Below are 115,343 nucleotides of genomic sequence, written 5' to 3'. Positions count from 1 at the left end.
AAGATTCTCATTTACAAACTTTATAAAAAAAGGTATCATTAGTTAGAGTAAATTGTAGAGGAGTAGATACCTATGACTGAAACAAAACCGGAATGGTCACCTGAAGAAATAGAATCAATTAAAGAACAAATTTTGACTGCGTTAGAAACAGTTATTGATCCTGAATTAGGCATTGATATTGTTAACTTAGGTCTTATTTATGAAGTTGAATTTGACAAAACAGGCGACACAGTAATTAAGATGACTTTAACCACGATGGGCTGTCCTTTAGCTGATGTCTTAACAGAACAAATTCATGAAGCAGTGAAGGAAATTCCAGAAGTAAGTAATGTCGAAGTGAAATTAGTTTGGTATCCTGCTTGGACAACAGACAAAATGTCTCGCTATGCTCGAATTGCACTAGGGATTCGCTAAGAAATAAAGGACAAAAAATAATTTTTTATAGCCCCTATGCCTTAGTCCTAAGATTAATGCATAGGGGTTTACTATTTACATTTGAGTTTTAACTACTTACCATTTAATCCGTTTTTATGTTCTTTTTTTAATAGAAAAAACATAAAAGATAATAAAAGACTTCCTGCAACCAGGAACATCGATTGTTCTTTCTCACCTGTTGCTGGTAAAAGTGACTGCTCTTCTCTTTGAACAGAAACTGGTTCCAAAAATGTCTGAGATTTTTGTGGATTATATGTCATATTTTGTGTTATAGGTAAAGACTCTTTCGCTACTTTCTTTTGCTGAGTTTCAATCACTACAGGTGCTGCATAGCTATAATCAAATAATGCAGAATATCCTGAGATTTTTTCCCTTAGTTCATTAAATGTAATTGTAAAATGCGATGTTTTATCATAAGTGTACGTTAACCAATATTTTTTGTCCTTCTCTGAGTCTAATGCATTTTTCCCAAAATAGTCACCAATACTAATAAAGTTCTCATTAACTTTGTAGTACAATACGTTGTCTTTAGCCGCATAAAAATTTTTGATGTTAGCATTATCGTAAATATCAAGGTATTGGTTGTTATCGATATCTGTAAAATTAAAAAAACCAGAAATAGTTGCATTTAGTCCTGTTAAATTATCTAAAAAGTAATAATTTGCAGTTAAAGCTCTTAGACCTTTCATATAAATGGCTGTACTACTTGAACTTAAATTTAAATAAGCAGAGTAAGTACCATTCTTTTCAAAAGCTTTCATGAGTGTCCACGCATCAAAAGAAACTTTTAAATCAATAACTTTCCCATTGTACGTTCCAACATTTTTATAAATTATACTAATTTTGCCTTGCTGATTATCATTTAACATGAAATTGAAAGTGTCATTCTCTTTGGTATAATTTCCGGAGACAATCACTTCTGTATCACTATTAATTTGAGGCATAAACGCATATTCAGCTGTTACTTTACCTTTTTCGACATCCGTAATGGTGTTCTCTTTATCTACTAATTTTCCATCATAATCAGGAATTTCAATGCCTGATTCAGGCGAAATCGCTCGCGGATTCCTCTTTTCTGTTTGTACTTCTATCGTCTCTGTTTTTTGTCCTTCTGTTATCTCTTGATTATTCTCATCCAAATTATCTATGACAATCAGGTCCTCAGAACTTGATTCCGTTTTCATTTCTGGTAATTCTTCTGTTTGTTTTGGCTGATTTTCTTGTATACCTTCTACTTCATCATGTTGAATAATTTCTACTTCCATATTATTTTCATTTGCCACAACTGATGAATCTTCTGTTATTTCCTCTTCCCCAAATGCTGTTAACGGAAAAGCAGACATTAACAACAGAGCGCTACTGAACAAATAAATTCCTTTTTTCATTTTATTCCTCCTAAAATATTATTAAGTAAATTTTCCACCATTTTTATTCTAATTTTGCTAGCAATACCTTATCATTCATGAATATTAAACATTTTCTTACTATAAAAAAAATAAAGTTATTCTTTTAGAAGAGAAAATATAATCATGTGAATACTCAATTTCACAACAATCTCATTTTGATTATAAAAATCAGTTTTAAAAAGAAGATTAATAACATTTTCCGTTTTTTAAGGATTCACTTTATTATTATAAAAACAATGGTATGTAATAATAATATTTTATCATATAAATTTAAAAACCTCTATACGATATTTGAAATTAATTGATTTTTCAAATGTATAATAATTAAAAAATGCAACTCATCACTAGTTAGTGATGAGTTGCATTTTCATTTTATTAATGATAGTAACAATCCAAAGCAATCAAATCTTCATAGGTTTCTCTGCGCACTACTAATCTATCAACACCGTTTTCAACAAAAACCACAGCTGGTCGTGGATTACGATTGTAGTTATTCGCCATTGAGTAACCATAAGCACCTGTGCTTGTTACTGCGAATAAATCATTGCCTTTTAAAGGTGGTAACTCAATATCGTGGATTAAAATGTCGCCTGATTCACAATATTTTCCAACAATGGTCACTTTTTCAGGTAATTCCTTACTCACTCTATTTGCTAAAAAACCATCATATTTTGCATCGTATAAAGCCGGTCGAATGTTATCTCCCATTCCCCCGTCTACTGAAACGTAATGACGAACTTCTGGAATTCTTTTTTGAGCACCTACTGTGTACAGCGTAGTTCCAGCTTCAGCAATGATACTTCTGCCAGGTTCAATCCAAATTTCTGGAAACGGATAATCTAATAGTTCACATTGTCCTTTCACACCATTAACAATAGATTTAACAAACAATTCAGGTTTAAGTGGATCATCTTCTTGGGTATACTTTACGCCAAAACCTCCGCCCATATTTAAAACCTCTACTGTATAATTAAATTCTTTTTGCCAATTTTTTAGAATTGTCATCATTTTTTCTACAGCTGCCAGAAATCCTTCTGATGAAAAAATTTGTGAGCCGATATGGCAATGTGCCCCTCTTAATACAAAGTGTTCATCGGCTAAAAGGATTTCTAACGCTTTCGTTGCTTGTCCACTATTAACATCAAAACCAAATTTGGAATCTACTTGACCTGTCAGAATATAATCGTGCGTCTCGGCATTGACTCCTGGTGTAATCCGAAACATCACTGCTTGTTTTGTATTTTTTTCAGTTAGTATTTCTTTTAATAATTCAATCTCGTAAAAATTATCAATGACAATCGTTCCAACACCAGCGTCTACTGCATAGGCTAGTTCATCTTTTGTTTTGTTATTTCCATGAAATTCAATATATTTAGGTGACATCCCACCTTTTATTGCCGTGTAAAGTTCTCCGCCTGAAACAACATCACAACCTAAGCCTTCTTCTTCTAAAAGTTTATAGATTGCTAAACAACTGAATGCTTTGCTTGCGTAGACTACTTTATTTTTAACGTTTAGAGAATTGAAGGTTTCTTTAAATCCTCTAGCACGTGCGCGAATATGAGCAACATCATATACGAATAAAGGGGTGCCATATTTTTTTACTAATTCTGTCGTATCGCATCCGCCTATTGTCAAATGCTCGTTTTCATTAAATTTTGCTGTTCCAAATAATAAGGGCATTTCTTCACCTTCTTTACCATAGTTATTAGAAATAATAGCACAAAAATGAGGATATTCCTATTCTTTTTTCATAATAATCTTACTTTATTAAAAAAACATGTCAATAACTAGAAATCCGATTATAAAGTTGTTCCGCAAGATTTCCCATTCCATTTTCTGCTGGTTGATTCGCAAATAAAATAACTAAGTCTTGCTCGTTTTTTTTGCCATAAATGACTGTATCATATCCACCTAAATTTCCCTCAGAGTATTTTAGACCATCAAAATAGAAGAAGCCCGCTTGATACTCACCTAATTCACTATTTGCCAAATCGTTGTATTCAGTTGCAGAAAACAGACGCCCGTCCGTTAAACCTTTCTGCACTTGCCACATATCTTCTACAGACATAAACATATTGCCTGCACCTAAAAGACTAGAAAATAGTTTGTCTGAGTTAAGAAAATCATCTGTTTGGTAATCTTTTCGCTGGTATTGATAAGGCGTTGGAGATTCTTGATTTTTTGGTAGTGTATCCCAGAAAAAGGTGTTTTTTAAGTCGAGTTTCTCTATAATCCTTTTCTGGACTACTGTTTCGTAATCGCTTTTTAGTACTTTTGAAATAATCCCAGACAGTAATGTGTAATTAGCGTTAGAATAATAAAAGTCTTTTTTGTAAGAAACTTCTAGATGGTCAAGAGTATAATCCATTTGTTCTTCTTGAGTTATCAAAAGAACTGGTGGTTCCATTTCGTCCATGACGATTCCTGACGTATGATTAAGTAACTGTCTAATCGTAATTGCTTCACTGTCTTTTATTGCTGGGTAAAATTCTTTTAATGATGTATTCTCATTAAGCTTCTTTTCTTGAATCAACTGTAGTATGACAATTCCTGTAATAAACTTTTGTAACGACGCAATTGGATAGCTTGTTGATAGGTTATTTTCTATTTTCTCAGCGTTGTTGGAATATCCATAAGATTGCTTGTAGAAAATCTCTTGATTTTTTACTAAAAGAAGACTGCCTTTAAAATGTTCATCCGCTATTTTTTTATCAACCCAACTAATTACTGTTTTTTTTGACTCTGATGCTTGTTTTTCAGCACTTCCAAGCTGTTCTTTAGTAAAATAAAATATGAAAAAAATTATGATTACAAGTCCAGAAATAGATAGCAATAAGAGTCTTTTTTTATTCATATCGTTCCGCATCCTTTTTGAACTTTTCTTAATTGTAATACAAAAAAAGCAGAGAGTCCAAAAAGAATATACTTTCTCTTTGAACTCTCTGCTTTCCTGTTATTTTTTCTCTTGAGCGATTGTTAATATTGCTGAAGGAATTCTATATGGAGAACATGAAACGTAATCCACACCTATTTTATTCAAGAAATGAATGGATTGAGGATCTCCACCTACTTCCCCACAGACGCCAATTTTTAAGGTTCTATCTTTACCTCTAATCTTTTCTACTGCTATTTTCATTAATTCACCAACCCCTTCTTCGTCAATGTGTTGGAAAGGATCATCCGGCAAAATTTTACGATCAAGATATTCAGAAATGAACTTGCCAGAGTCATCACGTGAAAAACCATAAGTTAATTGGGTTAAATCATTTGTTCCGAAACTGAAGAAATCGGCATATTCAGTAATCTTTTCTGCCGTTAGACATGCTCTTGGAATTTCTAACATCGTGCCTAACTTATAAGTGATAATTGTTTCTTTGGAGACAAAAATTTCTTGAATCACTTTTTCTAAACGTGCTCGTAACCAAGACATTTCTTGATGTGAACCAATTAATGGAATCATAATTTCTGGGACTATTTTTTCCTGTGTGTTCTGTTGCATAAGCTCAATTGCAGTTTCTATAATTGCAGCCACTTGCATTTCATAAATTTCAGGAGTTGTTATCGCCAAACGACATCCTCTATGACCTAACATTGGATTTAATTCATGCAATTCTTCAATTCTATGTTTGATTTGAGTGACAGTTCTATTGGTTGCAGTAGCTAAAACACTGATATCCTCCTCAGATTGTGGTAAAAATTCATGTAAAGGAGGATCTAAAAGGCGAATCGTACAGGGTTTCCCTTCAAGAATCGTAAACATTTTTTTGAAATCATCCTTTTGGTATTCTTTCAAACGATTCAACGGTTCAATTAATGACTTTTTATTTTCTGATAAAATCATTTTTCTCATTTCAAAAATTCTTTTTTCACCGAAAAACATGTGCTCAGTTCTGGCTAATCCAATGCCATCCGCTCCTAGTTTTAGGGCCGTTTCGATGTCTTCAGGTGTTTCAGCATTTGCTCTAATTCCCAAAGGCATTTCTTTTTTTGCCCAACCAATTATTTTTTCTAAAAGTGCCCATTCATCCCCTTGTACATAAGGGATACGACCAAGATAAATTTTTCCGGCTGTGCCATCAACAGACACTTCATCTCCTTTTTTCAAGGTGACTCCATTGCAAACAGCCTGTTCTAAAAATTCATCTACCTGCACTTCTTCGCACCCTGCGACACAACAGACACCCATTCCTCTGGCCACAACTGCGGCGTGAGAAGTCATTCCACCTCGTGAGGTAATGATTGCTTCACTAACAACCATTCCTTCAATGTCCTCTGGAGACGTTTCTTGCCTAATTAGAATAACCTTCTCCCCAGCGTCACTTGCTTGTTTAGCTGTTTCAGCTGTAAAATAGATGTGCCCACTGGCAGCACCTGGACTTGCTGGTAATCCTTTTCCAAAGATAGTAGCTTTTTCTAACGCTTCTGGTTCAAAAACTGGATGTAGCAATTGAGTAATCATGGTGGGAGTAATCCGGTGAATGGCTTCTTTTTCAGTGATGACCCCCTCTTCTACTAATTGGATACAAATTTTAAAGGTTGATTTGGCTGTTCTCTTACCATTTCTTGTTTGCAAAATATAAAGCTTTTTATTTTCAATGGTAAACTCAATATCTTGCATATCTTTGTAGTGTTTTTCTAAAATATCACTATATTTTAAAAATTCCTCATATACTTCCGGCATCGATTTAGCCAGTTCTGAAATCGGTTCAGGGGTTCTAATTCCAGCAACGACATCTTCTCCTTGTGCATTAATTAGAAATTCTCCAAAGATTCCTTTTTCCCCTGTCGCGGGGTTTCGAGTGAAAGCGACACCTGTACCACTCTCTGTTCCAAAGTTTCCGAAAACCATTTCTTGAATGTTGACTGCGGTTCCTAAGGAATGAGGAATATCGTGCAATTTGCGATATGTTATCGCGCGTCGATTATTCCAAGAACGAAAGACAGCTTCTACAGATAAATATAACTGATCTAATGGATCTTGAGGAAATGGCTTTTGCATTACTTCAATAAATATATCTTTATAAATACTAACTAATTCTTGCCAATCTTCTTCTAACATTTCTGTATCTAATTGATAATTTTTCTTTGATTTGTAAAATTCTAATTGTTGTTCAAAGCGATTTTTATCAATCCCACAAACAACATCACCAAACATTTGGAGTAACCTGCGGTAACAATCGTAAGCGAAGCGACCATTTTTTGTCTTTTCTGCTAATCCAACGACAGTTGCATCATTTAAACCTAGGTTCAAAATAGTGTCCATCATTCCAGGCATGGAAAATTTAGAGCCACTTCGAACAGAAACCAATAATGGGTCTAGCTGATCTCCAAATTTCTTGCCTGCTCGTTGTTCCATTGCCTCTATATGTTGTTGAATCTCAATTTTAATCTCTGACGATAGTTGTTCCTGACCTTCCAGATAAGTTAAACATGCTTCCGTAGTAATCGTAAAGCCAGTAGGAACTGGTAAATTCAACTTAGTCATTTCAGCTAAATTAGCTCCTTTGCCTCCTAATAATGCAATTTGCTCTTTATTTCCTTCTGAAAAATCAAATACGTACTTCATTCTACCCGCCCCTTTTGATTAGTGTGTATCATTAACTTTAAAACGATTATATAGTGTATCACATTATAAGTCAACAGCCTTTATTTTAATTGTTGCTTTTACTATTAAGTAAATATATAATGATTAGTGTATCACATTAAGAAAGTAGGTTGATTTAGAATGAAACTTACACCACGACAACTAGAGATCATAAAAATTGTAAAAGAAAATGAACCAATTAGTGGTGATAGTATTGCAAAGCAATTGGGACTAAGCCGCGCTACTCTTCGCAGCGATTTAGCTATTTTGACCATGACTGGCTTATTAGATGCGCGTCCAAAAGTAGGCTACTTTTATACCGGACAAACGATTGAACCTTTACTTTACGAGAAATTGTATAAGGTTCAGGTAGAAGAGCTTTGCATCCCTCCTTTACTCATTCATCAAAGTGTAACCGTTTATGATGCAGTAACCAGCCTTTTTATGTATGATGTTGGTTCTCTCTATGTAAAAGATGACAATGATGAATTGGTTGGGCTTATTTCCCGAAAAGATTTATTGCGTTCTGCTATCAGTAACCCAAACACGGATAAAACACCTGTTGCAATGATTATGACAAGAATGCCAAATATTGTCACAATTACTGCTGATAAAACCATTTTGGAAGCTGGTGTTTTACTTATGCAGCACAGAATTGATACCTTACCGGTCATCGATAAAGAACAACCAAAAAAAGTGATTGGCAAAATTACAAAAACAAAAATTATGGAATACTTTATCAATTCAGGGAATGATATTGATAAAGAAAAATATTAAGGAGTGTTCATTCATGGAAGAAAATAGAATAAAAATATACTTAGTTTCTGATTCAGTTGGAGAAACCGCACAGAAAATCATTTCTGCTGTTTCTGCTCAGTACCCTAATATTGACATGACGGATATTCAGCGTTTTCCTTTTATTACGGATGAAGAATTGCTACAACCGATATTAAAAGATGCCTTACATGACAAAGCAATCGTTGTTACCACCCTTGTAAACAAAGAATTAGTAAAGCTTGTGAAAGACTTTTCAGCGAGAACAGGTTTACAGCATGTTGACTACATGAGCCCTTTGAGTGAAATCATTGAGTCAACCTTTGGAATCCAACCTTTAGAAGAACCTGGAGCTATCCATAAATTAAACGAACAATATTTTAGCCGTGTTTCAGCAATTGAATTTGCGGTTCGTTATGATGATGGAAAAGATCCAAAAGGATTTTTAGAAGCAGATTATGTTCTATTAGGTGTTTCTCGTACATCAAAAACACCATTAAGCATGTATATGGCCAATAAAAATTACAAAGTAGCTAATTTACCATTAATTCCAGAAGTACCATTACCAGACGAACTAAATCAGATTGCTCCTGAGAAAATCATTGGGCTTACAACAAGCATTGAGAGCCTTAAAGACATCCGGACTTCACGCTTACATTCATTAGGTCTAAAAGAAAATTCAGCTTATACGAATAGCGATCGTATTCAAGATGAGTTAGATTATGCGCATGAAATTTTTGAAAAATACAATTCCGTAGTTATCAATGTTGATAAAAAATCAATCGAGGAAACATCTTCTATAATTGAAGATCTCTATAAACAAGCGTAATAGAAATTTTTAAAATAATTTAGTCAAATTAAAAAGAAGGAGCGGTGCAAATTTTTCTGCGTATCTCCTTCTTTCCTGTACATAAAAAACAAACTAGGAGGCTTATCTTGATGAAAAAAAGTAAAACGAATGAAATGATTTCGGAAATTATCAATTTAGAAGCCATTTTGAATTTACCTAAAGGAACAGAGCATTTTGTCAGTGATTTACATGGTGAGTTTGAAGCGTTTGACCACATATTAAGAAATGGATCTGGCAGTATTCGTGATAAAGTGATGACTATTTTCGCTAAAAAGCTGTCGCAAACAGAAATTAATGAACTTTGTTTTCTTATTTACTACCCAGAAGAAAAAATAGCTTTATTACAGAAGAAACAGTCCCTTTCTGAGGAATGGTGGTTTAATAAAATTGAATATTTAATCACTCTAGTTCGTTTTTCATCAAGTAAATATACCCGTTCAAAAGTGCGAAAAGCTCTTCCTGAAACCTATGCTTATATTTTAGAAGAATTGATTTATCAATACGATGAAACAACAAATAAAAAAGCCTATTATGCGCAAATTATCGAAAAAATTATTGATTTAGGCCAAGCTGAACGCTTCGTTACAGACTTAGCTTATTTAATTCAACGTTTTGTCATTGACCATTTACATGTTATTGGAGACATTTATGATCGTGGTCCTCACCCAGAAAAAATTATGGATAAATTAAAAGAGTATCATTCTTTAGACATTCAATTAGGCAATCATGACATTATCTGGTTGGGGGCATTTAGTGGTTCAAAAGCCTGTTTGGCAAATGTTATTAGGATTTGTTCTCGTTATGGCAATCTTAATATTTTAGAAGAAGCTTATGGTATAGATCTAAGTAAATTAAGGGAATTTAGTCAGAAAAAATATCAACATAACCTTCACTTTAAACCTAAGAGAAATCCTTATAGGAACCTTTCAACCAAAGAGTTAGTGGATTCGATGAAAATTCAGCAAGCAATTGCTGTTATTCAAGAAAAGTTGGAAGCTCAGATTATTTTAAGACGACCTGAGTTTCAAATGGAACACCGTTTATGCTTAGATAAAATTAATAACTTGAATACAATTGTCCTTCAAGGCGTTTCATATCCCCTAATTAATGAGTGTTTTCAAACCGTTGATTGGGCTGCTCCCTTCCAATTAACCGAAGAAGAAACAGAAATAATGAACGACCTACTTTCAGCTTTTCAACAATCAAAAAAATTGAAAGACCACATGACCTTTCTGATGGAAAACGGTTCTTTATATTTAACTTATAACCAAAATCTTTTGATTCATGGCTGTGTTCCACTAAATAAAGATGGTTCTTTCAAGAAACTGACGTTTAATGGTCAGTCATACGATGGCAAAGCCTTAATTGATTTCTTCGAAAAAAATTTGCGTATCTCCTTTGCCTCTCCAGAAATAACAGATGATTTTTCAACAGATATGATTTGGTATCTGTGGTGTGGCGATGGGTCTTCTCTTTTTGGCAAACATGCTATGAAAACATTTGAGCGTTATTTTTTAGAGGATAAAGAAACTCATCTAGAAATCAAAAATCCATACTATGAATTAAGAAATGAGCCTGAAATTTGTAACGCGATTTTAAAAGAATTTGGTTTACCTGCAGAAGGAAGTCATATTATTAATGGACATACACCAATTAAATTAGTAAACGGAGAATCTCCCATTAAGTCGTCAGGAAAAATGTTAGTAATTGATGGTGGATTTTCAAAATCGTATCAAGAAGTTACAGGAATTGGTGGTTACACACTACTTTATAACTCTTTTGGGATGCAGTTAGCTGCCCATAAACCATTTTCTGGAAAGCAAGAAGCGATTTTGACCAACTCTGATATTTCTACAACACGTCAGGTTGTTGATCGACAGGTAAAGCGATTGAAAGTTAAAGATACAAATATTGGGCAAACTTTAGCAAGTGATGCCCAATATTTACATCAAGAATTACGAAAAAATAATATGAATGAGGTCGAGACAACAGTGTTTAGAGTTGAGAAATAATTTAAGAACTTTATACTTTAGCAATCAGAACTTGATCTACTTGAAACAAAGTGGCCGTTGCATTTTGTTCTAAGCCGTTTATTTGGATTTAGAGAGCGAAACAAAACTAAAACATAGTTTTGTTTCGCTCTCTTTTAGATTTTTATGACATTCTTCTTACTTTATTAATTGTCATCTTGCAAAAGAAACAAAAAAATGATTAAATGAGTTTGGTTCTCTTTTTAGCTAGAACTTTTTAAATAATTTGGTATTGTACTCTAAGATTTTCTGATTCATTTTTCATCTATCTTATTGAATGCATTTTTAGAAAGGAAATTATTGATTTTGAAAAAAAGAAGACTCTCTTTGTACAGCGCGATTTTTCTAATTTGTTTTTTTCTAATTATCTCCTTCTTTTTTTCGTCTCACACAGTGGATTACGCAAAAGAAGCAAACACAAAAAATAGTTCAACGATCTCCTCAGATTCTGCTACTACTGAATCACAAACTGAAAGTGAAGAAAATTTAGCTGCTTTTTATAAGAAAGTCGAAGTAGCATTAACTCAGGCTAAAACTTCTTTTAAGGGCGATGTCGGGCTGACCTATATTGATTTAACAACAGGAAAGGAAATTTCAATAAATGGAGATAAAGATTTTTATACTGCTAGTACAATAAAAGTTCCTTTAGCTATGTTTATTGCAGATAAAGTCAACTCAGGTTCTCTAAAATGGGATATGCAAATTCCTTATAATGAAGAAGAAGATTATGAAGAAGGCACTGGTCTTCTGATTTACGATATTCAACCAAGTTATTCTTTAAAAACCTTACAAGAATACAATATTGTTTACTCTGATAACATTGCTAAAAATATGCTCTATGATGCATTGGGTGGAGATAAAAAAGCGAGAACAGATTTATATGCTCGTTTCTTTAAGAAAACTCCTAATTTAGAAAGTACTCAGATCACTTCAAAAGAAGCGGCGACCGTTTTAGAAGAACTTTATAAGAAAAAAGCTACGGATAAAGAGTATCTTACAATCTATGATTATATGAAACGAACAGTTTTCCATGAAAGAATGGACACTCCTACTACAAGCGGAAAAGTCGCCCACAAAATAGGATCTTACAACGATTTTATCCATGATATTGGTATTTTTGAGACAGAGTATCCTTTCATTCTGACAGTCTATACGAAAGGGGAAAATGGCATTCCTTTCATTTCCCAACTAACAGACCAGATATGGACGATACAAAGTAAAGATTATCCTAAAGAAAATACAAAAAATCCATAAACAGATCAATGTTTATGGATTTTTTTCTTATCTACGTTCTACTAATCGATAATAAATTCGAGAGGTTTGCCAGTAAATCAAAAGATAAATCACTGCAAACGCCACAACCACAGTAATCGTAGCGAAAATCAGCAGATTCTTATTTGTTACACCGAATAAAAACAATAGTTTTTGAATCATCGGAAAAGCAAAGGTTAAATGAATACTAGCAACAATAATTGGCAAGAAAAATACTTGCAAAATTTGACTGTGGATCGTTCTTTTGACTTCTTTGTGGCTTAATCCAACTTTTTGCATGATTTCAAATCTTAAACGATCATCATTTCCTTCCGATAGTTGCTTATAGTAAATAATCAAGGCTGTTGCTACCACAAAACTAAGGCCAAAGACAATACCCATAAATAAAAAACCACCAATGCTTGCCGTTGTATCTTTTCGATCGTCATCAATAAAACTTATTCGATATCCTAATCTATTATTTTCAACTGAAAAATTTTCTAAATTACTAGTAAGCTGGGCAACAAATTGCTGTCGCGCCATTTCTGTTCCTTTAAATTTCAAAAATCCTTCTGATTTCTTTTCCAGACTGTTATTTGCAATGACTTCTGGAAGGTGCTCTTGAATAAAATTAATAATCACTTCATGATCTTTAAAAACGAGAATGCTTGATTTAATTCCAATATCTGGTTGATTTTTTGAATGAATAAGCAGATTTCCAATGACTTCTTTCACTTGAAATTCTCTGCCTGCAAGAAAAATATTTGGTTCCTCCAACCAATCGTCCGACGAACAGATTAAAAGCTGATTTTCTGTTAACGTCTTGGTTTCGTTCTGTAACTGGTTAAAATTTTCCAAAGACATAAACTGAAATAAAGTTGCCCCTTGAGTTCCCCTTGTATTTAATTCTGTATACCGAAATGATCGATTATCTTCTGAAGTCATTGCAACGCTGGAATAAATAGACGTAGATAGGTACTTTACTTTTTTTATCTTGTTTTCATCTATTGTTGTTTTTATTAAATTGTCTAGCTGTACTTTCTCTATTTTTGAATCAATGGACACATCAAATGGATTTCGATTCTGCACACTATTCTCCATTCCTATATACAAACAAATCGTACTAGACAAAGTAACTAGTGTCATAGTTGATAAAATACAAATAGTTGCTAATCCTGCCCCGTTTTGCTTCATTCTATATATCATCCCTGAAACTGAAATAAAATGCTGAGGTTGATAATAAAAGCTTTTTCTTCTCTTTAATATTTTCAAAAAGCTGATACTTGCTGTTATAAATAGCAGATATGTTCCCACGATAACTAAAAGAACTGCTACAAAAAACAATGCAATGGCTTGTAAGGGTGTTTTAATCGTTACAGAAATACTATAACCTGCGATTAAGGTAGCTAGTCCAACTAAAGTTAAAAACCAATGATTTTTAGGTTCTCGTTCCCCAGTATTTCCGCCGGCCATCAACTCAACAGGCTTTGTCTTTCTTACTTCAATCGTATCATAAACAAACAACGAAAAGAAAATAACTAAGAAGAGGATCATTACTGTCACTATAGAATCGGTAGTTAAGTTGAAAACAAAATCATTTCCTAAACCAGTCATTTTTTTCAAAATCAAAAACATTAGCTTAGAAGTAACCATTCCTAAAAACAATCCTAAAAGCATTACCACAAAGTAGACCAGAGCATTTTCAATAAACAGCATAATTGTCAGATGTTTTTTATCTAATCCAAGTATATTATATAATCCTAATCCTTTTTTGCGCTGCTTAATCAGAAAACTATGTGTATAAAATGTAAAAATCACAGAAAAGATAATAATCACTTTGCTCCCTAAATCAAACATCATTTTTGCTGAAGCTGCTTGAGGTAATGTATTCATCCCTTCATTATGAAGCATCACTTGCATGATGACATTTAAAATAACTGTAAAAATAGTCGCTATAACAAATGGGAAATACATAGAGTAATTCTTTTTTAGATTTGTTTTTGCAAGTTTAAAGTACAACATATTTTATTAGACCTCCTTGCTTAACAAGTTCGTCATAGTTTTAGAAATAGATTCTAAAAGCTCGCTATCTGATTGCGTTCCTCGATAGAGTTGATGAAAAACTTGTCCATCTTTAATAAAAAGAATTCTGTTAGCTCTACTAGCAGCGACAGCACTATGAGTGACCATCACAATCGTTTGCTGTTTCAAATTCACTTCTTGAAATAAAGACAACAAATTTTCCGAACTTTTTGAATCTAAGGCTCCAGTAGGTTCATCGGCCAATAATAAATCCGGTTCTGTAATCAATGCTCGGGCAGCGGCAACTCGCTGTTTTTGACCTCCTGAAATCTCGTAAGGATATTTTTCTAATAACTCTTGAATACCAAGCGATTTAACAATAGGTGCCAATTCTTGCTCCGTTTTTTTATATGGAACTTTAGATAAAACAAGTGGAAGCAGAATGTTGTCTTTGACGGAGAATGTGTCTAGTAAGTTGAAGTCTTGGAAAACAAACCCTAGATGTCTCCTTCGAAAGTCAGCAAGATTGCCTTCAGCAATTTTTGAAATGTCTTCCCCTTTTAATTTTACAGTTCCAGAAGTTGGTGTGTCTAAAGTTGCTAAGATATTTAAAAGAGTGCTTTTTCCTGAACCAGATTCTCCCATAATCGCAATGTATTCACCTTTTTCGACGTTGAAACTGACATCTTTTAATGCGGTTACTTTGTTACTAGAAAATCTTGTTTCATAAACCTTTTTTAAATGAGTAACTTCTAATATATCCATTTTTTCACCTTCTTTAGTTGATACACTTAGTTTAAAACTTCCATGAAAGGAATCCCACTTACATTTTAACAATAATCCTTACACTTCGGTAAGTTTTCTTTACAGTTACGAATCTACACAAAAAAGTGAGACGAACCACTTCGATTCATCTCACTTTCCTATTAGGTATTACTACCCATATTTTTGATTTTAATTAAGCGTGTAATTTCACCACGTTCGTTTTCTTCTAGCTTCATTTTAATATAGTAAATGGTTTCTTCTAATTGAGGAACCGTCATATATTCTAAAGCATTCACACGACGACGTGTTTTTTCAATTTCAGCAGCCATTAACTGACAAGTTTTTTCTACTTCAGCTAATTCCAAAAGCTTTGGCAAAATGCTAGATAGCTTATCAAACGAAACATCCAATTCAGCATTTGAATTCAAGTAACCATAATCTAAAGGTGCTTCTCCAATAGCTTCATCATAGTCAAAATTCATAATCGGAACTGTGACACTCATAATATTTTTTTCAATAACATCAAGAGTAACATTTTCTGCTGGAATAGCAACCAATTCTTCGATAAAGGATTCATTCAACGTAGCATTTGCCAAAACAAAACTAGATAATGCAGTCGTTAACTCTTCTTCCACTTCAATCCTAAGAAGATTATTTTTTTTCACTAAGAGGATAAAGCGACGCATTAACTCGTCCTGCTTATCTTTTAATAATTTGTGACCGCGACTTGCTGTATTTAATTGTTTTTTTAATCGAGTGAGTTCCATTCGAGTTGGGTTGACATTCAATCGAGCCATACTCTATCACTCTCCTTTAGTCAAATATTGATCCAGCATGTCATCTTTGATACGTTTTAACTCAGTTCTAGGAAGCATTGATAAGAGTTCCCAGCCTAAATCTAAAGTTTCGTCAATGGAACGATTGACAGTAAACCCTTGATTAACATATTCTTTTTCAAAGCGTTCAGCAAATTTTGCATAAATTTTATCTACATCAGAAAGAGCCGATTCACCTAAAACTACTGCTAACTCTTTTGCTTGTTTACCTTGTGCATAAGCAGCGAATAATTGATTCATCGTCGGGGCATGGTCGCCACGAGTTTTCCCTTCACCTGTTCCTTTATCTTTCAGTCGTGAAAGAGATGGTAACACATCAATAGGTGGTTGAATCCCACTCTTAAATAGTTCTCTTGATAAAATAATTTGTCCTTCAGTAATATAACCAGTTAAATCGGGAATTGGATGCGTTTTATCATCCTCAGGCATAGTTAAAATAGGAATTTGCGTTACAGAACCTTTTAACCCGCGAATTCGACCGGCGCGTTCGTAAAGAGTAGCTAAGTTTGTGTACAAATATCCAGGATAACCACGACGGCCAGGAACTTCCCGACGAGCAGCAGATATCTCACGCAAGGCTTCACAATAGTTTGTCATGTCAGTCATAATAACCAAAACGTGCATGCCTTTTTCATAAGCCAAATATTCAGCAGCTGTTAAAGCCATGCGAGGCGTTGCAATCCGTTCGATTGCAGGATCATTTGCCAGATTCATAAACATCACTGAACGATCTATAGCTCCTGTTTGGCGGAAGTCCTCCATGAAAAATTCTGCTTCTTCAAAGGTAATCCCGATTGCAGCAAATACTACGGCAAATTCTTCATCACTATTCAAAACATTTGCTTGACGAGCGATTTGTGCAGCCAACTCTTTGTGAGGTAAACCAGATCCCGAAAATACAGGTAATTTTTGTCCTCTTACCAGTGTGTTTAGATGGTCAATCGCTGAAATTCCCGTTTGAATAAATTCATCTGGGTAATCTCTTGAAACAGGATTAATTACTTCACCATTGATATCCACCATTTTTTCTGGAAGGATATCTACACCATTATCCTTTGGACGACCCAAACCATCAAAAATCCGTCCTACCATATCTTCAGAAACACCTAGTTCAAGTGGATGACCTAGAAAACGGACTTTTGAATCCCGAATATTGATGCCGCTTGTTCCTTCAAATATTTGCACCATTGCCTTGTCTCCGTTAATCTCTAGAACTTGGCCACGGCGAATCTCTCCATTTTGCAGACGTACTTCAATTAGTTCTTCATATTTAACGCCTTCCACTTTTTCAACAATCATCAAAGGTCCGACGACTTCATTTATTGTACGATATTCTTTAATCATTCGTCATTCCTCCTTCTGATACAATACGTTTCAGTGTAATTTTTATCTCATCAATTAATAGATCTAACTTTTCTAACTCATTTTCTGGCACATATTTGCTTCTAGCAATTTGATCACGAATAGTGATTGTTCCAGACATAATTTCAGTTAGATAAGCACCTAACGCTAATGCATTTTGCCCTTCTTCTGCAAAAGTTAAAATTAAATTCAACATTTTGAATTGTTTTTCTCTTGAAGTAAAGGTATCAACATCATCAAAGGCATTTTGTTGTAAATAATCCTCACGAATGGACTTGGCCACCTCAAGAGTTAAGCGATCTTTATCGGATAATGAGTCAATCCCAACCAAACGAACGATTTCATCTAACTGTGATTCCTCTTGTAAAATTCTCATCCCTTCGGTAACCATCGACGACCAATCTGTTTGTAGCTGTTGATCTAGATATTTACCTACTTCTGAAGCATATAAAGAATAACTTTGAAGCCAGTTGATGGAAGGAAAATGTCTTTTTTGAGCTAATGTTGCGTCCAAGCCCCAAAATACTTTTACAACACGCAATGTGTTTTGAGTAACTGGTTCAGAAATATCTCCACCAGATGGAGATACCGCACTGATTGCAGTAATACTTCCTTCCCGTTTGTCGCTACCTAAAGCAACCACTTGTCCTGCCCGTTCATAATATTCTGCTAAACGACTCCCTAAATAAGCAGGATATCCTTCATCACCAGGCATTTCTTCTAAACGTCCACTCATTTCACGTAGTGCTTCCGCCCAACGAGAAGTTGAGTCTGCCATAATGGCTACAGAATAACCCATATCACGGAAATACTCTGCAATAGTAATTCCTGTGTAGATGGAAGCTTCACGAGCAGCCACTGGCATGTTAGAAGTATTCGCAATTAGAACCGTACGCTCCATGATTGATTCGCCAGTGTTTGGATCAATCAATTCTGGAAATTCATTTAGTACATCCGTCATTTCGTTTCCACGTTCTCCGCAGCCTACGTAAACAACCAAATCTACATCCGCCCATTTCGCTATTTGATGTTGAACCACTGTTTTACCAGCCCCAAAGGGACCTGGTACGGCTGCTGCTCCACCTTTTGTCACAGGGAAAAAGGTATCAATCACACGTTGACCGGTAATCATCGGAACTTCTGGATTCAATTTTTCTGAGATAGGACGACCACGACGAACGGGCCATTTTTGCATCATCGTAAACTCTTTGTCACCCGTTGCGGTTTCTATCACATAGATTGTTTCTTCAATGGTAAATTCACCTGTTTTAACTTCTTTGATTTTTCCACTGATACCAAAAGGAACCATGATTTTATGATCGACAACTTTTGTTTCTTTAACGATTCCGATAATATCACCGGCAACAACTTGATCGCCTACTGCAACCTGCGATTCAAATAGCCATTTCTTTTCTCGGTTTAAAGCAGGAATCTGAACCCCTCTTCCAAGAAAATTACTTTTTGTGACTTCAGCAAAAGTGTCTAATGGACGTTGGATTCCATCGAACATTTCTGCAATCATACCTGGTGCTAACTCAACGGATAATGCCTCTCCAGTCGTTACTACTGGCTCACCTGGGCCAATTCCAGTTGTTTCTTCATATACTTGAATAGACGCGACATCTCCACGCATCTCAATAATTTCTCCGATTACACCTAGTTCTCCTACATGACAAATATCTTGAATACTTGCATCAGACATATTCTCTGCCATGATTAAAGGACCAGATACTTTAATAATTCTACCTTGTTGCACCGTCATTCCTCCTTTAGTGAAAGGGTCAAGCTGATTCTCAACTTTCTTGTATCATAAAATAGTTCATTCACTGTGATTAAAGCAATATTCATTAAACTATCGTTCTACAAATTGATTACAAAATGTTTTGCCCTATCGCTTTTTCAACATTGTCCTGTACCTCTTGCCTACCAATACCGCTCGTTCCATTATGACTTGGTATTAATATAATGGCTGGCGTAACTTCTACCTTGTATCGTTCAATCGTTTCAATAGCTAATTTTGCTGCATCTTCTGTAATAAAGATTACACCAAATTTTTCTTCAGCCATTCTTTCAATTGTTTCACGGATTTGTCGGCTTGATACTGCATAAGTGACTTCAAAACCAAATAGTTTAAAAGGCATCACAGAGTCTCTGTCGCCAATCACACCAATTTTATGCCCCATCAGTCAACCGCATCCTTTCTCTCACTTGTTCAACTGAAAAACCACTGCGTTTTCCAATTAGAATCAGACGCAAATTTTTCCATTCCACTTCTTTTGCATTCAGAAAAGCTAGTAGCGGTAATGGACCAAAAGCTACAACTCTGGCTTTATCATACATTCCAGTTAAATAATCATCTTTTATTTTTTCGAAAGCGACTAAATCTATTTCCTTAGTATCTTGAGAAATAATTGGTATCAACGTATAACTGTATTTAGTCGTTAAAAGAAATTCTGTGAATGTTACAAGTGATTTTTCTGTAAAATCTAAGAAAATATTTTTTGAAATACTTCCAGAACTAGACAAAACAGTTGATAAAAAATTTTCACTTTGCCCTTGAACAATTCCTCTTGCCATAATCGAAATATTAGTTAAATCAATAAATGACGTTACTTCTTCTAAAATGTCTTGATAGCCCAATTTGTCAGCTAGTTGTCGTTGGTAAGTTAAATAGGTGCGATCATAGATGATATCAATTGCTTGAAGCAAGTTAGATTCTTCTAGGTAATCCGTTACTTCGCAAACTGCCTGCATAATCGGTTCAGATAACTCAGTTGACATCCTAGTATGAATAGCGCTTTTTATTGTTTCTAAGGAATATCTTCCATCATTAATAAATAAATGATCCAAATTCTTGCCTGTTACTTCAGCTTTTGTTAAAACTTTCAGATTATGAAAAGTAAAACGAGAAGTATAAATAGAGACAACTTCTGTTTCAGGGGCCATTTCATAGAGCCATTCATACAGCTCACCTTGTTCTTTTGAATAAATGTACTCAAAATTTTCTTCAAAATCGTTACTTAAATGCGTACCATAAATCGTATTTTTTAAGATTTCTTTCACTCCATCAATAGATGTCGCTTGTAATAATTGTTCGTATTGCGGAATTGTTAGCAGCTCTGTTTCTTTTAATCGAATCAGAGGATTTATTTGATTGTATGCTGTTTCTTTCATCTTTAATCCTCCTATTTGAATAACATTTCTGCGATGGTGTAACTCTCCTGCTTTTGGATTTCTTGAACTAGACTAGCGAAAAGGAAGTTATACTCTACACCTGATTGTGCAACCACTACTCCACCTTGACCGCCGATTGTTTCGTCTTTCAAGATCAATTTTAACTGAGCAGTTTGATTGTCATCCAACCATTTTTGGTTGATTTTCCCTTGAGATAACTCTCCTAGTGAAATAAATGCTTCTCCAGTAATAGGTAATTGAGCTACACTTTGCTTAACAAATGTTTGAAATTCTGGTTCTGACCATGCGTTCATACTTGAAACAGCTTCAGCAAAAAGACTTTCTAAATATTCCTGTTTTCTATTTAGTGTTCCCTGTCTTATTTCTAACTGTTGACGATTCTGCTTTTGTTTAAAATTTTTCTTCGCTTTCACTTCATTCTTTTGAATCAACGTTGTTTCCTGAAGGACTAGCGCTTCTTGTTGCGCCTTGCTATTTTCATCAATGCGCTTTTTTTCTATTTTTTCAAAATCTTGGATTTCAGTTTGCCCTTTTTCAAGAATTTGTTCAACAATTTTTTCAATTGCATCCATTCGTTATTCCTCCTTATTACTATTACTTCACATTTAGTACAAGTAAGAAGGAAATAACAAAGCCTAAAATGGCATATGTTTCAACCATTGCAGCATAGATAATTCCTTTCGTTGAATGTTCTGGTTTTTTTGCTAAAATTTGAATCCCAGCTGCAGCAACTCGTCCTTGTGCAATTCCTGAAAATAATCCTGCAAACGCAATTGGCAATGAAGCCACAAAGTAACCCATTCCTTGAACGATTGACATATCAGCATTTAAATTAATAAAAATTAAGAAGGCAATAACGAAACCGTACAAACCTTGTGTACCTGGTAGCAATTGTAAAATCAGTGCTTGTCCAAATTTTTCAGGTTGCTCTGTTGTTAATGCAGCCGCTGCCTCCCCTGTAAAACCTACTCCTTTAGCCGAACCAATCCCAGCCAAAATTGTCGCCATTGACATTCCTAATACTGCAAAAATAATACCGCCACCATTGTTAATTAAATAATCCATCATTGTTTTATTCCTCCATCACTGTTTTAAATTCTGTTTTTTTTCAATATTCATATATTTTTCTTCTGTTTTCAAAGGATTAAAAGCACGTCCTCCTCCGCTGTAAAATTTGCCAAAAAATTCTACATATTGTAACCTTGCACCATGAACATAAGCGCCCAATAAACTTAAGAAAATATTTAATGCGTGTAAAACAACTAGTAAAAGAATTCCTACCGTAAATCTTGCAATTGGCGGCATAAATGCAACCAACATATTAAACGCAGCTGCAATACTTCCACCAGATATACCTAAAGCCATCAAGCGAGTATAACTCACTAAATCACCAATATAACTAGTTAATCCATACAAGCCGTATAGTCCTTTTGCCAGCCCTTTTACTTTTGATTTGGTTTGAATAATCGGTACGATAACGATTGATAACGCAGAAATAACAGCCACTATAACTCCTGTCATAAACAAGCCATCGCTATTTAGAATAAGTTTACTAAGAACTGCAATTAAAATCCCAATTAGTAGTCCTTGCCAAGCGAAGCTTTCGCTGACACTTTCCAAATATCGTTTTCTCTTTGTCAACTCAATCCCATTTACCATTAATCCAACCATTATTTGGATAAAACCAAAGACAACTGAAAGAATTAAAATGGCGTTAACATCTTCGGTTGTTGACAAAATAGGAAAAGGTAAATTGATTCCTAAAAACGTTTTTGGCAACGAAGCTCCGAAAAATGAGCTGTAAATAAAACCCCAAATAATTGTCGGAAACGAAAGGATAAAAAAGAAATCAGAAAAACGCTTCATTCCTTTTGGTAAAATAGTTGTTTTACTAACGATCAATGTTGCTAAAAACATTAATAAACCATAACCGATATCTGCAACCATCATTCCAAAAAATACCATGTAAAATGGGGTCATAATTGGGGTCGGATCAATTTCCGTATATTTAGGTAAACTGTACATTTCTGTTAACATCTCAAATGGTGCTACAACTGAGTTATTTTTTAATTTAACTGGGATATCGGTAGCAATTTCAACATCTGTTGGTTGATCAAAATGTACATATAATTCATCTTTCGGTATGGACTCATTTAGTGTAGTTAACAACATATTTTTTTCATCTGAAGGCAACCAGCCTTGTAGAATAAAAAAGTAATCGGTGTTCACTAAATGTTTCTTGGCATTTTCACGATGAATAAAGGCATAAGTCATCTCTTCAGCCATGTACAATTCTTCTTTTCTTTCTCGATAAACAGCTAACGCTTTTTTAATCTCTTTTTCTTTATCAACTAAACCTGCTAATTCCAATTTAATTGTTTGATACGCTTTTTTAGGTAAGACATCATATTGGTACTTCATTATAGTGAAGCTAAATTGATTTACTATTTCTTGTAGAGTCATCTGGTCCTCTTTTAAATAGATTAAACTGTAATAAACATGATGAGGACTTTGATAAATTTCCTCCAAATAAACAGATTCATGTTTAGCAATTTCTGATTTAAAGTCAAATTGATTTGCTGCATTAATCGAACCTATCAACATTTCTGTTGATTCTGTCAATTTTCTTTTAGGAATAACATCCAGATATTGCCATCTTCCTAAAATGTTCTCCTCAACAAGCAATTCTTTGCGTTTATTTTCAGTTTCTAATAGCTCTTTTTTCAAACTTGCTAGTTCTACTAGATAGCTGTTTATTTTTTCTTCATCAAAAGACTGTTCTATTGATTCTAAAGTTCGGACTTGCCGTTTGATTGGTTTGCTTTTTTTGGTATTTCCTGCAAAACGCTCAATAAGCATTAACGAGTCTTGAATGTTGGTAAGCATTGCTTGATAACGTTTTTTCTTTGTTTCATCCACTTCCATATGAATAGTAGGGAAGTGTTCTTCTAAATAATGTTGTTTTACATTTGAATGAGTAAAATCTTTCATTTCAAGCGCCTGTAACCCCTGAATCGTCTGTAGGATTACTTCTTCTTTGTCAGCAGCCGAGATAATTGTCATTTTTTCCATTTTATTGACTGCCATAGACTTTTTTCACCCTTTCTGTAATGTATTCAATCATTTGAGCTTTGTTTTCTTGATACTTTTCTTGAAATCGTTTTTCTGTTGCTTCTGCCTCTTCTAATAGAATTTCCCGTTCTTTTTGTAGTTGTTCTGTTTGGATGTTTTCCAAATCTTCTAAAATTGCAACAACCTTTTGATTACTAGCTGTTTGCAAGTCTTTTATTTCCTTCATTTTTTGCTCTTCGTATTGTCGAACTTCATTTTTTGATACGTGCTTCAGTTCTCTTACTTTCTCTTCCGCTTTCCGAATTTGTTCTAGTGCTTCTAAAACCATTTCATCACCTCCGTCATTCTTTGTATCATTGAGTTTCACTGATACATTTACTATGAACGAAACCCCTCATTATTGCAACGAAAAAGGAATAAATCTGCTACTTTTTTTTAAGTAAACATCATTTATTCCCTCAATAATTTTTCATTATAAAAAGAGGGGTAAACTCAAAAACTGTTCTTCTCACCCCTTGAAGAACTTGATCCTTGAAGCTTACGCCCAACCATTTTTTATTCATGCTTGTTAAGTTTAGCAAAATTGTTATAAAAACACAACTGAAATCCAGAGTTTTTTTCCGAAAGTAGAAATGATTTCTTTTGAAAAAATTTTTGATTGCCTACATTGCATTAGGAAATAAATACTAAGATATAACTAATTAATACGGTTATTTACCGGGATTCTTTCAAAAAAACATGTTATTTTAATGAGGAGTCATTTTTCTGTATTCCATTCTCGCAACTAATTTAAACGACCATTTTTTATTTTATGCTACTTGAAATGAGTACTCTGTACTTATTTTTGAAAAATCATTAACTATAACAGCTATAGAACTTTTTCTTTAATTATCATGAGAAATATGTTATACTAATCGTTGCTGAACTTTATATGCTACGGGGACGTTACGGATTCGACAGGCATAGTTGAGCTTGAATTGCGCTTCGTAGGTTACGTCTACGTAAAAACGTTACAGTTAAATATAACTGCTAAAAACGAAAACAATACTTTCGCTTTAGCTGCCTAAAAACAGCGAGTGAAGATCCTCTCGGCATCGCCCATGTGCTCGAGTAAGGGTCTCAAATTAAGTGGGATACACTAATTTTTTCCGTCTGTAAAAATTAGAAGAGATTATCAGACTAGCGAAAGTTTGGGCCAGTCGTGCGGCATAACCTCTAGCGAAAACTTAAAATAGTACGAATATGAGCGTAGAAGTTTAAGTGGCAATGTGTTTGGACGCGGGTTCGACTCCCGCCGTCTCCATTATTAGTTTTCAATAGTTTCCATCATGAGTGAAAATCCTTTTTAGAATAGGGTTTTCACTTTTTTCATTTCCGCTAGTTTCTAGTTTGGAAAACTTCATCAAGGTTATTTTCAAGGTCATTCCATATTGGTGCTTCCAAAGGCTTTATTACTTTGATATACTTTATTAGTAATTGATATAAAATTCAGAAAGAGGAGATTTAAATGAAAAAAATTTGGGGTATTTTTGTAACGGCTTTCTTGATGATTTTACTGGTAGGCTGTGGGTCTAAAGAAATTAAGGCTGACTATTCTACAAAAGAAGCCGAGGCTGCTTTAGTAAATGGGGAAGATTTAGATGGTAAAACTGTAAAAATTTCGGTAGATGAGTATGTTCCTGATGGTACACTAGGGTATACTATACAGACTGGCGAACATTTAAATTTTATTTCTTCATCTGATCCAAAAGTAAAAAAAGGAGATACACTTGTAGTCAAAATAACAGGTGTTGAAAATATTCTAGGATCTTTTGTAATTAAGTACGAAAAACAATAAGCAAAATCAATTTTATACTTACGACATTCTTCCCTACTAATTAAAGTAGGGATTCTTTTATTTATCATTCACTCCAAAACTCATACTATAAATACTCGTTAATTTTTTCTTCATGCTGTTCGCTCTTTTCTATGTCGGTTACTGCATTCTAATTATACAAACAAGAGACCTAAGCCTTATTAGCCTGGACAATATCTGCATTCAAAAAAAATAACCGAACGCCATTGTAAGATTGAGCTTTGTGTCAAGTTCTCCATTGCAAAGAAACTGAAAGAAAATACTCTTATGACAGGAATTGCTCGTACCAAATATGTCTCTACAACCACTATTTATCTGATTTTAAAAGAATTTTATAAACAACTCCTTCAAAACTAGCTATTTTTACTTTTATTTATTTAAGTCTGTGAAAGAAAGTTCTGGGACAATGAGCTTTGTTTTTATGGATGGACAAAACAAGATAGTTACTGGATATCGTAGATAATCGAAAACTGACTACTTCGAAAAAATTCTTTATTCCTATGATTATTAAATAAGAGAAACAGTTCAATTTGTGGTCATTGATAAGTACAAACCTTATGTCACTCTTGTAAAAAATTTCTTTTCCAGTACAAAATTGAACTTCAGTATAATTCGTCAGATTTTTCTTATCGAATCAATTAGCCTATGATCATTTAAATCCTCTTTAATGCTTTTCTTGCTCCATAAATATTTCTGCTACTTGTAAATAAAGTTACAAGTAAGTTTAGAGAAACTGCTAATTTTATACTGTTCCAATAAAGAAAAGAAGTAAAATTGAATTTAATTTTTTCGCTGTAATTTATCTGTTAGAGAAAATAATTGTTGAAATACATAGCTTTATATGATGTAAAGCAGCCCTTTCCCTGTTCTATTCCTTGTTGCAAGCATTACTTTCTTGTTTGAACCCTAAAAATCTTCTATGATGAAAAAACATCAACGAAAGGAATTTATACTACTATGGAATTTGGAGATAAAATTAAAGATTTAAGAAAGCAAAGCAACCTTACACAAGAAAAATTTGCGATACGATTAAACGTAACTAGGCAAGCTGTATCTAATTGGGAAAACAATCGCAACCTTCCAGATCTTGAAATGTTAATTCTTATTTCTAGTATTTTTCATGTTTCGCTTGATGAATTAATACTAGGAGGAACGAATGTGAACAACATGACAGAAAAACTAATAAAAGATGGTAGTGAAACAAGACGAGCAAAATTCAATTTAATTTCTACTATTATCGGAACTTTTTTACTACTATTTGGTTTTGCTTGTTTTTTTATCAAAGCAACATCTGTTGAATATGTGGATGCTTCTGGCATTCTTCATGAAAACTTTTACTTATTGCCGATTGGTTTTCTTTTCATTTTTTCTGGATTAGTTATTTTTTCTGTAATCGGAATCAAATTTCTATTTCATTTGAAAAGAAACAAGTAGTTTCATTAATTTATTATAGAGAATCTCCCCAAAAACTATTTTTCAGTATTCCTAACATTCTAAATAAAACAAGCCAACCGAATTTTTTTCGTTTGGCTTGTTTTATTTTAAATGATTTAATATTCCCAGAAATTCAAATTTACTCCATTTCTATTTTTTCAGCTAATTTTAAATATGTTTCAAAAGATGGGTGGTTGCTTAGATTCTCATTTTCAATCTTGAGACTTTGTGTTTCAAGAATAGTTTGAACCAGCTGGTCAGAAAATTTTTTGAAATTATTCTCCGTCGCTTTATTGTATTCTAGAGAGAAATATTTAGATTGTCGGTAGTAAGGTTGCAATTTAGGATCTTTCATCTGTTCAGGAGCATCTGAAAAATATTCATCATAGCGCACAGTATCAATTTTGCCATTTTTTAAGGTAAGCTGCAAACGACCTGTGATACCATCATCGAACTTTTCAGCATACCCTAAATATTTTGTATCAGAGGTTTTTCTTATCACATCATTTAATTCAGCAGCAATCGCCATCACGCCCTCTCTAGCCGACGTTGAGGAGCCTTTTACCGTGTTAAAATTTCCTGCTACCCTGTTTTCTTCTCGCATCTGCTTTTCAACAAAGGTCACGCCATTAACAATTGTAGCCAAAGTGGTATCTGTCCTTGGATTCTTGGCTTGAAAAAATGCATAATGAGATAGCCTTTTATTTACTTCTGCAAACTCAGAGGAATAGTAATTTTTTGAGGTATATTCTTGATACTCCACATTTACTATTTTTCCGTTATCATCTGTCACAATCTCTACAATACCAGTGTTACCAGCATCCACAAGTCCCTGATTACTAAAATAATTCCCTTCCATAAGTCCTAATGGTGGTTGGTTAGACCAAAACATCTTCTTCAATTTCTCCTCATAAGTATACAAAGGTTTTGGATTGGATCCAAATGTTGTTTGAGTGGCGCCAGTAACAACTTCATACTGATACTCATGTGTGTCAAAAATCAGTTCATTTTTACCTAACGTTTTTTCAATTTCGCTCTGCATTGTTGGTTGACTGCTACTAGATAATTCGCTAACTATTGTACTTATAACAGTATCACTGTCTATTGATTTAGCGGGTTGATCGGCTTTACAACCAGAAATACTAACTACTCCAATGATACAAAGCGATAGGAAAATACTTTTATTCATAACTCATCGACTCCTTGCCACATTCTACAATATCTATCTAAAAAATTGCTCACTTGAACATACATTTAAGTATTAAATCGGTACCCACTGCCCCAAATCGTTTCAATTGGATTTTCTGAAAGATTCGCTTTTTTCATTTTTTCTCTAATTCTTCCGACATGCACAACAACTGTATAAACATCACTATCTAAATCGTCCATTTCCCAAACTTGTCGGAACAATTGTTCTTTTGTCCAAACGCGATTAGGATGTTCCATAAAAAAAATCAGTAAATCCAACTCTTTCGTTGGGAAAAATATTTCTTCACCTAAAATAAAAACTTTTCTAGCTTGTTTTTGGATAGTTATTTGTCCCAATTCTAACGTATCCTCAGCAATAACATTGCCAGTCAGTAGTCGATATCTTTTTATATGGACTTGCACTCGAGCAACTAATTCGCTAGGACTGAACGGTTTTGTCATATAATCATCTGCTCCCAAGCCTAATCCTCGAATTTTATCAATATCTTCTTTCTTTGCTGAAACAATCATTATTGGAATATTTTTTTGCTCTCTGATCCGTCGACATATTTCAAAACCATCTAAAGAAGGCAACATCAAATCGACAATAATTAAATCAAAGGGTTCATTTATAGCAAGATATAATCCTTCAGAACCATCTTTGGTAATTTCGGCATCTATTTGATTTATTTCTAAATAATCCTTTTGTAGCTCTGCGATACTTTCATCATCTTCAATGATTAATACTCTAGGAATAGTCATAAAAAGCCTCTCCTTCATATTTCCTTAGTAAAATGGTTACTTTAGTTCCTTCATTCACTATACTTTCAATCATTACTTTTCCACCATGACGTTCAATAATTTGTTTGACAATTGGCAATCCTAAGCCACTACCACCAGTGATGTTGGTGCGAGATTTTTCAACTCGATAGAAACGGTCAAATACAAATGGTAATTCTGTTTCTGCAATTCCTTGACCGTTATCTTTTACTGTAATAAACACCCATTCTTCAATTTCAGAAACAGCTATTTCGATTGATAAAGCTTTCTGTTTTTTTCCATAATTCAGACTATTCTCAAACAAATTATTGAATACTCTATTTAAATGAATCCGATCTGCTAACGTATAAATAGCTGGTATATGTTTAGTTGCAAAATTGAAATTAACTTGTGGTTTGCCTAGTTGAAACTCTTCCGTTAAGTGAACTAAAAAATTGTTTACATCAATTTTTTCAAAATTGAACGTTAAGGCTTCTGCATCTAATTTTGAATAGAGAAAAAGTTCTTCTACTAAGTAATCAAGAGATAGTGACTTAGAGTGAATTATTTTTAAGTATTTTTGCCGTTTTTCAGTGGTATCGGCTACGCCGTCTATTAATCCTTCTACATAACCTATAATTGATGTTATTGGTGTTTTTAAATCGTGAGAAATGTTAGCGACTAACTCTTTTCTATTTTGTTCTAGTTTTTTTTGTTCCATTTTTGACTCAACAAGTCTCTTTTGCATTTTTTCAAATGCTTCTGCTAATTGCTTCACCTCGACGACACTTTTACTATTTTTCTCTAAAGTATAATTCGCAAGTTGTCCTTCTCTAATTTGCTCCATTCCTTCACCTAAATTCTCCAAAGGAATAATAATCGTTTTTTTCTGTAAGTGGTTCAAAAAGAAAAGCCCTAATCCTGATATAAATAGAATCCCTACAATAACTACAGCACCCCATTTTGTCATAAATTCAAAGAAATTACTTTCTTTTTTCAAAATTAAGATGCTTCCTGGAACAAGATCATTATAATAAAAATCAAACTTAACATAGCGATACATTCGTCCTGCATTATCCATGGTTCCTCTTGTTTCAAGATTATCTTTATCAAAATCAGGAAAATGAACTTTTAAGGATTTTTCAACGAGTTCCTCAGAATAATATAAAATTTCTTGTTCTCTTCTAATCACAATTCCTAGAGATTTTTCTTCAAATCTTTGTAACAGGTCATTACGTTGTTGAGTAGGATTTATTAGTTGTTCTGGATCTTTTTTTGCAATATTTCGAAGGCTAATGTACGCTTCTTCCTCTTCTTTGCTTAAAGATCTTTGCTGTGTTAACGTTCGATACAATACGTTAGGAGTTGGAATTGTTCCAGTAGTTACATAAAGAACGACACAAATAATGGCAAATAGAGAAAGCCATGCGATTAAAATACCGCCAATGTATGAAATCAAAAATCGTTTTTTTATTGTCATCTTTTTCTCCTTTGTTCTCTTTATAAAGGAAATAGCTACTTTTTTCAACGTATATGCCCGATTCTTTTCACTAAACGACCTACTATAAAAAACTTTTTTTAGAAACTAAATGTAGGTTGAAATTCTCCAGTATATGGTTCATGTTCAACATATGTCTCTACTTCATTTCCAGAAGCATCTTTTCCTAACCTCTTGTACGTAAATTTTTTATCATTTAATTCTGTTAATTCTAAAACAGCTCCATACTTATTCTCGCCAATAGAGGCATGTGCCCTACTCTTATTTTGATTGATTACAGCAAAATAGCCAAAATCGCCACGAGTAACTCCTGATTCCAATTGGAAAAATTCATATTTATTTGTTGACCCGTCAAATTTTGCCAAACTAATGTAATTGTTGTTGAATTCAGTAATATCTTTACCATCCTTGTCAACAACCTTAGTTCCATGCCATAAGGTTTCCCCTAAAATAGCCTCTCCTTGTTTATCCATATCAATAAATCCGGTAGTAGTATTTAATGTCGGAGTTTCTTCAGTAAACGATAGTTCTTTTTCTTTATAAGGAATATGTTCAACAAAAACCTCTATCTCTTTCCCCTCTTTATCTTTCCCCATTCGTTTATAAGTAAATTTCTCATCTTTTAATTCAGTTAATTCTACAACTGCTTGATACCCTTTTGTAGCTGATATTAGTACTCGTTTTGCTCCATCATTTGTCACAAAAAAAGTTCCTTGATCCCCTCTTGACTCTCCTGTATTCAAATCAAAAAATTCATAATGCCCGGTTTTACTGTCGTACTTTGCTAATCCAATAAACCCAGTATTTTCATTTGTTAAATCATTTTTGTGTGCATCATAAACCTTAGTTCCTTGCCAAGTAGTTTTAGCAAGCGTCTCTGTTAGCGCTTGACCTTTTGTTTTTTTAGTAATAGTCAATTCAGTCTTAGAAGTAACAGTCGTTTTCGAGTTTTTATTAGAACTGTTACAGCCAACCAAGATAATTAGTAAACTACTTGCAATGAAACAAATCAATTTTATTTTATTTTTCATAAATAGAACCTCTTTCTGTGTCTTTTTTTGTTGCCTAATTCTATGCTATCAAAAGTTTATAAACTGAACCTTTCTAAAAAATAAACAAATTATAAACTCTGGTAAAACGGCACACTATAAAAAGAATTTAGTTCCGTATTAAAGACGAAAAAACCTTAAGATTAAAGTCTAGTGTTCAAAGACTTAATCTTAAGGTTTTCTTTTTTAAAGCTAGATGTATCAATATTAGAGCTATAGTGAATAGAAAATATTATAACAATTTTTAACAAGTCATTTTTCTTCCAACTTTTTAAATGCTTCATGTAAAGTTTCAATTCGCAATTCAACTTTTTCAGCTGCCCTATCAAGTACATAGCCATCATCGACAAGCTCTTTAATTAAGATAATTTTTTTAATCGTATAGTAATCATACTTCCTAGTTACATTTCCAGCTCCATCAACGCTTTGAATAATTCCTTTATCTTCCCAATAACGTAATTTTCTGATTGGCACCCCAGTTATTTTAGCTGCCTCACCTATAGTTACTGCCATTTTTTTTAATAAATCCATATCAATGATTTCCATACGTCCTCCTAAAAACACTTTTCATAAATTATACACCACACAAAGATGCTTGACAATTTAGGCACTTAATTTACATTATTTGTATATTAAGCATGGAAGGAAGGTTTAATGATGAATATCGCAAAGAAAAGAACTCTTTTAAGTAAAAGTTTAAATCTATTGGTAACGACTGCTTTAATTTCTTTTACTCTAACCCTTGTAAATTCTGGAACAAACAATTTTTCGTATTTCATTTGGTTACGATCTTGGCTGGTTGCATTTGTAGTAATTCTTTTTCTTTCGTCTATCCTACCTCAAAGAATAACAACGCTTGTTACTAGATTTATTGACCGATAACTAATTACCTTCTTCTATAAAACTCACGAATCTGAAACGAAAGTATATACGAATGAGACAGAAGCGTGCAAGATTTAAAATTTACTGAATCTTGCACGCTTCTGTCTCATTTTTTATTTATTCTCAGCAAAGTGATTGAACATCCAGTTAATGCCATATTTATCTACTAAAGATCCATATTTTTTTGACCAAAAAGTTTCTCCTAAAGGCATAATCACTTTTCCACCTTCAGAAAGCCTTGCAAACAGACGGTCAATTTTTTCTTCATCATCTGTGCTAACTACAAGAGACACATTGTTTCCTTTTTCCAAATTGACACCCATTCCATCAGGCATATCAGAAAACATTACATATGTTCCCTCAATATTCATACTTGCGTTCATAACCAAATTGTTCCAGCTCTCAGGTGTTGGATACTCAGGGTTAGCTGGTGCCTCACCAAAAGTCATCATCGCTTCGCACTTCGTATTGAAAACTGTTTCGTAAAAGGTAATTGCCTCTGTTGCTTCATTCTTAAAATTCAAATAAATTTCTAGCATTTAAACCACCCTTTCTTTCCTTTATTATCACATCGATAATTTTTTTATGCAAAAGGAACACTCAAGTATAGTGATTTTTCAAACTAAAAAAAATTATTCGACTACCAGTTTGTTCTCTGTAATAAAACATCAACGAACTTTTCTAAATACTTTTGATCGCATGCATCATAGCCATGAATTTCAGAACTATCTAAATCTAATACACCCAATAGTTGGTTATTTTTAATCAAGGGAACGACGATTTCTGACATCGCCGCTGAATCACAAGAAATATAATTTTCATGTGTTTTTACGTTTGTCACAATCAACGTCTTTCTCGCTTCAGCCACTTCTCCGCAAACGCCTTTGCCCATTTTGATTCGCGTACATGAAACTTTTCCTTGGAATGGTCCTAAAACAAGTTCTTTGCCATTATATAAATAAAAACCTGCAAAAACAGTGTTTGGCAAAGCATCGGCTAATAACGCAGAGGCATTCGCTAAGTTTGCGATTTTATCGTGCTCAAGCTCAATAATTGCTGCTTGTTGTTTTATTAGTAAATCATATGCTACTTCTTTTTCTTCTGGTGTTTCCCACTTCATTCTCTTTCCCCTTTTCTTTTGACTGAATAAAAGCTATTCTTTTTTCTTATTATATTCTTGATTAAGAAACTTTTAAACAAATAAATTTATTATCTGCAAAAAAAGCATCGTTTTAGTCAATATTGTTATATAAATCGTATTTTTCTGTGATAAATTTAAAGGAAGAAAAATAAAGGAGCACTATCTATGCTAGAACAGCGAGAAATAATTTTTGATTCTGATTTAAATGTTGAAGGATTACTTTTTAATGGAATTAAACAAAAATTTCCCAATCATTTCCATGAATATTATGTGATTGGATGCATTGAACAAGGAGCACGGAAACTACATTGCAAAGGCCAAGAATATACACTCTTACCCGGCGATTTAATTCTTTTAAACCCTTATGACAATCACGAGTGTTTACAACTTGATTCTTGTCCCTTAGTTTATCGAAATATTCATATAGAAATTGAAGTAATGGCTACAATTATGGAGGACCATTTTAACTCGTCAGTTTTACCACTATTCCATACAAATGTTGTCTCACAAAGTAAAGAGGTGCCAACGCTCCAAATACTTCATAGGCTTATTCTAGATAACTCTCAGGATTCTTTAGAAAAAGAAGAACTTTTTTTACTTTTACTAAGTGAATTATTAACAGAGTATGCAGATTATCAAGAGTTAAACACTGTCGCAAGCTTTGAGTTAGACAAGATATGTACATATTTAAATCAACATTATAGCGAAAAAATTGCTCTGACAACGTTGAGCCATCTTGTTTCCATGAATAAATATACCTTTATTCGGACTTTTACTAAGTCTTATGGATTAACGCCCTTTCAATATTTAACAACTATTCGTGTTAATCAGGCAAAGAAGCTGCTAGAGCAAGGAATTGCTATTGCTGATATCGCTCATTCAACAGGCTTTTCTGACCAAAGTCATCTCACTCGCTTGTTTAAAAGTTTAATTGGTGTCACTCCAAAAATGTATCAGAAAATTTACAGTAAATAATCACTAGTTGAAATTAGTTCCTACAATAAGTCGAAAATGATAGCGGGAATCCACTATTTTCATCTCATTCATAATTAAAACCTAGCATATTTATTGTATAAATTGAATGACAACATTTTATTTGTCTAGCACGCTTAAAAAAATTGCTTGTATTTTTTTTTGAGATAGACTATGCTTTATTCATATTTGATTTTTTGCGGGGGGACGCACGTTTGCGTTGAGAAGGCTAAAAAGCCTGACCCTTTGAACCTGTTGGTTAAGACCATCGTAGGGAGCAAATGACTACTTGTCGAAATTTACTATCCTGACAATCTAGGCATTCTTCCATAGAGAAGAATGTCTTTTTTATTTTTTTAGATTGTCTACTAAGATCTTAGGAGGAGAATACATGACATTTTCAAGGGATTTAAAAGCAAAAGCTGCTGAAATTTGGGAAGCTGGTTACCAACATCCTTTTGTTCAGAAACTGGGTCAAGGAACCTTAGAAATGGAAAGCTTTCAATTTTATTTGATTCAAGACTATCATTACCTTATAGAATATGCCAAAGTCTGCGCCTTAGGTGCTGTCAAGTCAGACTGCGAGGAACTTTTAGCTCGTTTCACTGAAATTCAACATGGAATATTATCGGATGAAATGTCTCTACACAGACAATACATAGTAGATTTTGGTATTCCAGAAGAAAAAATTCATAAAGCTAAGCCCTCATTATTTAATCGTACTTATACAGCAAATATGCTTGCAATTGGGCATACACAGGGATTAGCTGAAATATTAGCTACCATTTTCCCTTGTGCTTGGACTTATTATGATTATGCTTGTCGCTTGAAAAAGGATTATCCTGAAGAGTTTAAAGACAATATCTATCGTTCGTGGATTGAAAACTATTCTAGCGATGATTTCTTCGCTTCTTTCGAATGGTTTTATGATGAAATCGACCGCTTAGTTGCAACGAAAAATCTAGAGGAAAAAAGAAAGATCGAAGAAATTTTTATTTCTAGTGTAGAATTTGAATATTTATTTTGGGATATGTCTTACAAAAAAGAAATGAGTATTATTCAATGAAATTCAATTAGTTAACATAAAACTATTATGTTACACTGACTTGATTTTTTAGAAATCAAATTTTTTTACTATCTTTAATTTATTCTACTCACTAACTATTTTGAAAATTCTGTTATTTTTGCTGTTCCTTTGTCATTTTTTTGGTATAATTTACCTTAAAAAGAAAAAGGGAGTGTTGTTTTATGATAAAAGCTGCGATTGTTGGCTACGGAAATTTAGGTGGAGGTGTGGAACTTGCTTTAAAAGAAAGTTCCGATTTCCAACTAGTTGGTGTTTATACCCGAAGAGCCCCTAAGGATGTTAAGACTTATGGTGCTAAAGTGTATTCAATGGATGAACTATTAGCAATGAAAGATCAAATTGATGTTTGTATTTTATGTGGAGGATCAGCAACCGATTTACCTGTCCAAACGCCCGAAATCACACGTTTCTTTAACACGGTTGATAGTTTTGATACCCATGCGAAAATTCCCGAACATTTTGCTACAGTCAACCAAACTGCGATTGAAAACAACACGGTATCGATTATTTCAACGGGCTGGGATCCTGGCTTATTCAGTTTAAATCGCCTATATGCTCAAAGTATCCTTCCTTCTGGTGAAACTCATACATTCTGGGGCGACGGCGTTAGTCAAGGTCATTCTGATGCATTAAGAAGAATTGACGGTGTTGTAGACGCAACTCAATATACTCTTCCTAACAAAGAAGTTATCGAAAAACTTAGACTTGGAGAAAAACTTGCCTTATCTACACGAGACAAGCACTTTAGAGAATGCTTTGTCGTTTTAGAGGCTGGAGCAAATGCTGAAAAAATTCGTGAAGAGATTGTTACTATGCCTAACTATTTTGCTGATTACGATACTACGGTTGAATTTATCTCACAAGAGGAACTAGACAAAAATCATAAAGCAATGCCTCATGGTGGAACTGTCCTTCATACAGGGAAAACGAATCAAAACCATCATCAAGTGATTGAATACAATTTATCCTTAGATAGCAATCCTGAATTTACAGCCAGTGTTTTAGTTGCTTATGCCCGAGCCTGCGCCCGCTTAGCAACAGAAAAACAATTTGGTGCTTATACTGTTCTCGATATAGCTCCAAAATATTTATCCCCAAGAACCGATGAACAATTGAGAAAAGAATTACTATAATAGCCTTTATTCCATGAATTCCCTTGCTAAAAAGCTCTGCGAGTATTTCAAAATTTGAAAGGACTCACAGAGCTTTTTGTTAACACTAATTTAAAACAATAAGATAATTTTCAGTTATTCATGATTAAAAATAGATGCTGCCAATTGATGCAACTTTGTTAACACACTTACGTAGTCTCTCTTGATTTCATTCTGTAAAAGTTCAGGACTCAATGACCATTTCAGCAAAATTGTATAGTCTTCATCAAGCAACGGTTCTAAACTTACTAACGTATTTGGATAATACCCTTGAATCAGATATTGTTTTAGTTTCAAAGTAGCAATTAGTGGTTTTAATACGAATGTAGTTATTTTTTTAGAATTGATTGTTTCAGAAGACTCGTTACTACTCATATAATGACGAATACTCAGTAAAGTTTCAGCACAAATCCCTTTCCAACTTTGCTCAATGTCCTGCTTTGTCGGAATCTTTAAGGGAAAGGAACCAAACAGATGGACACTCTCAAAATAGACAATAGAGGGATTTATAAATCTTGAGAATGGTAAACTTTGAAATTCATTAATGGAAAAACACTGTGGATTAAATTCCAACCTACTATCATTTTGAGTGACGTTTTTTACTATATCACCAATTATAGCTAGTTTCTTTTCATCAATTTCTTTAAATATACAGTATAAATCAACATCGGAAGTACTTGAAGCTTCCCCTCTCGCATAACTACCTACTAAAAGAATTGACTCTATATCAGGATTATTTTGCGATACTAGTTGCACAAATTCAGTCAAAATAGCATGATAGACAGTCGTTGAATTGTTTTTAGGAATCAAGCCTTCGTACTTTTTCTGATGTAATAATTCATTTGACTTCTGTTTCATCTTTTTTCTCCTTAATCTATTTAACTTTATTGATTCCTCATCTCCATCCATAGTTCTTTAATAAATCCAAATGGACCAAATCCAAAAAATGTTCCTAAAAGAATGATAATAAGTGTACCATAACAAATGAAATTCAAAATATAGACAATCTTAACTGAAAAATTGATATTGCTAAAAAACTGATCAAACTTGTTTGTTCTTACTACATGTTTTACAATGGGTATTTCCTTTAATCTTGGAACCTTATTGACAATTTGTAGCAGCTTGTCCTTATCTCTGACAGTTAATGTTTCAGTAAATATATGTTGATTCACTTGAAAATCTAAATAATACCATTCGACATCTTTACGAATTTTTCCTTTCTTATTTTTTTTAAGAGTGATGGCTTTTATCTTATCATATGGATAACTAATAAACTCACTTGTCTCAAGATAGTGTAAAGGAAAAACAAAAATAATTCGCTTATTTGTGAAAAGAAACATTCTATTCCCTCTATTGTCATTAAACTCTTTGACATACTCCTTTGATAGTGATTTAGTTGCAGCTTCCATGCCAGCCCATCCAGTTGTAAATACACCAGTATTTTCCCCATTGGAAAAAGGTAAATAATCACAAATAAATTCATCTTCGTCTAAAGATGCTTCGATTCCCTCAATAACTTTTCTTAGTATAATATGTTTTTTGGAACTCTGAAATGTCTTTTCCTTCCCTTCAGAACTCAAATCTGAATTTAAATTGGTCGTAACATCTGAAACTACCTGTTTAAATCCACTCATTTTTTGTTCCTCCTCTACTCATTTCTTTCAACTTTTTTCTGCCTCTAGATAATCGGTTGTAGATTTTTTCTTCAGATAAATTAAGGATTTCGGCAATCTCTTTAGCACTAAATTGGTAAAAATAGCAATACAAAAAAATTTTTTGATCTTCTTCTGATAAACGGTCTATCAACTCTAAGAATGACTCTTTTTCTAAGACTCTTGCTTCTTCTCCACCCCCCTCTTCGTCATCATTAACAGTGGTATTCCTTTGTCTAAATAATTTTCTTTTTTCATCAATCGATCGATTTCTGGCAACGACAAGTAGCCATGTTTGAAGGCTACTTTTCTCTGGATTATAAGAGTGAATCTTGGTAAAAATCTGATAAAGTGTTTCATTCATCACATCATCAATCGAACTTTTTTCATAAGGATAAGAGAGCACACTAGAAATCGTTTTCATAATACTAGAGCCATATTCTTCAATTAGTAGTTCTAGCCCCTGAAAATCTTCTCTTTTAATTAGTTCAATTAAATTCTCATCCATAAGCACGTTTTCACCCCTTTAATCTATTATACGCTGTGAGTTATCAAAACCTATCACTAAACTGAAGAATTAAATAGATTTCATTTTTCAAGCAATTATTTTCAATATAAGGTTTATACATTTCCTTGTTGTCATCTTCCTTACACAATCGTTCGTATCAAATCTTCTCATCATCGTATACTATTTAGTAACGGAGGTGCTTTTAATGTTAATTTTTTCATTGATTTTCTTTTTTATAGGACTGGCTTTACTTGCCATTTCAGGAATAAGTTTTAGAATTAGAGCTCTGGCAAATAAAACAGCTTGGGGCGGTATTACAATCCCTTTTGCATTGGTTGGTATTCCTATTTTACTTATTTCCCTTATACTCCTTTACTTCAATTACCCGCGTTAGCAAGCAACGCTAATCGCATTCTCACTTAATTTAGTTAATCAGTTTTATTTCATAAAAATAGAAAAATTAATTTACTATAAAAGGTTCCTGAATAATCAAGCACTTGCATTTTATAGAGCGATAGAAAAAATTGAGAACTCTGCGGCATAAAAAAACTTTAATTAAAGCGAGTTCTTTTTAATATCTATAATGAATCTATTGTTTCAATATGTCATCGAAGGTTATGGAATGATTTTAGTGAAAGATAAGCTTTTGCATACAAAAATAAGACTTACAAATCTTGTAAGTCTTATTTATCTATACTTTAAGAACATTAAGGGCTTATTATTCTACCAAGTATCAGGCACTTCTAACTCAGAATATTTTTTGTATTCTTGGCCTAGAGTGTTCTTCATAGATTCTGTTTATTTTTTTCTGTCGGCTTAAGGTTAATTTCTACAGTATATATCAGATTTCCAATCTTAACTTTTCTTTTATCTTCATACTTTTTCTTTTTCATGGATATTCTTGTACGTAAAATGTTTGCCGGAATCAACCTTGAATCGGCGCGAAAGTTTTATCTACTAAGAACCTTATCTATACTCCTTTTTTATAGTACTACCACAAACCAAACTGATCAGCTAAGGTAGTATTAGATTGTACAAATCCAACAACTGGTGTTTGATGATCAATTTCAGTGGTCTCTGTAGTAGCAACTGTTTCATCCAAAAAAGTTATCTGAGGCGCAAATAAAAGTACTAACGAGTGGGAAAACAATAGTCAAAATAAAGCAATTAGTTTTTTCTTTACTCTTGTTCCCCACCATTATTTAAAATAATTTTTAATTGCGTTTAAGATATCGCGAGCAGCGTGTGAACCACCAGAAACAATATCAATCCCTTCTGGGGTACCACCTTTAATTTTTTTTAGTTCTTCTTTTGATAATGCTTTTCTCTTTGTCATGTGAACCACTCTCCTTTCATTTAATAAACATAGTCTAGCTTTTTTAACTTAGTATAAAAAATTTATCTTGAAATGGATTTATAATTACTTAGCAATATTTCCATAAATTTCACCACATAAGAAAAAGAAGAGCTTATTTAGCCCTTTTTTCCATCAAATTTAGAACTTATTATTCTTTCTAAGATTATTCCAAGCGTAAACACTCCCGTACCTAAAAAGAATTTTGGAACTATAAAATTATCTTTGGTCATGAAAGCAACAACAAACATAAACAATAGTACTTGAATAACCATTTTAACCAAAACATCCACCGGCAATTGCACCGCCGAAACCGCCTAGAATAATACCTCCAACCCCTCCAGTCGCACCCAAATATCAGATTTTCATAAATGCTGCCACTAAAAAAGAAAGTATCTTGGGACACATAACTAATTGTATTTCTCAAATGCACTCGTGGGATTGTCTGAATCGGCATACCTTGAATTTGTATCTCTCCCTCTTGTGGACTATAAAAATTTACAAGTAGTTTTGCCATTGTCGATTTTCCAGACCCACTCATTCCAACAATCGCTATTTTTTCATTTGAATTGATTGAAAAGAAAATATTATTTAGAACATTTTCATCAAATCCATAAGCAAAAGAAAGGTCTTTTACTTTAATTAACGGTTCCTTCTTTAATCCTGGTTCTGTTTTTATTAATGGACTCACACATTCTCCTAGATTTTCCTGCTCTAAATAGAAAACTTCATTCAACCGATCGTTAGCTACTTTGGCAGTTTGAATCTTTACCTGAAGGTTTATGATGTTTTGCAAAGGCGTCGTGAAGAAAGACATCAAAGCATTGTACGTGATCAATTGTCCGATAGATAGCTTACCTTTTATAACTAAAGAAGTCCCCACCCATAATAATGTGGTTGATCCTATTACTTGTAAAGCTGTTTTAAAATTCGATTGAAGGTTATCTAGATTCGCATTTTTAAAAGATTTCTCCATCAGCTCTTGGAACTGGTTTTGTACTTTGTCAAATACTTGGTCAGTCGCATTAAATGATTTAATTGTTTCTATTCCTTTGAGGCTTTCAATTATTTGTGAGTTGACCACTGCCCCAGATTCCATTTGTTCCTCATTGGTTCTATCAAACGGCTTTATAAATAGAAAAACGATCAAAGCATAGATTGGAACTGTCACTAAACTTATCAAAAATAACAGACGATTTTGTAGGAACAAAGCAGTCCCAATTAGTAGGACCATCGATGCGTCTAAAAATAAACAAAGAGTTGCATTGGCTAAGGCATCAATGATTTTATTGGCATCCAAAAATCTTGAAATAATTTCTCCCGATTTCCTTGTTGAAAAAAAGCTCATCGGTAAATGTAACACGTGATTGAAATACTTTAACATGATAGAAGTACTCAGACGCTGACCTAACTTGATTAGAAGATATTGTTTTAAATACTGGAAAAAACTTTGTATCACATACATGGATAGAAGACCCATCGAGATAATTTCCAACAAATTGACAGATTTTGAAGGAACAACTCGGTCGATGATAATCTGAAAGTAATAAGAACCAATAATACCAAATCCAGTTAATACAAACGAAAGAAGAACAATACCCGCAATTGTCTTTTTGTGGTTTGCTAATAAAGGAACAAAAGAGAATAGTCCGTTTGATTTATCATGAACTGGCTGATAGTCATCTTTGGGAACGGTAGTCAATATGATTCCTGTCCATTCAGCAGCAAATTCTTTTGGAGTTCTTTCCAACTTACCTCTGGCAGGATCTGCCAGTAATAGCCTTCCTTTCTTCATCCCATAAACGACAACGTAATGAAGGAACGCTCCATCAATAATTACATGAGCAATGAACGGAAATGGCAAATTTTCTTCTTTCCAAATTGAATCATCCGTTTGAAAGACTTCTGTTTCAAACTTAAGTGTCTCTAGAGCTTGTACTAACCCAAAAGCTGAAGTGCCTTTATTATTCGTTCCGGACATCAATCTTAGTTTACTGATGGGGAGCCTCGTATCATAGGTATTTAAGATCATAGATAAACACGCAACCCCACAGTCTTTCTCATCATGTTGCTTCACCAATTTTATTTTTTTCATTACATGCATACCTTCCCCAAAATTAGTCTATAGTAAATATATCCTCTTCTATAGATAAAACTTAGAGATTATCTTGAAATCGATTATTTGTGTCCTGAAATGAACTATATGAAAACTTTGATCCTTTTTTAGTGAATAAGTCATTTGTAACTTATATGTCAGGCAAACATAGATTCCACGATGAAATTCTGATATTTCATGACTTTTTAAATATTATTCGGGTGGATACTGCTATTCTTTTCTTGTAACAAAAAAAGATAATGGAGCGTGCAACTATGGAAAAAATGCAAAAATTAGATTTACAAAAAATGAAAGATATTGTTGGTGGAACATACTACGGTAATGGAGTGTCATGCAATAAAAAAGGATGCTCTGTTGATTGGGGTAAAGCTATTAGTAATATCGGAAATAACGCAGCAGCAAATTGGTATACTGGCGGAGCCGCTGGGTGGAAGCCATAAAATTTTCCTATAGATATCCTTCTACTTATAATCTACTGTGTGGTTTATTACTCTGCGTTTTTTAAGTCTTTTGAAATTCAATGTTTAAACTTGAAAATAGATAATTAACCGTATAAAATAAATTATGAGGTGGTAAAAATATGTCTAAAGTAAATTGGTTTTCTGGCGGAACAGAAAGAAGTGATCAAGCAGTGCATATTATTGATGATTTACTTAACTGCAACGAAATAAATTCAAACAGTCAGTTGGGAACAATTTTGCAGAATTACAGAATAGAACTACAGCAAAAAGGAGCATCAGTACCCTTTATTCTAAGTAGGATGAATCTAGATATATCGAAAGCTTTGCGAAGTGATGGAAATCATCTTAGTGAAGAACAATCTAATAAACTAAAACATTTGAGTTCATTATCAAATATTCGATATGGTTATTAACTCCTGTAGCTGCTTAAAACGGTAGCAAAGTTTTATTGATACAAAATAGACCGCTAACTAGCCAAAGTTACAGCGGTCTATTTTGTATATTCTTAATCCCTTTAAATAAAGTAACCCCTCAACCTGCTAGACAAATATTCCTATTCAGTGATATGTCAATAAATATCTATTTTTTGCCCCCCCATATGCCCCCTGAAATGAAAATTCTACTTTTCTATTGAAATTCAAGAACATTTACATTTACAAAACGAACATACATTCGTATAATGTATTTGAGGTGATTGTACATGAGATTTATAAAACGAGTAGAACTAAACTCTCCTACTCGACCAGCACAATTTTTTTATTCTCTAAAACTGATACCATTTAGAAGATTAATCAGCAACAGAATAGACATAGAAGGGACAGTTTATAATTTTTGGCTCTTCCCTTCAAAAAATAAACGAAAATACATAGCTGCTTTTCCTGTTGAAAATGTTAACCACTTTCTAGTCTTCGAATACAGAGAAATAAGTCAGTGTTACCTCTCAACTCAAAAGGAATATAAATTGTCGGACTTTGATATGGAAAAACCTATAGTCAAGATGGTCTATTCATGGATGTAAATATTATCGAAGAATATGAACGAGGATTATTGTCTTATGAAGAATTTCAATATTACATATGGGGTTGCGGTCAACGTCTAATTAACGAAGTCGGTATTGAAAAGTTTGTGTTTTACTTAAACGCCGAGGAGGGCGAATATTATGAACAACCGTAGGTATATTGGAGGGGGGGGAAAATTAGAGTTTTAATATATGACAAAAGAATGGCCAAACGAATTGAAGAGGTGAATACGTTTAAAACAGTAATAAATACTTTAGAAGAGCCAATTTTAATCTTTAAAGCTCAGACTAACAAGATTGTCTTAGTTACTAATGGCTAGTTTCAAAAAACGAGTCAGTACAAGTGATTTTCGACTGGGATGAGAAAGAATTGAAAGATCAAATAAAAATACCGACCTCCAAAAGTTAGATTTTTGGTCTAACTCTTGGAGGTCGGTACACGATCAAGGGCTTTTATTTCCAGTAAGAATTATAGATAATAAACATCGCTGTCATTTTCTTAAATGAATATTTTCTAACTAAAGTATTTTTGCTAAGTGATTTATCAATTGCTTTTTTAAAGAAGAATAGTACATTTTAGACACTGAAACACCCATGTTTACCATATCTAGATTCACAAGAAAATAGAAATGAAGTTGACATAGAAAGTTTTAGCTATAAAGGCCAATGATTTAGTACAACAAATAGTTGTTACTCATTCCTAATAATTGTTGAACAGCCCATTCCACCACCGATGCATAGACTGGCTAAACCAAGTTTTGACTTTCTTTTTTTCATTTCATGAATCAAACTAACTAATATTCGACAACCAGAAGCACCTAGCGGATGACCTAATGCAATAGCTCCTCCATTAACATTTACGATACTTGTATCTAATTCCAGTTCTTCAATAACTGCTATGGACTGTGCTGCAAATGCTTCATTTAGTTCAATTAAGTCAATATCCTTAATTAAATAATTAGTTTTACTCAGAGCTTTTCTCGTTGCATCTACTGGACCAATCCCCATGATATCTGGATCAACCCCAGCTAATTCTCCTGATTCCCAATAACCAAGAATCTCTAAATCTAACTCTAATGCTTTCTCCTCTGACATTAGCAACACCGCAGCCGCACCATCTCCAATTCCTGACGAATTCCCAGCAGTTACAATTCCATCTTTTTTAAAAGCCAGCCGGTCGTAATTTTGTTAATGATTCATAAGAAGTGTTTGAACGAACACTTTCGTCATGTTCAAAGATAAACGTTTCTTTTTTTCTTTGAACCTCTACTGGGACAATTTCATCTTTAAACCTGTCTGATTCTATAGCAATTGTAGCTTTCCTTTGACTCTGTTCAGAAAAAAGATCCAAAGCTTCTCTGTTTAAATGCCAGCTTTCCGCTATGTTCTCCGCAGTAATTCCCATGTGTTGACTACTAAACGCATCCTCTAAACCATCGTTAATCATAGAGTCAATAAGCTTATTATTGCCAAGTCTATAACCAAATCTCGCATTATCTAGCAAATAAGGAGCAGCCGACATATTTTCCATTCCCCCTGCAATGATCACATCTGCATTACCAGATTGAATCATTTTTGCTGATAAATTAACAGCGTGTAAACCTGATCCACACAAGATATTTATTGTAGTTGCAGGAACTGTAAATGGAATCCCCGCTTTCATTGAAGCTTGTCTTGCAACGTTTTGCCCTTGTCCAGCTTGAAAGACGGCTCCCATATTGACCTCATCAATTAAATTTGTTGATAATTTGGTTTCTTCAATGATTTTTTTGATTACAAAGGCACCTAAATCACTGACTGAAAAATTGCTCAGCGCTCCTCCCATTGCCCCGATTGGCGTTCGGAAAGCATTCGTAATAACTACTTTTCTATTCAAAAAGCTTCCTCCTATTTATGTCGATTTTTCTACTTAATGATTCAAACGCTTCATTGTCACTCTTATATCCAGCTCTCCCCCAACTACTAGCATGAATTTCATTAATTACTACAGAGATTTTCTCGGCTGGAATGCTAAGCAAATCATATGTCTCTTTTGTTAGGTTATATATTAATTCCTCTTTTTGTTCTTCAGTACTTTTTGTCATTAAATCTACTCTAATTACTGGCATCCTCTTTCATCCTCTCTTGAACACGAGATTTTTCAAGCCAGTCTGAATCGGTACCAATTGCTCCAGCCTGTCCCCAGTTTCCACTTGGAATTTCATTGATAAATACAGTAATTTCATCTAGTGGTTCATTAAATTGATTAGCGATAACAGATGTGCAGGTTTTGATCCAAGCCTCTTTTTTTTCGGAGCTGATTCCTTTCCATCCATAAATTTCGATAATTGACATCTTTTCCCTCCTATGATGAGGCGTTTCAGAACAATTATTATTCTCCTGTAACGCCTAATTTTTTAATTTACTTTTTCATATTCGAAAGTATTTAAACCGCCCTTGATGTGATTATGTCCAGCTTCCTTAATAATTTCCTGATATCTAGGAGTCAAGAAGCTTTCTCTATATTCATCTGGATCACCTACAAACTCAGTGACAAAGAGAACTCCTGGCGTTGATGAGAACAGACTGTGAAAAGCAACAAATGACGTAACTTTTTCATTTTGTTTTACATACTTGAAAATTGTATCTTCTCTCCAATCCAAATACTCTTCTACTCCAAAAAGAGGAACTTCGATGTGACGTAATTGCATATATTTTTTAGTTGGTAATAAATTTTCTCGTGACGTTACCTGAGTGACGAGCGCTACTACTTCTTGATGAAGGTCACTTCCTAATTTATTAGAAATACTATCGACAAATTGTGTGAATTCTTCACTTTCAATATAGTTTTGAAGCTGATTGAACGAATTAATTTTATATAAAAGAACCAACGTATCCTTCTTTAAAGCTCGATATAAAACAGACTCACCCAACAATGCTTTTGCATTACTTGATTGCCAAGCATTAATGATTGCTTGATCTTGTCCTGATAAAAATTCAAATTCTGTTACGACTAAATAAGGTGCTTTTTCTTTTAATAGTTTCATGATATCTTCTCCTTTTAACTTGCAATTTAGTTTTTTCTGACGCTCCACAACTTATAGGTACAATTTTTAAAATTTTCGACTCTCGTTTAAGAATTCTAAATGATCCCCAGCTATTCCATTTTGAATCCAATTCACAGGTTTCATATCTCGAATAAGAATTAGGCAGTTATCACCAGAAATACAAAATATTTCTTTGAAATAGCTTGAGATTTTTTCACCTAATAGCCCTTTTTGCTTATCACTAAAGCCTTCCCATAGATCTAATTCGACTGTCAATAAATTTTCGTGCATGTTTGTTCCCTCAAAATAACTTTCATTATAGTTACTATTGTAAAAACGACTTTTTGTACTAAAATATTGATCTGAGAGTACAACTCCCCCACGTGCTAAATTGTTGCGATCAAGAGTTTGGAGAATTACTTGAATTTTATCAGGTGCAACGATTGTCAATAAATTGGTCGTAATTTTTGTCAAATTAATTACAATCGATTTTTTAGTATTCTCATCCAACGGAATGGATGTTTTCACTGAGTAAAAAGGCATGATTATTCTCCATTCAACATATATTTGAAACAAAATTTGTTTCATTCAACATTAATTTATCTAAGACATATGCAACACCGTCAGAATCATTACTTTTAGTAACGTAATTAGCTACTTTTTTTAACTCATCACACGCATTGTCCATAGCTACACCCAAAAATGTTCCAGCTATCATTTCCAAATCATTGTAGCTATCACCAAAACTAATGACTTCTTCTTTAGGATCAATATTTAATTGTTCTGAAAGGTCAATTACAGCTTGTCCTTTAGACGTGTTCTCCGGCAATAATTGCAGCATCCATTCCTCGTTTGACCATGGAATCAAGACATAATCAAATTTGAGGTATTCAGAATTTTGACATGATTCTAAAAACTCTTCTAATACTGTCTTTCTGTTTATTAACAACAAAGAGACGGGGCGCTCCGAAATTCGATTAAAATTTTCAGTTAAATCTAAACTGATTCGAAGTTCTTCTGCGTACTGATTACTTTTGGAACTCTCATTTTCTATCACTGTCCTATTTTCTAAATTAAGATGTAGCTGCGTTTGACTTTTGCGTGAGAAATCGATTGCTGCTTTAATAACTTCTTCTCTGATTGTTTTTTTTAAAAGAACTTTGTCTGTTTTCATATTTTTAACTAAAGCCCCATTATGAGTAACGACTAACCCATCTGTGTCAACACGCGTTAGATGTTCTTCAACAGCACTTGGCATACGACCTGTCGCAAAAACCACTTTTACTCCTTGTTTAGCAAATGAATTAATTGACTCAATTGTCTTTTCGCTCAACGTATGATTACTATTTAGTGTTGTACCATCCATATCTAATGCCAATAATTTAAATCTTGTTTGAGTATTCATTTTTTTCTCTTTTCTTCATAGATTTCTTTTGAACGAAATGTATATGCTCCTAGAAAACCCGAAGTTACAACTTTTTCGTTTTGGATAATATTGAATACACAATACATTGCACCACCATCTGGTTCACAAACTGGAATTGTTTGAATAATGTATGGTTGATCAAGTTCAACGTAATTAATATAGTCAATTCTGAAATTTGTTAAAGCAACAACTCCTTCATGATTCATCCCATTCAAATGAAAAGAAGCTAAGGTAGCTTGTCTCAACGCTTCAAAAAGTTTGATTCCATCAACGTGATCAGAAGGGTGATCACTGTTTAGTTCTGCAATTTCAGAAAAACCTTTGAAGTACCAAACATTTCCGTGGTTGATTGGCACAGAAAGTAAAACATTTTCTTGCTTCTCTTTATGGACCAATTTTTTATCAATACGTTGGTCTGTAATAATTAGTTGTTCAGAAACAAAATTAGGCATTGATATTTTTCGTGCAATATTAAAAGCTTCTGTGGGATTTCGATAATTCCATTTATATTCATTTGTAGATAACAATTCCCTTGTTTCAAGTCCTTGGATTGTCACATCTGAAACATTCTCACCCAACATTAATTTCAATAGTTCTAATTCTCTAATTGAACCAAATCCAATTTCACCATATGATAAATTGCTTTCTTTTTCAGGGTCCTCTACATAGATCAATGAATACTTTTCATTTGTATTTACTTTTTCTGTTCCTACTACTGTTTTCATTTTTTCACTTCTTTCTTTTTCAAAGGGACATCCCAACATTTCATTTTGGTGGAGACCTCACCATATATTTTTTTCCCATTATTCTCCCCTCTCTTCTTAAATAGTTTTTAGTGCTTGATCTAAGTCTTGAATCAAATCTTGAGCATTTTCGATTCCTACAGATAATCGAATTAATCCTTTTGTAATACCTCTATTTTGCTTTTCTGATGAAGGCATTCCGCCGTGAGACATTGACCAAGGATAAGAAAGTATAGACTCGACTCCACCTAAACTGACCGCAACAAGTGGATAGTTGATCGCATTAAATAGTTGTAAAACTTGTTCTTGATTTTTTAACTCAAAGGATAAAACACTACCAAATCCACTAGCTTGATTCAATTGAACCTCTCGACCAATATGTGATTTTAAGGACGGATGGTGAACCTTAGGGATTTTAGGATGGTTTGCTAAATATTTAGCTATTTTTTTTGCATTTAGTTCTGATTTTTCTATTCTAACCGCTAAGGTTTTCAAGCCACGCATCAATAGCCAGCCATCTTCTACGCCAAGAATCCCACCTAAATTGACTTGTTGAGATTTAATTCTTTCTTGTAACGCCCGATTATTTGTCACCACTAAACCCGCAACAACATCACTGTGTCCATTCAAAAATTTAGTTGCACTATGAATAACCACATCTACCCCTAAATCAAGGGGATTCTGAAAATAAGGCGTCATAAATGTGTTGTCGCAAATTGAAATCAATTCGTTTTGCTTAGCAATCTCACATACCCTCTTAATGTCAGTTATTTTCAACAATGGATTAGATGGTGTTTCAATATAAATCATCTTAGTATTTTCTCTAATTTCTTTTTCCCACGCACTACTGTCTTCTTCATCAACAAATGATACTTCTATTGAGAACTTTTCCAGAATATCTTTCACAATGGCATAAGTCCCTCCATAAATGTCATTACACATAATGATGTGGTCTCCCGATGAGAGCAACAGCAAAACACTACTGATTGCTGCCACACCTGATGAAAAAGCAATACCATATTTTCCGTTTTCTAAACTCGCGACCGCTTTCTCTACTGACGAAATTGTTGGGTTCCCAAAACGAGAATAAACAAATTCCTGATTTGCGAGAATGTTTTCTTGATGAAAGGTTGAAACTTGATACTTCGGTATCGATGCAGCTCCAGTCAATTTGTCCTTCATTTCGTAACTATGTAAAACTTTTGTATCTTTTTTCAAATAGTTTCCTCCTCAAAAATACCTAAATATTAGTAAAAACAGCTATTAATAATAAATCATTCGTTATGCTTCTTTTTGGCAAAAAGTATAAGATACAAGAATAAACAATTGATGAATTATAGAATGACTTTGACAGCTTTTCCTAAAATTGTTTTTTCCTTATAATAAATATGATAAATGCTGGACTACACTCAATGTCAAGGAAGAATTTTTAATGATTCGCTCTGTTGGTAAATTTTCTGTCTTTTCAGGGTTTTCAATTGACTTACTAAGGTACTATTAAAAACAAGGTTCGATTACACCCGAACGAGTAGACATTAATCAGCGTTTTTTTCTGAGCATGATATCACCTAGAATACATTTATCATAAAATTGAAATTGATTGGACCGATACTAAAAGACGAGGTTGAAATAGAAGTCGTTTTTGGGCGAGACATTGGACCGAAAAACGCACAATACGCTTTATGTATTGAGTAATTTTCGGTAAAATTCCGAAGAATCAGACTTTTGAACACCGTTTATTAGGATTTAGAGGATGAAACAAATCTGAATTTTAGTTTTGTCCCCTGCTCTATTAGAGTGACCATACTATTCAACAAAGATTAGATTTACTTTATGATTGGTTAGAAAAATGAAATGATCAGAAGAAATATAATGAACTTAGAGAGTAAAATTATCGACGAAAATGTATACTATCTATTGTTTTTAGGTTTAATAGTAAGAAAACAAAAAAACAATCCTCCTCTCTTAGAATTCGAGTCTCTAAAATAACACGTTCTGCTTCACTAGCATTTTAAACTCCGATTTAAAATTGTCCTTAAATTTAAGAAAGCTATTTTCTGTTGCAGAATGCTTTGAGTCAAACACAGGTCATTATTTCTGGTACTATTCAAATTAAAAGAACAACCTGTCCTCTAGAAGGATATGGCTGCTACCAAAGTCTGTATGAACTAAATCACTAAAGTGTTTCTTGAAAATAAGACAAAGTACGACTACTCCAAAGGTAAATAAGGCAATGTGTCTATGTGTGACTACAAACATTCTGATAAAAATGCCAATGATCTATTTGGGCTATTTAGCGTACATTCCATGCTGTAATTGACTTTCAGCTGAAAAACAGTTGAAAGCCAATTGGCTGTTTCTTTATTTTTCAATTTGACAATCAGATGAAACAGGTATGGTATTACAAAAAGATGCTTAAAGTACAATAGAAAAAACTGTTGAAATTTACGTTTATACGAACATCAAAATTAAAAAGGTAAAAGAAATCGTTCGACAATTTCTTTTACCTTTTTTAATTATTTAATATAGTTGCTTGACATTGAGTATAGTCCAGCATGTAAATTCATAGTCATACCCCTTAAGGAGGTGAAAACAATGACAAACAGAAAATATACCGTTGTAACCGGAGCCAGCTCTGGGATTGGCTACGAGACAGCAAAAGCTTTCGCAGAAAGAGATAAAAACTTGATTCTTATCGCTCGACGTGAAAACAAACTGAATCAGCTAAAAAAAGAAATTTTTAGTCTTAACAGCAATGTTAATGTACTCATTTTTCCAACTGACCTCTCTATTAGAGAAAATGTAAATCAACTTTTTAATGACTTGGAGCCATATGAACTTGAAACCTGGATTAATAATGCTGGTTTTGGAATGTATGGCGATTTAGAAAACAATAACATTGAAAAAGTTGAAAAAATCGTTCAGTTGAATGTTGAAACATTAACTTTGCTTTCCACCTTGTTTGTAAAAAAATATAGACACGTAGCAGGTACTCAATTAATCAACATGTCATCAGCAGGTGGCTATACAATCGTTCCAAATGCGGTAGTCTATTGTGCAACAAAGTTTTATGTTAGTGCTTTTACGGAAGGATTAGCTCAAGAATTAATTCAATCTAAATCTGAAATGAGAGCAAAAGTATTAGCACCAGCCGCAACAAAAACAGAATTTGGACAAGTGGCAAATAATCTTGATACCTATGATTATGACCAATCCTTTGGAATGTATCATACGAGTCAACAGATGGCACAATTTCTACTGAGTCTATATGATAGCGACTTGTCCGTTGGGCACGTAAACCGGGAAACATTTACATTTGAATTATCCGACACACTATTACCTTACGCTGGGCAATCAAAGAGAAATCAAAAACAAGTTTTGGATTCAACTGGAGATAACGAATGACAACTTATTACAGTGTGAATAAGCATTTACCTAGCCAAGACGATTGGACAACAGATCAGTTTCAGATACTGAACGATCTTGTTCACGGAACTGGTGATACTTTGTTCGAAAGAAATAACGATCATCGAGTGTTCGCCTTTCCTCAATACCAGATTAATGACGTTAAAAAGCTTACAGTATTGCATTTCAAGGAGGAGTCTTTTTTTTCCTTAATCAATTATTTCAACGAAATGGATAACTTTGGATTATTTAAAGATTCAGTGATTGCCCATGGAAATTCTCATGGAATCAGAGTTGCATGGTTATGTATGATAGTTGCCACAATAGACCAATTGCCTCTTAATCAAACTTTAATATTAGTAATTGCTGGACTATTTCATGATGTAGGACGGACTTGGCAAAACCTGAATGATCAATTTCACGGCGAGAAAAGCTACTCAAGATTTGCAAAAGCTCTTAGCTCCTCAGAAGAAGATTATAACAGCATCACAGCAAGGTTAAATCATATTCTTTACAAGGTTTTGGAACTCTCTTCTCCTCTCAGTTTGAAAGATATTAAGTTATTGCAACATATCATCAGTATTCATTCGTTGAATCAACGCCAAAAAATAATTTATGGGAAATCCCATTCTCTCTTAACAAACAATAATTTTAAAAGGCTGACAATGCTTTTTGATGATTGTGATGCTTTAGATCGAGTAAGATTCGAAGGGAATTTGAATATTCAGTTTTTGAATACTAAAAATGCAAAATCATTGATTCATTACGCTAAACAAATACAAAAAATATTGTAATTCCAAAAGGATGATATTAATGGAGAATTCAGAAAACAAAACAAGAGAGCAAATCGGCTTTGATATTCTATTAAATATCGATGGTGAAGACGGAAAAAAGGTCATCGAATCCTTACAAGACATTGCACCAGATTTAGGCAAATTTATCTTAGAATTTACTTTTGCGGATATTTACCAAAGGGATGTACTAGACTGGAAGCAGCGAGAAATTATCACTATTACCTCACTACTCACGCTCGGTGGCTTAGAAAAACAATTAGATGTTCATATCAATGCAGCATTAAACGTTGGGGTCACGAAACAGGAAATTGTTGAAGCTTTTATTCAATGCAGTCCCTATGTTGGTTTTCCGCGCGTGCTGAATGCAATATTTGTAGCAAAAGAAGTTTTCAGCCGAAGAAAAGAAGCCTAATCTATTTAGGAGGATAGCGCCATTCACTATTATGAAAAAATCCAAACATTTGCACAGTTAGTTCGCAATAACACAAAAATAGCTGCATTTACAGGAGCTGGAATTTCTACGGATAGTGGTATCCCTGATTTAGCTGGAATGTCGTTTATTTTGGGAGAAGAAAAAGACTTCAGTGGTGGAATTTTCGGAATGTTAAACTCAACATTTGCTAAAAAAAACCCTAAACTCTTTTACCTGCTGTATAGAAAGACATTCTTTCACCCAAATGCAGAACCAAATGCTTGCCATCTTTTTCTTTCAGATTTAGAGAAACAGAAAAAGTTACTAGGTATCGCTACCATGAATATTGACTTTCTACACCAAAAAGCCGGCAGCAAGAGTGTCCATGAATACTGGGGAAACATGAGGATGAATCACTGTTCCCTTTGCAACAAGTCTTTTGATTGGGATATTGCTCAACAAAATGATATTCCTTTATGCGACTTATGTGGGCATGTGATTCTACCTGATTTTGTTCTAAGAAATCTCGGCACTTACCAAGATAATATTCGCGATGGATCAAATATACTTAGTAAGGCTGACTTGATGATTATTGCAGGAACAAAAAACTCTTGGAGAAATTTCCCTGAAAGTACTCCAAAAGTGATTGTGAATTTAGAACTACCCGAAATCAATGAGTCAAATAGTCTCTTTATTCAAGAAAATATTGCCAAAGTCTTTACAGATGTAAAAAAAGTTCTAATTCACACTCCAATAGTTTAAATTTTAGGAGGTAACCGAATAGTGAAAAAAAGAATAGGTATCACCTCTAATTATTTTTCAAATGAAACAACTCTTTTTAGAAACGAGAATCTTTTTTATGTTATGGACGGCTATGTAAATTCCGTAAAAAAATGTGGTGCTATCCCTTTCATCATCCCGTATGGAAACACTGAAAATATTGATGACTATGTTGATTCTTTCGACGGATTCATTTTTACTGGGGGACAAGATGTAACGCCCTATCTTTATGGCCAAGAAATTGCAAACGTTACTAGAAGCCCACAGATAGATAGGGATTTATTCGAAATCGAATTGATTCAGAAAGCTATTTCAAGAGAAAAATCAATTTTAGGAATTTGTCGAGGAAGTCAGTTAATTAACGTGGCACTTGGTGGTACTCTTTATCAAGACCTATCTTTATCTGGGGCTTCTATCACTCATGAACAACCAGAAGATATTAATAATGCCATGCCTATTCATCGAATTCAAATTGATCCGAAATCAATTTTTTTTAAGTACCTTGGTGAAAGTTGCGAGGTTAATTCGATTCATCATCAGGGCATAGATTTATTAGCAAATAAACTTAAGCCATCTGCAATTAGTGAAGATTTTGTCATTGAAGCATTTGAATCTAAACATCAGGACATGAGAATATTCGGTGTTCAATGGCATCCTGAAATGATGGCCAGAAAAAATCCTGATATGAATAAACTTTTTGAACTAGTTTTATAAAAAAGGAGGAGAAATATGAGAACTGTAGTCATAAGTGGTGGAGCTGGCGGAATTGGAAGTGAGATTGCAAGACAATTTCTAGAATTGAAAGATCATGTCATTCTACTTGATATCAATAAATCGAAACTGGCAACCTTAAAACAAGGAAACTCTGCCCTTGATTACTATATTTGTGATGTGACAAATACAGCGAGCATAAGGTCTATAGTTAAAGACATTGAAGAGGCTAATGGAAAAGTTGATGTTTTAATCAATACAGCTGGTGGTGGTCCTGTTGGAGACTTTACAGATATAAGTGATGAACAATGGATAACTAATATAACGCTAAAACAATTAGGCTATGTGCGAATGTGTCGAGAATTTTTAGAACTAATCAAAAAAAGCGAGCACGGAAAAATCATCAATGTTATTGGAACATTTGGTAAGCAACCTTCTGCCGATTTTATTGTTGGAAGTATGACAAACGCAGCACTTTTATCTTTCACAAAAGCAATCGCAGACGATCTTTCCCGAATTGGAATCAATGTGAACGCTATTAATTCAGGAGCAGCAGACACAGAACTTTGGTCTAAGACTTTAAATGAACTAGAAAAACGTTACCCCGAGAAGAGCATAGAAACAATCGATAAGGAAATGCGTGCACTTAGTGGATTTAATCGCATAACTCTGGCCTTAGATGTTGCGAATGCCGCTGAATTTTTGGCTTCTGAAAAGTCAAACTTCATGAGTGGTACTTCTATCAACATTGACGGAGGCATCTATGCTGGAATCTCCTAACATAAGCGATATTCAATTAAAAATCGGTCAGGTATCACAAAAGACGAATATCTCAGTAGATACGCTTAGATTTTACGAAAAGATGGATTTGATTGTTCCTGATCGTGATGAAAGTGGTAGAAGAATTTATAGCGCAGAGGACTTGGAAAAATTAAACTTAGTTATTTGTCTTTTAGAAACTGATTTAAGTATCAAAGAAGCTCAAGAATTTATAGCATTATATGATCATGGTGAAAACACCGTGAAGCAAAGAATTGATTTCTATTCTGAATTGATTCGTAAAATTGGATTAGATATTGAGAAAAAAATAAAACAGCTTCAATATTTTACAACTAAGATTCAAAAGACACAGGATTATTTGAAGAATTGAGCAAACAAACCCTCTCACGCTAAATGCCTTCTGGACCCCCCAGCATAGTAAGGATTTTCAGAATACAAAATAAAGACCCTATGGCAGAGCTTCTCGCCATGGGGTCTTTGTCTTAAACTAATTTTAATAATCAAACTGACGATAATAACGTCTAATATCTAGTGGATGACAATTTAGTTTCTCTACATGTGCGTCAATCCGTTGAGTTACAGCGTGCATCAATAAGAAAGAAAGAACTCGACCACGATATTTTTGACTAATCCCAGGAACGACACAATCTCTGGTATCAATGAAGGTATAGTTGCCACAGATGCGTGGTAATAACTTCTTCACTCGTTCAGCTAATGGACGCTGTTCATCTTCTCCTAAAAATACTGTTACAGCTGTTGTCTCATCCACTATCTCTAAGGTACCATGTAAAAACTCTGCCGCATGAATAGATTTTGAGCGAAGCCAACTTTGCTCCTCCCAGTAACACATAGCATAAGAGTAACAAGCTCCCCATTGATTTCCTGCAGCAATGAAATAGTGCATTGTATCATGACGATGCTTTTCAGCGAAAGTTAGAGCAAAATCATCTGCTTGTTTTTCAGCTTCTACTAAACCATATGGTAAATACTGATCTAAATCAGAATAGTATTCTTCATAATCAACAAATTCTCCGTTTTTGTACATCAATCGATCTGCAGTCATAAAAAATTTAATTTGTTCGGTACCTGGATTTGGGTAAGTGATGACATAGTCACATTTTTTTGCTAAAAGACTATCTGCTTGATCAATGAATCCAATTAAGGTGGCACCGATTTTATTAATTTCATCAACAGCTTTAACTACTTCTTCTGTAGTACCGGTTACCGAAGAAAGAATGACTAAGGAATCTTTTGTTAATCGCTTATTGCCAGTTGTATAATACTCTGCTGCATGCTGGACATAAATTGGTAATTCGCTTTTCCCTCTGACATATGCTTCAATCTGAAGCGCTGAAGCATACGTCCCACCAATGCCTAGATAAAAAATAGTCTCAAATCCATTTTGCCAAACCTCATCAATGATATTTTCAACGTCTGGTCGTAAAGCTAAGATTCCTTGAATATCATTTATTTGCTGTTCCTCATTTAATTTTAGCATCCTACTATTTCCTCCTCTGTATAACGTTTACTTTTTAAAACCTGATCAAAATCGTCAAAAATTTTCTGATTTAAATCAATCCCTTTGCTTGTTGCAATCTTATAGGCCAAAATTTGGAACGGAATAACTAACGCTAATGGAGAAATAAATTCATCACATTCAAAAGCTAGACTTAGGCTATTTTCTGCTTCTTTATTTTCAGTAGTTATAATTAAAGTCTCCCCAACATAAGGTTTCATATAATCTCTTAATTTAGTAGAACGTTCTAAATTATGGCTAGGTGTTTCAATAAAGAATAATATATGTTCATAATTGGCTTCTAAGTATGGCCCATGCATATATGACTCTAATTCAAATCCTTGTGAGGGCTTACGGACAGTTTCGGTAAATTTGGTTTCAAATTCTTTTGCTGTTCCCCAGTTTGGTCCATATCCAATTGCAATATAACGATTCGCTATTTTTAATACGCTCTCATGTTGCTCAAAAAATAGTAACGTCTTTTTAATAATCTCTGGAATTTTTTTAATCACCTTATTCAACTCGTCTTTGTAATAATTGGTCATTTCTATGGTTGCTTCCCCGTTGCTTTTCCCAAGTGACATACTGAACAAAATTAATTGTAAGATGGTTGCAACATAACCTTTTGTTACAAAGCCAACTTTTTCGATTCCGATATCGATAGCAATTACGTATTCAACTGCTTGAGAAATAGGACTTTTCGAATCACTTGTTAAAGCCAAAGTGAATATATTTTTTTCTTTAATTTGTTTCATCGCATCAATCGTAGAAGAACTTTTTCCACTTTGTGAAACAGCTAAAACCGCGTCAATAGAGTCAGATAACTTACCGTAATGATTAAAATAATAAGGTTCTTCAATTGTGATTGATAGATTTGCTATTTTTTCCATTATCGTTTTTGCTGCTAGACAAGCATTGTAAGAAGAGCCAGTTGCTAGAATTAATAAGTTTCTAATCGGTTTTAATTCATCATTCTCTCTCAATTCATAGGTTGCTAAAATATTACTTAGTATTGCTTCTTCCTCGTTAATATAATCCAGCATCGTAACCAAAATTAACTTCCTCCTAAAAGAATCCTACAAATGATCCTAAAATTCCAACAACAGCTAAACCAAGTAAAATCATTAGGGTATTCACTTCTTTTTTTAGTAAATAGAAGATGGCTCCAAAAACACCTAGATTCAAAATATTTGGCACAATATCATTAAAAATACTTTGCAAGGTTACCGCATTCTCACCTGAACCTATTTTTACTGGCAATTCAATCTCAATCATCGAAGAGGTCATGGCGCCTACAACCATTAATCCAATAATAGCAGCACCTAAAGTTAAACTTTCCATCATACCGTTTACTTGAATTCTTTTCAAAAAGTCAGTTCCTAACTTATAACCCCAACCTGTAGCAAAATAGCGGAACAAAATATGCGGAATGTTGAAAATTAATAAGAATAGAACAGGCCCTAAGATATTTCCTTGCATCGCTAATGATGTTCCCACTCCTGTGGCAATTAAGCGTAACGTACCCCAAAAAAAAGAATCACCAATCCCTGCTAAAGGACCCATTAAAGATGTTTTTATATTATCAATAGCCGATGTATCAAATTCAGAATCGTTAACATTTTCTTCTTCCATAGCAGCATTGATTCCCAAAATCAGAGTCACGACGTGAGGAGTTGTATTAAAAACTCAAGATGACGTTTTAAAGCATCCGCCATTTGATCTTTTCTCTTATATAATTTTTTCAAAATCGGAATCATCGCATAAGTATAGGCCATATTCATTTGACGTTCGTAATTCCATGAAAATTCCATTTGAAAGGAACGCCAGAATACTTTATTTAAGTCCTTTTTTGTAATTTTTGAATCCTCATTAGAAATCTTCATCATCTTCTACTACCTCCCCAATACTTTGTTGCCCTCCTTGGGCTCCCCGAACATTCATAATATTAACCACTACAACTGCTAAAATAGCAACAAAAATAGCAACTCCAGTAACTGGAATATTGAGATACGCAGCTAACGCAAAACCTAAAAAGAAATACGGAGCAACTTTTTTGTTAATCAATAATCGTGCTAACATCGCGAACCCTAAGGCAGGTATCAGACCTGTTGCCACTGTTAAGCCATGTTGGACAAATTCTGGAATCATTCCTAGCATATTTCCGACTGCTTGACTTCCTACCATAAAAGAAATCGCAACAATCAAGCCCAACATAAGAGACAAGCCAATTCCTGCTGACAAATGCATACTTTCGACCCCTTTATAATTCCCTTCTTTTGCATACTCATCCGATTTATGATTCATGATTGGAATAACTAAACCTAAATAAATATTTTTCAAAATAAGGGTTAACGTGGCGATTGGCAAACCCAATAATAACGCTGTTTCAGTTCCAGCACCAGCTGTAATCGCAAAAGCAGTTCCTAAAATTCCTCCTGTCACAACATCTGGTGGGATTGATGCACCAACAGAAAATGACCCTATAAACGCTAATTCAAGAGTGGCTCCCATGATAATGCCTGTTTTAATGTCACCTAAAACTAGACCAACAAATAATCCTGTCACAATAGGACGTGATAGAAGTGACGTCCCTAAAGCATATTCTGATTGAGCAATGAAAGCTACAATCCCAAGTAATATTGCTTTAATAACCATTTTTCCACTACCTTCCTTTTTTATTTTTTATAGCTATCTTAAAATTTTCAAATTAATTCTGTCACTTTTATTTTCTTTTCTCCAGGAACTTGACGAATTTCCAACTCTACTCCTTTTTTATCCAATATTTTTAATAACTCCTCTTCTTCAGGTAAAACATTAACTGCCTTACTTAAGCTACGGCTTCCTTCTTTTGCTTTGATCCCTCCTAAATTAATTTGCTTAATAGCTGGATAAGCTTCTGCCAATCTGCTAGCATCTGAAATTGACTCAACGACAATAAAAAGTTTGTATTTATCAGTGACTCCACTTTGTAATGCTTTGATAGAATCCTCTATATTTTTGATAACTAACTTAACACCTTGTGGTTTTGCCAATTTGATTGTTGTTTTGCGAATGTCGTTTGTTGGAACGTCATCATTTGCAATTAAAATGCAGTCTGCTCCAAGTCCTTGTGTCCATGAAAAGGCTACTTGACCATGTAATAAACGATGATCTATTCGGGTTAATAAAATCATATTTTTTTCCTCCTATCTTGTTTCAAATTAAAACTCTTCTTCTATCAGTTCTGTCTGTATCGTTTCATTACAAAATTGAATCGTTTCTTTTGAACTCTCTAGCACTAATTTGATTGTTTCTTCGATAGAGCCATAAAAAGGTTTAGTGGTAAATTCTATCAGAAATGGTAAGTTTAGACCTGCTACTAAATAGAAATTGGGGAGATTGACATAAGCTAAAAATTCATTATTTACACTTCCGCCAAATAGATCAGTGATAACAACCACTTCATTATTTTTAGTGTCCTCTACCACCTGCATAACTTCTTGACTTAAATCAAATTCTTCTGTTAGATAGCAATCTAATGCTGATATTTTCTCATTTTTACCACAAATTAATTCAAGGGAACTAAGCATACCTGACGCTAATTTTCCATGTGAAGCTAAAATAATTTTTTGTTCCATAGTTTCACCTCATTTCATTACAACAATATAAGAGCAAGTTGTGTGCCACAACTAGTGGGACGCAACTTGCTCTTATTAAAACTCTTCATCATTTTGGACTCTATCAGGCTTTCTATAAAGAATATCGTAAATATAAGCTATTTCTGAATCAGGAATTTTGACACTGTAATCATTTTCTATGACACTAAAAGCCCTTTTAATATTATTTAAGAGCTTTCTTTGACACTTTGCTAGATCTTCATACCCAACATAAGTCTCAATGGGAATATTACGAATTAAGCGCTCAATCAAACAACTAACATGAACGAATAAGGCTAATTTTTGTGCATTCCCAATAGTAATCTGAGCTTCCACTTCCAAATTCCGCATAAAAAGCTCAATTTCTCTCATAACCTTTTCAGTATCTAAAATTGTTACCGAATCAATAACTTTCTCCAATGAAAAGTTACGGATAATATTTGTATTAAAAATTTTGTTTTCATTTATCGACAAGCTACCAGTAAGCCAATTGGCGATAGATTGTTTTTCATCACCTGCGATTAGTTCTTCTAATGATAAATATGGAAGTCCGTCAATTTCAGGATTTGCTGTACCAATCACTCCTAAAATATCATACATCGAAAATATCGTTTCTATTTCTTTTTGGTTATATAAATTAGCGTATTCATAAGGAAGGATCGTCAATTCACATTCACTAGGCAAACTTTTTTCTAATAAGTGGCTAATATGAGTCGCCATACCAATTCCTGTTAGACAAGTTGTAATAATCGCCTTCGCCTTATTTTCATTTGGGTAGATAATTTCCCAGTCAAGAGAGGCTTCCATCGTGGCTTTTTGAACCACTGCTTGTAAGCTTTGTTTTTTTTGTAAATTTTCCCCAATAGAAATGGCAATTGGTGTTGTAACGTTATTCATAATGACAATTGGTGTTGACATTTGCTTAGGAAAGTATTGATAGATTTCTTTTAAAGAACCCATATCAACTAAAATAACTAACCCGTTAGAAATATCATTTGTTTCGCTGTATTCAATAATCTCCTCAGCAATCTGCTGAGGTGTTACATTCAAAGGCATATCAAAGGATTCAAATATATTTTTCCCAAGAATGTGGTTCGTTACATTTGCAATACTACTGGCAGTAGCATAACCATGTGCCACAATAATTGCTTTGGGAATTCCAAATGTTTTAGTCCAATCTGCCTGTTTTAAATAAATGGTTAAAATAATTTTATCTATCAACGATACATCTAGATCTAGCTTAGGTTTGCAAAGCTCTATGATCCGGTGAACATAATTATAGCTAGTGGGATAAGCTGATGCTACTTGAAACTCCATTTTTTTTATAAGAGAATGAATTTCAGGATCTTCTGGATACCACTCAATTGCTCCTCTTTGAAAAAGATAATAACTTATCGCGTAGATACTATTCCCATTAAATTTAACTTGGTAAGAACTTTCCATTTGTTTTAGGGTTGCTCTAATATACTGAGTAAGGTATATTAGCATATCATGTTTTTGTTGACGATCTGTTTCAAAGAGTAATAAATCAAATAAATTATCCACTTCTTGTTTTACTTTATTTTCACAGGCCAGTAAATCTTGCTTTTCCTTTAAAAATTCCATAAGAATACGCTCAAATACGACGTTGATTCTTTGGTGCTTCGGTTTATTTTTTTCAATTAATTGATTAGCCAAGGTATGTTCATCAATAACCACTTCATTATGTTTAACATCTTGAAGGGTCGGGGTGTTACTTGCTAAAAGCTTGTCTGCTAAATGATAAATTGTTATTTTGAGTTCAGATTTCTTTTTTTGTTCAGAAAAAGCTTTGGCTACAGTTACCCTAACATTATTTTTTAATTCACCAATATTGCCATTAAAATCACTATTCGCAAATAATGTTAATACTTGTCCTGATACACGTAATTGCTTTTTTATTTTTCGCTGCTCACTAATCAAAAATGAATATAGCAATTCTAAGCGTTCGTTACGACTTCGAGCTTTTAAAGGTGGTAACTCTATTTGAATTGGAATGCGTCGAATAAACGTTATTAAAAAATTGCTTGCTAACTCTTCAGTCGTAGCAAAAAAAAGACGAGTTTTGATAGGAATTGGATCTCCAGTATCCCCCATCCGATAAATAATTCCTTGATCCAAATAGGTAAAAAGTTTTTCTTGACCTTCTGCATTCAATCGATGAACTTCATCCAAGAAAAGAATTCCTCCATCAGCAGCTTCAAATGCCCCTTTCTTTTCTTCCTCAGCTCCTGTGAAAGCACCCTTCGTGTGTCCAAAAAGATTACTGGTTAATAGTTCAGGGTTGTTAGCATATTGAGCGTAATTTAAGGTTATTAGTGGCGCATTTTCTTCAATAATATTGTTTTCAAGACAATATTTATGAATCAAATGAATTAGATAACTTTTTCCGGTTCCACTTTCTCCAGTTATTAAAACAGGTAATCCGTTATCAGGATAATTTAACGCCGTTTTAATTTGTTCGATACTACGTGAAAGACTTTTATCGTAGCCCACTAATAAAGAAAAAAGATCCTGCTTTCTTTCAAGTAAGGGACGCATTTTCTTCAATTCTAGTACTGTTTGATAAAAATTTTTATCTAATTTAAAAAATTGATTCTCAAAAGCTGTTTTATGGAAATAATATACCGGACGAGAATTGATTTTAACCAAAATCCCCTCATCATTTAATTGGTTCAAATAATGGCTAATTGTATTTCGTTTCGCCCCAAATACTTCCGCTAACTTTTGAGCGGTAAAAATCTCATTTAGAGTATTCAAGTCTAAAAAAGCAGTTTGATTTTCTAACTAGCTAATTAGTTTATCTTTCACAGTACTCACCTCCATTCTAATGATACGAAAACGATTTCAAATGTCAAGACAGAAAAACAGCTTAATATAATACAGCTGACTATCTTTATTCCGCACTTCGTTCATGAAAGCAAATTTATGTATGAATAGGTGACTCTATCAAATCACAATTTAGATTTTAAGGATACAACTACTTAAGAGTACGCTAACGCTGTTTCATATTCTAAAAATATAAATTTTTTCCCTGAAGAAGATACTATAAGAATCGTTTAATTTATATACAAGACAGAGTTAGTCATGAAAATAGTCAAATCACTGAATCCATTTATCTCCATGTTACAAAAGGCGTGAAAGAAAAACTTAAAAACGATATTGAGTTATTGTAAACATTTACCCCCTACGTGCCCCCTATAGCATCAAGAGCCATAACTATTCACAATTTACATAAGAATACTCAAAAAGCAGCAATCTCTCACAATAGGATTGCTACTTTCACCTCTATATAAATAACTAAATAAAACAAAAAACCCTTGAATTAACAAGGGTTTCTCTTTCATCATATAACGAAATATTAACGACGAATTTCTTTGATACGAAAACTAACATCCTAAAACCTTTTAAATACAAGCTTTTAGGGTGTTAGTTCTATTTATGACCTTCATTTGACCAAGATTTATTTTTTAGCAATTCGTCCAATAAAAAGACAGAGTCTATATTCATATCAGAAGTTATATGTAAATAAATTTCTTCTGTCAAAATTCTATCTGAATGTCCTACTCTCTTTTGAATAACTGGCAAGCTAACCCCTGCTTCTGCCATTAAACTAACATGTGTATGCCTAAATTTATGAGAAGACATATTTTTTTCTATACCAGCTTTTCTTGTATACTTTTTAATTTTATTATTTACATATTCTTTAGTCAATGGGTATCCGCAAAAACCATTTTTTAGATACACAAATAGAAAGAGGTCTTCTTCCAAAAAAACAATATTTTTTCTAAGATTTTCCAGATACGTTACCAACAACTCCAATTGCTTTATGACTTCAATAGATATAAAATCTCACAAACATCCCTTCACCGCCACGAGAAGCATAATACAACGTTAATCCTCCATGATCTTCTCTAAACTTTTTTTCTTGTTCTCTGTATACTTGAAAATCTGTTTTGATTAAGTCTTGATCTCTACGTTTTTTTAGCTCATACAAATCAAAATTCCCATTCATTGGGTCATAAATTTCATCTATTGCAATATCTAATCTTGTTGAATGTAGTCTAGAGTAGTCCCCTTTTGATAAATACCAACTAGGGTCAAGAACTTTCGCTAACCAATCCTTTAAGTTCAACTCTTTACTTTCTAAAAACTGTTCTAACTCATAACTCCTTGACCAGTTAAATCCATCAAAATCCCTTGTGAATCATCCTTTATCCGAGCAAATACAACTAGGTTGCCACAACTGTATTTCAGTTGGTAATTGTGTTGTTTGTTTCTTCAACAATAAAATATTTCATCGGTATACCTATTATTGTTTCGATCACTGTTTGAATCGTGCTATCAAAGAAAGTAAATTATAAATAATCAAAATGAACATGTAACTCACACTCTGACACCAAAGCCAAACCAATTTTTTGTTTGATTTGATTTACTCTTTCTTCTGACAATCCGGTAACTTCTCGTTCGTATTTCGATAATTGGGCTCTTGAAATACCGACCTTTTCAGCAAAATCCCGCAAATTATAATCAAGTTTCTTTCTAATTCGTCTCAACTCTTGTCCGTCCATCATTTCCCCCTAGAGTAGACAATTTTTAACTATTTTGTCTACTCTTTAATAGTCGCTTAAACGCTTAGCATCAAAAGGTTTTGAAGCTACTTTGTTTTCTTTTTTGCCTTTTCTGCACCCCGTATTACCAACCGGGGTGCTGGGAAATGTTGGGGCGTGAGCCCCAACATTCACTTCGTGTATCTTGCTAAGCAAAATACACGCGCGTTTTTCAGTGGTTTTGCTTACGCAAACCACAAAACACACGTGCATTTCGCTTCCGACACACTCGTGTTATCCTCTTTGACACTCTGGATAAAGCTTTGTATAATCTTTTGACAACAAAAAAAGGCGGTCGATTGTCTCCAATAAACTCGCCCCATCTTGACGTTCTTCATACAGCTTCTTTAGTAACCTAATTTCATCTTCATCTAGTAGTAATTGTTGTAATGGCTTTCCATACACATAATGAGGATTAGCCATATTTATTTTCCTAGTAAAACGAAAAGCCGTTCGTTCTTCAATTTTAGTAATCCAACTCCTTAATGTTCGCTCTTTCATTTCAACAGAAATTAAGCCACAAACTTCTTTTATAGAGAAATAATTTTTTGTCATTTTCTATACCTCTTGTTTTTCCAGCTAGTGTGTTGTTGTTTTCTAATACTTACAAAATTCTTATTAGCTAATTCTGACGACATTTTTCTTTGCACTTTATCAAATTCACGCATACGCCCTAGCTCTCTTTGATAGAAATAATAGTATCCAAACAATTTTGTCTCTCCTTTCCATTCGACTTAATCAAATTCCCCTAAACTTTTTCAATAACCCTCACAAAATAAAAAACAGCCTTATTCAAAGCTGTTTTTTTAACTATTCGCAAGTACAAAAAGTCCGCCTCCTAATAAAAGGGTAGCAAATGTAGCTAAAACAGGATTCCAAAAAACAATTAGTAATGTAATCAATAGAAAAAAATTAACACTTGCTATAACAATCCCATACATGCCTATCCTAGATTTGAAAACAAATATTGTATATACAATAAGTAAACCAATAAAGAAAGCTCCACCTAGTAGATACTTAAAATAATTAGGTTCCCCTGCAATTTCCATTGTCTGTTGTATCATATTTGGATATCTCACCTGTATTTCATGCAACAATTGATTATATTGTTCTAACTTCCAAATAAAGTATGCAGTAACCAGACATATTATTCCTTCAATTATCAAATAAAACTTATTTTCTTCCAAAAATACACCTCCATTATCTAAACATCCCTAATAAAAATACAATAATTGCCCAAATTAAAGTTAATTTTGTTACATCGATCTGTTTCTCAGCGGTTTTATCAATCTTTGTCCAAGCATACGTAATTTTTAAAATATCAATCATTAACCACACAAAATAAATTGATAAAATAGTTGTTCCAACTATAAACAAATTATTTATTTCCTTAGAAACAAGAACAGAAAGAATAGCAATTAGCTCAAAAAAAAGCAAAACAATAAACGCAACTACTTCATAGCTTCTTTTTGAATCATTTTTGCTTAATAAGGGAGCTGAAATTAAAGATACAATGCATACAACAAGAATTATTATTTCTAAACTTGTTATACTAGAAATATTATTTTCACCTAAAACCTCATGTATTTCTTTCAGATTTTCTAGCTTAGGTATAACTTTCATCCTAAAAAATTCAATAATATACAGTGAAAACAGCCCACCTAACCCTAGAGAAAATACGAACTTGCTACCGTACTTTTTAACAATAGATTGAACAACTAATAAATATTTTTGAATTTTTGACATACTAGGATACCTCCTTTTTCTATTTTATCACATATTTTTTTTATTTCACATTTATTTTCTAATTCATCTACAAAAATATTCTTCATCTAAAAGTTCACTTCATTTAAGTTCCTTATATCCAAATACAACAGAAGTTATTATTCGAAATTGTTCATACTTGTAATTATTCCATCAACTCCTTTTGTCTATTTTTAAAATGAATATTATACAAGCTATCCGTTACCTTAGAAAACAAAAAAATATTAAGCAAAAAGAAATGCTGCAATCCAAAAGAGATTACCAAACCTATAATAGAATTGAAACCGAGCAACGAAAATTGAATTTGACTGAACTCATTGAGATCAGCAACAAATTAGATATGCCCATTGAAGAATTGCTTTCTTACTGTGATTATTCTAAGTTAAAACTAATAGATAAAAATTTTGTACTATGTACAAAGCTAAACATAGCCACCGACAATGATTTTAAACAGCTAATAGATAATTACCAATATCTTAAATCAATCAATTTTAAATCTACTGGTGAACTTGCCTTGTACTATGACATAAAAGCAGTTTTCACATCTAAATTTCCTGAAATTGAAGAAATTTCAAAATTAGACTTACATATAATCTACCGTACAGTGTTCAATACAAACTATTTCACTTACTACGACTACAGATTAGTGGCAAACACAATTATATTAATGGATACAAAAAAAGGAACTAAGCTAATTAATAAGCTGTTCCCTTTAGAAGATCGAGATATGGGAAATGATAAGACCCTTCTAGTTGCTTCTCGTCTTATCATTAATTTTATCAGTGGATTGATTAATAATCGTAAATTCGCAGAAGCAAAACAATATATTCAGTTTGCAAAAAATTTAGCCATTGATCCTACAAATTACTTTTTTCACTTCACTATTTACTATTACGAAAATCTTATTTTACATTTCCAAACTCAAAAACTAAAATACCTAAATAAAGTTTATGAATACATCCTATTACTTGAAAAAACAGGACATAAAGAATTCGCTCAAAGTTTAGAATTAGAAATACAGAAATTGATATATAGTGATGATATTGTAGAAGTTGAAACTACTATTGTTTTGAGAGAGAATTGATTATTTACCTTTCTCTAAATTATTGAAATTTACCATATTAAATTTTATAAAAAAGACCAGCAGACAAAACTAGTCTCTTTTTGCTTTATATACATATTCTGAATTATAATCTAATATAAAAAAAAGCATTGTACATAGTACATAAACAAAATTTTTATTACTCAAAAAACAATTTTGTTTTTCAAGTAATAAACATAGATTGAGATTTTTTGGTAAAATATCAGCTTTTTTCAAATCATTTTGAATAAATATTGCTTTTTCTATATTAGCTTCTATTACTTTATTTGATAAAGTGACATCTGAAACATAATGTTTACAGTTCTTACTTTTCGATTCTCTATCAACAACTTCTTTATATTTTTTGGCTTTAATAATTTCAGCACTAACTTTTCTATTCAAATAATTACTATCAGGAATACTACTCATATGAAAAAAAGATTCTACCATTGGAAAATTTATATACAATTTTCCCATATCAGTTGATTCAACAAAATATTTTTGTAACTTATGAATTTTATTATAATCAAACTTGTTATCTTGTGGATCAAAATCAAATATCAAAATAATGTCACTAAAGTTATATTCTAGTTTTTGTCTTTTATAGCTATCTTTCTCTCTTGATTTTAAAATTTGAACTATATCAATATCTTCAAAATCCATATATGAAATAGAGTCTATTTCATAATATAAATCATAAATATTAGCATTGTAAGAAATTATATCATAGCAATCAATACCATATAAATTAAGTAAATGTTCTAAAATAGTCGGTTCCGCTTTCTGTCCTTCTACTACAACAAGAATTTTTGTTTTAGCCACCAAACTCACCACTCATATAAAGTTTCTCCAAATTATGCCCCTCTTTTAATTCTCTATTTGTTGCTTTAAAAAATGGAGTTAGTGACGTAGGAGTCAATATAAAATAACAATCTGGTCGCATAATACTATTTGATAACAAGTTTGTATTATGTGTTGTCAAAATCATTTGAAAACTGTATTCTCTCTCAAGCAGGCGTACTAGTGTTTCAGACAATTCAAAATGATAGTATGCATCAAATTCATCTATACAAAAAAAAGAAATATCCCTACTCGTTTTTAACCAATAAAAAATTGAATAGAGAGCTTTTGTTCCATTAGAAGCAACTTTAAAAAAAGGAAGTAGTTCATTTTTTTCAAAATACAATCCAAGTTCTCCGGTTGGGTCAGTTCTAATAATAATATTTTCATTAATTCCTGCCACTGTTAATAATTTTTTGAATTCTTCAAGATTATTATCTTCAAAAATAAATGTTCTATAATCTTTTGCGCTTGTCTTATGCCCCACAAATCTCAATTGGTCTAAGCTACGAACCCATAACATGTTTGAAACAAAATCCACAGTTCGTTTTAAAATATGATCTTTGTGGATAATTGAATTATTAACAATATATCTTAGTATTGATATATCCGCACGATTAAATTCAAAATTTAAACTGGGAAACTGCTTAGAAATTTCCGTAAAATCTCCTTGCATGTTAGAAAAATCATACGAAAATAGTAAATCCCCATTAATTGATACCTTTTCAAATAATAAATTATCTACATTGTCTTTACGGTAAACATATTCAAGTTCATCATTATCAAAAATAAAATTATATCTAAATGTTGCATATTCTGTATAAGAGTCTGCATTCAAATAATAGTCATACAAATCTTTTCCAATGTTTTTATCTACTAAATGAGCAGTAATATCAAATATTGCCAAACCTAGGTTCGATTTCCCTACCGCATTTTTTCCATAAACTATTATCTTATTTAACATATTCTCTTTTATACATTGTTTTTGGTTAAACTGGTAATCTCCAACATCAGAAAAATCTATCGAGATTTTTTTTGAAAAACTTTTAAATCCTTGTACCTCAAAATACTTAATCATTCTATCACCTCATTTTGGAAAGGCTTATCATATCAATCAAACCTTTATAATACATTATACACAAGTATACGCTCCTTTTAAACAATAAAAAATCCTTATGACTATTATATTGGATTAATCTATCTATAGTGTAATTAATCATTTCCAAATAAACAATCCCTATTACTGTGTATTTCTTATTTGATACTATTATCTAACTTCCAAATTAAACCTAGTCAAACCTAGTCAAACCATCTTTTATGAAATACAGAACAGTTTGATTGATACACTACGTAGCACTTTTCAAAACCATTTTTGACCTTGTTTTGACCTCAAAAATTGTAATTTCAGACGAAACTCTATCTGTCCCATCTCCCTTAAAAACAAAAAAACCCTTGATATACAAGGGTTCGTGAAACTACATGAAAGTATAAAATACTTATCTGCGAATTTCTTTGATACGAGCTGCTTTTCCGTGTAATGCACGTAGGTAATAAAGTTTCGCACGACGAACTTTACCATAGCGTACTACTTCAATTTGGGCAACACGTGGTGTGTGTAATGGGAATGTACGTTCCACACCTACACCGTTAGAAATTTTACGTACTGTATAAGTTTCGCTGATTCCAGCGCCACGGCGTTTGATTACAACACCTTCAAATAACTGGATACGTTCGCGTGTTCCTTCGACTACTTTCGCATGTACGCGAACAGTGTCTCCAGGACGAAACGCAGGAATATCCGTACGTAGTTGTTCTTGTGTTAACTCTTGAATTAATGGATTCATTTTATCATTCTCCTCATTCCAAACATTCTTATGGTCATTGCCACAGCGGAATATCGTAATAGATGAGCGCTTTTGCACTCACCAAAACAGTTTAACACAGCTGACGCTTAGTGTAAAGGGAATTCTGTTGCAGAAAAGCGAAAATTAATCCGCTGTTTCTTCTTCAATTACTTCTTGCAAAAACCTTTCCATTTCTGCCGTCATCTCTAATTTCTCTAACATGTCTGGCCTTCTTAAATAGGTTCTGCGGATTGATTCTTTCAACTGCCATTCAGCAATCAGTTTATGATTTCCATTCGTTAATACTTCTGGCACTGCCATATCATTGAATACAGCTGGACGAGTGTACTGTGGTTGCTCCAATAATCCAGTAGAATGAGAGTCTGTTTCAGCAGATGTATTATTCCCCAAAACATCAGGTAATAGCCGAACCGTGGCATCAATCATCACCATCGCTCCTAGTTCACCGCCTGTTAAGACGTAATCACCTAATGAGACCTCATCTGTCACTAACGAACGTATCCGCTCATCATAGCCTTCATAATGCCCACAAATAAAAACTAAATGTTCTTCCTGTGAAAATTCTTCTGCCATCGTTTGATTAAAGGGTTTCCCTGCTGGGTCTAAAAGAATAATTCTTTTCTTTGTTTCAGGGTTTTGCTCTCGAATTTTTTCTAAGTTATCAAATATTGGTTGGACTTTTAACAACATTCCTGCACCACCACCATAGGGATAATCGTCTACCGTTTGGTGTTTATTATCGGAATGGTCTCTAAAATTAGATACGTTGATTTCAAGAAGATTTCGGTCAACTGCTTTTCCAATAATCGATTCCCCTAGCGGTCCTTCAAACATTCTTGGAAAAAGAGTCAAAACATCAATTTTCATCATCAATCAATCCTTCTGGAATTTCTACTTCTACAAGACCAGTTTCTAAATCAACCTTCTTGACCACAGACTCAATATAAGGAAGTAATAAATCTTTCTTCTTTGCTCGTTGAATAACCCAAACATCATTGGCACCTGGTGAAAGAATTTCTTTAATTTTACCAACTTCAACACCAGTTTCATCAATAACAGTTAGGCCAATAATTTCATGGTAATAAAACTCATCCTTAGATAATTCCGTTAAATCGTCTTTCGCTACTTTTAAAATTCCATCACGGTACTTTTCAATATCATTAATTGAAAAATGATCTTCAAATGAAACAATATCAAAATTTTTATGCTTTCGATGGGATTTAATCACTAACTCTATCGGTTCTTTTTTTTCTTGAAAAAGAGTTAAAACAGATCCTTTTTTATAACGTAATTCTGGAAAATCAGTTTGAGAAATCACACGAACTTCCCCTTTTAGTCCTTGAGTGTTCACAATTTTCCCAACATTTAAATACTCAGTCAATTAAGTGTCCTCATTTCATTTTTTAGTCTTCACTATTCTACCACTTCTGATAGAAATCTTAAAGTCTTCCAACGATTTCTACTATACTTTACTTATTAATTCCTGATAGAGTACCGTAAATTAAGAATAAGTTTAAAGCTGTCAACACAATGGCAATAATCCAGGCAAGTATTTTCATCCACTCAGGATTGGCAAAACGACCCATTAATTTTTTATCACTTGTATATATTGTTAAAGGAATGATTGATACTGGCAAAGCAACACTTAAGAATACTTGTGTGTACAACAATAAATCTTCCACAGCAGATTCTTGCCCACCATATAAAATGACACAAATTATCACTGGAACAATTGCAATCAATCGTGTTACTACTCTTCGCATCCATAAAGGCATTCTTAGATGAATAAAACCTTCCATCACAATTTGTCCAGATAATGTTCCGGTAATTGTTGAATTTTGACCAGAAGCTAAAAGAGCAATCGCAAAAAGAATACTCAACGTCGGACTTGCTATGCTTCCTACAATATCTGGATTTTTTAACGCATCAAAAAGGTCAACAAACTTGCCTAAATCACTATTGGTTCCATAGAATAACGCTCCCCCTAAAATCAAGAGCAAACAATTGACCATAAAAGCAACACTTAACTGGATATTCGAATCCCAAACTGTGAAACGGATGGCTTTTGCTTTTGCAACATCATCATTTCGATCCAATTTTCTTGATTGGGCAATTGAGGAATGTAGATATAAATTATGAGGCATAACAGTTGCCCCAACAATCCCTAAGGCTAAAAGCAACATTGATTTATCTGTTGCAATTCTAGTTTCTGGAATGAAACCTCTTAGAATCTCTCCAATATTCGGATCAGCTAAAGCTACTTCATAAGCAAAGACAGAGAAAATAACTACAATCAAACAAACAACAATTGCTTCGATTTTACGAAATCCCAACTTAGTGAGTAGTAACAGCAACAGTACATCAAAAGTCGTTATTAACACCCCTAAAAGTAATGGAAAACCAAAAAGTAATTGAAGAGCCACAGCACCACCGATAACCTCTGCAATATCTGTCGCCATAATTGCTAATTCTGTTATTATCCATAGAATAACTCCCACTCGTTTACTTGTATGTGCGCGAGTAGCCTGTGCTAAATCATGACCTGTCACAATCCCAAGTTTTGCTGCCATACTTTGTAACATCATCGCAATTAAACTTGATAGCAAAATCACACTCAGTAGCGCATATTTATATTCTGCCCCTCCAGCAATAGATGTAATCCAATTCCCTGGATCCATATATCCTACGGCAACCAATGCCCCAGGTCCACTATAGGCAAATAAGGTTCTTAAAAAACTGGCATTTTCTGGAACTTCTACCGTTCCATTTATTTCTTCCAAACTTGGACCATTTGCATAATTCAATATTTTTTTAGTTTCGCTTTCTTTCTTGCTCATTGCCTATACTCATCTCTATTCAATTAAATTTTTAGGTGCACCTAAATCTTAGCTTTATTATAAACCTGTGATTACTCATTGTAAACATTTTAGACTTTCTTATAAAATTTAGAGCACATTTCACTCTTTTTTTGAATTCCGCCTAAAGTAGGATGTTATTTCAACAAAAAATTTGTATAATGATTTTAGTGATACAAACTTACAATAATGTTCGTCATTTTTTATACAATTAGTGGTAGAATTAATCAATACATTTTATAATGAATATGACTTAGTCAACTAAGGAGATGATTTAAATGAGTATCGCTCTTTCAAGAAAAATTATTAATGCTATATCAATCGTGGGTATTTTAGCTACTATTGCAGTCACGATTTATTTTATAAAGTTGGGTGTCTTCAAAGATATCAACGCTCTTAGAGGTCTAGTTGGTGATTCTGTAATACTGGGACCAATGATTTTTATCTTGATTCAAATCATTCAAGTTGTGATTCCAATTATTCCAGGAGGAATAAGTTGTGCCGCTGGAGTGCTAATTTTTGGACCTTTTGCTGGTTTTATTTATAATTATGTTGGCATTGCCATTGGTTCTGTGATTATTTTCTTACTGGGAAGAAACTACGGGAAACCGTTTATCTTGAGTTTAATCAGTGATAAAACATACAATAAGTATATCGGTTGGTTGGATAATGAAAGACGATTTGAACGCTTGTTTACGTTAGCTATTCTATTCCCAGTTGCTCCAGATGATGCACTATGCTTAATGGCTGGCCTAACCAAAATGTCGGTAAAAAAATTCACCCTAATCATTATTCTTGCTAAACCAGCCTCTATCTTCCTTTATAGTTTAGCTTTGATTTATGGCGGTAGCTTCTTAAGTGGACTCCTTGGTTTCTAAAAAGATATACTTAAAAATCAGATAAATGCTTAAATTGAAGGCTAGGATGCTTGTTGTTCTACCTTCTTTATTTTGAACATATTCTCAGTGAAGTTGGTGAAAAAAATGCGCTATTTAAAAAACAGTCTTGTTAATACATTTGATTTTCTTAAAGGTTCTATTTCATATTTTAGAGATGTTTTATTGATGCATGGATTTATGCTATTTGTTTTGATACCTTCTTTAGCAAGCTTAACAAAGTTCATTTTAAAAAGAGGAAATATTAACTATTTGTCCTCTGATACTATTCCAATTATTTTAGTAAAGCACCCCATGGTTCTAGTCTCTCTACTCCTAGTTCTGCTATTAATTTTAATTGCTACATATTTTGAATTCACATTTTTACTTCTAAGTGTTTTCTTTATTAAAAAGAGAAAAAAAATTACCCTTAAACAGTTGCTTAAAGGAAGTTTTGCTCAATTAAAAAAAATTCGCTTCAGTACTATTTTATTTTTTCTTTTCTACTTTTTGCTAATTCTGCCTTTTAGTGGATTAAGTTTCAATTCTGATTTATTGTCAAAAATAAAAATTCCTGCTTTCATTTTAGATTTTATTTTTGCTAATCGTGTTATCGTCATTGCATCGGTTTTAATCGGTTATTTAATTCTGATTTACCTTTCAATTCGATTAATATTTGGTTTACCTGAAATGATTTTGCGAGATATGCCTTTCCAAAAAGCGATAAAAGCTAGTTGGGAAAGAACCAAGCTACATTTTTTTAAAATTTTAGGTCAGTTTATTTTCATTGGTGGCGGCGTTTTGTTGCTGTCTACTCTTGCTTATTCTGTTATCTTTGGTTTGCAATCAGCGGTTGAACATTTTTTTCCAGAATATGCCTTTTTTAGTGCGGTTATTGCGATGAGTTTTCTTCAATTTATTTTATTACTAAATACTGTTTTATCTACTGTTGGTATTTTTTATATTACAGTTGATTACATGGATGACGAAGGGTTCTTACCTAATCTTCCTGACTGGTTTGCGTCACATGAAGAAATCCATGCTAAAGCATGGAGTGTTCCAAAAATTACTGGTTTTGCTGTTGTTACTGTTTTTTTCGGTTTAGGTGTAGGTGTCTATAATTCCAACTACTTAAGCAACCCTTCTGTCTCAAAACCTTTAACCATCTCCCATCGAGGTGTAGATGCTCAAAACGGTGTTCAAAATACCTTATATGCTTTAAAAAAAACAAGCAAAGAGTTTCCTGATTATATTGAAATGGACATCCAAGAAACAAAAGATAAACAATTTGTGGTAATGCATGACTTTAACTTGAAGAATCTCACAGGTGTAAATAAACGTCCTAATGAATTGACCTTAGCCGAGTTAGAAGAGCTGACAGTTAAAGAGAATCACTTGGAAGCAAAAATATGCTCCTTTGATGACTACCTTCTTGAGGCTAAAAAAATGAATCAAAAACTTCTAATTGAAATAAAAACTACACCGCAAGATAGTAAAGAATTGATTGACCGTTTTATTCAAAAATATCGAGAAACCATTTTAACGGAAAAACACATTATTCACACGTTATCATTTGACACAGCAACAACACTAAAGCAGAAAGAACCTGATTTCTATGTCGGCTATATTCTGCCCTTTAACATCATTGGACCTCCTATTTCTGATGTGGATTTCTTTACGATGGAATACACTACATTAAATCGTAACTTTATTAATGCAGCTCACAACGATAAGAAAAAAGTTTATGCTTGGACACCTAATGATGAAGATACCATGACAAGAATGATGTTCTATGGTGTAGATGGTATTATTACCGATGAGTTAAAATTGTTAAATCAGACAGTTAAAACTGATTTGGAAGAACCAACTTACTCTGATAAACTACTACATTTTGTTATTGGTATCGGATAAAATAGAAAAATACCATTTCCTTACACGCTGTTAGTAAGGAGATGGCATTTTTTTATATCGACTATTTTGAATTCATAATTGTTTTTCCCTCTTGACACATATAAAGTAAGGGGCAAATATCACATTTAGGATTTCTTGCTAAACAGTGGTATCTTCCAAAAAAGATCATAGTATGATGTGTTTTTACCCACAATTCTTTAGGGATTTTACGCATCAATGTTTCTTCAACTTCTGACACATTAGCATTCAACTTACAGATTCTTAAACGCTTAGAAACTCTCTCAACATGAGTGTCTACTGCAATTGCGGGTACACCAAAGGCATCTCCCATAACAACATTGGCTGTTTTCCTTCCAACACCAGGTAATGTAATCAGTTCTTCTCTTGTTTTAGGTACTTCTCCATTGAAACGTTCTAGTAATTGTTCTGCACAAGCCTTGATATTTTTGGCTTTATTTCGATATAACCCAATTGTTTTAATTTTTGTCATAATTTCTTCAATAGGTGCTTGCGACAATGCTTCTGGAGTTGGGTAGGCCTCGAACAATGCTGGTGTAGCTTTGTTCACGGATACATCCGTTGCTTGTGCACTTAAAATAACCGCAATCAACAATTCGAAAGGATTTTGATGGCGTAATTCGCATTCCGCATCAGGAAACATGTCATACATGATACCAATTGCTTCCATTGTTTTTTCCTTAGAAAGCATTTACCTACCTCCTTTACTCACTATCTTCAGGGTTTAACCAATTGTGAAGAGTTACTTTAGGAACAGGACTATTTTTTTCTCCCTGTTCTTCGATTTCTTTTTGAAGCATTACTTGCTTCCTCCGTTTTTGGTCTTCAGCGACTTGCTCCTTGGTTGTAAAATTCTTTCTTTCCCAAGCCAACAAAATGCGATCAACATATTTTAAACTATAGGCTTGGTTCAACACCGCTTCTCTTAACGCCAGACGAATTAATTCTGGTTTGTAGTGATCTGTTTCTAGCCACTGTCCAATCATTTCTAATTCTATTGGTGAAAGCTGACGACCAAATTCTTTTTCAAATGATTGATATAACTGTTTAATTGTTTCAGCTTCTGAAAGACTTGTTTCTGTTTGTGCTTTCGTTTCCAATAAGCGTTCAATTTTCTGGAAAATCGGTAATAAATCATAGGTGTCCATCATTTGTCCGTGATCATTTTGTTTGGTTTCAATTTTCAGAAATCCTTTAGACATCAATTGATTTAATAAGCGATAGCTAGTTTCAATCGTTTTCCCCATAATATCACTAATCAATGAAAGATCTGGAAATAAGTCTCCTTTAGCTTGAGAACGATATAATTGCAACCAGAATAGAAATTCTTCATCCGTCAAACCTAGCTTTTGATACTGTTCAATCACTAAATTGGAAACAGTTGTTTCACCTGCTTGTAAATAATCACTGATTGACAACATCTCTGCTCCCCACCTTCTTCTCAATCTATCTATTAAGCAATACCATACACATCAGAATACATTTTTCTTAAATATTGAATTAAATACTCAGGATTTAGGTCTTCGCCAGTTGCGTCTTTAATTAGACGGGCTGGTTTTCGAGAGGCGCCATATTGATGAATATTTTTAGTTAGCCATGCTCTAATTGGAGTATAATCCTCTGAAGAAAGAACTTTCTCAATATCAAGATCTTTAGCCATAGCTTCACGCAATTGCGCGGCATACATGTAACCTAAAGCATACGATGGGAAATAGCCAAAGCTACCACCTGACCAATGAACATCTTGTAGAACGCCATCTAAATCGCCTTCAGGTCGAATACCTAAATAGTCTTCATACTTTTGATTCCAAATCGCAGGTAATTCTTCAACAGAAACCCCATCATTAAAAATCATTTTTTCAATTTCATAACGAATAATAATATGCAGCGGATACGTAAGATTATCTGCATGAATTCGAATCAGACTCGCCTTCGTCTCTTTTAACGAAGCGTAAAACGTCTCAAACTCAATATCATCAAACGTTCCCTCTGTACATTCTTTGAAAAAAGGAAACTGTTTTTTCCAGAATTCTCTATTACCACCGATAATAATTTCGTTGAATAAAGATTGTGATTCATGAATCCCCATGGAAGTTCCAGCAGCAAGAGGGGTATAATCGTACTTAGGATCAATATTTTGTTCATAAATTCCATGACCCGCTTCATGGATAACACCAAAAGTAGCGATTTTAAAGTTATCTTCATCCCAACAAGTTGTAATTCTCGCATCTTTACGGTTGATTGGTAACATAAACGGATGGACTGTATCATCTAAACGACCCTTTTTAAAATCATAGCCTAGATCAGTAGCTATTCCTAAAACAAACTTTCGTTGTTGTTCTTTCGAAACTTTTCTTGTTAAAAAATCTGTTCTAGGAACTTGACCTTTTTCTTGAATTTCTTTACGAATAGCCATAATGCCATTTTTGACTTGCTCAAACAAAAGATCTAATTTTTCTACCGTCATCTCTGGTTCATATAAATTAAGTAAAACATCATAATCTGTTTTTTCATTTTTCTTCCATAGCGGAATGAACTCTTTAAGGAAAGCGATAATTTCTTCAAGAGAACCTTTCATAATAGAAAAATCATTGGCTTTTCTAGCCTTCAGCCAACTAGTATGAGCTGTACTTAAAGTTGCTTTATACTCTTGCATTCGTTTAGGGTCAATACTACAATTTTGTTCATACTCTTCTTTGACTTTTTCAAACACCTGAGCACCTAGTTCAGACAACTCTTCAGAATGTTCAGTAAAATAGTCAACGGATTCTTTTATCTTACTTCCAACACTTTTTTCAAATGATAACTTGGTTAAATGACCTACCACATCTCCACGGAAGTCACTACTAGCTTCTGGCATCCCCGTTTGACTATCCCATTCTAGTAGCGCCAAAGATTGGTTCAATAAACTGATCTCTTTGACTTCATTTAAAAATTCTTTTTCATTCATTTCATGTGCCCCTTTACTCTTCTTTTGGCTTTCTAGGTGGACGCTCTCCCCAATATTGGAATAAATCTGTTCGTAATGCACCATTATATAGTTTACGTTTTTTTGTAGCTCGAACCCCATAATATATTTCAAAATCTAAATCACTAGTTAAAATGTATTTACTCCATGTTTTTAGAGGTCGGAAAACAGCTCCCATCTCTTTATAAAGTTTACGAACCGTTTCCTCTTCCCCAAGACGTTCTCCATAAGGTGGATTAGCAACCATTACGCCATATTCTTTATCAGTAGTAAAGTCTTTTAGAGCTAATTGTTTAAAAGTAATAGAATCACCTAAACCAATTTCTTCAGCATTCGCTTTGGCAATTTCAATCATTTTCCCATTAATATCAGAACCCATAATATCTAATTCGATATCGTAATCCGCTTTCGCTTCAGCTTCTTCACGAACTTTTTCAAAAATCGCTTCATCAAACCAATCCCACGTTTCACAGACAAACTCTCTATTGAAGCCTGGTGCAATATTATGACCAATTAAAGCTGCTTCTATACAGATGGTTCCAGAACCGCATACAGGGTCATAAAATGGACGATCCTTACGCCAATTAGTAAGGGCTACGAGTGCAGCTGCCATATTTTCTTTTAATGGAGCCCCACCTTTATCAATTCGATACCCGCGTTTGAATAAACTAGGTCCTGTCGTATCAATAGTTAGAGTAACATGATCTTTAAGCAATGCTACTTCTAGTTGAAAAAAAGCACCTGACTCTGTTAAAGGAACCGTTGCTGGACGATGATAGATTTCTCTTAAACGATTGACAATTGCTTTTTTCGTAATTGCTTGGCAATCTGGTGTACTGTACAATTTTGATTTGATAGATTTACCAGCAACGGGAAATTCTGCATCCATCGGTAAATAATCTTCCCAAGGCAGAGCTTTTACTTTTTCAAATAGCTCATCAAAGCTAAAAGCATCAAATTCACCAACAATAATTTTGATTCTGTCCGCTGTTCTTAACCACAAGTTTGCTGTAGCAATGGTTTCCATCGTTCCTTCGAAAAGTGCTTTTCCGTTCTCAACTTGACAAGGAATTCCTAAATCACGAAGTTCTTTTCCAACCAATGCTTCTAATCCACTGGCTGCTGTTGCGACTAGCTTAAATGTTCTTTCTTTACTCATATTTTCTCCTCTTTAGCGTGGTGTCATTTATTTTATATTCTTATCTGCCGATAGTTTAAAAAAAGCCTTCACAACATTGTTGGAAGGTTATCCTGATACTGTAATTTTCTATAAGCCATGTTCTGTATCAACCTTTTCTCAGGAAAAAAAGTTGATGGTCATCATCTATCTGCAGATTACTCTGCCTCTTCTACTCGTTCATTTCCTTTAGAAGAGCGCCCCTACCATAGTTTGGGTTGCTCGCTCGAGGGGTTTACCGCGTTCCACCAATCCAGTTTCCCAAATTGCTTCGTCACTGTGGCACTTTCAAGGGTACTCTGACATAGCCGAAACCTTAGTCATTTTTCCTGCCGTTACTTTAAATAGCAATACAACAATCTTCTAAAGAAAGTCGATTCACTATTTCCAGTACCTTAGCTTATGTTTTCGCTAAGCACGAACACTACAGGCATCTCAGCCTGTGCGAGCATGGACTTTCCTCAGTCTGAAAACTCAGACCGCGATCACCCGAAAATTACAAATGGTTCATTCATTTCTATTTCTTAAAACACAACTATTAAAATTGACGCGTTTCAGAGTTGTCAATCTCTGAGCTGTAACGACTTGCTACATGACTTGTGCTTACAGAGGGTGTGTCATCCAATTTTTTACCAAAAACTTCTCGTTCTAAATTAGATAAACGTTTCAAAATATCAAAGTTTGTCACAGCAGTGCTCTTAGGAACTTCTTGTGCTCCACCACGAGGCATTGCTTGTTGTACTTTAGCCATTTGATCCATTTTAGCAAGCAAACGATTATTCTCTTCTTGTAAAATCAATAATTCTTTATTGTACGCTTCATAATCTTTAATTACGTTATCTAAAAATTCGTCAACTTCCTCTGGATCATATCCACGCATTTTGGTCTTAAACTCTTTTTGTAAAATATCTTTAGGACTGTATACTAAGTTTGCCATTTTTTTACACCTCATTAATTTATTCATACGGTCAAAAAAAATTCATAGTTCGACATCATTATTCTATAGGAAAATCAACAGAAAATCAAACAGATTCTATATTATTCTATAGAGTTTTGTAAATCATCCATTGTAATCAACCGAATATCATATGAAAACCTTTCAGAAAACCTTTCTGCTTCTCTTAAAAAGAACAATGTTTTTCCTTCATAATCTTTATCATAGACAAGCAAACTTCCTCCAGTATGCTCAAGTAAAAAAGTTGTATGCCCCTTTAATTGTGCTGGAGACTGATAAGGTTGATGACTAACAGAATTTACATAATCTGCTAATGCTTTGACTTTCTCCAAAGAATGTTGGTTTTTCTCATTCCAGTTATTTCCAAAACCTTTGAAAGGAAAAATTATGCCTAATTTCAATTCAGGAAAATCATTTTTTAGTTCTCCTACAACTTCAGCTGCCCAAAGCTCCACACCTAAATTGCCAGAAACCAGTACCCACTCTAACCCCATCTCAATATAACTGATTATTTCTTTTTTTAAACTATTTTTAATAATTTCTATTTTAGGGTCTTTTTCCTTGAAAATCCCCATTTCAAAGCTTCTATATCCACTAACATAGATTGTTTTTATTTGGTCCATTCCAGTTTCCTTTTCCTTCCAATCATTTTTTTGTTATAATGTTAGCTAGGAGCGTGATAGAAATGGCTTTCCATTATCCTAACGGTACTCCCTATAGTAATCATGAAGCAATAACCCATAAAAAACAAGGAAAAAAAGCACCCACTCAGTTTGGTAAACGAGGAATGGATTTTGAGGAAGAAATTAATCAAAGTAATGCTTATTATTTAAACCATAATACAGCAGTCATCCATAAAAAACCAACCCCAGTTCAAATCGTAAAAGTTGATTACCCAAGACGAAGCGCTGCAGTCATTAAGGAAGCCTATTTTCGTCAAGCATCAACTACTGACTACAACGGTGTTTACAATGGTTATTATTTAGATTTTGAAGCAAAAGAAACGAAGAACAAGACGTCCTTTCCTTTTAAAAATTTTCATCAACATCAAATTAAACATATTCAGAATTGTTTAGTTCAAAAAGGAATCTGTTTTATTCTCATCTGGTTCTCTTCCTTGAACCGCTGCTTCTTTTTTAGTGGAGAAGATTTAGTTAGTTATTGGCTAGAACAAGAAAAAACGGGCAGAAAATCATTGCCTCTCTCACTTATTGAAGAGTTGGGCATTGAAATAAAATTGGGTATTGCTCCCCGAATCCCTTATTTGAAAGCAGTAGAGCAATACATATCAACTCGATCCATTCAGTCCTAACGAATAGTGATCAGAACACTTTAAGATAAAGGAGTTATTATTTATGTCAACTGAAGAACTAGGTTCTCGATCAGAAAGACACGCACAGAAAGGGAGTATCCCTCCTTCTACTCCTACTGGAGAACAAAAACCAAAGAAAAAAAGACGAATCGTTTTAAAAACGTTTCTCGTCTTGCTTTTATTAGGATGTATTGCCTTTTTGGCTGGTGTAGGATTATTTTGGTCTTATGCAAGAAAAGCCCAAAAACTTGATGATGCAAAGTTAACGGCTACTGTTTCATCTAAAATTCATGATGCTAACAATGAAGTGATTGAAGATTTAGGAGCTGAAAAACGAGAGATCATTCAAGCAAATGATGTGCCTCAATTATTAAAAAATGCGATTGTTTCTGTTGAAGATAAACGTTTTTATAAACACATCGGAGTAGATCCCGTTCGTATACTAGGCTCTGCTTTTTCTAATATTAAAGGCAGTGGCGGTTTACAAGGTGGTAGTACTTTAACACAGCAATTAATCAAGTTATCTTACTTTTCAACCAAAGAATCTGACCAAACCTTGCAAAGGAAAGCGCAAGAAGCTTGGTTGGCTGTTCAATTAGAACGAGAAAAATCAAAAGATGAGATTATTACGTATTATATTAATAAAGTCTATATGGCCAATGGTTTGTATGGAATGGAGACCGCTGCTCTAGGTTATTTTGGAAAACCTTTAGCTGAATTAAATTTACCACAAACCGCGTTACTTGCAGGAATGCCCCAAGCACCAAATGATTACGACCCTTACGCAAAACCTGAACAAGCAAAAAATAGACGTGACATAGTTCTGTCAACTATGCTAGAAAATAAAAAAATTAGCAAAAGTGAATATGAGCAAGCAATTGCCACTCCTATTGATGATGGATTACAACCATTACAACATTCTTCTACAAATCGTAAAGTGATTGACAATTATATTAAAGAAGTCATTGCCGAAGTGGAAGAAAAAACAGGAAAAAATGTTAACACAGATGGTTTAGATATTTACACAAATCTTGATATGGCTGCGCAACAGAAACTCTACGATATCATCAATACTGGTGATTATGTTCAGTACCCTGATGAAGATTTACAAGTTGCTTCCACCATAATTGATGTCAAAACAGGACAAGTTAAAGCTCAAATAGGCGGAAGAAAGGTTCCTGATGATGTCCAATTGGGTACTAATCAAGCAGTAGAAACAAATCGAGATGTCGGTTCAACAGTAAAACCAATCACCGATTACGGTCCTGCTATTGAGAACCTAAACTATTCTACAGGTAAAATTATGTATGATAAACCAACGACATATCCTGGTACAAATATCAATGTAAAAAATGTAGATCTGCAATACATGGGAGCAATCACTATGAGAACTGCTTTGATTCATTCAAGAAATACCACTGCAATTCAGACATTTGAAGCAGTTGGAAAGGATAACTCAGCTGCCTTTCTTAAAAACCTTGGAATTGAATATAAAACATTGGAATATGCCAATGCAATTTCCAGTAATACAAGTGAGAAAGATAGATCGAAATATGGGATTTCTTCTTTAAAACTAGCTGGTGCTTATGCTACCTTTGCAAATGAAGGAGTATATAATGAACCCTACTATGTGAGTAAAGTAGTCTATCAAGACGGCTCCGTTGATGAAATTAAACCTGAAAGTCGTCGAGCAATTAAAGATTCTACTGCCTACATGATGACCGATATGCTTAAAGATGTAATTGGAACCGGAACAGCAATCAATGCGCAAATTCCTGGCTTAATCCAAGCAGGAAAAACAGGAACTTCTAATTATACAGAGGAGGATATGGCTAAAATCGGACCTGTGAGCACGATGGTGGCTCCAGATAGTACATTCGTTGGCTATACACCTAATTATGCTATTTCAGTTTGGACTGGCTATAAAGACTTTTTAAGACCCTTACCTTATGAAAATTGGTCAATTTCTACAGACGTCTATCGTGAGATGATGACATACTTGTCTCAAAATATCTCAGCTAACGATTGGGTAATGCCTGACAGTGTTGTTCAAATTGGTTCTGAATTATATGTTAGAGGAGCTACACAACAAGAAGGACCTGTATTTGAAGACACGACAAATGGTTCGTCAAGTGTAACAAAAGAGTCAACACTGCAATCACAGTCTGCACCACCGACTAGTAAAGTCGAGAGTGTCCCAACTCCTCCACTTCCGCCTAGTCAAGAATCAATAGATTCTACACCAGAGTCTGTACCTACACCAGAGTCTGTACCTACACCAGAGTCTGTACCTACACCAGAATCCGTTCCTTCATCAGAAGGAACGATAAATTCTATACCACCTGCTCAACAATCAAATAGAAATGCCCGTTCTGAAAACAAAAAAAGGGCATCATAAAAAAACAATCTCGATTGGTCGAATAATCTTCCAATCGAGATTGTTTTTTCATTTTTATCTATTTTCTGCATTGTCTAATGCCGCACCAACAAATCCTTGAATCAATTTTTGTGGGCGGTTTGGACGTGAAATTAACTCCGGATGGAATTGACAACCTACAAAGAATTTCTTATCCGTAAGCTCCACAATTTCGACTAAGCGATTATCAGGAGAAACACCGGAAAAGACTAAACCGGCATCTTCAAATAGTTCACGATACTTATTATTAAATTCATAGCGATGACGATGACGTTCTTGTACAACTTCTTGATTTTCATAAGCGGAAGCTGTCACTGTGCCTTTTTTCAATTTGCATGGGTATAAACCTAAACGCAATGTTCCACCAAGATTTTCAACATTTTCTTGATCTGACATCAAATCAATAATATTGTTTAGCACATCAGGATTATTCTCTGCTGATCCAGCATCCTCCAGTTGAACGACATTACGAGCAAATTCAACGCATGCCATCTGCATTCCTAAGCAAATACCTAAGAATGGTACATCATTTTCTCTTGCAAAACGAATCGCTTCAATCTTCCCTTCGACTCCGCGATCCCCAAAACCACCAGGAACTAAAATACCATCCGCGTCTCCTAACAGTTCATCAGCATTCTCATAGGTCACTTCTTGCGAATCAACCCATTGAATCTCAATATCTGAATCAAATGCAAAGCCTGCATGTTTTAATGCTTCAACAACTGAAAGATACGCGTCTGGTAACTCTACATATTTTCCAACTAAAGCAATTTTTGTTTTTTTCTTTAAGTTAAGGACTTTTTCTTCAAGTGCACGCCATTCAGTCATATCCGCTTCTGTAACATTTAACTTAAGGTGATCGCAGACAATCTGATCCATATTTTGAGCTTGTAAGGCTAACGGAATAGAATACAAGGTTTCTACATCCCGTGACTCAATAACTGCCTCAGGTGCAACATCACAAAATTGAGCTAACTTATTTTTTGTCCCTTGAGAAACAGGTAATTCTGTACGAACGACTAAGATGTTTGGTTGGATTCCTAAGCTTCTTAATTCTTTTACACTATGTTGTGTTGGTTTGGTCTTCATTTCACCAGCAGCTTTTAGATAAGGAATCAATGTTGTATGAATATACATCACATTTTCACTTCCCACATCTGCTTTCATTTGGCGCAACGCTTCTAAAAACGGTAAAGATTCGATATCTCCTACTGTTCCACCAACTTCAGTAATAATAATATCTGAGTCAGTCATTTTAGCTGCACGCATAATCTTATCTTTGATTTCATTCGTAATATGAGGAATAACCTGAACTGTTGCTCCTAAATATTCTCCTTTACGTTCTTTGCGTAAAACTTCTGAATAGATTTTCCCTGTTGTGACATTGGAATATTTATTTAGATTAATATCTATAAAACGTTCATAATGTCCCAAATCTAAATCAGTTTCGGCACCATCATCTGTGACAAAAACTTCTCCATGCTGGTAAGGACTCATTGTACCTGGATCCACGTTAATATATGGATCGAATTTTTGAATCGTTACTTTCAGCCCACGATTTTTTAGCAAACGACCCAATGATGCTGCAACAATCCCTTTTCCGATTGAAGAAACAACACCGCCTGTAACAAAGATGTATTTTGTCATAATATAAAAAATCCTTTCTGTATATAAAATATAGTGTAGTAGAGAGAAGTAAGTAACTTCTAATGTACCTTCTAGCAATATAGAAAACACAAAAGAAAAGCTCCCTATCCAAATTGAATAGGGAGCTGGAATTTCATCAAACTTCTGACCTTCTCAAAGGTGCCCAAGTAGTATAATACAAGTAAATGAGCCCGAGGTCAAGTGTTAATCTTCTAAGAATAAAAGTTATTTAGAAAAATGTTATTAGTTCTCATTCATTTATTCTAGAATTAAAAACGGCTTTAAAAAAATAAATTACAGTTCCAAACTTCTCACTTGATTCTTCCGTAAAAAAGCACGAAACCAATAGACTTGGCTTCGTGCTTTCTCTTAATGCTATTTAGTCTTCAGACAATTCGTCTTCAAATTCATCATCTTCGTCATCAATATCATCTTCGTCAATAATTGTTAAATCTTCCTCGATACCTGGTAATTCCTCTTCTTCATCATCTGAATCCGCACCAATTTCCTGAAGATCTGAATTATATGCTTTAATTTCTACATCATCATCTTCGTCGTCTTCTTCATATAAAGTGTCGTCATCATCTGCTAATTCAGCATCTTCAGGATCATCATCGTTATAGTCAATTACGTCATCATCATTTGCATCAATGATAAATGCGTTAACTTTTTTACGTTTTTTACGACGTGGAGTATCTTCTTCTTCGTCATCTAATCCTTGGGTTACTTCCTCATCAATAGAGTCAATTGGATACCATGAACGTAATCCCCAACGGTTATCTCCTAACGAGATAAAACTCCCATCAATATTTAAGTCAGTATAAAATTGCGCTAAAGAATCACGAATTTCGCTATCAGATTTTCCAAGATAATTTTGAATTTGGTTTACTAAGTCAGAAAAATCCATCACATCTTCACGTTGTTCCAAAATTGCATGAGCAACTTCTATCATGGATAATTCATCTTTTTTGACTCCGTCAAATACAGTTATTTCCAAACGGCACACGTCCTTTCACAGTCTACTCTTTATCATACAAAAACATTACAGAAAAATCAATTAATTCTTTACGAATTATGCAGTAAATTCGAGTTCTAAGTGATATTCCCCTACTTTTTCGTCTTGAGAGTATAAATCATAGTCGATTAGAATACTTCCTGACGTTGGTTGATCCTTCAAACTAAATCGAACATTATGGGAAAATGTGCTAATTTGAAATAGTCCGTAAGGGGTTCGGTAGATAGTTTCTAATCGTTCTTGATAACCAAATTTCAAGCGCATCCGTAACTCACCTGCTCGGATTAATTGTATCTTTCCATCTGGCTCTACTTTAATCGTTACCGGGATTGCTTCGCCACTTTCTTGCTCTTCTTTATAACGAATATATAAAGTGTTCCCCATTTTTATAATTTGTCCTGCTACATCAAAATAGAATTCATTCTTTTCACCAGCTTGCTTCACAACTGTTTTAAGTTGAATAGAAACAGGAATGCCTTGTGTCAAATCCATAGCAATCTCTCCTTTGTGATTATAATAAACCTTCTGCCAATAATTGGTCAACAACTAAGATAGAACATTTTTTACCAATAAGCAATGGTTTAATGCTTTCTGCTTTTTCTTTCCCACATCCGATAACCATTACATTTGGAATATTAATTAAATCTTCTACTTTTAATCCAAGCATTCGCTCGCTGATCTCATTGTTTACTGTTTGTCCATTTTTGTCAAATAAGGAAGCGACTGCATCACCTTTTACGCCTGTTTTTTTTATAATTTCGATATCTTTGGCTTCAAGATAACCTAATTTTTGCCAAGTTGAACGTTCATTAGGGTTTCCAACACCAATAATAGCAAAGTCAACATTTTTAGCAGTTGATAATGCTTTTCCTAATAGTTGTGTCTGATTTAATGTATCCGCTAATTGTTTATTTTCTGCTAAAGCTGGGACATAAAAATACTGACACTGACAATTCAATTTTTCTGACAGTCTAAAAACTAAGTGATTTGTATCGTAGTATAGATGTTCGCTGGATACACCACCTACTAATGGGCAAATATTAATGGTTGGGAAAGAAGAATATGGAATAGCATCTATCATATCTGCCAAAGTTGTTCCCCAAGAAAGCCCAATAGACATTGCTGGTTTCAATTGATTTTCTAAGTAGAAAGCGGCAGCTTTGCTAACTTCCATTTGCGCTTTTTCAGTTTGTATATTGTCATTGCTTGCAACAACGATGACTTCTTTCAATTGGTACTTCTCTTCTAATTGAAGACCTAGATTTACAGTATAAACAGATTCATCTTTAATAGAAATTGTTACCATACCATTTTCTCTAGATTGTTGTAAAATTTTTGAAATCACTGGTCTTGACACACCAATTTTTTTTGCAATAGTTGCTTGTGTAAGCCCTTGTTCATAATACATCGTTACTACTTTTAACATTTTTCGACGATCTTCACTAATTTTCATAAAGAATTACTCGCTAAGTCATTAAGCATCATTTTTTTTACAGACTGAACAATAGTTTCGACTTGGGGAATCGCTAAACTTTCTAACAATTTTTGGGCTGGCATTGGAACAAACGCACCACCTAATCGAACAATCGGCGTTTTTAATTGCAATGAAATAGGGTCCTCAGCAATAACAGCGGTAATTTCGGCTCCAAAGCCACTATTTTTTACAGATTCAGTTACTACTACTACTCGTTTTGTTTTATCAACTGAAGAAAGTAAGGTTTTGACATCTAAAGGGACCAATGTTCTTGGGTCAACTACCTCTACCGATATCCCTTCTTCAGCTAATGCTTCAGCAGCTTTTAAGGCTTTTGAGACCATAATGCCAGTGGCAATAATCGTTACATCTTCCCCTGTACGCTTAATGTCAGCCACTCCTATTGGTAAAGAATAGCTTGTCTCTGGTACAAACATTTCTGTTTTATACAATAATTTATGCTCATAAAACATTACTGGATTTTCATCTTCAATAGCCGCATGAAGTAACCCTTTTGCATCATATGCATTAGAAGGTTGAATCACTTTTAATCCTGGAATATGTGCCATCCAATTTTCTAAACTTTGAGAGTGTTGTGCCCCAGCGCCAGTTCCCGAACCAGCAGCTGTTCTCATAACTAAAGGAACACTCGCTTTTCCACTGTACATATAATGAATTTTAGCCGCTTGATTGACAATCTGATCCATAGCAACCGTTACAAAATCAGAAAATTGAAACTCCATAACTGGTCGTAAACCGGTCATTGCTGCACCTACTGAAACCCCTGCAATTGCACTTTCAGAAATGGGTGTTTCACGAACGCGTTTTTCTCCATATTTTTCTAATAATCCTGCAGTAGCACCAAAACCACCACCATAAACCCCGATATCTTCACCTAGAAGAAATACCTTGGGATTTTTGGCCATAGCTTCCTCTAATGCTTCATTGATTGCTTTTAAATAGGTAATTTTTCTCATAGTGAATCCTCCACGTAAACATGTGTCCAAAGATCTTTTTCAGACGGTTCCGCATCTAATTTTACAGAAGAAATCATAGAAGCCATTTCTTCACGAATCTTATTTTCCAGTTGACGAATCTCTTTTTCAGTCATTAGATTGTTCTCGATTAACTGTCTTTCAACTCGCGCAATAGGGTCTTTATGTTCTTGCCAATAATAGCATTCATCTGTTGAACGATAGAGTAATTTGTCTGATTTAGAATGTCCGTGGTATCGATAGGTCAATGCTTCGATTAAAGTTGGTCCGCCTCCGTTTCTAGCTTTTGAAACAGCTTGAGAAACCGTCATAATCACTTCATCTAAATCATTTCCGTCAATGGTAACTCCTTCAATACCATAACTAGTTCCTCTTTCAGAAAGCCGTTGGATATTGACCATCTTATCAATAGAACTGCTCATTCCATATTGATTATTTTCAATAAGATAAACAACAGGCAATTGCCAGATAGATGCTAAATTCAGAGCTTCATGGAAGCTACCTTCGTTGGTTGCTCCATCTCCTGCGTAACAAAGCACTACTTGATCTGTCCCTTCCATTTGAGCAGTTAATGCCGCTCCTGCAGCAATCGGAAACCCCGCACCTACAATGCCATTAGAACCTAAATTACCAACATTTAAATCGGCAATATGCATACTGCCGCCTTTTCCTTCGTTCGTTCCAGTCTTTTTCCCTAACATTTCAGCTAGCATACTACGTATATTCGTTCCTTTCGCAATACAATGTCCATGATTGCGATGCGTTGAAACAATCCAATCTGTAGGTTTTAAAATCCCTGCCCCTCCAACAGCGGTAGCTTCTTGTCCAATACATAGGTGCATTGTACCGTATAAATCTCCCGCTTCAAATAATTGCTGAATACTTTCCTCAAAAATACGAATTTCCCACATTTTTGTTAAATATTGAATTTTATTCTTTGCATCTATCTTTTTATCCAAAATAGCACCTCTTTTACATTTGTTCTTACCGAAATCATATGTAAACATTTTATTCGTTCCGCTACTTATTAGCAAGTATTTATTTAGAACTTTACTATTTCATTAAAATTTTCGATTTTATTGACTATTTCTACTCAGATAAGCATGATTTTTCTGATAAATTGGTTATAATAGATGAAAGAGGTGATTAGTTATGTTATTCCACGATGAAGAAGCAATGCTTTTTTGTATGCATTGTCAAAAAGAAACATTACATGATATCCAATATATGAATGAAATAATCTCTAGTATTGAGTGCGAAGAATGCCATAATCAAATGAGCATTGATATTGATGCTATGGAACAGTTTTATAGCTACTTATATGAACGCTTAGTCTCGAAACCTGGTAGATTAACTGAAGAAGCTAGAAAGGATTTCAGCAAATTTTTAGCCTCAATGCCGATGCGTATTATCAGCAAACCAATGCGTTTTACTAGTGAGTACAATCAACTAAATAAAGAAGTTAAAGACTACGTTTCAAAAGTAAAAAGTGATGAGGAAGAACAGGAAAATGAATGAGTTTCAACACTTTTTTTCAGATAAAAACATCCTAGTTTATGATCAAGGATGTCTCTCCCCTAAAGATTACTATACTCCTTTTGCATTAACCGATGTTCTAACTACATACTCTGGTGTTCATAACCAACCAATTATTCATTTTTGGCAATTAGATCGTGCAATGATTCTTGGCATGAAAGACACTCGAGTAACTCATTTGGATAAAGGAATCTGCGCATTAAAACAAGCTGGTTATCCTGTGATACTCCGAAATTCTGGTGGTTTAGGCGTTATTGCAGATAAAGGAATTTTGAACGTTTCTTTAATTTTACCCAATTTAAAAGAAAAAAAATTAGAGATTGATTATGCGTATACTTTAATGTGGGCGTGGTTAAAATCAACTTTCCAAACAAAACATTTATCTATTGATGCTTTTGAAATCACTGACTCATACTGTCCGGGAACATTCGATTTAAGCATCAATGGAAAGAAATTTGCAGGTATTGCTCAACGCCGGGTGAAAGATGGAATTGCTGTCATGATCTATTTAAGTGTCAATGGCGATCAGAAAATGCGTGGGGAAAGTGTTCGGAGATTTTATCAGGCAAGCCTCGGTGATGCCTTTGGTACTAATGGCTACCCTCCTGTCAATCCAAGTGTGATGGCCAATCTTGACGAATTAACAGGACAACTTTTAACAATAAATAAAGTGAAAGAACAATTACTTTCCGTCTTTTTACCAAGTAAGTTAGACGATCATTCACTTATTAAAATCATGGAAACTGAAGCATTTCAATCTGATTTCAATCGGCAACTTGTTAAAATGAAAGAAAGAAATAATGTATTAAATTTAGAGGAGTGAGCCAATGACAATCCCTTATAAAAATCAAGTACTCCCTATAGAAAAAGTATTTCGCGACCCAGTCCATAACTATATTCATGTCCAGCATCAAGTGATTCTAGACTTGATTAACTCGGCTGAAGTACAAAGACTTAGACGAATTAAACAATTAGGCACCTCTTCCTTTACTTTTCACGGAGCTGAACATAGCCGTTTCTCCCATTCTTTAGGAGTTTATGAAATCACGCGTCGCATCTGTGATATTTTTCAACGAAATTATTCTAGTGAACATTTAGGCGAGGATGGTTGGAACGATAACGAACGGCTAGTTACATTATGTGCTGCTTTACTCCATGATGTCGGTCACGGACCCTATTCTCATACTTTTGAGCACATTTTTAACACTGACCACGAAGCCATCACTGTAGAAATTATTACCTCCCCTGAAACAGAAGTTTTTCAAATTCTAAATCGGGTTTCAGCTGATTTTCCAGAAAAAGTCGCCAGCGTAATTACAAAAGAATACCCAAATCAGCAAGTAGTTCAAATGATTTCAAGTCAAATCGATGCCGATCGTATGGATTACTTATTAAGAGATGCCTATTTTACAGGGACAGAATACGGCACTTTTGATTTAACTAGAATATTACGAGTCATTCGACCATATAAAGATGGCTTAGCTTATGCGATGAATGGTATGCATGCAGTTGAAGACTACATTGTGAGTCGCTATCAAATGTATGTCCAAGTCTATTTTCATCCCGTTTCTAGAGGAATGGAAGTTATTCTAGATCACCTGCTTCACCGTGCTAAAGAACTCTATGCTGAACAACCAGAAGATTACCAGCTCAGTTCACAATTGTTAGTTCCTTTTTTCAAAGGAAACTATTCTTTACAAGAGTATTTAAAGCTTGATGACGGTGTATTGAGTACTTATTTTACACAATGGACTAGTTTACCAGACCCGATAGTTAGTGATTTAGCGAAGCGTTTTTTAATGAGAAAACCTTTTAAATCCGCTACTTTTTCTGGTCAAAAAGATACCCAGATTATCGAACATTTGAAAAAGCTTATTGAAAAAGTCGGATTTAATCCAAAATACTACACTGCCATTAATTCCAGTTACGATCTTCCCTATGACTTTTATCGTCCTGAAAAAGGAAGTCACCGTACCCAAATTGAGATTACTCAAAAAGATGGAACGCTTATTGAACTATCGAAAATAAGCAATCTCGTAGCTGCATTAGCAGGACAGACACATAGAGATGAACGATTCTATTTTCCAAAAGAAATGTTGACCCATATTCAAGAAAATCATTATGATTTGTTTGACGATACCTATCAAGAATTTTCTACGTACATTCATAATGGGGCACTTGTTGATGGAAAGGCTATAAAATAATTTCTTAGTATACAAAACAGTCTACTTTCGATAAACTATAGCTGGATAAGCAAAAACAAGTACAAATTAAATTTTAGGAGGACCACATGTCTATTAAATTAGTTGCAATTGATATTGACGGAACATTACTTAACTCAGATAGGAAAATCACACCTAGAGTGAAGAACGCCTTACAATCAGCGAATGCCAAAGGAATTAGCATTGTTTTATGTACTGGTCGCCCTCTTCCAGGGGTCCAAGATCAATTGAAGGAATTAAACTTATTTGGAGAAAATGATTATGTGATTACTTATAATGGGGCGTTAGTTCAAGCAACCAAATCAAAAGAAATTATTTCTCAACATACATTAAGTTATGATGACTTTCTTGAGATTGAACTCATGTCTCGTAAAGTGGGCAGTCACCTTCATACAATTGATGATACAACTATTTACACAGCTAACAGAGATATTAGCAATTTTACTGTCCATGAAGCATTTTTGGTAAATATGCCTTTGAAATATCGAACGGTTGAAGAAATGACACCGGATCTTAACATTATAAAAATGATGATGATTGATGAGCCTAGTATCTTAGATCAGGCGATTGATAAAATTCCAGAAAGTTTTAAGGAAAAATTTACAACTGTTAAAAGCACTGAATTTTATTATGAGATATTAAATAGAAATGCCAGCAAAGGAATCGCTTTAAAAGAACTGGCTAAACACTTAGGAATTGCCCAAGAAGAAACAATGGCTATTGGTGATAATGAAAACGACTTATCGATGATTGATTACGCTGGAATTGGCGTAGCTATGGGAAATGCCACTGACTCTGTTAAACTCGCTGCAGATGTCCATACTACTAGTCACGATGAAGACGGCGTTGCAAATGTTATTGAAAAATATGTATTAGGATAATATATTATTGGATTAAAAAAACGAAAAAGGTACTGGTTCAATAGGCCAATACCTTTTTCGTTTTTAATTTTTCTTAGCTTTCCATTGTTTAACCGCCCATTTATGGCTGCCCCTCTTTAATAGTTCAATTCCATCATTAACCGAAACCCATTTTAAGGTGTTTGTTTTTTCTAATGGTTCACAAATTTGCTTCCAATCATCTGCCACAAAAAAGTAACCCGGATTATAGTAATCGCTCTGTCTGTGACGAGAATGAAAATATTCGTCTGCTTGTCCTAGGTATTCTCCAATCGTAACTTCAACACCGAGTTCCTCTATCATCTCACGATCAATCGCTTCTTCACGCGTTTCACCTGCTTCGATCTCTCCACCTGGTAAAAAATAAGCCCCATTAGGTGCCTGAACTAGGACAATTTCATTATGATTATTTTTTGATACAATAATATATGCACCGATTCTCTTTTTATAGTTTAAGTTCTTTGTTTTTTCACCGAATGTCGGAATATTCATGCCCACAGCTCCCTCTTCATTTATTAATAGTTTACATTAGAACTTTCTAATCAACAAGTAGAAGCTAAGCATTTTCCAAACAAATCTAGCTATTCTTATGCTACTATGTTTATAGTATTAAATAATTGCTTATTGAAAGGGAGTTTGTTTATATGAAAATGGCTCACACTTGTGTTCGTGTAAAAAATTTAGATGCATCTTTAGATTTTTATCTGAAAGCATTTGATTTTCAAGAAAGTCGCCGTCGTGATTTTCCAGAGCACAAATTTACTTTAGTTTATTTAACCTTACCTGGTGATGATTATGAATTAGAATTAACGTATAACTATGATCATGAGGGCTATGATTTAGGAAATGGATATGGTCATATCGCAATTAGTTCTGATACTATCGAAGAACTTCATGCAAAGCAAAAAGAAGCTGGTTTCAATGTAACTGATATGAAAGGTTTACCTGGCACCCCTCCTTCTTATTATTTTATAACTGATCCAGATGGTTATAAAATCGAAGTAATTAGATCACGTTAGTAAATTTAATGCTCACTGTTTATTGAACGAGTCCAGTTTCAATAAACAGTTTTTTTACTCTTAAGGCATACCTTCTGCTTTTTCTCCAAACGAGTGATACACTAAGTAAAAAAAGATTGATTAGGATGTGATACTATGAATAAGCCAATAATAGGTATTTCTGGAAATAAACTTTCCCACTCTGTAGAAGCATTTTATGGAGAACCTGTTACCTATACACCACAAGGAACTGTTTCAGCAATCAAGGAAGCTGGAGGAACGCCACTAGTAATTCCAATTAACGATCCTCATTCTGCTGAAAAATATATTTCTATTGTAGACAAACTTTTATTGACTGGTGGTCAAGATATTGCTCCAGATTTATACGGTGAAGAACCACACCCGAAATTAGGAGAAACCAATAAAGAACGTGATCTTTTTGAAATATCACTTATTCAGGAAGCGATGAAACAACAAAAACCTATTTTTGCTATTTGTAGAGGAATGCAATTATTAAATGTTGCACTTGGTGGTACATTATATCAAGATCTTTCCCTCTATTCAGCATGGAAAATTAAACACGCCCAACAACCTACTCAACCAAAGTATGCAACCCACACAATTAAAATAGAAGAAAAAAGTATGTTAGGAACTATCATTGGTGAAACGTGCTTGGTCAACTCTTACCATCATCAAGGTATTAAAGATTTAAGTAAGGACTTAGTTGCAACAGCATGGGCAGCAGATGGTATTATTGAAGGTATTGAGTTTAGTAAAAATAGCCATAGAATGCTAGGCGTGCAATGGCATCCTGAGCTTAGGTTTGAGCATTCGTCGAAAGAACTAGCTCTTTTTGATTATTTTGTTAATAAACTATAAAAACATGAAAAAACAGAGTTAAATCCCTGTTTTTTCATGTTTTTAGATCAAATAGAATTAGAAATCAAAGTTATCCGGATCTGGACCTATTCGTTTATTTTCATTTAAAGCATCGATTTGTTCCATATCTTCTAAGGTTAATTCAAAATCAAATATATTGAAGTTCTCTTTTATTCTTTCTTGATGTACTGACTTGGGAATTGCAATGACATCATGCTGTAGGTGCCAACGTAAAATTATTTGAGCAGCACTTTTTCCATAATTCTCACCAATCTCAATCAATTTTGGATTTGATAACGTTTTTCCTTGCCCCAGAGGAGACCAAGCCTCTACTTGAATTTTCTTTTCTTTTAAATAGTTTCTCAGGGGTTCTTGACTCATCGTTGGATGTAACTCAATTTGGTTTACCATTGGGTGGACAGTTGCAGTTTCCAATAACTCTTCAATGTGATGTTCTTGGAAGTTAGAAACACCAATCGCTTTTGCTCGGCCACTTTTGTAAATTTCTTCCATAGCTTTCCAAGATTCTTTGTACTTTCCTGTTACCGGCCAATGAATTAAATACAAATCGACATAATCGAGTCCCAATTTCGATAAACTTGTATCAAACGCTTTAAGTGTAGATTCATAACCTTGATCTGCATTCCATAATTTTGTTGTTACAAATATTTTTTCTCTAGGAACACTAGATTGACGAATTCCCTCGCCTACTCCTTCTTCATTTTTATAAACAGCTGCTGTGTCAATTAACCTGTACCCATTCTCTAACGCCCACTTTACTGAATCAACAGCTTCTGCACCATCTTCTACTCGCCAGACTCCCAATCCTAAACTAGGCATCTCAACTCCATTTGTTAACGTTTTCGTTTTTTTCAATATCATTTACTTCTCACCCTTTCTAAAAGAATCAGTCTCTCTTTATTATACTACGAACCCTTGAATTCATGGGAAACGTAATTATTAAACTTTTTTTAGCTTCTTTGTTCCACTTTCGCTAGTCTGTACCAATTATTTTTCATGTGAAAACAGATAAATATTGTTAATAAAGAAAAAATAATTTTTGCAATACTTCCTCCAAAAAAAGAAAATAGATAAAGAAATATACATACTAATAGGGATTGGAATGTTAGACAAAATTTATTTAAACTTATCTCTAACAAACAACTTTTTGACACTTCAATTTCATTACTTTCTAAAAAGAATTTCCTAACTTTTATTCTTGTAGATTTATTAAAAATAATGCTACGCTTTTTTCCTTTTTCTAGTTTCATAGAGTTTTTTTGATTGATTACAATAGTAAAAACAGAACAATTATTTAAACCAGGCTTTTTTTCTTTAATAGTTACTAGCATCTCATCCCTCTATTCAAAAAATATTCTATATTTAAAATAACTCATTTTGAAAGATTAATCCATATATATAAACTATATTTTAAATAAATACAAATGATACAATCGAGATTTTTTTTAATTCAGCTTTAAAAATTGACAGTATAAGATGGAAAAAGTTGAAATCCACGAACAACATGGATTTCAACTTATTTTAATTTAAGCCAACTCTTTCAAAGATTGTATCTACATTTTTAAGGTGGTAATGGTAATCAAAAGCATCATCTAAATCTTCTTTTGATAACACAGAAGTGATTTTTTCATCTTTATCTAGTAATGGTCGAAAAGCTGTTTGATGGTCCCAAGCATAAGCCGTTTTAGGTTGAACCAAGTCGTATGCTTCTTCTCTTGTCATCCCGCAATCAATTAATTTTAACAACACGCGCTGACTATAAATAAGACCGTATGTTGCATCCATATTACGTTTCATATTTTCAGGGAATACAGTTAGATTTTTAACAATCGTGCCAAAGCGATTCAACATGTAATTCAATAAAATAGTTGTATCAGGGATAATAATTCTTTCAGCTGATGAATGTGAAATATCTCTTTCATGCCACAATGTTACATTTTCATAAGCCGTTATCATATGACCACGTATGACACGTGAAAGCCCAGTCATATTTTCCGATCCGATAGGATTACGTTTATGTGGCATAGCTGAAGAACCTTTCTGTCCTTTTGCGAAAAACTCCTCTACTTCACGCGTTTCAGACTTTTGTAATGAACGAATTTCAGTTGCAAATTTTTCAATACTTGTAGCAATTAATGCCATTGCTGAGACATATTCTGCATGTAGATCTCTAGGTAATACTTGAGTTGAAATTTCTTGTGGGCGGATACCAAGATGTTCACAAACATACTCTTCGACAAATGGTGGTATATTTGCAAAAGTTCCAACAGCGCCACTAATTTTGCCTGCTTCTACACCTTTTGCAGCATGTTCAAAACGCTCTACATTCCGCTTCATTTCTGAATACCACAACGCTAATTTCAGCCCAAAAGTAGTCGGTTCAGCGTGTACACCATGGGTTCTTCCCATCATCACGGTATCTTTGTATTCTTTTGCTTTTTCTCCAACAATTGCGGTAAAGTTTTTCAAATCCTTGCGTAAAATATCATTTGCTTGTTTTAATAAGTAACCATAAGCTGTATCAACAACATCCGTACTAGTCAATCCGTAGTGAACCCATTTCCGTTCTTCACCTAAAGTTTCTGAAACAGCACGAGTAAATGCAACTACATCATGTCTTGTTGATTCTTCAATTTCTAAAATCCGCTCAACATTAAACGATGCATTGGCTCTTATTTTTTGAACATCTTCTTTCGGTATTTCTCCTAATTCCGCCCACGCTTCATCTGCAAGAATCTCTACTTCTAACCATGCAGCATAACGGTTCTCATCGGTCCAAATTTTCCCCATCTCTGGTCTTGTATAACGATCAATCATGTTTTATACTCCTCTTCGTTGAAAGTTCAATGTTCTAAATTCCTTTATTAAAGAAATCGACTATTTATTAATCCCAAATATTGGTTTGGTAAATATCTTCTAGTGTTTCAAAAATATCTTCTGTCAATATTGTGATATGTCCCATTTTTCTTCCTGCTTTAGCTTCAGCTTTTCCATAATAATGAAAATGCCAGTCAGGTTTATCTGAAATAATATCCATCGTTTCATAGACTTCTTCCCCGATAATATTTACCATTACAGCATTAGAAAGTAACTTGACTTCTTTTGGTAAAGGCCAGCTACAAATTCCTCTAATATGTGCATCAAATTGGCTTATTGAACAAGCTTCCATTGTATAATGTCCCGTATTATGAGGTCTAGGTGCCAACTCATTTACGTAGATACTACCAGCATTTGTTACGAACATTTCAACAGCTAGTGTTCCAGATAGATTCACGCATTCTGCAATAATTTTAGCAATTCGTTGAGCTTCTTCGGCAATTTCGCCACTAATCCTTGCTGGTGCAATTGTTTCATGTAAGATATTTTCTCTATGAATGTTTTCTACAACTGGAAAAATAGTTATATCTCCTTGCCCGTTTCCAGAAACAACGACTGAAATCTCCTTTTCAAATGGAATCCAAGCTTCTAAAACACAGGTCCCTTGTCTTAACAAATTCATCGATGATGCTAAATCAGAACTACTATATAAAACAAATTGCCCTTTGCCGTCATAGCCACCTCTTGTCGTTTTTAAGACGCACGGAAATCCTATGCCGTCAATTGCATCTTGAATATCTGTTGGACTTACAATGGTTGAATATGGAGCTATTACAATGTTGTTTGCTTCTAAGAAAGACTTTTCCATCAAACGATCTTGTGTAATTGCCAATAAATCAGTTCCTTGTGGAATGGCTACAAGGTTTTCTATTTTTGTTAGAGCATCTACATCCACATTTTCAAATTCGTAGGTTAACACTTGGCAACGTTCTGCAAATTTTTTCAAAGCCTCTACATCAGTGTATTCAGCCTGTAGATGCCAGTCAGCCACTTGAGCAGCAGGACAATCCTTTACAGGATCAAATATGCCTACTCGAAAGCCCATTTCCTTTGCACTTTGTGCCATCATTTTGCCCAATTGACCTCCGCCAATAATCCCTATCGTATGGCCAGGTAATAGTGGTTTATTCAAGTTCATCACTACTTTCCATTACGGTTTTTTCAAGAAATTTACGACGTGAGTCTAATTTCTCTGCTAAGTTTATATCATACATGGAAAGCATCTCTACTGCAAGTATACCAGCGTTAATTGCGCCAGATTTCCCAATGGCTGTCGTCGCTACTGGTACTCCTCCCGGCATTTGAACGATAGATAGTAAAGAGTCTAATCCGTTTAATGTTTGTGTTTGGACAGGGACACCAATAACTGGCAAGGTTGTTTTTGCCGCAATCATCCCTGGTAAATGAGCAGCACCTCCTGCACCGGCAATAATCACTTTAATTCCTCGTTCTCTAGCTGTCTCAGCAAACTGAAACATTAAATCAGGGGTTCGATGAGCTGATACCACTTTTTTTTCATACTCTACACCTAATTCATCTAAACTATCGCAAGTATGCTTCATTGTTTCCCAATCTGAAGTGCTTCCCATAACGACTGAAACTAAAACTGACATAGTATTCTCCTCTCCAATCAATTCATCTATATTTTATCAGCGGACTTTCTGACTGTCAAAGTAAAATCGAATAATAAATATTTATTTAACTTAATCATTCGTCTTTAAGCTATAAATGTTAAAGGAAAAATAGACAGCACTTAAGAAATAGCAAAAAAATGATTAACACAAACTTTTTTAAGTTTTGCTTTAATCATTTTTCTGAATTTAAATTATATATTATGATAGTTTCTTTTTTAAACCGTTAAATAAGACATTTAAAATAATTGCAGTTAAACTACTCATTACAATCCCGTTCCCTAAAAACATTCGAAGAGTCTCAGGCAATAAGTAAAATAAATCTGGCATCACTGTGAACCCTAATCCGAAGCCAATCGAAATAGCAATAATTAAAAGATTTTTGTCATTTTCATAATCAACTTTGGATAACATTTTCATCCCTTGAACAGCTACCATTCCAAACATGACTAACATTCCTCCACCTAAAACGGGTTCTGGAATTATTTGAGCCATCGCTCCCGCTTTCGGTAATAAACCTAAAACAATTAAGAAAAAAGCTGAGAAGTAAATAGGTCGTCTCGTTTTAATTCCTGATAATTGAACCAACCCAACATTTTGAGAAAAACCAGTATACGGGAAGGTGTTGAAAATCCCACCTAAAATAACGGCTAATCCTTCAGCTCGATACCCTCTTTTCAAGTCATCCTCATCAACTTTTTTTCCTGTAATATCCCCCAGGGCAAAATAAACGCCTGTAGACTCTACCATACTTACAATCGAAATGATTATCATCAAAACAATGGATGAAAAATCAAAGGTTGGTGTACCAAAATAAAAGGGTTTTGGAAAATGGAACCACGTTGCTAATCCAACGGGTGCTAAATCAACTTTTCCAAACAACGCTGCTAATAGTGTTCCTCCCACCAAGCCAACAAGTACAGCAATCGACTTCAAAAAGCCTTTTCCCCAAACTTGAATCACAATAATCAAAGCAATTGTTACAAATGCCAACAATAAGTTAGTAGGCTCACCAAAATCAGGTTTTTTACTTAACCCCCCACCCATTTTCTCAACTGCAACTGGAATTAACGTCAGTCCAATCACTGTAATAACCGTTCCAGTCACTAAAGGAGGAAATAATTTTTTAACCTTTGAAAAAAATCCAGCAATTAAAACGATAAAAAGTCCAGAAGCGATAATCGATCCATAGATTGCTCCGACTCCTTTATCTGTTCCAATCATAATTAAAGGAGCAACTGCTTGGATTGCACACCCTAGAACAACAGGTAAACCAATTCCAAAATATTTATTTACTGTTAGCTGTAAAAGTGTCGCTATACCGCACATAAAAATATCAATTGAAATTAAATAAGTCATTTGCTCTGAATTAAAATTCAAACCAGTTCCTATCAACAATGGAACTGCAACTGCGCCTGCATACATAGCCAATAAATGTTGCAAGCCTAAAATGGCTGCTTTACCATTTTGTTCTTCTGATTTATCCGTTGTACTCTCTTTACTCTGCAAAATTAAGCGTCCTCCTCAAGAAAGCTAACTTGAGCATTTTCCAATGAGGCAATTCTAGCTAGAGAAACTACACGCATTCCCATTTCTTCTAACAAACTCCGTCCATCTTGGAAAGATTTCTCAATCACAATCCCAATTCCATCAACTTTAGCTCCTGCTTGTTGGCATAACTCTACTAATCCTTTAGCCGCTTGCCCATTTGCTAAGAAATCATCAATAATCAAGACTTTATCAGCTGACGATAAAAATTTTCTAGAAATTGACACTTGGCTCGTTACTTGTTTTGTAAAAGAGTAAACGGAAGAAGTTAATAATTCTTCATCCATTGTTAAGCTTTTAGCTTTTCTTGCAAATATCATTGGAACTCCTAATTTTTGAGCTGCAAATATCGCTGGGGCAATTCCTGATGCTTCAATCGTCACCACTTTTGTAATTCCTTGATCCTCAAATACTTCTGCAAAACGGTACCCAATATCTGCCATTAAAACAGGATCCACCTGATGGGTAATAAAACTATCAACTTTTAATACTCCTTCTCCTAAAACACGACCATCTTGCTTAATTCGACTAACTAATTTTTCCATTTACTAGATACCCCTTTATCAATTTATTTAACGATAATTTTACAAAAATAGGCAAAATAAAAAAGCCTATTTTTGCATAAGCAAAAAAGACTTCTACGCTCTTTTTTACTTATAGGCCAACATTTACGGTGTTGGGTAGAGACGATCAACCATATTATGATCATATATAAGTTATTTAAAATGTGATACTACTATTATCCATTAATTGAACAAAAAAGCAACTATGATTTTTTTTAATCAGAACATTTAGTAACTTTCTGACCGTTCTTGCTTTCGATATTTGTCCATTTTATGACTAAACAGCTCCCCGTTGGTTGGCGGTGTATAGGTAATCGCATTGGCACCCGCTTCAATTGTTTCTTGAATAGATTCATCCGTTGGTCCACCTGTCGCAATAATTGGCAATTCGGGATATCTTTCTCGGAAAAAACGTACGGTTTCTGCCGTCTCTTTGCCAGCACTGATATTAATCATCGTAACGCCTGCTTTTAATTTTTCTTCAATTGGTGTATAAATCGAGGTAACTGTGCTTACTACGGGAATATCTACAACTTCACAAACCATTTCAATCGTTTCAATTGGTGTTGGCCCATTGAGAACCACCCCTATAGAGCCTTGTGCTTCCGCAAATAAACTCATATAAGCCGAACGCATTCCTTGAGTTAAGCCTCCACCTACACCTGAAAAAACAGGAATATCAGCTGCTTCAATAATACTTTTTGTAATGGCTGGATGAGGTGTAAATGGATAAACAGCAATAACTGCATTAGCATCAGTATTACGGATAATCGCAATATCTGTCGTAAAAATAATCGATTTAATTCTCTTCCCAAAAATACGAATACCACTAGCTTGACTAATTATTTTTGGTACACGAACGATATCTTGTTTCAGTGGTGTCATAATTTCTGGAACCCATTTTTCCCCCATAACTATTCCTCACTTTACTTGTTCTATTAATCATAAGTATACAATTTATAGCTTTCAATTACACCAATTACTTTTTCTGCATAGGTTGGATCTGTGGCATAGCCTGCTTCTTGTAGAGCCCTTGCTGCTTCTTTATAATTGGTTGCTAAAAGAACTTTATCATAAAGTCTTGGATTCCAAGTAACGCCATTAATAAATAATTTAGTATGATCGTCCATGGATTCTTCCCAGGTATTGTAAACTCTAAAATCACCTTGGATAGTTATCCATACTTCGTTGACATATTCTTTTGTTTCAAGGTTAATTTTTTTCTGATCTCCATAAGCTTTAATACCAAATAAATTATTGTATTGTGCTGCCAGAGTACTTTGCCCCCAGTTAGACTCCAATATTGCTTGACCAATAATAATACTTGGCAAGACGCCATAAGAAGCCTGCAGTTCCTGCGCATAGGGACTAATCTTGCCAATAAACTCTTCTTTTGATACTTTTTTTTGCTGCTCTTCATTTATCAATTGTGGTTCATTAGAATCCGACAAAACAGATAGCGAAAATACAAACAGTACACCAACAAGCAATAAACCAGCAAATAATGCAGGTAAACTTGGCTTATTATTTTTTCTTTTTTTATATTTTCGAACACTCATAATTCCCCTACTTTATTATATATTCCTTGCGTTTAGACAATACTTATTCACCTGATGTTGCACTAGTTTCTTGCAACTTTTCTGATGAAGTTGTTGTTACTGATTCTGCCATTTTTTTACTAGTCGTTGTTTGTGTCGGTTCTACTTTTTCTGTTTTCTCATCTTTTTTACCAAAAAAGACAAAAATAACAGCAAAGATAACAATGATAACGGATAAAATTCCAAGTAATTGTTTCAATTTTAAACTCCTCTTAACCCTTTATTCACCAACATATGTGCCCATCAAATTTTCATTTACCCAATCCAATAACTCCACTTTTGATCCCTCTAGCTGCGGCTGTAATGTTGACGGTAATCTAAATGTTACAATATCATCAAATCCCCATTCGCCATATGAAACAGTCACTTTTAAATCAATAAAATCATGCTCTTCTTCATTGAAACTTTTGGTTGGAATCAATTCAGCCAGTCCTACACCGGTTTGTAACCATTTTTTAGCAATTGTTGTTTTTAAACGTTTATACTCAGAAACAGCGATGTTTCTTTTCTCAGGGAATAAAATTGTTTGACGAAGTATCTTTTGCGTTAGCATCCATTCATAATCAGTAAACAGATTTTTTACTTTCTGCATTTCTTCACTACCTAAATTAGTTCTGCCTTTTTTCCAATTTTCCCAGCTAGTTTCTTGAATTTCCAGATACTCAGTATAAAAATGTTCTTCTGATTCATATTGCTCAATAATTGCATCTATAATAATATCTACATACATTTGGTGCATCAGCTCTCGCCTCCTTCTTCTATTCTACTGAATAATGAAGAAAAAATCATCCTTTTCACTTGTCAATTCAACAATTTTAAGAAAAAAATTAATCAAATCGTCCTCGTACTGTCATTTTAGCGAGAAATCTCTTTCGATTCCTTAAAATAAAAAGTCTATTTTATGATTCAAAATTGCTCCTCTTTCCTCCATTATCATGTATAATAAACAAGTCTAAACTAACTATTTTAGGAGGAATTTTTTTGAAACATTATCAATGGGGAATTATCGGACTTGGTGGAATTGCCAAGAGTTTTGCGACTTATTTTCAACAAGAACATACTTCTATTTCTGCAGTTGCTTCCAGAAGCTTGGAAAAAGCTGAAGCCTTTGCAAAAGAACACGATATACCTAAATATTATGGCTCCTACGATGACTTATTAAGAGATTCAGAGATTGATATTATCTATGTTGCTGTGCCTAATAAACAGCATATCGACCATATTCTAAAAGCGTTAGATGCTGGAAAACATGTCTTATGTGAAAAAGCGATTACAATGAACAGTGAAGAGCTGACTACAGCAATGAAATTAGCAGAAGAGAAGAATTTAATTTTAGCAGAAGCAATGACTATTTTTAATATGCCTCTTTTTCATGAGTTAAGAAACCAAATCGACACTGGCAAATTCGGTAAATTAAAAATGATCCAAGCTCCTTTTGGTAGCTATAAAGAACCAGACCCTATGAATCGATTTTTTAATCCAGAATTAGCTGGTGGTGCGTTATTAGATATTGGCACATATGCTGTTTCTTTTGCTCGCTGGTTCCTATCTTCACAGCCAAAAGTGATTGCATCGACTATGCAGCCTTTTTCAACTGGTGTCGACGAACAATCTATTACCATTCTACAAAACAGTAAACAAGAAATGGCTGCTGTCTCATTATCTTTTCAAGCAAAAATGCCGAAGCAAGGAATTGTTGCTTTCGAAGATGCTTATATTGTGATTGATGAATATCCTCGAGCTGACGAAGCAAAAATACATTTCAATGATGGGACAATAGAAACCGTTGTGTCTGGAAACAGTAGTGAAGCGATGAATTACGAAATCGAAAATATGATTAAAATGATTGAAGGAACACTTCCTAATCGTTCTCTTTTCTTCACAAAAGAGGTCATTGATATTTTAGATCAAATGCAACAAGCTTGGGCTAAATAAGCATTAATATCAATAAAGAGACACACTAAGAAGAATATAATCGCTTCTTAATGTGCCTCTTTTTCTTGCTGTGCTTTTGCAAAATCAGCTTTGATTTCAATAAACGCTTGGAATAATTGTAACAGCTGAAATACTTGCGCTCGGTTTTCAAATTCTTCTCTGGTTTGCGGTAGGTTCTTTTTTCGATAATCTTCATAAACGTCAATTATTTCATCCAGGATCTCTTGTCCATCATTATTTTCAGCAAAAGTTTCAGCCGTATGTTGTAATAGTTTCTGAATATTCTCTACCTGTTCTGGTTCAACAACAATCTTCTCCAAAATTCTTAACATATCTTGTAAAATGTTATTTTGCATTCGTCTCATATTAAAATAATCTAAGTAGTAGTCAGCTGAGCCAAACAATTGATTTTCACGATAATCTTTAGCCCAGTTCTCTCCTCTTCGAATAAATGACCTTAGTTCTGTACAACGTTCGAATAAGTGACGCTCTTTACTGTGTTGATTCAAATAAGCAGCCATGTTATTCAATATTTTCCGAAACATCGCTTCAATTATTTCTTGGTCCTCTTTCAAGCGTTTCTCTCCATCTGGCATATATAGATTCATCAATAACGCTAATCCTACACCGATAATCATCAATAGGAATTCATTTCCGATAATTTGCCATGACAAGTCCTTTTCGACTAAATAATGCGTGACCAGTACCGAACTAACGACAATTCCATCTGACAAACGAAACCTGACCGCCAAAGGGATAAATAGAAGAAGATAAATGCCAAATGCAACTGCATTAAAACCAATAATTGAAAAACAAATAAATGCTATCAAAGTAGCTAATGCTAATGAAAACAAACGATACATTCCTGTTTTTAAAGAAGTTTTTTTCGTATTAGTAACACTTAAAACAGAAATAATTCCTGCTGACGTTGGGTAAAGCAATCCTAAGCTAGATGCTATAATGATCGAGATTGTAGCGCTTATCGCTGTTTTTATTGTTCTTAAGCCTATTTTCATCTCTTTATGTTAACTCCTCATGTCTTTACTTCTAACAAATAGATTTCTATTTTCTTTCTTAAAAAGTATATCACTTTTTACTTAAGACTAGCAATGTTAGCTTCATTTGAGTTATTATAAAAGAATAGATTTGTTCCGATTTTGTTAAAATATAAGGAACTTTCAAGGAAAAAGGAGTAGATATTATGAAAATTGGCCCTTTTAGACTAGGTATGCGAACACTAAAAACGGCTCTTGCCGTGCTAATCTGTATTCTACTATTTCGAGTATTAGGTCGTGGTACGCCAATGATCGCAGCAATTGCTGCAGTATTTTCTCTACGCCAAGATTTGACAACTAGTGTTTCTTTTGGAAAATCAAGAATCATCGGAAATAGTTTAGGAGGATTTTTGGCGCTTATTTTCATTCTAGTACAAGGTTTTTTCTCACACGCTTTTATAGTTGAGGCTATATTTCTTCCTTTTCTTGTGATAGTTGCAATCGTTCTTTCAGATGCATCTAACAATAATCCAGGGATAATTACTGCTATTGCAACCCTTCTCTTAATCGCTTTAAGCATTCCTCAAGGGGAATCGATTTACTATGTTTTTGACAGAGTAATTGATACCTTTATTGGAACTTTTATTGGCATCGGCTTAAACTTTTTCATCCGACCAAAACCGCTTGAAACAAAACATGCGATTGATGAAGATCTAGCTGAATTAGCAAAAAAAGAAAAAGAATTAGAAGAACTCCGAAAAAAAATACAAGAAAAAATTACAATACAACAACAGGATAAGTAAGATAATTCCTACAAGGAACAAAACACCAGCGATGTTCAAATTTCAACATCACTGGTGTTCTTCTATTATTTTTCTAAACTTTTATTACTTTCCTCATAGACATTTACATTACTACTTGTTCCTCTTTTAGAGAAATTTTCAATTAGTTCTTTAACATCTAGACCAGTTGTTTCTTTTAGAGTTTCTTGAGTTCCAGCTAACAGGTTTGTAGCATAATTCGTAATGCGGTTTGCCCCAGAGTTTTCCCCGCCTGAACCTGTGTCAACAACAGATATTTTGTCAATATTGCCTAATGGTTGTGCAGCTTCTTTCATTAATTGTGGTAACATTTCTAGAACCATGCTAAGAACCGCTGCTTCACCATATTCCTTGAAGGCGTCAGCAATTTTTTGTTTCGCTTCGGCTTCCGCTTTACCACGGGCTAAGATTGATTCTGCATTTGCTTGTCCTGCCAGACGGGTTTGATTCGCTTCGGCTTCGGCTAAGGATTCAATGCGGAAACGCTCTGCTTCGGCTTCCGCTACCTCACGGGCTTTTTGAGCTTGTGCTTCTTGTTCTTTCGCGTAACGATCAGCATCTGCTTTTTTCTTCACTTCCGAATCATATTGTTTTTCACGACGAATAATTTCTTTTTCTTCTAGCTCAATTTGTTTTTGACGCTCAATAACTTTTACTTCCATTTCTTGAGCAATAACGTCTTGTTGTGCTTTAGCTGTTTCCAAATTGTACGCTTGGTCTGCCTTCGCTCTTGCAATATCCTGTTCTTCTTTATATATTGCCAATTTTAATTCTTTTTCTTTTGAGGCTTCAGCAATTTCAGTTTGACGTTGCAATTCTGCTTGTTGTGATTCTTTTTCAGCTTCAGCCTTTTTAATTCTAGTTTCTTTCCAAGCTTCTGCTTCTGCTATATCTGCATCACGTTTTACTTGTGCGATACGTGGTTTACCTAGTGAATCCAGATAACCGTTTTTATCACGAACTTCTTTAATTGTAAAAGATACAATAATCAAGCCCATTTTTGCCAAATCAACACTTGCAACTTCTTGAACGCTTTGGCTGAATTTATCACGGTTTTGATAAATTTCTTCAACTGTCATTGAACCTAAAATAGAACGTAAATGACCTTCTAGTACTTCACGTGCTTCATTTTCTAATTCTTCACGAGTTTTTCCTAAAAATTGTTCCGCTGCAGTTGCAATTTCTTCAACAGAAGAACCTATTTTGATAATTGAAGTGCCATCACACATCACAGGAACCCCTTGTTCTGTATAAACTTCAGGCGTTGAAACATCTAACTTACTTGACAGTAGGCTAATCCTATTTGAACGCTGAAATACTGGTAATACAAATGCTCCTCCACCACGAACAATTTTTATTTTATTGCCACGCTCATCAGCATGAACATTTTTGTTCCCTAGATAGCTCCCACTAATAATTAACGCTTCATCAGGTTTAGCTGTTTGATACTTTGAAACAAAAACAATCAACAACATCAACAAAATAAATACAACTAAAGCGATTGGTGCTAAAATACCCAAATTCAACTCCATTTTTCTTCCTTCTTTCTTTTTCCTTACATACTTTTAAAGCTTCAAGCTCCCTTCATAGGGAACTACATAACACACGCGATCCTTAATTTCAATAATCAATACTTCCGAACCACGTTCAATCGGTTGATCTTGTGGAGCGTAGAAAGCAGCTGGTCGACTGAGAGATCCCGTAACACTTTTAAATTGAATTTCACCCATTCCTCCTGGTGGAATCGGGGTCACCACAGTTGCCGTGCTTCCTTCCATATCTTTTTCTGAAATTGAAATCGTTGCCTCGGCATTTCTCATTGGCATTAGAACATAAAAATTTAGGAAAAAAACAATCCCAGATGCGATTGCAGCACTTATCAATAAAACGAGCAAACTATTGAAATGGAGCCGTTCTCCTAAATAACCAAACAAAGAAACAAAAGCCAACCATGGAATAATCAGCATTGGATCAATGGGGCCATCAAAATCAAAAACATCTCCAAAAATTACCAACAAAAATGCGATTGCTGCACACACAATCAATACATAAAAATAAATGGTTTCAATCGAAATTCCCTGCATCACTTTCTCACTTCCTTTCCTTCCCGACGGTATCTATATTTTACCAATTTCCCGTTACTTTTAACAGATAAATCGTATCAATTATACAAATTCATCCTTAAGATGTAGAACTTATTTCTCTGTTCTCGAGAAAATAACTAGTTTCTTCCTATATATATAATAATATTTTTCAAGTTTAAAAAAATCTATTTAAATCCAAAGATTTTAGACTCTATTCTAGTAATTTCCTCTTTTTTAGAGAACAAAAGAAAAAACCTTAGCAAAAGAAATGATACACAGCTTTTACAAAGGTCTTTTTCAGTTAATCATTTTTTTATTAATTTTATTTATTAAATCTGTTTTTCGGGAAATGTTAACCACTTTTTAAACATTTATTTTTCGAATCCATCCTTTAGGTGCTTCAATATCTCCAAATTGGATGCCTGTGAGCTCATCATAGAGCTTTTGAGTTACTGGTCCTACTTCGGTTTCACTGTAAAATACGTGGAAATGATCCCCATTTTGAATGCCACCGATTGGTGAAATGACAGCGGCAGTCCCACAAGCTCCGGCTTCTAAGTATTGATCTAAAGAATCTAAATAAACATCTTCTTCTACAGCTTCCATTCCCAATCTTTTTTCTGCTAATTCTAGTAAAGAATACTTCGTAATACTAGGCAAAATAGATGGTGATAATGGTGTCACAAATCGATTATCCTTCGTAATACCAAAGAAATTGGCAGAGCCCACTTCTTCAATTTTTGTATGAGTAGCTGGATCTAAATAGATGCAATCTGAGAACTGTTTTTCATGAGCTTCTTCACCAGGCATTAAACTCGCAGCGTAATTCCCTCCGACTTTAATTGCACCTGTTCCATACGGCGCTGCCCTATCATAGTCAGATACTAAAAAATTAGTCGGTGTTAAACCACCTTTAAAGTAGGCGCCTACAGGCATACAAAAGACTGTAAACAGATATTCTGGCGCTGATTTTACTGCAATACTTTCTCCCATACCGATTAACAACGGTCTAATATACAGTGTACCTCCACTCCCATAGGGTGGAACAAATTCTTCATTAGCTTTTACCACTTCTTCAACAGCTTGAATAAATTTTTCTTCGGGGACTTCTGCCATCAGAAGACGTCTAGCACTTCGATTCATTCTTTTAGCATTTTCATCTACTCTAAACAGATTGATAGAACCATCTTTACAGCGATATGCTTTTAGCCCTTCAAAACATTGTTGACCATAATGCAATGCAGCAGAGCTTTCATGAAGATGCAAAACATTATCCTCAGTCAATTTACCTTGATCCCATTTTCCATCTTTCCAAGTCGAAAGATAGCGGAAAGGCGTCTTTATGTAATTAAACCCTAAATTTTTCCAATCGATTGTCATAAAATCACTCCTTATTTTCAGAATATTGTAACATATTTATCATAAAAATGTTATCTTTTTTGCTAAGATATGACTAAATACGAGACAAGAATCAGAATTTACTAAAGAATTGTGTGAAAATTTAGAAAGAAATCTCAGCAATTATAGTACCCAACCACAGCATGATGACAACGAGATAGATACGGCTCAAGAAACTATTCATCGTTGGATTTTTCAGAAAGATCCTTGATAATTGTTATCTTTTTGCTAAAATCTAGTATAATGGATTGGAGTATGATTGCTTTATTGATAAAATAGCAATTAAGATTGAAAGAAAGTTGGAATTTTCATGTTTTTACTTAGTCAAACAACTTCTAGTTCTATAAAGGAGTCGGTAATAGAGTCTTCTTCTTTAGATTTAAAAGAAGCAACCGCAATAAAAATGGGCGCTTTGCAACGATTTTGGAATAGCATCAACTGGGATAACATTATTGCTGCTTTAATTGAAAAGGTAATCTTTATCGTTTTGTTAGTTTTCTTATTTATATTTCTTAACAAAATCGGAAAATTTTTAATTGATCGCACTTATAGCAATTATAGTAAAAAGAAAACCTTAAGCGACGGACGTTTGAATACTCTCCACAAATTAATTATTAATGCCTTTCAATATACACTTTTCTTCTTTTTCATGTATTCTCTACTTTCTGTCATTGGAGTTCCTGTAGGTTCATTGCTAGCTGGGGCTGGAATTGCCGGGGTTGCGATTGGATTAGGAGCACAAGGATTTATGAATGACCTTATTACGGGCTTTTTCATTATTTTAGAGCAACAAATGGACGTTGGAGACTTCATCCGATTACTCTCTCTAAATATCGAAGGGCACGTGATTGCAGTTGGGTTACGTACGACTCAAATAAAAGCTTTAGATGGAACTGTTCATTTTATTCCCAATCGAAATATCACAACAATTAGCAACCTGTCGCGCGCTAACATGCAAGTTCAAATCGATATTAGAATTGTTCCTGAAGAAGGCTACGAAAAAATAGTAGCGATTATCGATCAGGTAAATCAAGAATTAAAAGAAAAACATACAGAAGATATCCAAACTGGACCGACTATTTTTGGTATGGTGGATTTAGGCAATGGGAATTTTGCAATTCGTACGAATATGTATGTATTAAATGGAAAACAAGTTTTAATCAAAGAAGAATTTTTAGCTCAGTATGTGAAAGCATTATCTGAAGCGAATTTTACAATTCCAAATGGACCGATTATTTTGAAATAATCGTAAAAACGGGCCAATCATTTATTGATTGAACCCATTTTTTTAGTTATCTAGTGATTCTAAAAAGGAAGCAACCTGTTTAACCGCAAATGGAATAGCGGCTTCATCAGGATTGAATTTCTCAGAGTGTAACCCATAAGGACTATTGACTCCTAACCAAAACATCGTCCCAGGTACTTTAGAAAGTAAATAGCCAAAATCCTCCCCTGTCATAGCAACGGGAGACTCTTCAAAAATAACCTCTGCTTCATTTTCCATAAAACGAACAAAATTCTCTGTTTGTTCTTGACTGTTAACTACTGGAATATAGCCTTTTTGATCTAGAAAAACATCCACTTCACATCCAAACGAAACAGCTATTCCTTCTGCCATTTCTTGAACTCTTTTTTGTGTCAACTCATTCATTTCATGGGTTAATGTTCGAATGGTTCCAGTGATTTTCGCCTCTCCAGCTATAACATTATTCGTTGTTCCAGCAACAAATGTGCCAAATGTAACAACAGCTCCCTCAACAGGATTCACATTTCGACTAACGATTGTTTGGGCTTGTTGAATAAAATTTGTAGCAGCGATAATCATATCGTTCGATTTATTGGGAAAGGCTGCGTGTCCACCCTTTCCTTTAAATGTAACATGTACTTCACAGGTAGCGGCAAATAACGTACCAACTTTTGTAGAAACCGTACCAACTGGTAAATCAGGATGCACATGCAACCCATAAAACTCATCTGGCAACCAATCACCAAATGCATTATCCTCATACATCAACATGGCTCCTGATTCATTTTCTTCTGCTGGTTGGAATAAAAAGAGATAATTATTTTCAGGCTGAGCTTGAGTTAGTTGTTCTAAAACGCCTAAAGCAATAGTCATATGAAAATCGTGCCCACAAGCATGCATAAAGCCCTTCCTCTTAGATTTAAAGTCAGATTCTACTTCTTCTATAATTGGCAAGCCGTCAATATCTGTACGCCAACCAATTGTTTTTTTAGGCTTGCTACCTCTGACGAAAACTAAAATTCCTGTTCTCCATGTTTTTATTTCCATATAAGATTTCTTAATTAACTCAATTTTTTCTAATAAAAAAGCTTGGGTTTGCACTTCTTCTAGTCCTATTTCAGGGATTTGATGCAAACCTCTTCGAATATCAATTAGATGATCTTGAATTATCATATTTTACTTTCTCCATTTCTATCAAGCATAGTTTATATTTTTATATAAAAAAAGGATTATGTCAACCATCAAAAAGAAACTATTTTAAAATCGAGTAGGAGGCTAATCATTAATTGATTAGCCGACCTCTCACACCACCGTACGTACGGTTCTCGTATACGGCGGTTCAACTTTACATCACCTGT

At 34.0% G+C, this 115,343-nt stretch carries 115 protein-coding genes, 2 other RNA genes, 3 pseudogenes, 2 riboswitches and 1 other annotated feature; of the genes and pseudogenes, 36 read left to right on the top strand and 84 right to left on the bottom strand.

Annotation, left to right across the window (positions count from 1 at the left end):
* Nucleotides 1-72: 72 nt before the first annotated feature.
* The gene (locus BCR26_RS16495) at nt 73-414 is read left to right on the top strand and encodes a metal-sulfur cluster assembly factor (protein WP_069700044.1); all 342 of its coding nucleotides are present in this window, start codon (nt 73-75) and stop codon (nt 412-414) included.
* 92 nt (nt 415-506) lie between these two features.
* Here the strand turns inward: BCR26_RS16495 and BCR26_RS16490 are convergent, their stop codons facing one another.
* The 4 genes from BCR26_RS16490 to ppdK all read right to left on the bottom strand — a co-directional run bounded on the left by BCR26_RS16490 (nt 507) and on the right by ppdK (nt 7,410).
* The gene (locus tag BCR26_RS16490) at nt 507-1,820 is read right to left on the bottom strand and encodes an LPXTG cell wall anchor domain-containing protein (RefSeq protein ID WP_069700043.1); all 1,314 of its coding nucleotides are present in this window, start codon (nt 1,818-1,820) and stop codon (nt 507-509) included.
* Nucleotides 1,821-2,216: 396 nt separating this feature from the next.
* Complete coding sequence (lysA, locus tag BCR26_RS16485) at nt 2,217-3,524, bottom strand: diaminopimelate decarboxylase (RefSeq protein ID WP_069700042.1); 1,308 nt, start codon at nt 3,522-3,524, stop codon at nt 2,217-2,219.
* Nucleotides 3,525-3,624: 100 nt separating this feature from the next.
* The gene (locus BCR26_RS16480; protein WP_069700041.1) at nt 3,625-4,698 is read right to left on the bottom strand and encodes a serine hydrolase domain-containing protein; all 1,074 of its coding nucleotides are present in this window, start codon (nt 4,696-4,698) and stop codon (nt 3,625-3,627) included.
* 99 nt (nt 4,699-4,797) lie between these two features.
* Nucleotides 4,798-7,410 carry a pyruvate, phosphate dikinase gene (gene ppdK, locus BCR26_RS16475; protein ID WP_069700040.1) on the bottom strand — a complete coding sequence of 871 codons (2,613 nt, stop codon included), beginning with the start codon at nt 7,408-7,410 and terminating at the stop codon, nt 4,798-4,800.
* A 159-nt stretch (nt 7,411-7,569) separates the two neighbouring features.
* Between ppdK and ccpN the strand changes: the two genes are divergently transcribed.
* The 4 genes from ccpN to BCR26_RS16455 all read left to right on the top strand — a co-directional run bounded on the left by ccpN (nt 7,570) and on the right by BCR26_RS16455 (nt 12,336).
* A complete protein-coding gene (ccpN, locus tag BCR26_RS16470; protein ID WP_069700039.1) occupies nt 7,570-8,205 on the top strand; it encodes a transcriptional regulator CcpN in 636 nt (211 codons plus the stop codon).
* Between the two features lie 13 nt (nt 8,206-8,218).
* Nucleotides 8,219-9,031, top strand: coding sequence for a pyruvate, water dikinase regulatory protein (locus tag BCR26_RS16465; protein WP_069700038.1), 813 nt, complete (start codon nt 8,219-8,221; stop codon nt 9,029-9,031).
* 110 nt (nt 9,032-9,141) lie between these two features.
* The gene (locus BCR26_RS16460; RefSeq protein ID WP_069700037.1) at nt 9,142-11,064 is read left to right on the top strand and encodes a fructose-bisphosphatase class III; all 1,923 of its coding nucleotides are present in this window, start codon (nt 9,142-9,144) and stop codon (nt 11,062-11,064) included.
* Between the two features lie 324 nt (nt 11,065-11,388).
* Nucleotides 11,389-12,336, top strand: coding sequence for a serine hydrolase (locus BCR26_RS16455; protein ID WP_069700075.1), 948 nt, complete (start codon nt 11,389-11,391; stop codon nt 12,334-12,336).
* Between the two features lie 27 nt (nt 12,337-12,363).
* On the opposite strand, the gene BCR26_RS16450 is transcribed toward BCR26_RS16455, so the two are convergent.
* From BCR26_RS16450 to BCR26_RS16400, 11 genes are all read right to left on the bottom strand, one after another.
* Entirely contained in the window at nt 12,364-14,355 is a 1,992-nt protein-coding gene (locus tag BCR26_RS16450) for an ABC transporter permease (protein ID WP_069700036.1), read from the bottom strand.
* A 6-nt stretch (nt 14,356-14,361) separates the two neighbouring features.
* Nucleotides 14,362-15,120: an ABC transporter ATP-binding protein gene (locus tag BCR26_RS16445; RefSeq protein ID WP_069700035.1), complete on the bottom strand. Its 759-nt coding sequence runs from the start codon at nt 15,118-15,120 to the stop codon at nt 14,362-14,364.
* A gap of 161 nt (nt 15,121-15,281) precedes the next feature.
* Entirely contained in the window at nt 15,282-15,917 is a 636-nt protein-coding gene (locus BCR26_RS16440) for a V-type ATP synthase subunit D (protein WP_069700034.1), read from the bottom strand.
* 6 nt (nt 15,918-15,923) lie between these two features.
* Complete coding sequence (locus BCR26_RS16435; RefSeq protein WP_069700033.1) at nt 15,924-17,300, bottom strand: V-type ATP synthase subunit B; 1,377 nt, start codon at nt 17,298-17,300, stop codon at nt 15,924-15,926.
* A complete protein-coding gene (locus BCR26_RS16430) occupies nt 17,293-19,074 on the bottom strand; it encodes a V-type ATP synthase subunit A (RefSeq protein ID WP_069700032.1) in 1,782 nt (593 codons plus the stop codon). Before BCR26_RS16430 ends, BCR26_RS16435 begins: the two co-directional genes overlap by 8 nt.
* A gap of 115 nt (nt 19,075-19,189) precedes the next feature.
* Complete coding sequence (locus tag BCR26_RS16425; protein WP_069700031.1) at nt 19,190-19,501, bottom strand: V-type ATP synthase subunit F; 312 nt, start codon at nt 19,499-19,501, stop codon at nt 19,190-19,192.
* Complete coding sequence (locus BCR26_RS16420; protein WP_069700030.1) at nt 19,491-20,492, bottom strand: V-type ATPase subunit; 1,002 nt, start codon at nt 20,490-20,492, stop codon at nt 19,491-19,493. The genes BCR26_RS16425 and BCR26_RS16420 overlap by 11 nt, the downstream gene beginning before the upstream one ends.
* Nucleotides 20,493-20,503: 11 nt before the next feature.
* A complete protein-coding gene (locus tag BCR26_RS16415) occupies nt 20,504-21,085 on the bottom strand; it encodes a hypothetical protein (protein ID WP_069700029.1) in 582 nt (193 codons plus the stop codon).
* Between the two features lie 22 nt (nt 21,086-21,107).
* Nucleotides 21,108-21,581 (bottom strand): V-type ATP synthase subunit K, encoded by a 474-nt coding sequence (locus BCR26_RS16410; protein WP_069700028.1) that lies wholly within the window; start codon nt 21,579-21,581, stop codon nt 21,108-21,110.
* 15 nt (nt 21,582-21,596) lie between these two features.
* On the bottom strand, nt 21,597-23,600 hold the full coding sequence (locus tag BCR26_RS16405) for a V-type ATP synthase subunit I (protein ID WP_069700027.1): 2,004 nt from the start codon (nt 23,598-23,600) through the stop codon (nt 21,597-21,599).
* Complete coding sequence (locus BCR26_RS16400) at nt 23,587-23,913, bottom strand: hypothetical protein (protein ID WP_069700026.1); 327 nt, start codon at nt 23,911-23,913, stop codon at nt 23,587-23,589. The genes BCR26_RS16405 and BCR26_RS16400 overlap by 14 nt, the downstream gene beginning before the upstream one ends.
* Nucleotides 23,914-24,087: 174 nt before the next feature.
* Nucleotides 24,088-24,135, bottom strand: a sequence feature (sodium ion sensor (DUF1646 type); this cis-regulatory element may regulate processes involved in with the transportation of sodium ions).
* Nucleotides 24,136-24,523: 388 nt separating this feature from the next.
* Here BCR26_RS16400 and ssrA point away from each other — a divergent pair.
* From ssrA to BCR26_RS16385, 3 genes are all read left to right on the top strand, one after another.
* Nucleotides 24,524-24,891, top strand: a transfer-messenger RNA (tmRNA) gene (gene ssrA, locus BCR26_RS16395).
* Between the two features lie 201 nt (nt 24,892-25,092).
* Nucleotides 25,093-25,422 (top strand): hypothetical protein, encoded by a 330-nt coding sequence (locus BCR26_RS16390; RefSeq protein ID WP_069700025.1) that lies wholly within the window; start codon nt 25,093-25,095, stop codon nt 25,420-25,422.
* 975 nt (nt 25,423-26,397) lie between these two features.
* Entirely contained in the window at nt 26,398-26,874 is a 477-nt protein-coding gene (locus BCR26_RS16385) for a DUF3955 domain-containing protein (RefSeq protein ID WP_069700024.1), read from the top strand.
* A 139-nt stretch (nt 26,875-27,013) separates the two neighbouring features.
* On the opposite strand, the gene BCR26_RS16380 is transcribed toward BCR26_RS16385, so the two are convergent.
* The 5 genes from BCR26_RS16380 to BCR26_RS16360 all read right to left on the bottom strand — a co-directional run bounded on the left by BCR26_RS16380 (nt 27,014) and on the right by BCR26_RS16360 (nt 31,914).
* Entirely contained in the window at nt 27,014-28,063 is a 1,050-nt protein-coding gene (locus tag BCR26_RS16380) for a hypothetical protein (protein WP_069700023.1), read from the bottom strand.
* A 65-nt stretch (nt 28,064-28,128) separates the two neighbouring features.
* Nucleotides 28,129-28,824 (bottom strand): response regulator transcription factor, encoded by a 696-nt coding sequence (locus tag BCR26_RS16375; RefSeq protein WP_084387182.1) that lies wholly within the window; start codon nt 28,822-28,824, stop codon nt 28,129-28,131.
* The gene (locus BCR26_RS16370) at nt 28,811-30,301 is read right to left on the bottom strand and encodes a sensor histidine kinase (protein ID WP_069700022.1); all 1,491 of its coding nucleotides are present in this window, start codon (nt 30,299-30,301) and stop codon (nt 28,811-28,813) included. Before BCR26_RS16370 ends, BCR26_RS16375 begins: the two co-directional genes overlap by 14 nt.
* A 98-nt stretch (nt 30,302-30,399) precedes the next feature.
* Nucleotides 30,400-31,350: a DUF4822 domain-containing protein gene (locus BCR26_RS16365; protein WP_069700021.1), complete on the bottom strand. Its 951-nt coding sequence runs from the start codon at nt 31,348-31,350 to the stop codon at nt 30,400-30,402.
* Nucleotides 31,351-31,620: 270 nt separating this feature from the next.
* Nucleotides 31,621-31,914: a MerR family transcriptional regulator gene (locus BCR26_RS16360; protein ID WP_069700020.1), complete on the bottom strand. Its 294-nt coding sequence runs from the start codon at nt 31,912-31,914 to the stop codon at nt 31,621-31,623.
* Between the two features lie 108 nt (nt 31,915-32,022).
* On the opposite strand from BCR26_RS16360, the gene BCR26_RS19275 reads away from it, so the two are divergent.
* Nucleotides 32,023-32,250, top strand: coding sequence for a DUF2798 domain-containing protein (locus BCR26_RS19275; RefSeq protein ID WP_084387181.1), 228 nt, complete (start codon nt 32,023-32,025; stop codon nt 32,248-32,250).
* A gap of 113 nt (nt 32,251-32,363) precedes the next feature.
* Here BCR26_RS19275 and BCR26_RS16350 read toward each other — a convergent pair whose 3' ends face one another.
* Entirely contained in the window at nt 32,364-32,789 is a 426-nt protein-coding gene (locus BCR26_RS16350) for a VOC family protein (RefSeq protein ID WP_069700018.1), read from the bottom strand.
* A 101-nt stretch (nt 32,790-32,890) separates the two neighbouring features.
* Complete coding sequence (locus BCR26_RS16345; protein ID WP_069700017.1) at nt 32,891-33,370, bottom strand: GAF domain-containing protein; 480 nt, start codon at nt 33,368-33,370, stop codon at nt 32,891-32,893.
* Between the two features lie 186 nt (nt 33,371-33,556).
* On the opposite strand from BCR26_RS16345, the gene BCR26_RS16340 reads away from it, so the two are divergent.
* The 3 genes from BCR26_RS16340 (at nt 33,557) to BCR26_RS16330 (ending at nt 36,583) form a co-directional block, all read left to right on the top strand.
* The gene (locus tag BCR26_RS16340) at nt 33,557-34,366 is read left to right on the top strand and encodes an AraC family transcriptional regulator (protein WP_069700016.1); all 810 of its coding nucleotides are present in this window, start codon (nt 33,557-33,559) and stop codon (nt 34,364-34,366) included.
* Nucleotides 34,367-34,554: 188 nt separating this feature from the next.
* Nucleotides 34,555-34,657: riboswitch (TPP riboswitch) on the top strand.
* A 97-nt stretch (nt 34,658-34,754) separates the two neighbouring features.
* Nucleotides 34,755-35,429 (top strand): thiaminase II, encoded by a 675-nt coding sequence (tenA, locus tag BCR26_RS16335; RefSeq protein ID WP_069700015.1) that lies wholly within the window; start codon nt 34,755-34,757, stop codon nt 35,427-35,429.
* Nucleotides 35,430-35,611: 182 nt separating this feature from the next.
* Nucleotides 35,612-36,583, top strand: coding sequence for a diaminopimelate dehydrogenase (locus tag BCR26_RS16330; protein WP_069700014.1), 972 nt, complete (start codon nt 35,612-35,614; stop codon nt 36,581-36,583).
* A 114-nt stretch (nt 36,584-36,697) separates the two neighbouring features.
* Here the strand turns inward: BCR26_RS16330 and BCR26_RS16325 are convergent, their stop codons facing one another.
* From BCR26_RS16325 to BCR26_RS16315, 3 genes are read right to left on the bottom strand one after another with little or no spacing between them, the layout of a single operon-like run.
* Nucleotides 36,698-37,459, bottom strand: a complete 762-nt coding sequence (locus tag BCR26_RS16325) for a nucleotidyltransferase domain-containing protein (RefSeq protein ID WP_069700013.1) — start codon at nt 37,457-37,459, stop codon at nt 36,698-36,700.
* A 26-nt stretch (nt 37,460-37,485) separates the two neighbouring features.
* Nucleotides 37,486-38,235, bottom strand: a complete 750-nt coding sequence (locus BCR26_RS18175; RefSeq protein WP_084387179.1) for a PH domain-containing protein — start codon at nt 38,233-38,235, stop codon at nt 37,486-37,488.
* Nucleotides 38,222-38,761 (bottom strand): sigma-70 family RNA polymerase sigma factor, encoded by a 540-nt coding sequence (locus tag BCR26_RS16315; protein ID WP_069700072.1) that lies wholly within the window; start codon nt 38,759-38,761, stop codon nt 38,222-38,224. Before BCR26_RS16315 ends, BCR26_RS18175 begins: the two co-directional genes overlap by 14 nt.
* A 205-nt stretch (nt 38,762-38,966) precedes the next feature.
* Between BCR26_RS16315 and BCR26_RS16310 the strand changes: the two genes are divergently transcribed.
* Nucleotides 38,967-39,155, top strand: a complete 189-nt coding sequence (locus BCR26_RS16310; protein WP_069700012.1) for a hypothetical protein — start codon at nt 38,967-38,969, stop codon at nt 39,153-39,155.
* Between the two features lie 804 nt (nt 39,156-39,959).
* Here the strand turns inward: BCR26_RS16310 and BCR26_RS18625 are convergent.
* Nucleotides 39,960-40,097, bottom strand: coding sequence for a hypothetical protein (locus tag BCR26_RS18625; protein WP_169818907.1), 138 nt, complete (start codon nt 40,095-40,097; stop codon nt 39,960-39,962).
* Between the two features lie 247 nt (nt 40,098-40,344).
* Nucleotides 40,345-42,210, bottom strand: a complete 1,866-nt coding sequence (locus BCR26_RS16305) for a peptide cleavage/export ABC transporter (protein WP_084387178.1) — start codon at nt 42,208-42,210, stop codon at nt 40,345-40,347.
* A gap of 275 nt (nt 42,211-42,485) precedes the next feature.
* On the opposite strand from BCR26_RS16305, the gene BCR26_RS16300 reads away from it, so the two are divergent.
* Nucleotides 42,486-42,671, top strand: coding sequence for a leucocin A/sakacin P family class II bacteriocin (locus tag BCR26_RS16300; RefSeq protein ID WP_084387177.1), 186 nt, complete (start codon nt 42,486-42,488; stop codon nt 42,669-42,671).
* A gap of 140 nt (nt 42,672-42,811) precedes the next feature.
* Nucleotides 42,812-43,105 carry a bacteriocin immunity protein gene (locus BCR26_RS16295; RefSeq protein WP_069700010.1) on the top strand — a complete coding sequence of 98 codons (294 nt, stop codon included), beginning with the start codon at nt 42,812-42,814 and terminating at the stop codon, nt 43,103-43,105.
* Nucleotides 43,106-44,400: 1,295 nt separating this feature from the next.
* Here the strand turns inward: BCR26_RS16295 and BCR26_RS16285 are convergent.
* The 8 genes and pseudogenes from BCR26_RS16285 to BCR26_RS16250 form a co-directional block, all read right to left on the bottom strand.
* A pseudogene (locus BCR26_RS16285) lies at nt 44,401-45,535 on the bottom strand (acetyl-CoA C-acetyltransferase).
* Nucleotides 45,536-45,578: 43 nt separating this feature from the next.
* Complete coding sequence (locus BCR26_RS16280; protein WP_069700008.1) at nt 45,579-45,818, bottom strand: tautomerase family protein; 240 nt, start codon at nt 45,816-45,818, stop codon at nt 45,579-45,581.
* The gene (locus BCR26_RS16275; protein ID WP_069700007.1) at nt 45,805-46,044 is read right to left on the bottom strand and encodes a tautomerase family protein; all 240 of its coding nucleotides are present in this window, start codon (nt 46,042-46,044) and stop codon (nt 45,805-45,807) included. Before BCR26_RS16275 ends, BCR26_RS16280 begins: the two co-directional genes overlap by 14 nt.
* 62 nt (nt 46,045-46,106) lie before the next feature.
* Nucleotides 46,107-46,736, bottom strand: coding sequence for a hypothetical protein (locus BCR26_RS16270; RefSeq protein WP_069700006.1), 630 nt, complete (start codon nt 46,734-46,736; stop codon nt 46,107-46,109).
* A gap of 66 nt (nt 46,737-46,802) precedes the next feature.
* Nucleotides 46,803-47,279, bottom strand: a complete 477-nt coding sequence (locus BCR26_RS16265; protein ID WP_069700005.1) for a tautomerase family protein — start codon at nt 47,277-47,279, stop codon at nt 46,803-46,805.
* Between the two features lie 13 nt (nt 47,280-47,292).
* Nucleotides 47,293-48,141 carry a Cof-type HAD-IIB family hydrolase gene (locus tag BCR26_RS16260; RefSeq protein ID WP_069700004.1) on the bottom strand — a complete coding sequence of 283 codons (849 nt, stop codon included), beginning with the start codon at nt 48,139-48,141 and terminating at the stop codon, nt 47,293-47,295.
* The gene (locus BCR26_RS16255) at nt 48,138-48,887 is read right to left on the bottom strand and encodes an AfsA-related hotdog domain-containing protein (protein ID WP_169818906.1); all 750 of its coding nucleotides are present in this window, start codon (nt 48,885-48,887) and stop codon (nt 48,138-48,140) included. The genes BCR26_RS16260 and BCR26_RS16255 overlap by 4 nt, the downstream gene beginning before the upstream one ends.
* Before the next feature lie 96 nt (nt 48,888-48,983).
* Entirely contained in the window at nt 48,984-50,123 is a 1,140-nt protein-coding gene (locus BCR26_RS16250; protein ID WP_069700002.1) for a trans-sulfuration enzyme family protein, read from the bottom strand.
* 1,377 nt (nt 50,124-51,500) lie between these two features.
* Here BCR26_RS16250 and BCR26_RS16245 point away from each other — a divergent pair.
* From BCR26_RS16245 to BCR26_RS16215, 7 genes are read left to right on the top strand one after another with little or no spacing between them, the layout of a single operon-like run.
* Nucleotides 51,501-52,310 (top strand): SDR family NAD(P)-dependent oxidoreductase, encoded by an 810-nt coding sequence (locus BCR26_RS16245; RefSeq protein ID WP_069700001.1) that lies wholly within the window; start codon nt 51,501-51,503, stop codon nt 52,308-52,310.
* A complete protein-coding gene (locus BCR26_RS16240; RefSeq protein WP_069700000.1) occupies nt 52,307-53,104 on the top strand; it encodes an HD domain-containing protein in 798 nt (265 codons plus the stop codon). The genes BCR26_RS16245 and BCR26_RS16240 overlap by 4 nt, the downstream gene beginning before the upstream one ends.
* 19 nt (nt 53,105-53,123) lie before the next feature.
* Nucleotides 53,124-53,516 carry a carboxymuconolactone decarboxylase family protein gene (locus BCR26_RS16235; protein WP_069699999.1) on the top strand — a complete coding sequence of 131 codons (393 nt, stop codon included), beginning with the start codon at nt 53,124-53,126 and terminating at the stop codon, nt 53,514-53,516.
* Between the two features lie 21 nt (nt 53,517-53,537).
* The gene (locus BCR26_RS16230; protein ID WP_069699998.1) at nt 53,538-54,278 is read left to right on the top strand and encodes an SIR2 family NAD-dependent protein deacylase; all 741 of its coding nucleotides are present in this window, start codon (nt 53,538-53,540) and stop codon (nt 54,276-54,278) included.
* Nucleotides 54,279-54,299: 21 nt separating this feature from the next.
* Nucleotides 54,300-55,010, top strand: a complete 711-nt coding sequence (locus tag BCR26_RS16225) for a gamma-glutamyl-gamma-aminobutyrate hydrolase family protein (RefSeq protein WP_069699997.1) — start codon at nt 54,300-54,302, stop codon at nt 55,008-55,010.
* Between the two features lie 15 nt (nt 55,011-55,025).
* On the top strand, nt 55,026-55,787 hold the full coding sequence (locus BCR26_RS16220; RefSeq protein ID WP_069699996.1) for an SDR family NAD(P)-dependent oxidoreductase: 762 nt from the start codon (nt 55,026-55,028) through the stop codon (nt 55,785-55,787).
* The gene (locus BCR26_RS16215; protein ID WP_069699995.1) at nt 55,771-56,157 is read left to right on the top strand and encodes a MerR family transcriptional regulator; all 387 of its coding nucleotides are present in this window, start codon (nt 55,771-55,773) and stop codon (nt 56,155-56,157) included. Before BCR26_RS16220 ends, BCR26_RS16215 begins: the two co-directional genes overlap by 17 nt.
* A 123-nt stretch (nt 56,158-56,280) precedes the next feature.
* On the opposite strand, the gene BCR26_RS16210 is transcribed toward BCR26_RS16215, so the two are convergent.
* The 13 genes and pseudogenes from BCR26_RS16210 to BCR26_RS16150 all read right to left on the bottom strand — a co-directional run bounded on the left by BCR26_RS16210 (nt 56,281) and on the right by BCR26_RS16150 (nt 67,312).
* On the bottom strand, nt 56,281-57,285 hold the full coding sequence (locus BCR26_RS16210) for an SIS domain-containing protein (protein ID WP_069699994.1): 1,005 nt from the start codon (nt 57,283-57,285) through the stop codon (nt 56,281-56,283).
* On the bottom strand, nt 57,279-58,355 hold the full coding sequence (locus BCR26_RS16205) for an SIS domain-containing protein (RefSeq protein WP_069699993.1): 1,077 nt from the start codon (nt 58,353-58,355) through the stop codon (nt 57,279-57,281). The genes BCR26_RS16210 and BCR26_RS16205 overlap by 7 nt, the downstream gene beginning before the upstream one ends.
* Nucleotides 58,356-58,368: 13 nt before the next feature.
* A pseudogene (locus tag BCR26_RS16200) lies at nt 58,369-59,189 on the bottom strand (PTS system mannose/fructose/sorbose family transporter subunit IID).
* Nucleotides 59,173-59,958, bottom strand: coding sequence for a PTS mannose/fructose/sorbose/N-acetylgalactosamine transporter subunit IIC (locus BCR26_RS16195; protein WP_069699992.1), 786 nt, complete (start codon nt 59,956-59,958; stop codon nt 59,173-59,175). Before BCR26_RS16195 ends, BCR26_RS16200 begins: the two are co-directional and overlap by 17 nt.
* Nucleotides 59,959-60,005: 47 nt before the next feature.
* A complete protein-coding gene (locus tag BCR26_RS16190; protein WP_069699991.1) occupies nt 60,006-60,476 on the bottom strand; it encodes a PTS sugar transporter subunit IIB in 471 nt (156 codons plus the stop codon).
* A 27-nt stretch (nt 60,477-60,503) separates the two neighbouring features.
* The gene (locus BCR26_RS16185; protein ID WP_069699990.1) at nt 60,504-60,920 is read right to left on the bottom strand and encodes a PTS sugar transporter subunit IIA; all 417 of its coding nucleotides are present in this window, start codon (nt 60,918-60,920) and stop codon (nt 60,504-60,506) included.
* Between the two features lie 75 nt (nt 60,921-60,995).
* Complete coding sequence (locus BCR26_RS16180) at nt 60,996-63,716, bottom strand: sigma 54-interacting transcriptional regulator (protein ID WP_245341825.1); 2,721 nt, start codon at nt 63,714-63,716, stop codon at nt 60,996-60,998.
* Between the two features lie 675 nt (nt 63,717-64,391).
* Entirely contained in the window at nt 64,392-64,769 is a 378-nt protein-coding gene (locus tag BCR26_RS16175) for a tyrosine-type recombinase/integrase (RefSeq protein WP_275950755.1), read from the bottom strand.
* A gap of 22 nt (nt 64,770-64,791) precedes the next feature.
* Nucleotides 64,792-65,091 carry a replication initiation factor domain-containing protein gene (locus BCR26_RS16170; protein WP_069699988.1) on the bottom strand — a complete coding sequence of 100 codons (300 nt, stop codon included), beginning with the start codon at nt 65,089-65,091 and terminating at the stop codon, nt 64,792-64,794.
* A 223-nt stretch (nt 65,092-65,314) separates the two neighbouring features.
* Nucleotides 65,315-65,530 (bottom strand): helix-turn-helix domain-containing protein, encoded by a 216-nt coding sequence (locus BCR26_RS16165; protein WP_084387173.1) that lies wholly within the window; start codon nt 65,528-65,530, stop codon nt 65,315-65,317.
* A 270-nt stretch (nt 65,531-65,800) separates the two neighbouring features.
* Nucleotides 65,801-66,121 carry a hypothetical protein gene (locus BCR26_RS16160; RefSeq protein ID WP_069699986.1) on the bottom strand — a complete coding sequence of 107 codons (321 nt, stop codon included), beginning with the start codon at nt 66,119-66,121 and terminating at the stop codon, nt 65,801-65,803.
* 251 nt (nt 66,122-66,372) lie between these two features.
* Nucleotides 66,373-66,753 (bottom strand): hypothetical protein, encoded by a 381-nt coding sequence (locus BCR26_RS16155; RefSeq protein ID WP_069699985.1) that lies wholly within the window; start codon nt 66,751-66,753, stop codon nt 66,373-66,375.
* A 13-nt stretch (nt 66,754-66,766) separates the two neighbouring features.
* The gene (locus tag BCR26_RS16150; RefSeq protein WP_069699984.1) at nt 66,767-67,312 is read right to left on the bottom strand and encodes a hypothetical protein; all 546 of its coding nucleotides are present in this window, start codon (nt 67,310-67,312) and stop codon (nt 66,767-66,769) included.
* A gap of 181 nt (nt 67,313-67,493) precedes the next feature.
* Here BCR26_RS16150 and BCR26_RS16145 point away from each other — a divergent pair, with 181 nt between their 5' ends.
* Nucleotides 67,494-68,414, top strand: coding sequence for a helix-turn-helix domain-containing protein (locus BCR26_RS16145; protein WP_211272316.1), 921 nt, complete (start codon nt 67,494-67,496; stop codon nt 68,412-68,414).
* 69 nt (nt 68,415-68,483) lie between these two features.
* Here the strand turns inward: BCR26_RS16145 and BCR26_RS16140 are convergent, their stop codons facing one another.
* The 6 genes from BCR26_RS16140 to BCR26_RS16115 form a co-directional block, all read right to left on the bottom strand.
* Entirely contained in the window at nt 68,484-69,233 is a 750-nt protein-coding gene (locus BCR26_RS16140; RefSeq protein WP_139124978.1) for a hypothetical protein, read from the bottom strand.
* Entirely contained in the window at nt 69,226-70,329 is a 1,104-nt protein-coding gene (locus tag BCR26_RS16135; RefSeq protein WP_069699981.1) for an AAA family ATPase, read from the bottom strand. Before BCR26_RS16135 ends, BCR26_RS16140 begins: the two co-directional genes overlap by 8 nt.
* Before the next feature lie 418 nt (nt 70,330-70,747).
* Entirely contained in the window at nt 70,748-71,095 is a 348-nt protein-coding gene (gene rplS, locus BCR26_RS16130; protein WP_069699980.1) for a 50S ribosomal protein L19, read from the bottom strand.
* A gap of 144 nt (nt 71,096-71,239) precedes the next feature.
* Entirely contained in the window at nt 71,240-71,983 is a 744-nt protein-coding gene (gene trmD, locus BCR26_RS16125) for a tRNA (guanosine(37)-N1)-methyltransferase TrmD (protein ID WP_139124984.1), read from the bottom strand.
* Nucleotides 71,973-72,497 carry a ribosome maturation factor RimM gene (rimM, locus tag BCR26_RS16120; RefSeq protein WP_069699978.1) on the bottom strand — a complete coding sequence of 175 codons (525 nt, stop codon included), beginning with the start codon at nt 72,495-72,497 and terminating at the stop codon, nt 71,973-71,975. Before rimM ends, trmD begins: the two co-directional genes overlap by 11 nt.
* 88 nt (nt 72,498-72,585) lie before the next feature.
* Nucleotides 72,586-73,953, bottom strand: a complete 1,368-nt coding sequence (locus tag BCR26_RS16115; RefSeq protein ID WP_069699977.1) for an Nramp family divalent metal transporter — start codon at nt 73,951-73,953, stop codon at nt 72,586-72,588.
* 506 nt (nt 73,954-74,459) lie between these two features.
* On the opposite strand from BCR26_RS16115, the pseudogene BCR26_RS16110 reads away from it, so the two are divergent.
* Nucleotides 74,460-74,849 (top strand): annotated as a pseudogene (locus BCR26_RS16110) (TVP38/TMEM64 family protein); the annotation flags it as partial.
* A gap of 105 nt (nt 74,850-74,954) precedes the next feature.
* Nucleotides 74,955-76,757 carry a glycerophosphoryl diester phosphodiesterase membrane domain-containing protein gene (locus BCR26_RS16105; RefSeq protein ID WP_069699975.1) on the top strand — a complete coding sequence of 601 codons (1,803 nt, stop codon included), beginning with the start codon at nt 74,955-74,957 and terminating at the stop codon, nt 76,755-76,757.
* A gap of 61 nt (nt 76,758-76,818) precedes the next feature.
* On the opposite strand, the gene nth is transcribed toward BCR26_RS16105, so the two are convergent.
* The 7 genes from nth to BCR26_RS16070 all read right to left on the bottom strand — a co-directional run bounded on the left by nth (nt 76,819) and on the right by BCR26_RS16070 (nt 82,498).
* A complete protein-coding gene (gene nth / locus BCR26_RS16100; protein WP_069699974.1) occupies nt 76,819-77,466 on the bottom strand; it encodes an endonuclease III in 648 nt (215 codons plus the stop codon).
* Nucleotides 77,467-77,479: 13 nt separating this feature from the next.
* Nucleotides 77,480-78,196 carry a DnaD domain protein gene (locus tag BCR26_RS16095; protein ID WP_069699973.1) on the bottom strand — a complete coding sequence of 239 codons (717 nt, stop codon included), beginning with the start codon at nt 78,194-78,196 and terminating at the stop codon, nt 77,480-77,482.
* A 32-nt stretch (nt 78,197-78,228) separates the two neighbouring features.
* Nucleotides 78,229-79,725 (bottom strand): carboxypeptidase M32, encoded by a 1,497-nt coding sequence (locus BCR26_RS16090; protein WP_069699972.1) that lies wholly within the window; start codon nt 79,723-79,725, stop codon nt 78,229-78,231.
* Nucleotides 79,726-79,738: 13 nt separating this feature from the next.
* Nucleotides 79,739-80,902, bottom strand: a complete 1,164-nt coding sequence (locus tag BCR26_RS16085) for a THUMP domain-containing class I SAM-dependent RNA methyltransferase (protein ID WP_069699971.1) — start codon at nt 80,900-80,902, stop codon at nt 79,739-79,741.
* A 106-nt stretch (nt 80,903-81,008) separates the two neighbouring features.
* An RNA gene (rnpB, locus tag BCR26_RS16080) (RNase P RNA component class B) lies at nt 81,009-81,417 on the bottom strand.
* A 41-nt stretch (nt 81,418-81,458) separates the two neighbouring features.
* Nucleotides 81,459-81,857: a cell division regulator GpsB gene (gene gpsB / locus BCR26_RS16075; protein ID WP_069699970.1), complete on the bottom strand. Its 399-nt coding sequence runs from the start codon at nt 81,855-81,857 to the stop codon at nt 81,459-81,461.
* Nucleotides 81,858-81,958: 101 nt separating this feature from the next.
* Nucleotides 81,959-82,498: an SLOG family protein gene (locus BCR26_RS16070; protein ID WP_069699969.1), complete on the bottom strand. Its 540-nt coding sequence runs from the start codon at nt 82,496-82,498 to the stop codon at nt 81,959-81,961.
* 62 nt (nt 82,499-82,560) lie between these two features.
* Here BCR26_RS16070 and recU point away from each other — a divergent pair, with 62 nt between their 5' ends.
* Nucleotides 82,561-83,187 carry a Holliday junction resolvase RecU gene (recU, locus tag BCR26_RS16065; RefSeq protein ID WP_069699968.1) on the top strand — a complete coding sequence of 209 codons (627 nt, stop codon included), beginning with the start codon at nt 82,561-82,563 and terminating at the stop codon, nt 83,185-83,187.
* A 43-nt stretch (nt 83,188-83,230) separates the two neighbouring features.
* Entirely contained in the window at nt 83,231-85,585 is a 2,355-nt protein-coding gene (locus BCR26_RS16060; RefSeq protein WP_069699967.1) for a PBP1A family penicillin-binding protein, read from the top strand.
* Between the two features lie 54 nt (nt 85,586-85,639).
* Here the strand turns inward: BCR26_RS16060 and BCR26_RS16055 are convergent, their stop codons facing one another.
* The 6 genes from BCR26_RS16055 to BCR26_RS16030 form a co-directional block, all read right to left on the bottom strand.
* On the bottom strand, nt 85,640-87,250 hold the full coding sequence (locus BCR26_RS16055; protein WP_069700071.1) for a CTP synthase: 1,611 nt from the start codon (nt 87,248-87,250) through the stop codon (nt 85,640-85,642).
* A 379-nt stretch (nt 87,251-87,629) separates the two neighbouring features.
* Nucleotides 87,630-88,247, bottom strand: coding sequence for a DNA-directed RNA polymerase subunit delta (gene rpoE / locus BCR26_RS16050; RefSeq protein WP_069699966.1), 618 nt, complete (start codon nt 88,245-88,247; stop codon nt 87,630-87,632).
* A 75-nt stretch (nt 88,248-88,322) separates the two neighbouring features.
* Nucleotides 88,323-88,757, bottom strand: a complete 435-nt coding sequence (locus BCR26_RS16045; protein WP_069699965.1) for a YwiB family protein — start codon at nt 88,755-88,757, stop codon at nt 88,323-88,325.
* A 19-nt stretch (nt 88,758-88,776) separates the two neighbouring features.
* Nucleotides 88,777-89,718: a sugar-binding transcriptional regulator gene (locus BCR26_RS16040; RefSeq protein ID WP_069699964.1), complete on the bottom strand. Its 942-nt coding sequence runs from the start codon at nt 89,716-89,718 to the stop codon at nt 88,777-88,779.
* Complete coding sequence (locus BCR26_RS16035) at nt 89,715-90,716, bottom strand: alpha-ketoacid dehydrogenase subunit beta (RefSeq protein WP_069699963.1); 1,002 nt, start codon at nt 90,714-90,716, stop codon at nt 89,715-89,717. The genes BCR26_RS16040 and BCR26_RS16035 overlap by 4 nt, the downstream gene beginning before the upstream one ends.
* The gene (locus BCR26_RS16030; RefSeq protein ID WP_379962672.1) at nt 90,713-91,693 is read right to left on the bottom strand and encodes a thiamine pyrophosphate-dependent dehydrogenase E1 component subunit alpha; all 981 of its coding nucleotides are present in this window, start codon (nt 91,691-91,693) and stop codon (nt 90,713-90,715) included. The genes BCR26_RS16035 and BCR26_RS16030 overlap by 4 nt, the downstream gene beginning before the upstream one ends.
* A 193-nt stretch (nt 91,694-91,886) precedes the next feature.
* Between BCR26_RS16030 and BCR26_RS16025 the strand changes: the two genes are divergently transcribed.
* From BCR26_RS16025 to yidA, 4 genes are all read left to right on the top strand, one after another.
* A complete protein-coding gene (locus BCR26_RS16025; RefSeq protein ID WP_069699962.1) occupies nt 91,887-92,252 on the top strand; it encodes a hypothetical protein in 366 nt (121 codons plus the stop codon).
* On the top strand, nt 92,245-93,093 hold the full coding sequence (locus tag BCR26_RS16020; RefSeq protein WP_069699961.1) for a lipoate--protein ligase family protein: 849 nt from the start codon (nt 92,245-92,247) through the stop codon (nt 93,091-93,093). The genes BCR26_RS16025 and BCR26_RS16020 overlap by 8 nt, the downstream gene beginning before the upstream one ends.
* A gap of 4 nt (nt 93,094-93,097) precedes the next feature.
* Complete coding sequence (locus BCR26_RS16015; RefSeq protein ID WP_069699960.1) at nt 93,098-94,474, top strand: HD domain-containing protein; 1,377 nt, start codon at nt 93,098-93,100, stop codon at nt 94,472-94,474.
* An 86-nt stretch (nt 94,475-94,560) separates the two neighbouring features.
* Nucleotides 94,561-95,373 (top strand): sugar-phosphatase, encoded by an 813-nt coding sequence (gene yidA, locus BCR26_RS16010; RefSeq protein WP_069699959.1) that lies wholly within the window; start codon nt 94,561-94,563, stop codon nt 95,371-95,373.
* A gap of 63 nt (nt 95,374-95,436) precedes the next feature.
* Here the strand turns inward: yidA and BCR26_RS16005 are convergent, their stop codons facing one another.
* Nucleotides 95,437-95,883 carry an NUDIX hydrolase gene (locus BCR26_RS16005; protein ID WP_069699958.1) on the bottom strand — a complete coding sequence of 149 codons (447 nt, stop codon included), beginning with the start codon at nt 95,881-95,883 and terminating at the stop codon, nt 95,437-95,439.
* Between the two features lie 152 nt (nt 95,884-96,035).
* Between BCR26_RS16005 and gloA the strand changes: the two genes are divergently transcribed.
* Nucleotides 96,036-96,410 carry a lactoylglutathione lyase gene (gene gloA, locus BCR26_RS16000; RefSeq protein ID WP_069699957.1) on the top strand — a complete coding sequence of 125 codons (375 nt, stop codon included), beginning with the start codon at nt 96,036-96,038 and terminating at the stop codon, nt 96,408-96,410.
* Between the two features lie 135 nt (nt 96,411-96,545).
* Nucleotides 96,546-97,268: a gamma-glutamyl-gamma-aminobutyrate hydrolase family protein gene (locus BCR26_RS15995; protein WP_069699956.1), complete on the top strand. Its 723-nt coding sequence runs from the start codon at nt 96,546-96,548 to the stop codon at nt 97,266-97,268.
* Between the two features lie 57 nt (nt 97,269-97,325).
* Here BCR26_RS15995 and BCR26_RS15990 read toward each other — a convergent pair whose 3' ends face one another.
* The 11 genes from BCR26_RS15990 to BCR26_RS15940 all read right to left on the bottom strand — a co-directional run bounded on the left by BCR26_RS15990 (nt 97,326) and on the right by BCR26_RS15940 (nt 106,245).
* Nucleotides 97,326-98,150, bottom strand: coding sequence for an aldo/keto reductase (locus BCR26_RS15990; protein WP_069699955.1), 825 nt, complete (start codon nt 98,148-98,150; stop codon nt 97,326-97,328).
* Nucleotides 98,151-98,239: 89 nt separating this feature from the next.
* On the bottom strand, nt 98,240-98,620 hold the full coding sequence (locus BCR26_RS15985) for a hypothetical protein (protein WP_069699954.1): 381 nt from the start codon (nt 98,618-98,620) through the stop codon (nt 98,240-98,242).
* A 190-nt stretch (nt 98,621-98,810) separates the two neighbouring features.
* On the bottom strand, nt 98,811-100,106 hold the full coding sequence (gene purB, locus BCR26_RS15980; RefSeq protein WP_069699953.1) for an adenylosuccinate lyase: 1,296 nt from the start codon (nt 100,104-100,106) through the stop codon (nt 98,811-98,813).
* A gap of 67 nt (nt 100,107-100,173) precedes the next feature.
* Nucleotides 100,174-101,298: a 5-(carboxyamino)imidazole ribonucleotide synthase gene (gene purK / locus BCR26_RS15975; protein ID WP_209591801.1), complete on the bottom strand. Its 1,125-nt coding sequence runs from the start codon at nt 101,296-101,298 to the stop codon at nt 100,174-100,176.
* A complete protein-coding gene (gene purE, locus BCR26_RS15970; RefSeq protein ID WP_069699951.1) occupies nt 101,291-101,779 on the bottom strand; it encodes a 5-(carboxyamino)imidazole ribonucleotide mutase in 489 nt (162 codons plus the stop codon). Before purE ends, purK begins: the two co-directional genes overlap by 8 nt.
* Before the next feature lie 219 nt (nt 101,780-101,998).
* The gene (locus BCR26_RS15965; RefSeq protein ID WP_069699950.1) at nt 101,999-103,306 is read right to left on the bottom strand and encodes a nucleobase:cation symporter-2 family protein; all 1,308 of its coding nucleotides are present in this window, start codon (nt 103,304-103,306) and stop codon (nt 101,999-102,001) included.
* A 2-nt stretch (nt 103,307-103,308) separates the two neighbouring features.
* Nucleotides 103,309-103,890, bottom strand: a complete 582-nt coding sequence (locus tag BCR26_RS15960; RefSeq protein WP_069699949.1) for a xanthine phosphoribosyltransferase — start codon at nt 103,888-103,890, stop codon at nt 103,309-103,311.
* A 92-nt stretch (nt 103,891-103,982) separates the two neighbouring features.
* A riboswitch (purine riboswitch) is annotated at nt 103,983-104,080 on the bottom strand.
* Between the two features lie 56 nt (nt 104,081-104,136).
* On the bottom strand, nt 104,137-104,820 hold the full coding sequence (locus BCR26_RS15955) for a beta/alpha barrel domain-containing protein (RefSeq protein WP_069699948.1): 684 nt from the start codon (nt 104,818-104,820) through the stop codon (nt 104,137-104,139).
* 26 nt (nt 104,821-104,846) lie between these two features.
* Entirely contained in the window at nt 104,847-105,467 is a 621-nt protein-coding gene (locus BCR26_RS15950) for a glycoside hydrolase family 73 protein (protein WP_069699947.1), read from the bottom strand.
* A 43-nt stretch (nt 105,468-105,510) separates the two neighbouring features.
* Nucleotides 105,511-105,705, bottom strand: a complete 195-nt coding sequence (locus BCR26_RS15945; RefSeq protein ID WP_069699946.1) for a hypothetical protein — start codon at nt 105,703-105,705, stop codon at nt 105,511-105,513.
* Nucleotides 105,706-105,726: 21 nt separating this feature from the next.
* Nucleotides 105,727-106,245: a hypothetical protein gene (locus BCR26_RS15940; protein ID WP_069699945.1), complete on the bottom strand. Its 519-nt coding sequence runs from the start codon at nt 106,243-106,245 to the stop codon at nt 105,727-105,729.
* 242 nt (nt 106,246-106,487) lie between these two features.
* Between BCR26_RS15940 and BCR26_RS15935 the strand changes: the two genes are divergently transcribed.
* Nucleotides 106,488-107,441, top strand: a complete 954-nt coding sequence (locus BCR26_RS15935) for a Gfo/Idh/MocA family protein (RefSeq protein WP_069699944.1) — start codon at nt 106,488-106,490, stop codon at nt 107,439-107,441.
* Between the two features lie 47 nt (nt 107,442-107,488).
* On the opposite strand, the gene BCR26_RS15930 is transcribed toward BCR26_RS15935, so the two are convergent.
* The gene (locus tag BCR26_RS15930; RefSeq protein WP_069699943.1) at nt 107,489-108,457 is read right to left on the bottom strand and encodes an aromatic acid exporter family protein; all 969 of its coding nucleotides are present in this window, start codon (nt 108,455-108,457) and stop codon (nt 107,489-107,491) included.
* 185 nt (nt 108,458-108,642) lie between these two features.
* Between BCR26_RS15930 and BCR26_RS15925 the strand changes: the two genes are divergently transcribed.
* Nucleotides 108,643-109,239, top strand: coding sequence for an FUSC family protein (locus BCR26_RS15925; protein WP_069699942.1), 597 nt, complete (start codon nt 108,643-108,645; stop codon nt 109,237-109,239).
* A 65-nt stretch (nt 109,240-109,304) separates the two neighbouring features.
* Here BCR26_RS15925 and BCR26_RS15920 read toward each other — a convergent pair whose 3' ends face one another.
* The 3 genes from BCR26_RS15920 to BCR26_RS15910 form a co-directional block, all read right to left on the bottom strand.
* Nucleotides 109,305-110,789, bottom strand: a complete 1,485-nt coding sequence (locus tag BCR26_RS15920) for a flotillin lipid rafts scaffold protein FloT (RefSeq protein WP_069699941.1) — start codon at nt 110,787-110,789, stop codon at nt 109,305-109,307.
* Between the two features lie 33 nt (nt 110,790-110,822).
* Entirely contained in the window at nt 110,823-111,344 is a 522-nt protein-coding gene (locus BCR26_RS15915) for an NfeD family membrane protein (RefSeq protein WP_069699940.1), read from the bottom strand.
* A 360-nt stretch (nt 111,345-111,704) separates the two neighbouring features.
* A complete protein-coding gene (locus tag BCR26_RS15910; RefSeq protein ID WP_069699939.1) occupies nt 111,705-112,721 on the bottom strand; it encodes a branched-chain amino acid aminotransferase in 1,017 nt (338 codons plus the stop codon).
* Nucleotides 112,722-113,049: 328 nt separating this feature from the next.
* On the opposite strand from BCR26_RS15910, the gene BCR26_RS15905 reads away from it, so the two are divergent.
* Entirely contained in the window at nt 113,050-113,985 is a 936-nt protein-coding gene (locus BCR26_RS15905; RefSeq protein WP_069699938.1) for a mechanosensitive ion channel family protein, read from the top strand.
* Nucleotides 113,986-114,027: 42 nt separating this feature from the next.
* Here BCR26_RS15905 and BCR26_RS15900 read toward each other — a convergent pair whose 3' ends face one another.
* Entirely contained in the window at nt 114,028-115,158 is a 1,131-nt protein-coding gene (locus BCR26_RS15900) for an N-acetyldiaminopimelate deacetylase (RefSeq protein ID WP_139124976.1), read from the bottom strand.
* Nucleotides 115,159-115,343: the final 185 nt, after the last annotated feature.

It is taken from the genome of Enterococcus rivorum (assembly GCF_001742285.1).
Classification (GTDB): Bacteria; Bacillota; Bacilli; order Lactobacillales; family Enterococcaceae; genus Enterococcus_L; species Enterococcus_L rivorum.
This window is presented reverse-complemented; position numbering and strand designations above follow the sequence as displayed.

Bases quoted from the DNA above. Each gene is read 5' to 3' on its own strand.
- BCR26_RS16360 (WP_069700020.1), bottom strand. From the start codon at position 31,914: ATGGAAATCATTGATATGGATTTATTAAAAAAAATGGCAGTAACTATA.
- BCR26_RS16340 (WP_069700016.1), top strand. From the start codon at position 33,557: ATGCTAGAACAGCGAGAAATAATTTTTGATTCTGATTTAAATGTTGAA.
- BCR26_RS16310 (WP_069700012.1), top strand. From the start codon at position 38,967: ATGTTAATTTTTTCATTGATTTTCTTTTTTATAGGACTGGCTTTACTT.
- ccpN (WP_069700039.1), top strand. From the start codon at position 7,570: ATGAAACTTACACCACGACAACTAGAGATCATAAAAATTGTAAAAGAA.
- BCR26_RS16315 (WP_069700072.1), bottom strand. From the start codon at position 38,761: ATGGATGAGAATTTAATTGAACTAATTAAAAGAGAAGATTTTCAGGGG.
- gpsB (WP_069699970.1), bottom strand. From the start codon at position 81,857: ATGGCAAACTTAGTATACAGTCCTAAAGATATTTTACAAAAAGAGTTT.
- BCR26_RS15930 (WP_069699943.1), bottom strand. From the start codon at position 108,457: ATGAAAATAGGCTTAAGAACAATAAAAACAGCGATAAGCGCTACAATC.
- BCR26_RS16040 (WP_069699964.1), bottom strand. From the start codon at position 89,718: ATGAAAATTAGTGAAGATCGTCGAAAAATGTTAAAAGTAGTAACGATG.
- BCR26_RS16350 (WP_069700018.1), bottom strand. From the start codon at position 32,789: ATGCTAGAAATTTATTTGAATTTTAAGAATGAAGCAACAGAGGCAATT.
- BCR26_RS16020 (WP_069699961.1), top strand. From the start codon at position 92,245: ATGAATGAGTTTCAACACTTTTTTTCAGATAAAAACATCCTAGTTTAT.
- BCR26_RS18175 (WP_084387179.1), bottom strand. From the start codon at position 38,235: ATGAGTGGATTTAAACAGGTAGTTTCAGATGTTACGACCAATTTAAAT.
- BCR26_RS16270 (WP_069700006.1), bottom strand. From the start codon at position 46,736: ATGAAACTATTAAAAGAAAAAGCACCTTATTTAGTCGTAACAGAATTT.
- BCR26_RS16215 (WP_069699995.1), top strand. From the start codon at position 55,771: ATGCTGGAATCTCCTAACATAAGCGATATTCAATTAAAAATCGGTCAG.
- BCR26_RS16210 (WP_069699994.1), bottom strand. From the start codon at position 57,285: ATGCTAAAATTAAATGAGGAACAGCAAATAAATGATATTCAAGGAATC.
- BCR26_RS15910 (WP_069699939.1), bottom strand. From the start codon at position 112,721: ATGACAATCGATTGGAAAAATTTAGGGTTTAATTACATAAAGACGCCT.
- BCR26_RS15940 (WP_069699945.1), bottom strand. From the start codon at position 106,245: ATGCACCAAATGTATGTAGATATTATTATAGATGCAATTATTGAGCAA.
- BCR26_RS15900 (WP_139124976.1), bottom strand. From the start codon at position 115,158: ATGATAATTCAAGATCATCTAATTGATATTCGAAGAGGTTTGCATCAA.
- BCR26_RS16190 (WP_069699991.1), bottom strand. From the start codon at position 60,476: ATGATTTTATTAACCCGAATAGATCATCGTTTATTACATGGTCAAGTA.
- BCR26_RS16375 (WP_084387182.1), bottom strand. From the start codon at position 28,824: ATGACTATTCCTAGAGTATTAATCATTGAAGATGATGAAAGTATCGCA.
- BCR26_RS19275 (WP_084387181.1), top strand. From the start codon at position 32,023: ATGATGAATATCGCAAAGAAAAGAACTCTTTTAAGTAAAAGTTTAAAT.
- BCR26_RS16035 (WP_069699963.1), bottom strand. From the start codon at position 90,716: ATGAGAAAAATTACCTATTTAAAAGCAATCAATGAAGCATTAGAGGAA.
- BCR26_RS15920 (WP_069699941.1), bottom strand. From the start codon at position 110,789: ATGGAGTTGAATTTGGGTATTTTAGCACCAATCGCTTTAGTTGTATTT.
- BCR26_RS16460 (WP_069700037.1), top strand. From the start codon at position 9,142: ATGAAAAAAAGTAAAACGAATGAAATGATTTCGGAAATTATCAATTTA.
- BCR26_RS16415 (WP_069700029.1), bottom strand. From the start codon at position 21,085: ATGGATGCAATTGAAAAAATTGTTGAACAAATTCTTGAAAAAGGGCAA.
- BCR26_RS16420 (WP_069700030.1), bottom strand. From the start codon at position 20,492: ATGAAAGAAACAGCATACAATCAAATAAATCCTCTGATTCGATTAAAA.
- BCR26_RS18625 (WP_169818907.1), bottom strand. From the start codon at position 40,097: ATGACAAAGAGAAAAGCATTATCAAAAGAAGAACTAAAAAAAATTAAA.
- tenA (WP_069700015.1), top strand. From the start codon at position 34,755: ATGACATTTTCAAGGGATTTAAAAGCAAAAGCTGCTGAAATTTGGGAA.
- BCR26_RS15950 (WP_069699947.1), bottom strand. From the start codon at position 105,467: ATGAGTGTTCGAAAATATAAAAAAAGAAAAAATAATAAGCCAAGTTTA.
- BCR26_RS15960 (WP_069699949.1), bottom strand. From the start codon at position 103,890: ATGGAAAAATTAGTTAGTCGAATTAAGCAAGATGGTCGTGTTTTAGGA.
- BCR26_RS15990 (WP_069699955.1), bottom strand. From the start codon at position 98,150: ATGATATTGAAAAAAACGAAAACGTTAACAAATGGAGTTGAGATGCCT.
- yidA (WP_069699959.1), top strand. From the start codon at position 94,561: ATGTCTATTAAATTAGTTGCAATTGATATTGACGGAACATTACTTAAC.
- BCR26_RS16095 (WP_069699973.1), bottom strand. From the start codon at position 78,196: ATGTTGTCAATCAGTGATTATTTACAAGCAGGTGAAACAACTGTTTCC.
- lysA (WP_069700042.1), bottom strand. From the start codon at position 3,524: ATGCCCTTATTATTTGGAACAGCAAAATTTAATGAAAACGAGCATTTG.
- BCR26_RS16165 (WP_084387173.1), bottom strand. From the start codon at position 65,530: ATGATGGACGGACAAGAGTTGAGACGAATTAGAAAGAAACTTGATTAT.
- BCR26_RS16480 (WP_069700041.1), bottom strand. From the start codon at position 4,698: ATGAATAAAAAAAGACTCTTATTGCTATCTATTTCTGGACTTGTAATC.
- BCR26_RS16445 (WP_069700035.1), bottom strand. From the start codon at position 15,120: ATGGATATATTAGAAGTTACTCATTTAAAAAAGGTTTATGAAACAAGA.
- BCR26_RS16345 (WP_069700017.1), bottom strand. From the start codon at position 33,370: ATGAAGTGGGAAACACCAGAAGAAAAAGAAGTAGCATATGATTTACTA.
- BCR26_RS16305 (WP_084387178.1), bottom strand. From the start codon at position 42,210: ATGAAAAAAATAAAATTGGTGAAGCAACATGATGAGAAAGACTGTGGG.
- BCR26_RS16295 (WP_069700010.1), top strand. From the start codon at position 42,812: ATGTCTAAAGTAAATTGGTTTTCTGGCGGAACAGAAAGAAGTGATCAA.
- BCR26_RS16195 (WP_069699992.1), bottom strand. From the start codon at position 59,958: ATGGTTATTAAAGCAATATTACTTGGGATTGTAGCTTTCATTGCTCAA.
- BCR26_RS16410 (WP_069700028.1), bottom strand. From the start codon at position 21,581: ATGATGGATTATTTAATTAACAATGGTGGCGGTATTATTTTTGCAGTA.
- BCR26_RS16385 (WP_069700024.1), top strand. From the start codon at position 26,398: ATGGAATTTGGAGATAAAATTAAAGATTTAAGAAAGCAAAGCAACCTT.
- BCR26_RS15925 (WP_069699942.1), top strand. From the start codon at position 108,643: ATGAAAATTGGCCCTTTTAGACTAGGTATGCGAACACTAAAAACGGCT.
- BCR26_RS16300 (WP_084387177.1), top strand. From the start codon at position 42,486: ATGGAAAAAATGCAAAAATTAGATTTACAAAAAATGAAAGATATTGTT.
- BCR26_RS16330 (WP_069700014.1), top strand. From the start codon at position 35,612: ATGATAAAAGCTGCGATTGTTGGCTACGGAAATTTAGGTGGAGGTGTG.
- nth (WP_069699974.1), bottom strand. From the start codon at position 77,466: ATGCTTTCTAAGGAAAAAACAATGGAAGCAATTGGTATCATGTATGAC.
- BCR26_RS16260 (WP_069700004.1), bottom strand. From the start codon at position 48,141: ATGAATACTCAAACAAGATTTAAATTATTGGCATTAGATATGGATGGT.
- BCR26_RS16220 (WP_069699996.1), top strand. From the start codon at position 55,026: ATGAGAACTGTAGTCATAAGTGGTGGAGCTGGCGGAATTGGAAGTGAG.
- BCR26_RS16135 (WP_069699981.1), bottom strand. From the start codon at position 70,329: ATGATTAAGTATTTTGAGGTACAAGGATTTAAAAGTTTTTCAAAAAAA.
- BCR26_RS16115 (WP_069699977.1), bottom strand. From the start codon at position 73,953: ATGAGCAAGAAAGAAAGCGAAACTAAAAAAATATTGAATTATGCAAAT.
- BCR26_RS15985 (WP_069699954.1), bottom strand. From the start codon at position 98,620: ATGCTAGTAACTATTAAAGAAAAAAAGCCTGGTTTAAATAATTGTTCT.
- BCR26_RS16015 (WP_069699960.1), top strand. From the start codon at position 93,098: ATGACAATCCCTTATAAAAATCAAGTACTCCCTATAGAAAAAGTATTT.
- gloA (WP_069699957.1), top strand. From the start codon at position 96,036: ATGAAAATGGCTCACACTTGTGTTCGTGTAAAAAATTTAGATGCATCT.
- BCR26_RS16150 (WP_069699984.1), bottom strand. From the start codon at position 67,312: ATGTCAAAAATTCAAAAATATTTATTAGTTGTTCAATCTATTGTTAAA.
- BCR26_RS16465 (WP_069700038.1), top strand. From the start codon at position 8,219: ATGGAAGAAAATAGAATAAAAATATACTTAGTTTCTGATTCAGTTGGA.
- BCR26_RS16245 (WP_069700001.1), top strand. From the start codon at position 51,501: ATGACAAACAGAAAATATACCGTTGTAACCGGAGCCAGCTCTGGGATT.
- purB (WP_069699953.1), bottom strand. From the start codon at position 100,106: ATGATTGATCGTTATACAAGACCAGAGATGGGGAAAATTTGGACCGAT.
- BCR26_RS16005 (WP_069699958.1), bottom strand. From the start codon at position 95,883: ATGAATATTCCGACATTCGGTGAAAAAACAAAGAACTTAAACTATAAA.
- BCR26_RS16365 (WP_069700021.1), bottom strand. From the start codon at position 31,350: ATGAAAAATAAAATAAAATTGATTTGTTTCATTGCAAGTAGTTTACTA.
- BCR26_RS16400 (WP_069700026.1), bottom strand. From the start codon at position 23,913: ATGGTTTTAGAAGCACTAGAACAAATTCGGAAAGCGGAAGAGAAAGTA.
- recU (WP_069699968.1), top strand. From the start codon at position 82,561: ATGGCTTTCCATTATCCTAACGGTACTCCCTATAGTAATCATGAAGCA.
- purE (WP_069699951.1), bottom strand. From the start codon at position 101,779: ATGTCAGTTTTAGTTTCAGTCGTTATGGGAAGCACTTCAGATTGGGAA.
- rplS (WP_069699980.1), bottom strand. From the start codon at position 71,095: ATGAATCCATTAATTCAAGAGTTAACACAAGAACAACTACGTACGGAT.
- BCR26_RS16160 (WP_069699986.1), bottom strand. From the start codon at position 66,121: ATGACAAAAAATTATTTCTCTATAAAAGAAGTTTGTGGCTTAATTTCT.
- BCR26_RS16090 (WP_069699972.1), bottom strand. From the start codon at position 79,725: ATGAATGAAAAAGAATTTTTAAATGAAGTCAAAGAGATCAGTTTATTG.
- ppdK (WP_069700040.1), bottom strand. From the start codon at position 7,410: ATGAAGTACGTATTTGATTTTTCAGAAGGAAATAAAGAGCAAATTGCA.
- BCR26_RS16435 (WP_069700033.1), bottom strand. From the start codon at position 17,300: ATGATTAAAGAATATCGTACAATAAATGAAGTCGTCGGACCTTTGATG.
- BCR26_RS16440 (WP_069700034.1), bottom strand. From the start codon at position 15,917: ATGGCTCGATTGAATGTCAACCCAACTCGAATGGAACTCACTCGATTA.
- BCR26_RS16105 (WP_069699975.1), top strand. From the start codon at position 74,955: ATGCGCTATTTAAAAAACAGTCTTGTTAATACATTTGATTTTCTTAAA.
- BCR26_RS16390 (WP_069700025.1), top strand. From the start codon at position 25,093: ATGAAAAAAATTTGGGGTATTTTTGTAACGGCTTTCTTGATGATTTTA.
- BCR26_RS16085 (WP_069699971.1), bottom strand. From the start codon at position 80,902: ATGAGTAAAGAAAGAACATTTAAGCTAGTCGCAACAGCAGCCAGTGGA.
- BCR26_RS15905 (WP_069699938.1), top strand. From the start codon at position 113,050: ATGTTTTTACTTAGTCAAACAACTTCTAGTTCTATAAAGGAGTCGGTA.
- BCR26_RS16070 (WP_069699969.1), bottom strand. From the start codon at position 82,498: ATGGACCAAATAAAAACAATCTATGTTAGTGGATATAGAAGCTTTGAA.
- BCR26_RS16325 (WP_069700013.1), bottom strand. From the start codon at position 37,459: ATGAAACAGAAGTCAAATGAATTATTACATCAGAAAAAGTACGAAGGC.
- BCR26_RS16275 (WP_069700007.1), bottom strand. From the start codon at position 46,044: ATGTCAATTATCGAAATTTATGGATGGAAAGGAATCAGCTCCGAAAAA.
- BCR26_RS16055 (WP_069700071.1), bottom strand. From the start codon at position 87,250: ATGACAAAATACATCTTTGTTACAGGCGGTGTTGTTTCTTCAATCGGA.
- BCR26_RS16490 (WP_069700043.1), bottom strand. From the start codon at position 1,820: ATGAAAAAAGGAATTTATTTGTTCAGTAGCGCTCTGTTGTTAATGTCT.
- BCR26_RS16405 (WP_069700027.1), bottom strand. From the start codon at position 23,600: ATGGCAGTCAATAAAATGGAAAAAATGACAATTATCTCGGCTGCTGAC.
- BCR26_RS15995 (WP_069699956.1), top strand. From the start codon at position 96,546: ATGAATAAGCCAATAATAGGTATTTCTGGAAATAAACTTTCCCACTCT.
- BCR26_RS16450 (WP_069700036.1), bottom strand. From the start codon at position 14,355: ATGTTGTACTTTAAACTTGCAAAAACAAATCTAAAAAAGAATTACTCT.
- BCR26_RS16495 (WP_069700044.1), top strand. From the start codon at position 73: ATGACTGAAACAAAACCGGAATGGTCACCTGAAGAAATAGAATCAATT.
- BCR26_RS16235 (WP_069699999.1), top strand. From the start codon at position 53,124: ATGGAGAATTCAGAAAACAAAACAAGAGAGCAAATCGGCTTTGATATT.
- BCR26_RS16060 (WP_069699967.1), top strand. From the start codon at position 83,231: ATGTCAACTGAAGAACTAGGTTCTCGATCAGAAAGACACGCACAGAAA.
- BCR26_RS16425 (WP_069700031.1), bottom strand. From the start codon at position 19,501: ATGGGGCATAAAATTGGTGTGATTGGCGACAGAGACTCTGTGATGCCT.
- BCR26_RS16380 (WP_069700023.1), bottom strand. From the start codon at position 28,063: ATGAATAAAAGTATTTTCCTATCGCTTTGTATCATTGGAGTAGTTAGT.
- BCR26_RS15955 (WP_069699948.1), bottom strand. From the start codon at position 104,820: ATGGGGGAAAAATGGGTTCCAGAAATTATGACACCACTGAAACAAGAT.
- BCR26_RS16255 (WP_169818906.1), bottom strand. From the start codon at position 48,887: ATGAAAACAGTAGTAGGAACAGAAAAAGTAAATACAAATGAAAAGTAT.
- BCR26_RS16025 (WP_069699962.1), top strand. From the start codon at position 91,887: ATGTTATTCCACGATGAAGAAGCAATGCTTTTTTGTATGCATTGTCAA.
- BCR26_RS16280 (WP_069700008.1), bottom strand. From the start codon at position 45,818: ATGCCAGTAATTAGAGTAGATTTAATGACAAAAAGTACTGAAGAACAA.
- trmD (WP_139124984.1), bottom strand. From the start codon at position 71,983: ATGAAAATTGATGTTTTGACTCTTTTTCCAAGAATGTTTGAAGGACCG.
- BCR26_RS16370 (WP_069700022.1), bottom strand. From the start codon at position 30,301: ATGACAATAAAAAAACGATTTTTGATTTCATACATTGGCGGTATTTTA.
- BCR26_RS16265 (WP_069700005.1), bottom strand. From the start codon at position 47,279: ATGCCTTTTTACTCAGTGAAAACATCCATTCCGTTGGATGAGAATACT.
- BCR26_RS16185 (WP_069699990.1), bottom strand. From the start codon at position 60,920: ATGGAACAAAAAATTATTTTAGCTTCACATGGAAAATTAGCGTCAGGT.
- BCR26_RS16240 (WP_069700000.1), top strand. From the start codon at position 52,307: ATGACAACTTATTACAGTGTGAATAAGCATTTACCTAGCCAAGACGAT.
- BCR26_RS16045 (WP_069699965.1), bottom strand. From the start codon at position 88,757: ATGGATTTGACACAAGGCATTCCTGTTTCTATTCAACTTAAAACAGTT.